The organism is Alcanivorax xiamenensis (assembly GCF_009846745.1).
Taxonomy (GTDB): Bacteria; Pseudomonadota; Gammaproteobacteria; order Pseudomonadales; family Alcanivoracaceae; genus Alloalcanivorax; species Alloalcanivorax xiamenensis.
In genome coordinates, this window is sequence record NZ_AQPF01000007.1 from 56,964 (window position 1) to 162,576 (window position 105,613).

A 105,613-nucleotide genomic window follows, 5' to 3' on the forward strand; every position below is an offset into this window, starting at 1 on the left:
AGAACAACGCAAAGACATTCGGCAGCGAATCCTGCACCGCCATGACGATCTGCTGATCGCTGGCCTCGCGAGGATCCTCCACGTACTTTTTCAACAGCAGTGCGTAGCCCAGATATTCCTGATTCTGAACAAACGCCTCGCGGGCCTCGGCGTTGGCCTCGTCAACCTTCAACGTCTCCAACGCGTCGTAAGCCAGCAGGCCATCGCGGATATGCATCTCCGAGAGTGCCGCCAGTTCCATGATGCCGGGAATCTCCTGGCTGAAACTGCGCGTGGCGATCAGCCCCATGACCCAGGGAATCTTCAGCTCATAGTGCGTTTCCTGAGCTTCGCGGTCAGGGATACCAAACAGGGAGAACGACGCCGGCGCTTCTTCCGTGTGCCACATGCCCTCGATCATCGCCAGTTTCATTTTCTGGTTTTCGGTAATGGCGTAACCGGATTCGTCCCCGAGTACCACCACCGACAGTGCCGCCGCCAGGCCGAACGAGGCGGCGACCGTGAAGGAACGTTTGGCCAGCGCCTGGTAACGGCCGCGCAGCAGATAGTAAGCGCTGATCGCCAGCACGAAGACCGCGCCAGTGACGTAGCCGGCGGCGACGGTGTGGACGAACTTGGCCTGCGCCACCGGATTGAAGATCACCGCGGCGAAGTCCGTGACCTCCATGCGCATGGTGTCGGGATTGAAGAAAGATCCCACCGGATTCTGCATCCAGCCGTTGGCCACCAGAATCCAGAGCGCCGAGAGGTTGGACCCCAGCGCCACCAGCCAAGTCACCGCCAGGTGCTGCACTTTGCCGAGCTTGTCCCAGCCAAAGAAGAACAGGCCCACCAGAGTAGCTTCCAGGAAGAACGCCATCAGACCTTCAATGGCCAGGGGCGCACCGAAGATGTCACCGACGTAATGGCTGTAATAGGCCCAGTTGGTACCGAACTGGAATTCCATGACGATACCGGTGGCCACGCCCATGGCGAAGTTGATGCCGAACAGCAACCCCCAGAACTTGGTCATGTCACGCCAGATGGTGCGCCCGGTCATGACATAGACACTCTCCATGATGGCGATCATGAAGGACAGTCCCAGAGTCAGAGGTACAAAAAGGAAATGGTACATTGCTGTCAGGGCAAATTGCGCCCGCGACAACTCAACCAGAGTAGCGTCGATCATCTGCGTTTCTCCCCTGAATACACCCTGGCGGGCCGCCAATCAGACCGGATCATTCGGTCCACTCCGTTTCAGCGGGAGCATAGACGGCACGCCATTCCCTGCGGAAGACCTTCCGTGGCCCTCATTTACCAGTGCACGAATACGATGGGGGAAACGTTTCCGCGTCAACGAAGAAACGATTCAAGATAAAAATCCGCCAGCCGACTTCCACCTCCGCGAGCAAAGACCGCGGGTGAAAGCCTGAGCAATCGGGTCTACCATTGTTCCCCATTATTGTTCGCGCTTGTGAAACCGTTATAAGCATAGCACCGGCCCTGCCCTCGTTCACGTCAGCGCTCCAGAGAAGAGTTGAAAACCGGCATGCCCATTGATTTACATCAAGATTCCGCCTCGTCGTCCACGCAAGTCCCGACCGATCCCCGGCTCTGGCTGAATAGCCAGGGACATCACGCCAGGATCATGGTGCGTTGGTTGTACCTGAGCGCGCTGGCGGATACACCACTGGCTATTGTTCAGGCGGGACTGTTGGCCTGGCTCGCCGCGGCTCTGCTCAACGGCGCGCCTTCGTTATGGTTACCGGCGGCCCTGCTGGTGCTGACGCTGGCGCTGCGGGCCCTGGCCGGCGCCGCCCGTGCCCGCTTCAGCGCCGGCGCCGGTGCTGATATCAGCCAGGCGGTACGGCGCGACGTGGCGGAGGCGCTGCTGCGTGGCGCCGGTGGCACTTTGACGGCGGGGGAGGCCAGTACCGCGCTGCTGGAACAAGCCGGGGCGGTGGGGCGCTATCATGCTGGTTTCGCGATACAACGACGGGTGGCCAGCGTGGCCACGGTGCTGTTCCTGCTGGCCGCGTTCAGCGTGGACTGGGTCGTCGGCCTGATTTTTCTGTGCACCGCGCCACTGATCCCGGTGTTCATGATGCTGGTGGGCAGTGGCGCGCAGCGGGCGGCGGATCGGCAACTGGACAGCCTGCGCTTTCTTGGCGGCTATTTTCTTGATCGTCTGCGCGGCGTGTTGACGCTGCGCGCGTTTGCCCGTGAAGCCGCGGAGCAGCAGGCGGTGGATCGCGTCAACGTCGAATACCGCAAACGCACCATGAAGGTTCTGCGGATCGCCTTCCTTACCTCCGCCGTGCTGGAACTATTCGCCGCGCTATCGGTAGCCCTGGTGGCGTTGTATGTGGGCTTGCACCTGCTCAATCTGATTGCCATTGGTCCCGGCCCGGGGCTTGATTTCGCCACCGGGCTCTGGCTCCTTCTGCTGGCACCGGAGTTTTATCAGCCGTTGCGTCAGTTGGCGGCCGGCTATCATGATCGCGCCGCCGCCCACGCCGCCGCCGAGGCGCTGGCGCCACTGCTTGAGGAACGTCAATCCGTATCCGGCTCCAACGCCGTCTCCACCACCGCCACCGCCCTGACTCTGGATCAGGTCTCGTTTGCTTACCCCGACAGCGAGGACACACTGCTGAGTAACTGCGATCTGACCGTTCAAGCAGGAACCTGTCTGGTGCTCAGAGGGGACAGCGGTACCGGCAAAAGCACCCTTTTGAAGCTGATCGCGGGTCTGCTGGCGCCGGACACCGGCGAGGTGCGCCATGACGGCCGGCCCGCCCCGCTGCTGGCACAAACAACCGGCAACCTGGCCTGGGCCGGACAACATCCGTGGTTCATCCATGGCACGGTGGCCGACAATCTGCGCCTGGGAGCCCCGGACGCCGATGACGCCGCCCTCCATCAAGTACTGGCCGAGTGCGGTCTGGAGCACTTGCCCGCCGGACTGGACACACGCCTCGATGAGAACGGCGGCGGTCTTTCCGGTGGCCAGGGACGCCGGCTGGCACTGGCCCGGGCCCTGTTGAGCCCGGCGCCGCTATTGTTGCTCGATGAACCCACCGCGGAACTGGACGATGCGCTGGAACAACGAATCATCACAGCGCTGCGAGCCCGCAAGGGACGACGCACCCTGGTGATCGCCACCCATTCCCCGGCTTTCGCCACCCTGGCCGATCAAAGTCTGTGGCTCGGCCCTTCAGCCGAGTCCATGGAAGGAGCCGCGCATGGCTGACCACATCACCTGGCTTCGTCATCAGTTCAAAGGAGAAGGCGCGCGGCTGCGCAACGCCGCGGTGCTGGCACTGATCACCGCGCTCGCCGCCATGGCGCTACTGGGGCTGTCCGGCTGGTTCATCAGTGCCGCCGCCCTGGCCGGGATGGCCGCCGGCGGCCCGGCGGTGGCGTTCAACATGCTGGTACCCAGTTCCGGCATTCGCGCCCTGGCAGTGGGCCGTACCGTATCCCGCTATTTCGAACGGCTGGTCAGCCATGACGCCACCTTCCACGTGATGCAGCGGCTGCGCACGCGATTGTTCGCGGCGATTCTGCCGCGCATCCCCGGCCCTCTGTCGTCGCTGAGCAGCGGCCATTTACTGGAACGTCTGCTGGGCGATGTGGAACGGTTGGAAAACGCCTGGCTGGGACAGGGACAACCCGCCCTGGTGGCCGCCGCCACCGCCGTGGTATTGCTGCTGGCCGGATTCTGGATCGCCGGACCGGCGGCGGCCCTGGCTCTGCTGAGCGGCTTCATCGTGATGGCGCTGCTACTGCAACGGTTGTCCAAGGTCTCCACCGACCCATTGGAACAACGGGCCAGGCAACGTGAACAGCTGCGCGGGGATCTGGTGCAAATCCTCAACGGACTGCCCGATGTGCTCGCCTATGGTCTGCGGCCGTCATTACTCGAACAGTGGCGCCGCCGGCTGGCCGATCTGGCCGGGCTCGAACACCGGCTGGCGCTGCAGCACGCCATCACTCAAACCCTGATCCAGAGTCTGATGCAATGGCTGGCGGTGGCGATGCTGCTGATCCTGATCGCGCCGGTACGGCAGGAAATGATCGACGCGCCCATGGCGCTGGCGCTGATGTTGCTGGTTCTGGCCGCCGCCGAGGTGACCCTGCCCCTGGCCCAGGCCTGGCAGGGCTGGCCGGACACCCGTGCCACCGTGACACGCCTGGACACCCTGACCGGCACGCCGATCCCGCCGCCAGCCGCCAGTGGCAGCGAGATTCCCCGGGCCGACGGTGATTTGATGGTCTCCGGACTGAGTTTCGCCTGGCCTGGGCAACCGGCTTTGTTCAGCGGTCTTGATCTGCAAGCGCGAGCCGGCGCCCCACTGGCCATCGTCGGCCCAAGCGGCAGTGGTAAATCCACCCTGCTGCATTGTCTGATGGGCCTGCAACGGATCAGCGCTGGCGAGATCCGTTTCGGCGGTGTCAGCCAGGCGCGGGCGGACAGCGACGCCTGGCGTCACTGTTTCGCCCTGTTATTGCAGCAACAGCAGCTGTTCACCGGCACCCTGAGGGATAACTTGCGCCTGGCCAGACCGGAGGCCACCGACGAACAACTCTGGCGGGTGCTGGAACAGGCCCGGCTGGCGGATCTGGTACGGCAACGTGGTGGCCTCGATCACTGGATCGGCACCAACGGCATGCACCTTTCTGGCGGACAAGGGCGGCGTGTATCGCTGGCCCGGGTGCTGCTGCGGGACAGCCCGGTGGTGCTGCTGGACGAGCCCTTCACCGGTCTGGAGCCGGCCACCGCCGACGCGTTGTTCGACATTCTCCATGCCACCCTGAACGACCGGGTCTTGATCATGGTCACCCATGACCGACGCCATGCCGAACGGATGGAAAAGCGGTTGGTTCTTGAGGTCTGACGCCGATAAGGAAAAACCGGGCCTGCCGCAACCGAACAAATTGGGACTGCTCCAGCGCTTGAGCGTTGCCCCCATGGCGAAGGTTTATCTATTGACCTTGGTGACATGAATCCGCGCTGTATTCGCTGCCAAGGCAGCTTCCCACAGCGTCTTCGTGACGCCGCTTGTGGGAAGCTGCCTTGGCAGCGAACAGGCGTGTTGCGTGTTGCGTGTAAGCAGACTGCCCCCGGCAGGCATTGGAAGCGGTCATTTATATTCGCAATGTTCGACGGTGCGCCATTCTAAAGCGTCCAGCGTCCGGTTTCCCCCTTGACCCAGGTCAGCCCGATGCGACCCCGCGGCTTTATCCTGACCGGCCAACACATCTGGCACGGGAGGAGAGATGAGCGGGTCCCCGGAACTGGTCTGTCCCGCCGGCAATCTGCCGGCATTGAAAACCGCGGTGGATGAAGGCGCCGACTCGGTTTACATGGGCTTCAAGGACATCACCAACGCGCGCCGTTTCGCCGGTCTCAACTTCACCCCGGAACGGGCCCGGGAAGGCATCGACTACGCTCACCGGCGAAACCGCAAAGTCTTCTGCGCCATCAACACCTATCCGCAACACGACGGCTGGCCGCTGTGGACCCGGGCCGTGGACCAGGCCGCCGACCTGGGCGTGGACGCCTTGATTCTGGCGGACCTGGGTCTGCTCGAATACGCCAGCCGCCGCCACCCGGACCTGCCCCGACATCTTTCCGTGCAGGGTTCCGCCACCAGTGCCGAAGCCTTGCGGTTCTATCATTGTCATTTCGATATTCGACGCGCGGTACTGCCCCGGGTGCTGTCACTGGATCAGGTCAAACAACTGGCTGCCGAGTCTCCAGTGGCTCTGGAAGTGTTCGGCTTCGGCAGCCTGTGCATCATGGTGGAGGGGCGCTGTTATCTCTCCTCTTATCTCACCGGCGAATCTCCCAATACCCACGGCGCCTGCTCACCGGCCGCCCACGTACGTTGGGAAGAACAGGACGGCGGTCTCAGTTCCCGTCTCAACGGCGTGCTCATCGATCGTTACGGCCCCGGCGAAAAGGCCGGTTACCCGACGTTGTGCAAAGGCCGCTTCCAGGTCGATGACGAGCTTTATCACGCCATCGAGGAACCCACCAGCCTGAACACGTTGGAGCTATTGCCGGAGCTGCAAGCCCTCGGCATCACCGCGGTGAAGATCGAGGGGCGGCAACGCAGCCCCGCCTATGTGCGGGAGGTCACCCGGGTATGGCGTCAGGCGCTGGATCATCTCTCCCGGACACCGTCCGCATTCCGATCCGACCCGGCCTGGCAAGACACTCTGGGCGTCCTGTCCGAAGGCTCCACCACCACTCTGGGTGCTTACGAGCGCCGCTGGAAATAGGAGACACGGGCATGCTGGATCTGGCCCTGGGACCGGTGCCGTTTTACTGGCACCAGAAAGACTATGAGACCTTCTACGCCCAGGCCGTGGGCTGGCCGCTGGAACGGGTCTATCTGGGCGAAACCGTGTGCGGGCGACGGCGGGATATGAAACTGGATCACTGGCTCGGACTGGCCCGGGAACTGCGCGCCCAGGGCAAGGCCGTGGTGCTGTCCTCGCAGACCCTGATCGAGGCCGGCGCCGACCTGCGCGCGTTGCGTCGCCTCTGCGACAACGGCGAATTGCCGGTGGAAGCCAATGATATGAGCGCCGTCCATTTGCTCAGCGAAGCGGGCATTCCCTTTATCGGCGGCGCCTCTCTCAACCTTTATAACGTGGAAGCCATCCGCCTGTTGGCCGCTTCCGGCATGCAGGGCTGGCATGCGCCGTTGGAGTTGTCCCGGCAGGCGCTTACCACCCTGATGACGGCCCTGCGGCGGCAGGGTTTGGCGCTGCCTTGCGAGGTGCATGCCTACGGTCATCTGGCACTGGCCTGGTCCGCCCGTTGTTTTACCGCCCGACGGCGGGGCCTCCCCAAGGACCGCTGCCAGTTTGTCTGCCGGGATGACCCGCAAGGCCTGCCCTTGTTCAGCCAGGACGGCCGCCGGCTGTTCACGCTCAACGGCATCCAGACCCTCTCCGCCTGGCCACAGGATCTGCGTCGGGAGCTGCCGGTGATGGCCGAAATGGGGGTAAGCACCGCGCGCCTGGTAGTCGCCGACGAGCCGATGGCGGAGATAGTGGCGGCTTTTGATCAAGTGCGCCGAGGCCAGCCGGACCACCGGGACCCGCTTGCCCTGGTGGACGAAGCGCGCTGTGACGGCTACTGGCACGGTGCCCCGGGGATGGACCGGCGGTAGCGCGCTAATCGCGGCCGTGGTCAGTCTGTTGCCTTGGATACATGAATTCGCGCTGCATTCGCTGCCAAGGCAGCTTCCCACAAAGGGAGCTACGGAGCCGCTGTGGGAAGCGGCCTTGGCAGCGAATCGGCGCTTTTGCGTGTAAGCGGGCTGGCCCAAAACTTGTGAGACAGCAGCAGCTCACGGCCGGGATTCTTTTCCTTTGAAACTTTTCCCACTCTCTCTTTCTTTGACTCAGATCAGCCTTTTCCTTCCACCCCGCCTTTACCCTGACCACCATATCTTGTGCCAGAACACGAAAAATATACCAAATATGGGAATCAGCGCCATGACCACACCCCGCCCGGACAGCACGGTGGCAGTGAGCACCACCGTCGAGGAATACCTCAGTCGCGCCGACTGGCGCGTGCACGCCAACGCCAATCAGGGCTACTCCCTGGGCGGATTGATTCTCAATATCTCCGGCAAGCTGATCGCCAACTACTGGCTTGATCAGGTCTACCCGCCGGACGTCGGCGCGGCTCACCGGGAAGGCGATCTTCACCTGCACGATCTGGACATGCTGAGCGGCTACTGCGCCGGCTGGTCCCTGCGCAGCCTGCTGATGGAAGGGTTCAACGGCGTCGCCGACCGCGCCGAGAGCGGTCCGCCCAAGCACCTCTCCAGCGCGCTTGGCCAGATGGTCAATTTCCTCGGCACGCTGCAAAACGAATGGGCCGGCGCTCAGGCCTTCAGTTCCTTCGACACCTATCTGGCCCCTTATGTGCGCCGCGACAACCTCGATTATCCGGCGGTGCATCAGGCCATCCAGGAGTTCATCTATAACCTGAACGTACCGTCCCGCTGGGGTAGCCAGACGCCCTTCACCAACCTGACCTTCGACTGGACCTGCCCGGAGGATCTGCGCGAGCAAGTGCCGGTGATCGCCGGCGAGGAGCAGCCGTTCACCTATGGCGAGCTGCAGGCGGAGATGGACCTGATCAACCGCGCCTATCTGGAAGTGATGGAAGCCGGTGACCAACGCGGTCGGGTTTTCACTTTCCCGATCCCCACTTACAACATCACCGAGGATTTCGACTGGGACGCGCCCAACACGGAGCGGCTGTTCGCGCTGACCGCCAAGTATGGTCTGCCCTACTTCCAGAACTTCCTCAATTCCGATCTGCAGCCGCACATGGTGCGCTCCATGTGCTGCCGCCTGCAGCTGGACGTGCGCGAGCTGCTCAAACGCGGTAACGGCCTGTTCGGCAGCGCCGAGCAAACCGGCTCCGTGGGCGTGGTGACGATCAACTGCGCGCGGCTGGGTCACCGCTTCGCCGGCGACGAAAAAGGACTCTATCGGGAACTGGACCGGCTGCTGGAACTGGGCCGCGACAGCCTGGAAATCAAACGCGGTTGCATTCAGCGCTGGATGGACGCCGGTCTTTACCCCTATACCCGCCGCTACCTGGGCACCCTGCGCAATCATTTTTCCACGCTGGGGGTGAATGGCCTCAATGAGATGGTGCGCAATTTCACCGGCGACCAGCAGGACATCGCCACGCAGGCGGGCCGCGATATGGCGCTGCGCCTGCTTGAACACGTGCGCGATCGGATGCGGGGATTCCAGGAGGAAACCGGCCATCTCTACAATCTGGAAGCCACGCCCGCGGAAGGCACGACTTATCGTTTCGCCAAGGAAGACGCCCGTCGTTATCCCGACATCCTCCAGGCGGGCACGCCCGAAGCGCCCTATTACACCAACTCCAGCCAACTGCCCGTGGGCCACACCGAGGACCCGTTCGAAGCGCTGATGCACCAGGACCCGCTGCAGACCCGTTATACCGGCGGCACCGTTCTGCACTTGTACATGCGCGAGCGGCTCTCCAGCGCCCGGGCCTGTCGTCAGTTAGTGCGCACCGCCTTGTCCCGGTTCCGGTTGCCCTACATCACCGTGACGCCGACTTTTTCCATTTGCCCGGTACATGGCTATCTGGCTGGCGAACACGAGTTCTGCCCGCACTGCGACGACGCCTTGCTGGCACGCCAGACGGCGCAACGCAACAGAAGCATCGCCTGATTTTCCCGCATTTCGATTCTCATTAAGCCCATAAAAGGAGACTGACCATGAACGCGACTCTTTCCCTGAATCCCCGTGACACTCTGCCCGCAGAAGAGCGGCAACGTTGCGAGGTCTGGACCCGGGTCATGGGGTACCACCGGCCGGTGAGTCAATTCAATCCCGGCAAACAATCCGAACACCGGCACCGCCGTCATTTCCGCGAAGACCAGGCGTGCCTGAATGGCTGATATCGGTCCCGGTCCGGCCCTGCCCGTGGCGGGGCTGACACCGCTAACGACCCTGGATTATCCAGGTTATCTGGCCTGCGTCGTGTTCGTGCAGGGTTGCCCGCTGCGTTGCGGCTATTGCCATAACCCACACATGATTCCGCCCCGACGCGGTCATGTACGGGAATGGCTCGAGGTCGAATCCTTTCTCGACACACGGCGCGGCCTGTTGGAAGCGGTGGTCTTCAGTGGCGGCGAGCCCCCCCGTCATCCGCACCTGCCGCTGGCGGTACGACGTGCCCGCGAGCGGGGTTTCGGCATCGGTCTGCACACCGCCGGCAGTTACCCCCGGCGTCTGGCCACGCTGATACCGGAGCTGGACTGGGTGGGCCTGGATGTAAAAGGGGATGCGAACCAGATCGATCGCATCACCGGACGCAGCCGGCAGTGGCGGCAACAGTGCGATAGTCTGGATCAGTTGCTGGCCGCCGATCTGGCATTGGAGTGCCGCACCACCGTGCACTGGCGGGATTTCGATGAGGACGCCCTGGAACGGCTGGCACGCTGGCTGGCCGCTAAAGGCGTTCGCCACTACGCCCTGCAATGGGCACGGCCACAACAGTGTCTGTCACCGTCCTACCAGCAACCGTCACCGATAGCCAATCCCCTGCCCGACCTGGCGGACCGACTGCGACCGTTATTTGAAACGCTCAGCGTGCGCTGATGTTCAAAAAGCGCTGGCATGCCAGCACGCTGATTCGCGGCCAAGGCCGCTTCCCACAGAAAAAGCGGCAAAGCCGCTGTGGGAAGCTGGCTTGCCAGCGAATCAGCGTGTTGCGTGCAAGCGGAAAGGTGATTCAGCGAAGCCCCCACGCCAACAACCGCACCCCCTCCCGCACCGGCCCCGGCCAGCCGCTCTGGTCCAGGCCATCAAGCAGGTTCTTCACCCACAACCCCAATTCGGTATCTCCTTCCACCAACAAACGGCGTTGGAAAAACAGAGTGTCCGGATCCTGCTCTCTGCCGAGAAGCTGCAGGAACTCACCCCAACCACCACGAATGCACGCCTCGCCGGGGCGCTCACTTAACCGCAGCCGGTTTGCCTGCAGCGTCACGGTAAAACGCGGCGCGCCATCGGCCAGATCAAGCGTGAGGTAGCGGCCCTGCAAGGGCTCGAATTCCCCCGCCGCCAACGGCTCCGCCAGCAGACGGTTCATCAGAGGTTCCAGAAAAGGGCGTTTCAATGGCAGCGGGACATGGCTGTCGAGATGGCGAAAGACCATCAGTGGGGAAGGTGGGCGAGGCAACATTGGCGAATACTCAGCAAAGTGTCATACCGATCCGCGGATGATCGTCTATCAACCGGAAAAAGGTGTTGATCACCATCAACACCAACCTTATCGAAACCCGACACACTGCCCGGTAGGGAGGCTTCCCTACCAGGAGAAGACATCGTGAACAAGAAACGTCCCTTGCTGTATTCCTGTTCCGGCTGCTCCGATGTGGCTCAGCTGGCCAACGAAGTGGCCGTGCGTCTGGACCACGCCGGGCACGCGGAGATGTCCTGTATCGCCGGTGTCGGCGGCGGCGTGCCTGGTCTGGTACGCAAGGCCCGCTCCGGACGGGTGATCATCGCCATCGACGGCTGCCAGATGCACTGCGCCGAGCACTGTCTCAAACGCGCGGATGTACGACCGGACCACCACGTTCGTCTTTATCAGAACGGACTGCGAAAAAGACGCGGGCGGCGTTATGGTGAGGAGGACATTGAACAGGTGATCGATCAGGTCGTCACCCTGATCAATACCCTGGACCACTAAGCGACGAATACGCCTATGAGCAGGATCGGTGACTGAAATTACAACAGCGAAAAAACTGCGAGCCGGCACAATGGCACTGAGCGTCCGGTAACGGCAGATTGGCGGCCCGGCATAACTCCGTGGGATCAAGGATCATCCAGCGACGTCCGCGCCCGCTGATCAGGCCGCTCTGGCGAAAACGGGTGAGCAGACGCGACAGCGTTTCCGGTGTTACATTCAGCTGTCTCGCCAGCACCTTGGCGCTTACCGGCAGCACCACCCAATGCCCTGGCCGCCACTCGGTCAACTCCAGCAAATACATCGCCACCCTTTGTCCGGCATTGGTCACCGTGAGCTGGTCCAACCGGTTCACCGCCTGATAAAGCCGGTGAGACATCTCTCCCAGTAAGCGCAGGGCGAAATCCGGCTGTACCCGGACCAGACCGAGCAAGCCAGGGCGAGGCAGGCGGATCAGGGTGCTGGCGCTCTCCGCTTCGGCCGACAAAGGATATATACAAGGTTCGGAAAACATGGCGGTTTCCGCCACCAGGTCCCCCTCGGCGACCACTTGGAATACTTTGTCCTCGCCATCCAGACCCGGCCGGTACAAACGCATCACGCCACTGGTCATCAGGTAGTAGGCGTTCGCCATCTCCCCCACTTCAAACAAATGACCGTTATCTGGCAGATTGATGGTCCGGCCACCCTCACACAGCGCCCGTAAGGCGTTTGGTTTCAGGGTCGAGAACAGCTCCGTCCGCGCCAATACATCAATGATCGCTGACATCGTCCTCTCTTCTTTGATTATGGTTGACGATCCACCGGCAAATGGACCGGCTCGGACCTTATTGAATCAAGAAGCGCCCCCGAGAATTATGATGTAGCTCAAATTCCGGCCCCACACCGCCCCTCTCGGCTTTCAAACGGTTTTTCATGTGAACAGGGAAAACGGGGCCATAATGGCCCCGCCAGGCATCCCCTACCGCTTCTCCCGCTTGTCGCGGCGTTTTTCCTTGAGGGATTTTTGCGCCTTCTTTTTGGGTTTCTCTTTACTCATGATCTCACCCATGGTGAACGAGACGTCCCCCCGCCGCGCCGCCAATGACGGGAGGTGGGTCACAGGGCCCCGGAACAGGGCTCGGCGATTCGCGGTATCCCGCCCGGCGCACTCATAACCGCACGGCGCTACCCTCCCGAGGCTCCGCCTCCCGCAGGGCCAGAACTCGAAATTCACAGCGGCATCCGAACAAGGTCACCGTCACCTCATCACCGCGATGGGCTCCCAGCAGAGCAGCGCCCAGTGGCGATAGAATCGAAAGACGACGTTGTTCCGGGGCCGCTTCGTCCGGCCATACCAATTGAAAGCTCCCCTGCTCACCACTGAGCAGATCTTCCATCCGCACGACGGTACCGACGCCAACCCGGGCCTCTCCCCCAGCCTGCCTCAGTGCTTCCAGCTTGCCGAGTACGGCGCTGATTTCTCCGGGACCAGGAGGGAAGCAACACGGGTTCCTCACCGCATACTTTCGAACCATGGGTACAAATCGCTTTTCCAGCCATGAACCACGAACAGGCTTCACCAGCGCGCCTCCACGTCATCATGGAAATGTCGGTTAACGACAGACAGTTGTCGAAATAAAACGAGGGATGCCGGAACAGCCAGAGGCCGTCCGGCTTAAACCGGAAAGGTCAGAGAGGTAAAACGAAAGAAGAGAGTCATTTGCGTTGAGCTAATCAGGATTCAGCACCAATGGAAGCCATGACCATAGCCCATTGGTGTAATAAGGCAAGCCCAAAAAATCGCCGGAGGCAACGGCTGCCTCACAAGTTCTGATGATTCTGACGCTTGACCGCGGAATCCATGGCCGTGGCCCTCTATTGGTCCAGGCGATATAAAAACGCGCCGATTCGCCGCCAAGGCAGCTTCCCACGACGGGGGCTACGAAGTCGCTGTGGGAAGCTGCCTTGGCAGCGAATCAGCGTGTTGCGTATAAGCGAACTTTCTTACGACTGTGAGGACGGCCGTTCCCGCTGGGCACAAAAAACCCCGGGCGCCCAAGACGGCGACCGGGGTGATTTATCGGCGGAGGCACTATCAATCCCAGAATTTGTACCAGGGCTTGCCTGTCTCTTCCGCTTTCACGCTGGCATTGGCGTTGGCTTCCGCCTCCACCGAGGCATTGTCCCGAGCGGCGTCCACCTTCTTCATGGCTTCCTCACGTTTGGTTTCGGCCTTGGCTTTGCCGGCTTCGGCCCGGGCGTTGGCCTCGGCTTTGGCGTCTTCCATGCGATTCTTAGCGGCTCCCTTCCTGGACTCCGCGTCTTCCACGGCGGCGTCTTTCTCGGCCTTGGCTTTTTCGAGGGTAGCTTCGGCCTTGTCCTTGGCGGCGTCGCGCTTGTCACGCAGAGCTTTCTCGGCGGCTTTGGCATCGGCGTCGGCCTTCACAGCCGCATTGACACCAGCGGCCTCTGCATTTACCGCGGCATTCACGCCAGCGGACAGATCCGCCACGGCTACCTGGCTGCTCAGGGCCGCCGTGGAAGCCAGTACCAAAATCCAGTGCTTTTTCATATTTCGCTCCTCGTGCAATCTGACGAACTGGAGACGCGACAGGTCCCAGATGAGGGCATCATTAAATCAGCTATCGGGAAGCTCAAGTAACAAAAGGTAAAAGTCGATTTTTTGTTTATAAAAAAGGGCATGGTTCAAAAAATAAAAAAGCTCCTATTGGCTTTAAAAGCTTTATCTCCGGTCTTATCGACCAACCTGAGTAAAATTATTCTCCTCAAAAAAAACACTTTCTAACACCATCGCTCCATGTCAACTTCATTGTCTTATTTATCATCGTCTCAGCTCAGCCAGGACCCGGGATGATGCCGAACCGCCACCCCCACCATATAGAGAAAGATCAACACCGCCGCCAGCGCGTATCCAGCCCTCCGCGCCGGCGTGGTTCCTCGCTTTATCGCCATCGTGCCCAGACCGATATAGGCCACCAGTGCCAGCAGTTTGGCCGCCAACCAAGGGGTCTGGTGAGGCCAGGCCCGCAACAGAACCATCAGCGTGACCCCGAGAATCAGCAACAGCGTGTCCACCAGATGAGGGGTGACACGCACCCAACGCCGTCGCAACATCGGCGACTCCGTCACCGACCAACCCGCACGCAGCACGAACAGCCCCAGACTCAACGCCGCCAAGGTCATGTGCAGGTGCTTGATCAACAGGTAATCCAACATCATTGCGAGACTCCGTTATACTGCCGGCTAATCCATTGTTCATCGTTTGGAACCGGGACCATGAAGCTGACCCAATACAGTGACTACTCCTTGCGCGTACTGATCTATCTTGGCCTGCGGGGAGAGACGCTGAGCACCATCAGCGCTATTTCGGAAAGCTACGGCATTTCCCGCAACCATATCGTCAAGGTGGTGCATCAGCTCGGCCAACTGGGCTATGTGGAAACCCTGCGCGGCAAGAACGGCGGGCTGCGCCTGGCTCATCGCCCCGAAGACATCAATGTGGGCGAGGTGATTCGCTACACCGAGGCCAACATGAGTCTGGTGGAGTGCTTCGGGGACCAGAATGCTTGTGTCCTTACTCCCAATTGCGTATTGCGCAGTGCCCTCAATGAAGCCTTGAACGCGTTCCTGCACGTCCTTGATGGCTACACCCTGGCCGATCTCATCGAACCACGGCGGGCGCTGCATAAGCGGCTTTTGCCGACCGTCACCGAGCGGAGCGCCTGAGCCGACCGGTCAACCGAAGGATGGCGGCTCCAGAATCCGGATCAATTGCCGGCGCTCCCCGCGAACCATGTCTTCCAGGGTATAACCGTCCAGCGTTTCCAGAAACAATCTCAGCCCCTGCTCGAACACCACCCGCAGCTGACAGTATGGCGTGATCGCGCAGCGGTCCTCGCCATGGAAGCACTCCACCAGAGCCAGGTCCGGCTCCATGTCCCGCACCACCTTGCCCACCCGGATATCCTCCGCCGGGCAAGCCAAGCGGACGCCGCCGGTTTGTCCACGCTGGGTCTCCACATAACCCAGACGCTGCAGTTGATGCACCACCTTGGTCAGGTGGTGGCGGGAGATGCCGTAAGCCCTGGCCATGTCGGCTATGGTCAGACGCCGCGGTTGCAGCGCCAGTTGAATCAGCACGCGCAGGGCGTAGTCGGTATAGCGGGTAATCCGCATCAGCCCGGCCGCCCATCCGCCCTCGGCGCCGCCAGCACCGGGGTATAAAGCCACAGGAACAACAACCAGGCCAGCAACCACAACCCCGCCGCCAGCCACAGCCCCGGCAGCCAGGGCAACACGCCCAGTCCGGCCAGCACCCGGACCAGCCCCGCCGCCAGTATCGCCAGGAACCCCCATCGCATGCCCGGCAACAGGCACATGGGGCGGCCAGTATGCCCCATGGCGACACGGGTGATCACACCCAGGATCATGGTGCCGATGGCGCCAGCGCCCAAGGCATGCACCCAGGCCGTGGGAGCCACCGGCAGGCCAGCCTTGGCCGCCGCCCAGAGCCCGTATCCTAGCCCTACCCAGAGATGTCCCAGATGCAGAATCCACAGCAATGGCTCACGCCGGACCCGCCAGCCGGCCCAACCTGCCAGCCGCGCGGCGGTGATCAGTGCCGCCAGCAGCCCCACCAGGGCCACCGCAAGCCCCCGCCACGCGGTCAATTCCAACACCACCACCGCCAATCCGCAGACCAGCCCCGCAATATCCAGCGCCGGCCGACGCCGGACCCGCCCCGGATCATCGCCGTGCAGACGCAGCCAGTTGGCGGTGAAAGCCGGGGTAATGCGGCCGCCCACCATCAGGATCAGCAACGCGCTCAGCAGCACCAGCCCATGTAGGAAACGGGGATCTCCGCTCCAGTGAAACGCCACGTCCAATCCCCACAGGGCGAGCAGCACTCCGATCAAGGGCGCTTGACGCGCCTGGCGCGCGGACCAGACGCGCCTGACGACGAGTATCGCCACCACGGGCAGGAAAGCCAGATCCAGCAACACCGCCAGCAGCTGCCAGGCGTCCCCCAATAACAATCCGAGACGGGCCGACAACCACAGCCCCCACAGAACCAGCAACGCGCGCCCCGAAACTGGCGCGGTGCCGGTCCAGTTGCACACCGCGGTAAGCAGGAAGCCGGCGATGGCCGCGTTAAGCAGCCCCACCGTCATCTCATGTTGATGCCATAGCAACGCCGACATCGCCGGCCCGCCGCCGCCGAGCAGCCACCACAGCCACAGCGGCAACAACAGTACCGCGGCAACACCCGTGGAAACGAAAAAAATACGAAACGGGAAAGCGAACAACACCACCCATGGCCGTCTTGGTGATCGCAATGTTTGATCCATGACAAGGTTCCTCGATACCACCGGCACGACAGTGGGTGATGACAATATCTTAGATGTATTACAAATACATCTTTAAAGGAAATACCAGCCCATGTCCACTCCCGCCTCTTTCCCACCGCGTCGGCGGCCTTGCTCCCGGCTGTTCTTTTCTCTTGCCTGCGTTGAGGCCGCGGTGATGGTGCCGCTCTCCACCTGGGCTTACCTCAATGGCGCTCCCCCCGGCCTGCTGGGTGCCGGTCATGGCATGGAGATGCTGTTCGGACTGGCGCCGATGTTGATCGCCGGCTATCTGCTCGGCCCGCAGCCGCCAGCACGGCGATGGGGGCTGACGCTGCTCTGGGGCCTGGGCCGCTGGCAACGACTGTTTGCCGACGCGCCGTTTATGCTGTCTGGCTGGGATCCGTTGACCGGCGTACTGCTGACCGCACTGCTTCTACCCCGCCTGCGTCACGCCAGAAAATGGCGTAACCGGGTTGGCCTGGGTCTGGTTCCCTGGTTGTGTCTGACACCGCTTCTGGTGTGGTGGCTGCCGTCACCCCGGCCTCGTTTACCTGCCGTGCTCACCCTCGCCGCGCTACTCACCTACATGGGCGGACGCATCATCGCGCCGTTGGCCGCGGCGGCCTGGCAACGACAGGGAAAGGAGTTGCACGCACGAGTGCAGCCCCGTCTGGAGGGCCTGTTACTGGTCACCTTCGGACTGGCCTGGGGCAGCGCCTGGCGCAACCCCGTACTCACCGGGTTATTGCTGAGCGCTCTCGGCACTCTGGTGCTGGCGCGCCTCTGGCGCTGGCGCTTGTGGTCAGTGCCCCGGCCGGACTTGTGGCTGCTCGGCCAGGGCTACGGCTGGTTGGCGCTGGGGCTCAGTGGCATGGGGCTTGCCTTGATCAACGGCCATGCCATCACCACGCCACTGCACGGTATCACCGTGGGCGCCCTTGGCTCACTCTCCTGCGGCGTCATGGCCCGTCAGGCCGGGCCGCGCCATCGCGGCCGGGTTCCGCCGCACCGCCCGGTCATGGTGGTGATGGTATTGCTGAACGCCGCCACGGCGGCCCGCTGGGGCGCGGAGATAGCGCCGTCATGGCTGCTGCCGGCGGCCTCTCTCTGTTGGAGTCTCGCCTATCTGACCCTGCTGCTCCTGCTCCACGGAAGAGCAAGACCACTGAGCATGGAAAATTATCCTTAACATGTATTGTGAATGCATCTTTAAAGATATATTTTATATGCACCTTTAAGGCTTGTTCGCCAACCCCATGCCCATGGATCAACAGGAGGACCCGACCATGGCCCACTACCGCAAACTCTGGTGGACGCTGATCGCCGTTCTGGCGGTCACGTTCGCGTTGCTCGGTTACTTCGGTACCGAGGTCTACCGCAAGGCGCCACCGATCCCGGATCGGGTGGTGACCGAGGACGGCACCGTACTGATGACCCGGGATGACATTCTCGACGGCCAAACCGCCTGGCAATCCGTGGGCGGCATGCAACTGGGATCGATCTGGGGACACGGCGCCTATCAAGCGCCGGACTGGACCGCCGACTGGCTGCACCGGGAGTTGATCCACTGGCTCGATCTGGCGGCCCGGGAACGCTACGGTCAGCCCTATGACGCTCTGGACAACGAACATCAGGCGATGCTGCAACGGGCGCTGCGCGACGCCTACCGCACCAACACCTTCGGAGAAAGCGACGGCACGCTGACAGTAAGCAACCGGCGTGCCGAAGCCATGGCGTTGACCGCCGACTATTACTCCCGGCTGTTCGGTGACGCGCCAGAGTTGCGTGGCACGCGGCAAAGCTACGCCATGAAGGAAGGCACTCTACCCAGTGAGAACCGCCGGCGGGCGCTCACTCAATTCTTCTTCTGGACCGCCTGGGCGGCGGCCACCGAACGCCCCGACGGCGACGCCACCTACACCAACAACTGGCCTCACGAGCCACTGATCGATAACCTGCCCACCGCCGAGAACATAGTCTGGTCGATCATCAGCATCATCCTGCTGATCGCCGGCGTCGGCTTCCTGATTCTGGGCTGGGCCTTCCTGCGCCGCCACGATGAAGGCGAGCCACCGGCCCCCGCCCGCGATCCGCTCAGTCTGGTCTCTCTGACGCCATCACAAAGAGCATTGGGCAAATACCTGTTCCTGGTGGTGGCCCTGTTCACCTTCCAGGTGTTCCTCGGCGGCGGGGTGGCGCACTACACCGTGGAAGGTCAGCATTTCTACGGCTTCGAGTTGTCTCAATACTTCCCCTACTCACTGCTTCGCACCTGGCATATCCAGAGTGCGCTGTTCTGGATCGCCACCGGCTTCCTCGCCGCCGGTCTGTTCCTGGCGCCGATCATTAATGGCGGCAAGGACCCGAAGTTCCAGAAGCTCGGCGTCGATGTTCTGTTCTGGGCGCTGGTGGTGGTGGTGGTCGGTTCCTTCGTTGGCAACTACCTGGCCATCGCCCAGATCATGCCGGAGAACCTGAACTTCTGGCTCGGTCATCAGGGCTATGAATACGTCGATCTGGGCCGGCTGTGGCAGATCGGCAAATTCACCGGCGTCGCCTTCTGGCTGGTGCTGATGCTGCGCGGTATCGGCCCGGCCCTGCGCAAACCCGGCGACAAACACCTGCTGGTGCTGCTCACCGCCTCGGTGACCGCCATCGGCCTGTTCTACGGCGCCGGCTTCTTCTATGGCGAGCGCACTCATCTTTCCATCATGGAGTACTGGCGCTGGTGGATCGTGCATCTGTGGGTGGAAGGCTTCTTCGAGGTGTTCGCCACCACTGCCCTGGCCTTCATCTTCTACAACCTGGGCCTGGTATCCCGTACCGTCGCCACCGGCGCCAGCCTGGCCTCCGCCTCCCTGTTCCTGCTCGGCGGCGTGCCCGGCACCTTCCATCACCTGTACTTCGCCGGGACCACCACACCGGTGATGGCGGTGGGGGCGACATTCAGTGCTCTGGAAGTGGTGCCGCTGGTGGTGCTCGGCTACGAGGCCTGGGAACACAGCAAACTGCGTGAACGGGCTCCGTGGATGGGGCAGATGAAATGGCCGGTGGCCTGTTTCGTGGCGGTGGCGTTCTGGAACATGCTCGGCGCCGGGGTGTTCGGCTTCATGATCAACCCGCCGATCTCCCTGTATTACATCCAGGGTCTGAACACCACACCGGTGCATGCCCATGCCGCCCTGTTCGGCGTCTACGGCTTCCTGGCCCTGGGCTTCACGCTGCTGGTGCTGCGTTACATCCGGCCGCAGCTGCAATTCAGTGACCGTCTGATGCGCAATGGCTTCTGGCTGCTCAATATCGGCCTGGTGCTGATGATCGCCACCAGCCTGCTGCCGGTGGGGCTGATCCAGTTCCACGCCAGCGTCAGCGAAGGCATGTGGTATGCCCGCAGCGAAGCGTTCATGCAACAAGACCTGCTGCAAACACTGCGCTGGGTGCGCACCTTCGGCGATGTGGTGTTCATCATCGGCGCCCTGGCGGTGGCCTGGCAGGTGGTCTCCGGGGTGCTGTTCGGCGCCCGCGCTCCCGCTCTGGAGCCGGCGGAGTCCAATGCCTGAATCCACGCCTGAGTGGAAGCCGGCCCCCCGGGGAAATCTCCCCGGGGATTGCGGCCCCACCGTGGCTGGGGTACTCTTCGTCCATTGTTTTGGAGATTCCTATGACCATCGCACGTCCTGACAACGCTTTGTACACCGCCGGTAGCCCGGTGGTGATGGCGTGCGCCGGTTATTTTTACGGGTATTGGTTTAGCCGCTCGAGCGCCTGAGCCCTCCCGCCCAGGCGCCCGGATCCGGGACGCCTGCCGAACCCCTGAACCCCCGGTTGGCTTCCCAACCGGGGGTTTTTCATTTTGGGCGCGACATTTTCATGAACTTTTATTGAGATCAGGACGGAGAAACATCATGACCCGCTATTACCGTGACTTCGCGTTGTTTTGCTACTGGCGATTTAGCGGCGCCGGCCTGACCGCCGGCCGCCGCCACGACTCGACACCACCATCGACACCCTTGCGCCGATGATCGGCGCCTGATTGCTCAAGGAAAGGATTATGAACGCCTCCGTCGCCACCCTGGCCGAAACCGGCGAAGCCCAGGACCAGGAAACCCGCCACCAACGTCTACCCAGCCCTGTCGCCCTGCGGGAAGCGCTGCCTCTGGACGCGGCATTACAAGCCCGCATCCGCCAGCAACGTCAGGCCATCCGCGCCATTCTCAACGGCGAGGACGATCGCCTGCTGGTGATCACCGGCCCCTGCTCTTTGCACGATCCCGAATCCGCCCTTGAATACGGCCAGCGGCTGGCCGGCCTCGCCGAGCAGGTGGGCGATTCGTTGCTGCTGGTCATGCGCGCTTACGTGGAGAAACCACGCACCACGGTGGGATGGAAAGGGTTGCTCTACGATCCGCACCTGGATGGCCGCCACGATCTGGCCGCCGGGCTGCGACTGTCGCGAGAGTTGCTGCGTGACCTGGCCGGGCTCGGTCTGCCGTTGGCGACGGAACTGTTGAATCCGCTGGCCGCCTCTTACCTGAGCGATCTGCTGGCCTGGGCGGCGATCGGCGCACGCACCACCGAATCACAGATCCACCGGGAGATGGTCAGCGGCCTGCCGCTGCCGGTGGGCTTCAAGAACGGCACCGACGGCAGCGTCACCGTGGCCCGCGACGCCATCGGCGCCGCCGCCCACGGCCACACCCACCTGGGGCTGGATCTCCATGGCCATCCGGCCCTGGTGCAAACACCGGGCAACGCCGACACCCACCTGGTGCTGCGCGGCGGCCATCAGGGCCCCAACTACCAGGAAGAACAGGTGCTGGCCGCCCGTGACGCCCTTGAAAGCGCCGGCCTCAATCCGCGCCTGGTGGTCGATTGCAGCCACGCCAACAGCGGCAAGGATCCGGCCCACCAGCCGCTGGTGCTGAAAGAGGTGCTGCGCCAGCGACGCCAGGGTGACAGCACGGTGGTCGGGGTAATGCTGGAGAGCCACCTCAACGGCGGCAACCAGCCCCTTTCCGAATCGCTACGCTACGGCGTTTCCGTCACCGATGCCTGCCTGGGCTGGGCGGACACCGAGGCGCGGCTGCTCCAGCTCGCCCGGGGGTGACGCCGGGCCATCGGATGTCAGGGTGAAGGACGCCACCGCCGCCATCAGCTCATCCGCCTGGCGGCGCAAATGGTCCGCGTGGTCGGCGGCGCGGGCCACCACCGAGACGTTCTGCTGGGTGACCTGATCCATCCGCGCCACCGCTTCGCCGATCTGCTCGATCCCCCGGGCCTGCTCGGTGGAGGCCACGGCCACGTCATCCATGATGGTGGTGACCCGGGTCACCGCCTCGACAATATGCTCCATGGTGCCGCCGGCTTTGCCCACCAAAGCCACGCCGTCGTCCACTTCCACCAGGGCTTGCTCCATACGGGTTTCGATATCCTTGGCCAGAGTGGCGCTGCGCCGCGCCAGATCCCGCACCTCCTTTGCCACCACCGCGAAACCACTGCCCTCTTCCCCGGCCCGGGCCGCCTCCACCGAGGCGTTGAGCGCCAGAATACTGGTCTGCAAGGCAATGCCCTGGATCGCGCTGGTGGTTTCGGCGATCTGCCCGGCGGCGGCCCGCAAGCGCTCCATGCGATCCACCGCCGCGCCCATTACCTCACTACCCTCGGACGCCACCCGGTGAGCATCGCGGACCAAGCCATGCCCCTGGCGGGCGTGGTCCTCATTGCGCCGCACCGTGGCGGTAAGCTGCTCCATGCTGGAGGCGGTCTCTTCCAATGAAGTGGCCAGTTGCTCGAAGCGGGAGGACAGATTGCCGGTGCCGTTGGCAATACCGGCGCTGCCCCGGTGCAGCGTCTCGCAGCTTTTGCGCACCCGCCCGACGATGTTGGCCAGCCCCGATTGCAACGCGCCCAGGCCAGCGTACAACTGGCCGATTTCATTGCCGCCGCGGCGCTCCAGACGGGCGGACAGATCCCCTTCGGCAATGCGCTCGAAATGCGTCAGCAAACACTGCAGCGGCCGGATCACGTTCACCGTTACCCCCCAGCGCACCAGCAGAACCAGCAACAACGCCGCCAACACCGTCACCGCCAACACCAGCACGCCCTGCCGCACCAGTCCCTCGAAGCCCTCGGTAAGGCGCCGGGCACTCTCCTCCGAGGCGGCCAGAAAAGCGTCCGCGCCGGTGGCGAAGGCGTAATTCATGTCACTGACCCGGCCTCGGCCGGAGCGGTAACTGGCGAAATCCCCTTCCTTGAGCACCGTCAATTGCAGACTCAGGCCGACGTTGAGCAAGGCATAGAGCTGCTCGGACAACGCATCGATGGCTTCTTTCTGTTGCGGTTGCGGAGGGATTTCCAGAAAGCGTTGGAACGCCAGACGGGCATCCTTCATCAAGGACCCGGCTTCCTCGATCACCGGCTCCGGCTCATCGAAGGACGGCACCCGGATCAGTTCCGCTGCCCGGTCCATGGCCACCTGAGCCTGCAGCAGATCAATGTAGGTGCGATTCAGAGCACTGGTCTGACGGACGTGAATCTGCTCCAGGGTACCGAAGGCCTGGCGGCTGAAATGAGAGGCGTACAGGCTGACGCCGCCCAGCACCAGAATCATCACGCTGAAGCCAAGCAACACCCAGTCCCAGCTGCGCTTCACCGTCATGTCGTCGAGCCATTTCATTCTTTCCCCTTACTCAAAACCCAGGAAGAAGGAAGGATAGAGATTCAATATGACGGAACGGTAACCGGTGAACCTGATCGCAGTCCTTTTCTGTATAGAGAGGACTTCTGTATGAGGGGATCGCTGACACCCCATAAACTCCAGATGCGAGTGTCTGCATCGAGGGCACGGGTCTGTACGAAGGCCTTCCGGGAACGCCGTGAATACGTCCCAAGACTCCCGGTTCAAGCAGGGCCTGGGCTCCAATACCGTCGACCGCTGGCACAGAAGGGGCTACGAAGCGACCGTGGGAAGCTTGCTTGCAAGCGAATGGGCTTCCGGACCCCAAGATTCGCTTGCAAGCAAGCTTCCCACAGCGGCGTTGTAGCTGCCTTCGAATTTATGTCTCTAGTTCGATTGGAAAGCGGCGCTTTCAGAACTCGTGGAGAGCCGGCGGGCAGCGTTCCAGGACCGTGCTTCTCCGGTGCCCTGGAACGCTGCCCGCCGGTTCTCCTTCCCTGGCGAACAGGGATGCTCTACTGACAGGCCCCCGCGTTGGTATAACTGTCATCCACCACGGTATCAATCCACTGCCGCAGCAAGGCCACCGCTTCGTCATCGGCCACGCTGCGCGCGATCGGAGGCATCATCCGTTGCGGGTCGTGTTTCGCTTCCATCCGGCAGGTGACGATGGAGGCCTCGCTGTTACCGGGCACCACGACATGTTGCCGGCCGCAGGAGCCGCCGCCGGTAGCGGTGGGTTTCTTGCAAATACCGTAGCCGGCATCGACATCGCGGAAATGATCCAGATAGTAACCAGTGTTCGACGCGGCCCCCTTGTCGTTGTGGCAGTGCTGGCAATTGACTTCCATATAGGCCCGCAGTCTCTGCTCGATATCCGCCGGGGAATGGGCCGCTTCGCCGCCATCTCCGGCCACGTTCCAATGGGGCAAACGGGGCACGTTGGTGGCCACGCCGCGGCTGTCAATCTGCAATTGCGGCGCACCGGCCAGCAGCCCTTGCGCCACCCAGTACTGCAGTTGATTCACACGCGGGAAACCGCCTTGTCCCTGCTCCCCCATGAAGGTACTTTCCGGCCGGTAGGCCAGATTCAGATTGCGCGGCTTGGGCCCGATGGGCGGGCTGCCGGTGGCCTGATCGTCATTGCCGTGGCAGGTGATGCACTGGTTGGCATTGGGGATGTTGTAGCGTTCGGTGTCGCCGCTGATCACCGCCCCGCTGTCCACGTCACGGTAATGCCAGCTTACCGCCCGGGCCCCACCGCCCATGGCCAGCCGGGCCACGCCATCGTCATCCCAAATGTACGGCAAGCCGGCCCAGTAGGCATTGCCGCTGCTGTTTTCCCGTTTGATCAGCAGGCGGGTTTCCACCAGTTGTTCGGTGCCCTGCTCCTCGTCGGTGAAGGCGAAGGTTTTCGCCAGCACTGTCCCCAGCGGGAACTCGATAGCGCCGTTGGGATTGGCACCACCCTGACCGTCCTGATACACCGCCTGCTCTCCGGGCGGAATAAACGCCACCCGGTACTTGGTGGCGTAGTCGGAAAACAGCTTGGTGTTAAGGACAAAGGGCACGCCCCCTTCATGGGGCAGGCTACGCGGATTTTCCGGATCGGCGAACAGGTTGTACTGATCCAGGCGCGGACAGTCCACCGCCAGAGCCGGACGATTGATGGCGTTCTGGGCGGTTTCCGCTTCGCACAGGAATTTCACGTATTCCTCGGACACCGCCGGATCGTGCTCGCCGCTGGGTTCGAACGGCGGAATCGTCACCCTCGGCAGCGGCGCCAGCAGCTTGCCGAAACGGGCCTGGCAGTCGTGATCTTCCAGCTTGCGATCGCTGGGCAGATTCAACAGGCCCTGGATGACCTCCAGCAGCTCAGCGGGATCAAGGAGAGACAGGTCCTGCCCGGCCAGAGCCATCACCACTTCGAGCCCGTCGGTACCGTGGAAATTCAGGTACGGCACGCTGTCTTCATCGAATTCGTTGTCATGAATGCACGAGCCCCATTGTGGCCGTTTCCGCTGTCCCTGATCGTCGAACTTATAGGCGTTGTAATGGCAGGACGGATTGGGATGCTGGTTGGTGTGGATCGGCTTGCCGTTTGCATCGGCGGGCACCGGGTCACCGTTGGCGTCCACCGGATAGGGACAGTCCGTGTCCAGGTCATCGAGCAGACCATCCCAAATGATGTGCGCGCCACGGCCAAGATTAAACAGATTCCCCAGACTGCCGAGCAGTTCGGAAGGATCATTGATGGTCGGCAGATTTTTCAGACCGATCATCATCGGCAACAGAGTCTGGATATCACCGTTCGCGGCCGCCTCCAGATCCGGCGGCGGCAGGCTATAACCGGAGTTGCGGATAACATTGTCGTGGATGTGCAGCCCTTCGGTATAGGGATCCAGTTTCTTGTCGGCGGTTTGCCCTGGACCGTCGATCAGTTCATAGCTGATATAGAGGATGGCGGCGGTGCTGTGATCCTCGAAGACGTTGTCGTAAACCTCGATATTGTCGTAACCCAGAGTGATGAAACCGACCCCGCGCGGCACCATGGACACCAGACCACTGTGGGCGAAGTTATAGGTGTTATTGTTGCGGGCCAGATTATTGACCATCACCGAGGTGTCGCCGTAGCGGGTGATGTTCTCCAGATCATAGATCAGGAAGCCACCAGTATTGCACTCGGCGATGTTATTGTCGTATTCACCGCCGCGCACGTTCTCGATCTCGAACCCCATGACGTTATAGGCGGCGCGGCTGTCGCGAATAATGGTGGTATCGGTCTGCCCCACGTAAATACCGGCATCGGAAGCACCAATGGATTCCGAGTCCTCCACCAGAATGTATTCCGATTCCACCGGATAGATGCCATAGCGGCCGCTGCTGGAACTGGGCACGTAATCCGGCGCCGGATCGCCCTCGTTGAGCGGCGGCGCGGTACAAGCCACCTGCAGGCGTCCACTGTAATTGGCGGCGGTGATGGGTTCGCCACCGCCGGACCAGATCGCCCGCACCTCGCTCAGGGTGCCCCATTTCACGCCCTTGAGTTTGAAGGCGTCACCGGGGGAATCGAGAATGGTCAGGTCCTTCACCGTGATGCCATGCACATTGAGTGCTTCCAGGCCGGTGACGTTGACGCTGTCGCGGAATGACAGCACGGTTTTATCCTTGCCGCAGCCCTGGATGGTGACGTCTTCCGTGGCCTGGATCAGCAGTCCCTGATCCAGCTCGAAGAAACCACATTCGAACTGCAGCACGTCCTTCGGCTTCAACTGGATCATGGCATCCACCATGCTCCGGGTGGCGTCCTCGCCCGGCGCAACCGTGAACACCCGGCCCTTGCCTTCCGGATCCGGCACTTCACCGCCGGGATACTCTCCACCAGGGTCACCGCCACCCGGGCTATCGCCACCAGAGCCCGAGCCGCCCGAACCACCGCAGCCCGCCAGCACTCCCAACAGCACACACAATGACAGCCAACCGATTCCTCGCCCGCGCATAAGCCGATCCCCTGACTATTGTTGTTCTGGATCCATACCCATTATGTTTATGTGGGTATCTGGTACGGTTGTACTACGCCAGCCGGCCCAGGAATGTAGTGATCTTGTCAACGAGGGTTAAACCGCGCCGGGAGGTTCGGCGGAAAAGGGAGGAACCGGCCGCCAGTTGCCCTGGCCATCCAGGGTTTGCCGGTACTCGAAACCGGACAGGACGCGCTCCGGCGGATAGCTGGAAAATTCGTCGAACAACAACCCGCACCAACCCGCACGCGGTACCCGCACGCTATAGAGATAGTGCCCGCGCGCCGGATCACCGGCTCGGCCCCGCCCGTGGGCGGAGAGCGCCAGCCAATGCACCTGCGGAATCACCGCCAGTGCTTCACCGATCAAACGCACCCCGGTGGCATGGGCATGTTCACGGTGCAGACGCCGCCGGGCGCCGTCGGAAAGCCAGGTCACCAGTACCCCCGCCCCCTGCGGGTGCGGACGCAATTTGGTATAGGGAAACAGTCCCGGATCCGGCACATCCACTTCCAGGGTCAGGCAGCGCAGATCGTCACTGAGCTGGAAGGCCACCCGCGTCACCCGCGGCCAGGGCACCATGGACAACCGATGGGCAAGCACGCCTTCCAGGGCCTGACGCTGCCCCTGCCGGGCCGCCTGATACAGCCGCCTGAGCCGCTCGAACTGGCCGGCATGGCGATGCAGACGCTGCAACCAGGCCAGCCGTACCTGACGTTGCTGTTCCTGCCACTGCCGCCGCCGGCTCGCCAGACCAGCCCGGCGGCGCGCCGAACAGACCGCCAGGAACCGGTCCCAGAGACCGGCCCGGAACGGCAACGTGGCCGGCTCCGGCTCCTCCGGCGCCATCGGCGCAAGCAACGGCTGCTCACCGGGAACCGGGGTGCGATGGTGCAAGGTCACCAGCCCTTCCAGACGATGCTGGTGCTGCTGGATTTGCTCATCCACCGACTGACGCACCCCATCCGGATCCACTCGCAGCAGCAACATCAACGCCTGCGGATCGAGAGGGCGTTGCTCGCGGTCCAGCACCTGGATATTGCCAGTGTGTTCGTTGACTAACAGCGCCGCCACCCGCGACAGGATCTCCAGCTCACCGTGGCGCAGTCCGCGCCGCACCAGGGAACGCCGGTTCAGCACCGCCTTGAGCCGATGGCCATAGCCCCGGTCGGGCACCAGCAAACCGCCTTCGCCGTGCAGGCCGAGACGATGGGCAACCCGTTCCGTGGTCTCCGGCGATTCCGGCAGTCCACTCCAGGCATAGGGGGACGGCGGCCCGAAACCAGGTTCCAGGACAAGGATGTGGCGCAAACGCTGGGCCATGGCATTACCTCTGGGCGACGACGGGCATGGCCACGGCCACACCACAACCACGAAAGGTCATGCCCACCCGAATGCACCTCTGCACTGACGGGCCTTCCACCGCCGGTGGATGGCACGAAGATTCCCCCCGATGACCGGTCATCGATGGTCTCGATGCCCCCAAAGCGAAGATCCCCATCTCGCTCACCCTCTATCCTTCCCCAACGGACAGTTACCCCGGCGACGCATCCCAAAGGCGGCGCGGACATTCCTTTCTTTATTTGATCTCAGAGCCTACTCAGGGTCTCGATTCTTCTTCCTGGCCCGAAAGCGCGGTGAACCGGATCACGATAGCTGGATTCGTGACCTGTTCCAGCGCCTTGCCGGGCAAGGAGACCATAATATGTATTCAGTGTGGTCATACCAACACTGACTACATGAACACGTCGTTTTTTGGAGCCCAAGGGAAATGCCCCCTTCCCCCCGCAAGAGCGCCGGCGACTGGCCGTTACGTTGGGATTTGCTGCTGCGTTACCGTTTGATCGAGATCATCGCACTCTGGGAGGGCCGCCTCACCACCAATCACCTGAGGCGTGCCTTCGGCATCGGCCGCCAGCAGGCCAGCAAGGACATCAACCAGTATCTGACGCAGTATGCACCGGGCAATCTGGTCTACGACCGCTCTCTCAAAGGCTACCGCCCGGGCCCCGGATTCACCCCTCGCTTTACCCTGGGAGCCGCCGACGAGTACCTGCAAATGGTCCGGACCCGCGAGGACCTGGCCTGCTCCTTCGAGCAATTGACCGTCAGGGAACTGAATATCGAGATGCTGCCGGTGCCGAACCGGGGGCTCCGCCCGGCGGTGCTGCGGCCACTGATCCAGGCCTGCCGGGAGCGGCTGCGGCTGGAAATCGAGTACGCCTCGCTGGCTCACCCCCAGCCGGAGACCCGGGTAATCCACCCCCATACCGTGGTGTTCTCCGGCTATCGCTGGCACGTTCGCGGCTGGTGTGAGAAAAACCGGGAGTATCGCGATTTCGTATTGAGCCGCATCGGCGACAGCGCCCGTCTGCTCACCCCGGCCGACCGGGACGCACGGCAGGACCACGCCTGGCAGACCGTCATCACCGTGCGGCTGGCACCGGCCCCTCGTCTCGATCGGGCACAACAGGCTCTGATCGCCACCGATTACGGCATGGAGAATGGTGAACTGGCCCTGCCCACCCGGGCGGCGCTGGTCGGCTACCTGCTACAGTGGCTGGGATTGGAGCAAACACGTCCCGGTCCACCGGAGACCCAACACATCGTACTTCTGAATCGGGACGAATGCCGGCCCTGGCTGATCGGCGACAATTGAACGGTATCGACCATGCTGCACAGAATCGACCTGGAACCACACTACCGGCTGGAACCACCGGCCTCCCCGGAAGCCCTCTCCCGGGCCGAGGCCGGACTGGGCCGGTCGCTGCATCCGGACTATGCGGCCTTTCTCCGGCTCAGCGATGGCCTTTATACCGAAGGCAACCTGGTGCTGCTGGGCGCGGACAGCATCGCGGAACGCAATCGCGACTATGAGGTGCCGGAGTACCTGCCGGGATACCTGATGATCGGAGACGACAGCGGCGGCGTGGCGCTGCTGCTGCGCAACCGGGAGCCCGCCGTGTTCGAAGTGGACATGGGTGTGATGATGGCCTCGGAGATGAGAGTCTGTGCGGACTCACTGGCGCAGTTGCTGATCCGGTTCCAGGGACGGACGCTGGATGAGCGCCAGGATTAACCACTACCGTGATTTGGGAGACCCCCTTGTCTGATCATGACTTGTCCTGGGTATTGGAGCCGGTCCGGCTCCTCTTCTCGGAGCGGTTGTTTTCCGCCGCCCACCCGGAAGCCCTGCCCAACGGCACCGAGGTCCTCACCGACCTGGACCGGGCCATGCTGCTGGAAAACTCGCAAGAGTTACCACGGGAGTACCGTATCTGGCAGGACGTACAGGCCAACGCGGTTTCCCCTTTCTATTGCACCGATGCCTACGCCACCATCAGCATGGATATTGAGAACGCCATTGCCCCATTCTGGGAACAGTGGGAGCCGATTCGAATGGCGCTGGTCAAACGCCGTCTCAGGAAAACCCAGACCGGGTTCGACAACTTCGTCAACACCCTGCTCTATGACGCCGTGGAACAACTCAAACAGGTGTCGGCGGCACGGTATTGCCTGGGCCCGGACGGCGAACCGGTGCTTGAAGCGCTGTTCCAGGTCTACCATGCGGGCTTTTACCCCTGTGGTTGGCGCCGTGGCAATCACATCGTCTGCTTCGACCCTTCCGTTCTGGAAGGCCACGGGACCGGATGCCTGCTCGACTATCCGGTCTGAACACCGAGCATGAAGAGCCTCCCACAGTCCGAACGACGAAACCGCTATGGGGGCTAGAGAATTTTTCCCTGCCGTTGGCGGTTCGCTTGCAAGCAAGCTTCCCACAGCGGCTTCGTAGCGCCCTTGTGAGAAGCTGCCTTGGCAGCGAACTGCTTTCCTGCCATTGGCGAAGCGGACACATAGAAAAGAGCGTGTGCGCGGGAGTCGAGTGCCGAGAGGGCGGGTTCTTTCCGCTGCCCGTCACCGATACAAACAAAAACGCCCCGCGGAGCGGGGCGCTACGAAACCGCTGTGGGAGCTGCCTCGGCAGCGAATTTCTCCCTGCCGTTGGCAATTCGCTTGCAAGCAAGCTTCCCACAGTGGCTTCGTAGCGCCCTTGTGGGAAATTGGCGGAGCGGACGCATGGAGAAAAGAGCGTGGGCGCGGGAGTCCAATGCCGAGAGATTCGCCTGCGAGCAGGCGAACCCCTTCGGGGCGCCGCTTCGCGACGTCCCGCGCCGCGCAGGCGCGGCTGGTCGAACCGGCGGGCTCTTTCCGCTACCCATCACCCATACAAACAAAAGCGCCCCGTATGGCGGAGAGGGCGGGATTCGAACCCGCGATACGGTAACCCGTATGGTTCCTTAGCAGGGAACTGGTTTCAGCCACTCACCCACCTCTCCGGAACACGGACAATCGCTTTGTTCTCACGGCGATCCGTGACATCGCCGCGCATCATACCAGTTTGCACAGAAAATACAGCTCAAAAATCAAGCAGACTCGCCGTCAGAGCCTTTTTCGTGCTGGATACGCTGATAAATTTCCTCACGGTGCACCGCCACCTCTTTGGGCGCGTTAACACCAATACGTACCTGGTTACCTTTTACACCCAGAACGGTGACGGTGACATCGTCGCCGACCATGAGCGTCTCGCCGACGCGGCGGGTCAGAATAAGCATGGGAGTTCCCTCCTCGAATCCATATATTGTTCAGTGAGCGCGGTTTTGCACACTGGATACGAGCCACCCGTCGTCCTTGAGCGTTCCACTATCGGGAAGCCGGTACCCGCCCCGTGTGCGAGGCGGGTAGTATGCCGCATGCCAATAAGAATGTCTCGTCAGGCGGCGGGCTGATCCAGCTCGAAGGCCTGGTGCAGTGCGCGTACCGCCAGCTCCAGGTACTTTTCGGCCACCACCACGGAGATCTTGATTTCCGAGGTGGAGATCATGGTGATATTAACCCCTTCCTGGGCCAGGGTTTCAAACATCTTGCTGGCCACGCCGGCGTGGGAGCGCATGCCCACGCCCACCAGGGAGATCTTGGCGATCTTGTCGTCGCCGATGATTTCCGGGTTGCCCAGCTCCGACGCCGATTTCCGCAGCGCGTCCTTGGCCTTGTTGAAGTCGTTGCGGTGCACGGTGAAGGTGAAGTCGGTGGCGCCGTCGGCCCCCACGTTCTGCACGATCATGTCCACTTCGATATTGGCGTCGCTTACCGGACCGAGGATCTTGGCGGCGATACCCGGGGTGTCGGGGGCACCGCGCACGGTGATCTTGGCTTCATCACGGGTAAAAGCAATGCCAGAAATTACCGGCTTTTCCATATCCACCTCGTCGTCGACGGTAATGAGGGTGCCCGGACCCTCCTGAAAACTGGACAGTACACGCAGCGGCACATTGTATTTGCCGGCGAACTCCACCGAACGGATCTGCAGCACCTTGGAGCCGAGGCTGGCCATTTCCAGCATTTCCTCGAAGGTGATCTTGTCCAGGCGGCGGGCACTGTCCACCACCCGGGGGTCCGTGGTGTAGACCCCGTCCACGTCGGTATAGATCTGACACTCATCGGCCTTCAGGGCAGCCGCCAGGGCCACCGCCGTGGTGTCGGAACCACCCCGGCCGAGGGTGGTGATGTGGCCGTCATCGTTGATCCCCTGGAACCCGGCCACCACGACCACGCGGCCGGCTTTCAGGTCGGCGCTCATCTTCTTGTCGTCGATGTCCTCGATACGCGCCTTGGAATGGCTGTGATCGGTGCGGATCGGCACCTGCCAGCCGGTATAGGAGCGGGCATCAATGCCACGGCCGTGCAGGGCCATGGACAACAGCGCGATGGTGACCTGCTCGCCGGTGGACACCAGCACATCCATTTCCCGGGGGGACGGAGTGCCGCTGATCCCATTGGCCAGCTCGATCAAACGATTGGTTTCGCCGCTCATGGCGGAAACCACCACCACCACCTGATCGCCCTGCTGGTGAAAGCGCGCCACCCGTTCGGCGACGGCCTGGATGCGTTCGACGGACCCCACGGAGGTGCCGCCGTATTTCTGAACAATTAGGGCCATATATGACGTTGTTCCGCAAAAAAGGGCGCGTAAGGGTAACATTTCAGCGCCCGGTTATCATGTGAGAGGCATGTGAGAGGCATGTGAGGCCGGCTTTCCCCGCTGAAACGCGGCGGGCTCAGGCCTGCTCCGCCACCCAGTCGTAAACGCCGGCCAGCGCTTTCGGCAGCGCCGCCACGTCGTTGCCACCGCCCTGGGCCATGTCCGGCCGGCCGCCACCGCGGCCGTCCAGTTGACCGGCCACCTGGCGCATCAGATCACCGGCCTTGAAGCGGTCGGTGAGGTCCTTGGTGACGCCAGCCACCAGCGCCACTTTGTCGCCTTCCACCGCCGCCAGCAGGATCACCGCCGAGCCGAGCTTGTCCTTCACCTTGTCCATGGTCACCCGCAGGGTCTTGGCGTCGGCGCCGTCCACCTGGGTGGCCAGCACTTTCACCCCGGCCACCTCGCGGGCGTCGGCGGTCAGATCACCGCCGGCACCAGAAGCCAGTTTCTGCTTCAGGCGTTCCACTTCCTTCTCCAGCTCGCGCACACGGCGAGCCTGGGCCCCCACCCGCTCGGCGGCCAGTTCCGGGCTGCTCTTGAGAGTGCCGGCAATCTCCGCCAGCGCCGCTTCGTGCTGACGCACCAGCGCCAGAGCCCCTTCCCCGGTGACCGCCTCGATACGGCGCACGCCGGCGGCGGCGGAGGTTTCCAGGGTGATCTTGAACAGGCCGATGTCACCGGTACGGCCGACATGGGTACCGCCACAGAGTTCCTTGGAGAAGCCGTCGCTGCCCATGGTCAGCACTCGCACCTGGCTGTCGTACTTCTCGCCGAACAGGGCCATGGCACCGGCCTCACGGGCGGCGTCGATGTCCATCAACTCCGTGGATACCGCCGTGTTCGCCAGGATCTGACGGTTGACGATGGTTTCGATCCGCTCGCGCTGCTCCGCGCTCAGCGCCTCGCCGTGGGAAAAATCGAAGCGCAGGTAATCCGGCGCCACCAGCGAGCCTTTCTGCCGCACATGCCCGCCCAGCACCTGACGCAGCGCGGCGTGCATCAAGTGGGTGGCGGAGTGGTTGCGCATGATGTTGTTGCGGCGTTCCACGTCCACATAGGCATCGACCTTGTCGCCCACCTTCAGGATGCCGGCTTCCAGCGTGCCCAGATGCACATGGGCGGACTGGCGCTTTTTGGTATCCGCCACGGCGAAGCGGTTGTCGCCCTTGACCAGCAGACCGGTGTCGCCCACCTGACCGCCGGACTCGGCGTAAAACGGCGTGCGCGCCAGTACCACCATGCCTTCGTCGCCGGCATTGAGACTGTCCACGGCGTTGCCGTCCTTGTAGAGACTGACGATCTCGTCCTGATCCGCCAGCTTCTCGTAACCGGAGAAAGCGGTCACCGACTCGATGGTGAGGCGGTCGCTGTAATCGTTGGCGAAGGCGCCGGTGCCCCGGGCCAGGGCCCGTTGCGCTTCCATTTCCTTTTCGAAGCCGGCCATATCCACGGTCAGGCCGCGCTCGCGGGCCACGTCGGCGGTCAGGTCCGGCGGGAAACCATGGGTGTCGTACAGCGCGAACACCACATCGCCGGGCAGTTCGCTGCCTTGCAGGCCGGCGATGGCATTTTCCAGCACCTTCATACCGGCGTTGAGCGTGCGGGCGAACTGCTCTTCCTCACCCAGCAGCGTTTTCTCGATGCGCGCCTGCTCGCGCACCAGCTCCGGGTAAGCCTGGCCCATCTGTGCCACCAGCGCCGCCACCAGAGTGGAGAAGAACGGCTTGTCCTGCCCCAGTTTGTGGCCATGGCGCAGCGCCCGGCGGATGATGCGGCGCAGCACATAACCGCGCCCCTCGTTGGAGGGAATCACACCATCGCAGATCAGGAAGCTGGCGGAGCGGATGTGGTCGGCGATCACCCGCAGAGACTTCTCTTCCAGATTCTGGCAACCGGTGGCTTCGGCGGCGGCTTTCAGCAGGGCCTGGAACAGATCGATTTCATAGTTGGAGTGGACGCCCTGCATCACCGCGGCGATACGCTCCAGCCCCATGCCGGTATCCACGCTGGGTTTGGGCAGCGGCTGGAGCTCACCGTCCGGCTGGCGATCGTATTGCATGAACACCAGATTCCAGATCTCGATGTAGCGATCCAGGTCATCGTTCTCGGAGCCCGGCGGACCACCGGGAACGTCCTCGCCGTGATCGTAGAAGATTTCCGAGCAGGGACCGCAGGGACCGGTGTCCCCCATCTGCCAGAAATTGTCCTCGTCCAGGCGGGAGAAGCGCTCGGCGCTGACCCCCATTTCCTTGAGCCAGATGTCGGCGGCTTCGTCGTCGGAGACATGCACCGTCACCCACAGGCGCTCTTCCGGCAGCCCCAGGGTGCCGGTGAGGAATTCCCAGGCAAAGCGGATCGCCTCGCGCTTGAAGTAGTCGCCGAAGCTGAAATTCCCCAGCATCTCGAAGAAGGTGTGGTGACGGGCGGTGTAGCCCACGTTTTCCAGGTCGTTGTGCTTGCCGCCGGCACGCACGCAGCGTTGCGAGCTGGTGGCACGGGTGTAATCCCGCTTTTCACGGCCCAGGAACACGTCCTTGAACTGGTTCATCCCGGCGTTGGTGAACAGCAGGGTGGGATCGTTCTCCGGCACCAAGGAGGAGGACGGCACGACCGTATGGCCCTGGCTGGCGAAGTAATCAAGAAAGGCCTGGCGAATCTCAGCGCTCTTCATATAAGGAACACGTCATTGCTGGATTGGGGGTGACCGGCAAGTATAGCGTCGTCATCGACCGGTTGCGATGGGTCACGAACGCCGATAGGCGTGGCCGATCAACCCTTGAGGAAAGCGGCGGAGCAGGTCACCAGCACCATGATCAACAGCAGCCCCTTGAGCCAGCCGCCGGAGACCCGGTGGGCGAAGCCCACCGCCAGACAACCCCACCACCAGCCCCGGCAGCCAGGCCACCTGGCCGCGCCAGACGAACACCAGCAGAGCGAGGATGGTGAAGCTGGCGGTCATCGCCAGTTTCAGCGCGTTGGTGCGGCGCAGATCATAGCGTAACTGGCCGGCCAGCACGGCAATGGCCAGGAAGCCGACGCCGGCCTGGGCAAACCCGCCGTAAGCGCCGGTCAGGAACAGGCCCAGCCAGGCGGCGGGGGTACTGGCCAACGCCTTGGGCGTTTCGTCCTCCTCCGGCATCAACGTGGAGGGGCGCACCACCATGATCACCGCCATTACCACCAGGGTGGTCAGCAACACCGGTTTGAGAATGGTCGTGGGCAGGAAAGAGGCGGCCACCGCGCCGATCAAAGCACCGCTCAGGGTGGGAATGAGGATGCCGGGCAGGACCTTGAACGGCACCGAGCCGTGCCGGTGGAACTGGCGCACACCTTCCACGCACTGAATCAGTACCGCCACCCGCATGGTGCCATTGGCCAGCGCCGGGCCCATGCCGCTGAGCATCAGCAGCGGCAGAATCAACAGGCCGCCACCGCCGGCCAGGGTATTGATAAAGCCGGCGATCACTCCCGAGCCAAGCAGGGCCGCCACCAGCCAGGGGTCGCCAAGATATTCCATGGGGCGGACGTCCAGGGCAGAGAACAGGAGCGGGTATTATGCCTGCTGACGGAGCGGGGCGCTTGCACGCAACAGGCTATTCGCGAGCAAGCTCGCTTCCCACAGAGAGAGAAGGGAACTACGAAGCCGCTGTGGGACGCTTGCTTGCAAGCGAATGGGGTTCGCTCGGGCATTTAGCGATATTCGCCAGCAAGCTGGCCTCCCACAGCGGCTTCGTAGCAGAAACCGTGGGAGCCACGACATAGGGACATTCGCTTGCAGGGCACCATCGAAGCTCCCGCAGCGGCGTTGTAGCGACCGCTGAATTCAGGTCTTCAAGGTGGCACTTTGGCTCAATCCTGTTCGCGCTGCTGATCCAGGGCGTGGAAGCTTTGCTCGGCATCGAAGCCACGGCCCTGCAGAAAACGCAGCTGTTTGGCTTTTTCCTTCTGGTCCGCCGGCGGGTGCCGGAAGCGCCGGCCCAGGACTTCGCTGGCAAGGGCGAACCAGTCGCACTCGGCTTCACCCAGCGCCTCGGTAACCAGTGCCTCCCCCACTCCTTTCTGTTGCAGCTCGGCGCGAATGCGCAGCGGCCCCTGTCCCCGTTCGATTCTTGAACGGACAAAAAAACCGGCGAAACGCCGGTCATCCAGGAAGCCTTGTTCTTCACACCACGCCAGCACTTCGTCCAGCCAGGACGCCGCGCCGAACTTGCGTGTCAGTTTGGCACGCAGTTCGTGGCGGGAGTGATCCCGGCGCGCCAGCAAGCTGACCGCATGCTGGCGCCCCTGGGCGGCATCGGCGGGGGTCGGGTCGCCGCCTTTACTCTTCCGTGGACTCGGGCTGGGCCGCATTTTCAGCGCTCTCTTCCGCCGGTGTACCCAGCAGGCGTGCCCGGATTTCCTTCTCGATGGCACCCGCCACTTCCGGGTGCTCCGCCAGATAATCACAGGCGTTCTGCTTGCCCTGGCCGATCTTGTTGCCCTGGTAGGCGTACCAGGCGCCGGATTTGTCCACCAGCCCCTGCTGCACGCCCAGATCCAACACCTCGCCGAGCTGGTTGATGCCCTGGCCATAGAGAATCTGGAACTCCGCTTGCCGGAACGGCGGCGATACCTTGTTCTTCACTACCTTGACCCGGGTTTCGTTACCGGTCACTTCGTCGCCCTGCTTCACCGCGCCGATACGGCGGATGTCCAGACGCACGGAGGAGTAGAACTTGAGCGCGTTACCGCCGGTGGTGGTTTCCGGGTTGCCGAACATCACACCGATCTTCATGCGGATCTGGTTGATGAACACCACCAGGGTGTTGGCGTTTTTCACGTTACCGGTGATCTTGCGCAGCGCCTGGCTCATCAGGCGGGCCTGCAGGCCCACGTGGGCGTCGCCCATTTCGCCTTCGATTTCCGCCTTCGGCACCAGCGCCGCCACGGAATCGACGATCACCACGTCCACCGCGCCGGAGCGCACCAGCATGTCGGTGATTTCCAGCGCCTGCTCACCGGTGTCCGGCTGGGACACGATCAGGTCGTCCACGTTGACGCCCAGTTTCTCGGCGTAGTCCGGGTCGAGCGCGTGCTCGGCGTCAACGAAAGCGCAGGTGGCGCCTTTTTTCTGCGCCTGGGCAATGACGCTCAGGGTCAGCGTGGTTTTACCGGAAGACTCCGGACCGTAGATTTCCACGATCCGGCCCTTGGGCAGACCACCGATGCCCAGGGCGATATCCAGGCCCAGGGACCCGGTGGAGATGGCTGGCATGCGCTCGCGCTTACGATCGCCCATGCGCATCACGGAACCTTTGCCGAACTGCCGCTCGATCTGCGACAGCGCCGCGGAAAGTGCTTTACCTTTATCGCTCATTGAATGACCCCTATCCGTTTATCCCTTGATTCCGTTTATTCCCTGATGATGCCGTGGCTCGCCGCTGACCGGCCTGTGCCCTGGCGAGAGCCCGCTGATCGTGGGCCGACGAGCATCCTTCGGCCTGACCCTTTGATCAGCACTGTCTATAAGGACAGCATTATGAACACTGTCCCGCGCCACTGCAACCCCCCCTTATCCGAGGCGGGCCAGCAGCCCTTCCAGGGCGGCGGCGATGGTAGCATGCCGGACCTGCCCACGATCACCATCGAAGAGGAAGCGCTCGGCGCGGGCCCAGTCCGGCTGCTGCGCCCAGGCGATCCACACCGTGCCCACCGGCTTATCGGCGCTGCCGCCGCCGGGCCCCGCCACACCGCTCACCGCCACCGCCAGATCCGCCCGGGAACGCCCCAACGCGCCCCGGGCCATGGCCAGGACGGTCTGTTCACTGACCGCGCCGGCACTGGCCAGAATCGCTTCCGAGACACCCAGCATGCTCTGCTTGGCCTCGTTGGAGTAGGTGACGAAGCCGCACTCGAACCAATCCGAGGATCCGGCCATTTCCGTCATTTCGCGGGCGATGCCGCCGCCAGTGCAGGATTCAGCGGTGGCGACGCGCAGGCCCCGTTCACGCAGGATATCCGCCAGCGCTTCGACCTGCTCGGGAATGGTCATGTTGACTCCTGATGTTCAGAGAAGATCAAAAAATCGCCCTCCATGATGGCGGACTTTGCCAACGCTGCCCACCAGTGATCCAGCAAACCGGCCACAGGTTCACGGACCAGCGCCCCTGCCCCGAAGCCGCAGGGAAACAAAGGGCATCCTTCCATCGGCTTTGTTACTCTGGGCCGTAAGTAGCCCCTGGCCTTCGGAGTCATCATGAAAAAGCTCAAGAATGAGAAGGAATGGGTCAAGAAAGCCATCACACTCGGCATGGCGTACGGCGAGAAGCGGGGCGTGGTCGAGTTCGAGCCCACCGATTCGGCGGCACTGAAGCTGGAGTACATCTATCGCCTGCTGGTTCATGACAAGGTCATCCAGCCACTGCCCGAGGATCAGGTGTCCCAGCAGTCGATCCAGCATAAGCTGGCGATCTGGGCGTCGAAACAACCCTAGGGCCTGTTCACACTATTTTCATTGCGCCTGTTGCGGCTAAAACGTCACCAATGCAGGCACGAGGAGAGAAGTTTGGTGACTCCAAATGAACGACGAGTAACGCACAGTGGTGACGTTTTAACCGCAACCCGAAGGGCTGGAGCCCTTTTTGCCTCCCGCGCCGTTGTCGGTTGCTCATTTGGAATGACCAAACCGCGCGCCCCCCGCCTTGCTGGAGGCAAAAAGGGCATCCAGCAGGCGCGATGAAAATAGTATGAACAGGCCCTCGCCCCGCCGCCCTCTCCACCGATACAGGGACGTCACTGATACAGACGCGTCATGGCCCGGGCGTGTTCCCGCATCAGCGCCGCCGGTTCCGTGTCGAGCAGTTGCCCGTCGCGAACCCGCATCCGGCCATTGACCATGACCTGGCTGGCCAGGAAGGGCCCGCACATCACCAGCGCCGCCAGCGGATCCCGCTGCGCGCCGGCGAAGGACAGGTGGTTCATATCCACCGCCACCCAGTCCGCGCTCATCCCCGGTGCCAGATGACCGATGTCATCCCGGCCCAGCAAGCGGGCGCCGCCACGGGTGGCCAGGGCCAGCGCCTCCCGCGCCGATAGCGCGCCAGGGTCGCCGCCGAAACCGCCGCGCCCGCCCGGCGCTTCCGAACGGTAACGGGCCGGCGCCACCCGCTGCAGCATCATCGCCATGCGCGCCTCCAGGAACAGATTGCTGGAATCGTTGGAGGCGGAACCGTCCACCCCCAGCCCCACCGGCACCCCGGCGTCCAATAGCTGGCGCACCTTGGCAATGCCCTGCCCGCAACGCATGTTGGCGTTGGGGCAGTGGGTGATCCCCGTGCCGGTGCGGGCCAGCAGCGCGATTTCCTCGTCGTCGAGGAAGATCCCGTGGGCGAACCACACATCCTTACCGAGCCATTCCACCGACTCCGCGAACGCCACCGAACGCATGCCGTACTGGCCCAGGCAGTAGTCCTCCTCATCCAGTTCCTCGGCCAGGTGGCAATGCAGACGCACGCCCTCATGGCGCCGGGCCAGCCGGGCCGCATCGCGCATCAGTTCCGGCGTCACCGAGAACGGCGAGCACGGCGCCAGCACCAGACGCAGCATCGAATGACGGCCGGCATCATGGTAGCGATCGATCAAACGTTCCGCGTCCCGCAGAATGTCCTCTTCCTTCTCCACACAATTGTCCGGCGGCAAACCACCCTGACTTTGCCCCCGGGACATGGCGCCGCGGGCGGCGTGAAAACGGATGCCCATCTCCCCCGCCGCCTGGATCTGACTGTCCAGGCGGGCCCCATTGGGCAACATATAAAGATGGTCGGCGGCGGTGGTGCAGCCTGAGAGCAACAGCTCCGCCATGGCCACCTTGCTGCTGAGATAGATCGCCTCGTCGTCCAGCCGTGCCCAGATCGGGTAAAGCGTATTGAGCCAGGGGAACAGCGCGTCGTCCTGGGCCATCACCCGGGTGAAGTTCTGGTACATGTGATGATGCGTGTTCACCATCCCTGGCATCACCACATGGCCGCTCAGGTCCAGGGTCTCGTCCATCGGAAGGTCTGGTTTCTCCGTGCGCGGCCCGGCCCACAGAATCCGGTTGTCACGGATCAGCATGGCGGCATCGCGCCACTCGTGGTGCTGATCATCGAAGGTTGCCAGGTAGTCGATACGGTCGATCAATAAGGTCGTCATTGGTCACTCCGAAAACGCGGAAAAGGAAACAACAAAAGCGCGATTTCGGAGCGGATCAGAACAACTGGTGAGAGAAAGCGGTGCGTTGCCAGAACGGCCGGAACGGCAAGGCGCGCTGCCGGCGCACGCCGACCACGAGGTTTTTCCTCATACCCTGCCCTCCTGATACCTGAGTCCTTCGCCATTCGCTAGCAAGCTAGCTTCCCACAGGGGCACAAAGCCGCTGTAGACCTGATAATTGACAGTAGACAGCGAAAAACTGAAAACCCTCATTCTTTAGCCGCTCTGGGAAGCCAGCTTGCTGGCGAATAGACCGCGACAAGAAACGATGCAAAAACAGCGCCAGTTCAACAGCGCGGCAAAACACCGCAGTGAGTCCCATCCCCCTCGATGCTAGGCTCTGCGCCGACTTTGTCACCGTGTTTGGTGGCCGACGGAGTGCCCGGGTACTGACTTCTTGGATGGGATCATGAATACACCTTCTCACTTTTCTTCTCCTGCATTGCGCCTGATTCAACGACGGAGCCTTTGGGGCCCGGCCCTGCTCGGAGGGCTGCTTCCTTTCTCCGCTCCGGCGCTGGCCGACGACGAGCAAACCCCGCCCCTGCTGGCCCCGGTGGTGGTCACCGGCGTGGCCCCCAGCGCAGGACCGGTGATCGAGGCCAACCCGAAACAGCCGCGCCAACCCGTGCCGGCCAGCGACGCCACCGACTATCTCAAGACCATCCCGGGTTTCTCCGCCATCCGCTCCGGCGGCAGCAATGGCGACCCGGTACTGCGCGGCCAGTTCGGCTCACGCCTGAACCTGCTGGTGGACGGCGGCGAAATGATCGGCGCCTGCCCCAACCGCATGGACGCCCCCAGCTCCTACATCGCGCCGGAAAACTACGACAAACTCACCGTGATCAAAGGCCCGCAAAGCGTGCAGTGGGGCCCCGGCGCCTCCGCCGGCACGGTGCTGTTCGAGCGTGACCCGCAATACTTCAGCGAAGCGGACGCTCTGGTGGACGCCCAATGGCTGCTGGGCTCCCACGGCCGCAACGACCAGCGCATCGACGCCACCCTCGGCAACCCGCTGGGCTACCTGCGGCTCTCCGGCAACAACGCCCGCGCCGACGACTACAAGGACGGCAACGGCGACCGCGTGCCCTCACGTTGGAAGAAATGGAACAGCGACGTGGTGCTCGGCTGGACGCCCAACGCCGACAGCGTCATCGAACTGAGCGCCGGCAAAGGCGACGGCGAAGCCCGCTACGCCGGCCGTGGCATGGACGGCAGCCAGTTCAAACGGGAAAGCCTGGGGATGCGCTTTGAATTCCGGAACCTGGGTGCCGTGCTCGACCAGATCGACGGCCGCGTCTATTACAACTACGCCGACCACCTGATGGACAACTACAGCCTGCGCACCCCGTCCGGCACCGGCATGATGGCCAATCCCATGGCCGCCAACGTGGACCGCCGCACCCTCGGCGGCCGCTTCAAGGTCACGTGGCGCGGCCAGAACTGGGAAGCGCTCGCCGGCGTCGACGCCCAATCCAGCGAACACCGGCAACGCAGCGCCATGGGCGTGGACGCCTACCGAGGCGAAGCCTGGGACAAAGACGCGGACTTCCACCAGTACGGCGCCTTCACCGAAGTCACCCGTGCCGTCAGCGACAACGGCCGCATCGTCGCCGGCGCCCGCCTGGACCGCCCGCGACGCCGCCGACAGCGCCACCGCCGGCGACACCCGCGGCGACACCCTGCCCAGCGGCTTCCTGCGCTATGAAGCGGACCTCAGCCAGAACACCAACTACTACGTGGGCATCGGCCACGTGCAGCGCTTCCCCGACTACTGGGAACTGTTCTCCCCCGGTAGCGGCCCGGCCGGATCGCTCAACGCCTTCGACGCCATCGAACCGGAAAAAACCACCCAGCTCGACATCGGCAGCCAATACCGCAACGGCAACCTGGAAGCCTGGACCTCCGCCTACGTCGGCCAGATCAACGACTACATCCTGTTCACCTACCAAAGCGGCATGATGGGCTACAGCACCGACGCCGATAACATCGACGCCCACATCGCCGGTGCCGAAATCGGCGCCCGCTACCGCTTCACCGACAACCTCAGCGGCGACGCCACCCTCGCCTACGCCTGGGGCCGCAACCGCGACGACAGCGAACCGCTGCCGCAAATGCCGCCGCTGGAAGCCCGCTTCACCACCACCTACGAACAAGGCAACTGGAGCGCCGGCGCCCTCTGGCGGCTGGTCGCCGCCCAGCACCGCACCACCAACAACAAAGGTAACGTGGTCGGCCGCGACCTCGGCGACAGCAACGGCTTCGGCGTCTTCTCCCTCAACACCGCCTACCGCGTCAACCACCAATTCACCGTCAGCGCCGGCGTCGACAACCTGTTCGACAAAGCCTACGCCGAACACCTCAACCTCGCCGGCAACGCCGGCTTCGGCTTCCCCGCGGACACACGCATCAACGAAGCGGGCCGGACGTTCTGGGGCAAAGTGGATTGGCGGTTCTGACCTTTCCGTTTTAGGGAGGGTGTGGGAAGCTTGCCGGGCGGCGCTCCGCTTGCAAGCGAATTCTTTAATGTTTCCATTCGCCGGCAAGCCGGCTTCCCACAAAGGACGACAAGCCGCTGTGGGAAGCTAGCTTGCTAGCGAATACGCCCCCTCAAGCCGATTTACTTATCCCCAACAACCCCAACATCTCCTTGATCGGCCACACATACCCCCGCCCCTTGATCCCCATGGGCCTATCCGCCAACCAAACGGAAGTACTGTAAGGCGCCAGATCCACCACCGAACCCCCACCGTCCAACAACCCAAACCGAATCAACTTCCCAAACTCTGTGGAAGAACCCTCCACAGAGCGATCCGATTCGCTGTCACACACCAAAGGTCCCAGCAAATGCACCGCCCGATCCAACTGCCCCTCCGTCGCCCCCGCCTTGCCCAGCACACTGATAAAGGTATCGGCGAACAGCCCATCCAACCCAGCCAAATCCGCCTTCTTCACCGCCGGGATAAACAAAGGGAAACGGGTCGCGTCGTGCACGAACAGCAGGCACTGATGCCTCTGCAAAAGAATCAGGTTCGCATGCCAATGATCCAGCGGATTAGCTTCAGTGACCTCGTGCAGGACAGACTGGTCACGCTGCGGATCCTTCAGCACGCCGTTCTGGTCCAACGGTAGCTTGGCGATGAGTTTTTTGGTGCAGTGGAGGTGGATCAATGGTGTTACCCTAATGGCTTTCTATGGTAAATTGACAACTCCCTGGCAAGTGTGCATTTCGTTGTGGAAGCGGACAATGAACTTCAACGCGCCTTTACTGGCAATATCCAGCAACTGGTAGAACCTTTAGCCTTTGTGTGATTTCAAGGCTTCACTCAGACTGCCATTTTTTTCCCGGAACGAACGTTATTCTACTCACATCTCTGCCATCCACATCGATATCCTGATGAACACGCTTTACATCAACCCGGGAGTGTCGAGTCTTCAGCGTTTTCCATTCAATAAACTGGTCCCACTGGTTTACAAACTGCAAATCCGGCTGCCGTTCTTCCAGGGCCAACTCCAGACCTAAACGGCTAATGAAGTAGCGCCCTGTACGATTGCCTTGCATCTGCTCACCAGCGGGCAGATTCACTCGGTGAATTTCCTCCAACCGGTAAACAATATGGAGTTCGTCTGGTTGTGTGGGCGCCCAGGTAATACCTGTATCCTTAAGCTCCTTGCCCAGCACTACTTCAACGGACTCCACCACTCCCCAACCGATAATGGCTTTATAGAACTGATCGTACATGGCGACGACACGCACCTTCTCTAATGGAAAGCGGCCATTTCCGGGAAGCCGGGTATAAAAAATACGCTGTCCAAAATGATAATCGAGCCGCTTCTCTCGATTAACCTTGGGCACCAGGCCTACTAGTACCAGCTCTTTGCTCGCCTGCTTCAGGCGCCGGTAGTCACGATTATCATAGTGCACCCGCGCTTCGGTTATCACTTCACCAGGCAGCTCTAACAGCTGTTCCAGATATTCCATAAACAGGGCGTTCTGCCGGTGTTTCCCCGGCTGCAGCGGAATGGCGCCAATATTGACCGCCTCGATACTGCGATAAAATGGATGCATCTTAAAATCCTGTTCATCGCCAGGAAAAGGAAACAGGATCACCCCGCCAATACTTTTATTGGCCAATCGTACGGAGTCCTCCGTTCCTTGTTGCCATAAAATCGCGTCCCGATATCGGTGAAGCTGGGCGATGCTATCCAAGGGAGGGCCGCAGGGCACGGTCGCGCTGGGGTACCCTTCCGATTCGCGGTCAAATCGGTATTTGGCATCCATCACGACCTTAAATGGCTTGTTATCCTTGTAACGACCAAAGCCGCGGCGAGAGAACTCAATAAACTGATCGGGGACTTGCTCGAATGTATGCGTGTAGGTGGCACTATCAAACCGGCGATTAAAATACAATACAACGTTATCGCCAGATACACGCTGCACGAAGCGCACCGCGGAGCGTCTTCCTTTCTTCAGATTCACTACCAATCGGTTATGGCTTATTTTGACAATATCATTACCAACCAGGTCGTACCTGGGATTCTCCCTGAGTAACTTGACGGTTTTCAGGAAGCACCAATATTCATAGAGCGTGGCAATATCCTTGAAATCCATCTTGAAGAATTCATGCCACGCCAGTTCCAACCCTCTTTTTAGTAACAAAAAACGGTGATAGAACTCCTTATAGCCCGCCGCCATGGTCAGGGTGGTAGAGGAAAACACTTGGTTTTGGAAGGCACTCACTTCTCGCAGCACTGGCCCTGACAACCGGCGCTGAAATCGGCGTTCCCAACGTTGTAACTCCTCAATTTCAGTCGCAAGACGAGCAGGCTGTATGCCTTTTTGTCGGGCCAGGGAACGCTTGGTACGTCCGATCTGTCGGAGAACGTCCTTCAATGCCCATACAACAAAGCGGTTTTCCATCGTGTTGTAGCTAACTGACTTGCGCTGCTCCTGCAAATGAGATAAGGCCAACCCCGGCACTACAGTCAGGCCATCTCCTCGACAATAACGATCCGGCCGACGTAACGCGGCTTTAATGGCCATGGGCGTCGACCGTTTTACTCGATGAATAGGCTTTACCTGCTGCTCTCTGCGCAGATCTGACTTCGGCACCCGAAGCAGAGTATCCAGGCTTTGCTCTAAACTTTCGACCAGCACACGGAATAGATTAAGCCACTCAGAAAGCAACTGACGACCGGTCGCTCTTGGACGAGTCGGAGCATAAGTTTTGGTAAAGCTGTCAAAAACCAAGGCATACAATACTTCGGTGATCTCGGCCAACATGGCAGGAAAATCATCTTTGTAATCCAACTTTTGGGGAAAAACCTCCACACCTAAAGAGAAAAGCACTTTCCTCTGCGCATCCTCAATAATAAACCGAGTCAGGCCTACGCTGTTTTCCAGGCTCATGGAACCAGTCAGCCGTACCTTTCCGGCCAAAATACGGCTTTTTATACCTTTCTGAACATTACCGTTCACCAACAACCGCAAAGGAGGTGTAAAGGCGCAATCACTACCCGGCTCAAACAACCACTCCAATCGCTGCCACTCAAAGAACATTGGACGATCGACAGGCGTCTCAAGTTCGGAGGCCTCCCGATTGAGCTGCATATCCCCCTCTTCAAACCAGACGCTATCGACTGTTTCCAGCTGTGCTTCTATGGCACGAGCCAGCGGCACTGTACTTACAGTGAGCTGGCAAAGGCCGCCATCAGCATGGTCGAAGCAGAGCACGCTCATTAATAATAACCTCTACAACCAAAAGGAGGTAAATCCGTCATCGCTATAACGCTTCAACATAAACAGCAATTTCTTCACACTGCGAGGGAAGTTGGTTTTCTCGAGGGAAACGGCCTTGGCTATCTCACTGAATTCCGCCTCTTCGGACAGCGGCGTTTTCGACAGCAAACTCAGCAGCTTGATCAGTGCCTTTAGTACCGCCATTGAGCTGCCCTGAATCCGTGGCAAAACTTTCTGCATAAGTTGGAAATCCATGGCGGCATCCGACGAAAAGCCTTGCAAGGTGTCCAACTGCTCGCCCCGATGCAGCGTCAGATAAAACGCCACTTCGTCACGAACCCGGTAGCCAAACTGCAAACCCGCTGGCTCCAGAATTTCATTGATGGAAACCAATAGCTTCAGAGGCTCTCTCAAGGCCGCCTTCTGCTCATCACTGAGATCTTTGGCATTCAAAAAGGGGGCAGCCAAAGCATCGGCGTAAATGCCAGACAAACTCTGAGCCGGACCAGTGGCTGCCGCCCACGACAAATCAATGTCGTTCATTTCAATGGCATTGGCCCTGTCCAGCACTTTTCGGCTAAAGGGGTGGGTGGTCTCATCCATATTCACCGTACCCACCACCATCACATTCTGTGGAATCAGCACCGGCTGGCCACCGTTTACATCCGCGCGGTTAATCCATGGCGCAGTCACCACCATGTCATCGTCATCACGGTAACGTGTTTCGATAAAGCTGAGAAATTCCGCGAAATAGTGCTCCACCCGAGCAAGGTTCATCTCATCCAGGATTACAAAATATACATCATCTGGATGGGCCATGGCCCGTTTCAGCACATTCAAAAAGGGCTGGCTAACGAACTGCCCTTGAATGTTTTCGTAGCCGATCAGATCGGAACTATCGGCCCAATCCGGACGCACCGCGATTAATTCACAATGATCCGCATCCCCATAACCAATGGCTTTGGCAAACTGGCGTACCAACTGAGTCTTTCCAGTACCCGAAATGCCAGCCAGCAGCACCAGTTGCTTGGTACGCAGCGACAGGTAAAAGTTAGTCACCTCGGCCAGCGAATAGTGAAAGCCCTGCTCTGCCATGGATGCTTGCACTTTTGGCAGCCACTCCCTGGCAAACTGTTGGGTGCTGCGTTGAGGCAACGAACGGGATGCGGCTGTTTCGGCAGTACTGGACTCCATCGGTACGGCTTTGATCTCGGGCAACCAGCGACGAATAACTTTCGGCAAGCGGATCTTTCTGTCTGACAGAAGGATCGCCAAAGCCTCCCATGTATATTCAAACAGATAACCTGGATTGGCGGCCCCTTCTTGATTATAGGGACCGCGCACATTAGCCAATGCTGGCTGAAAAAGGGGGTGTAAAGAACGTATCTGTTCAACGGTGACTGGCTGATCCAACATCAGTACCAGCTTCACATCCACACAGTATCCGTTCTCTTGCTGACTCGTATCCGATGGGTGCGGCTGGGGACCAATGTGGGCAGAGGAAGAGGCACTGTACAAGGCCCTCACTGCACCTTCTGAGTGGCGGACAATAATATCCCCGGAGCGGACCTCACCAACTGCTTTCCAATGGTTAGGGGTGCGGCCGCTAGCCTTTTCTTTCGGCGCCCAGAGGAATTGCTGTTCGTGCTCGGGATTAATAGATTCTTTCTGCACCACATACCAAACCTTCGGCTCGACCAGAGCGCCACCTACACCGTCCTTGTCGGGCAACCTCTTTTTCAATACCCCGTAGCACGTATTCAGAAGTTGCACAATTTCGCTATCGTCACTGGGAAAGACGTCTAAAAGCAGATTTACTCGTTCCAGGTTATTGCGGGCGGACACATTGCTCACACCTTTACCTGACAGATAAGTGTGCTCGCCACTACCTAAGGTTTTCCAGCGCCAACCGGGACGAACATTCTGAATACGCCGAACGTCAATGCAAACGAATTCCTCCCATTGCCCACTGACTTCATAAGTTTCTCCTTGGTGCTTAAAATGGCTAGTACTCCTAGCCGCATTGTATTCGGCTTTGATGCGAGAGGAATTCAGATAGCCAAACAGTACTTCACCAAGGCTACTATTAACAATGAAAACCGGGGCCCCATTTGTAAGCTTGGCGAACTTTTTCTGGTTCCAATAAAATTGATTCTGATTACCTGACAGCAATCGCCGGAAGTTCCCCTGCACTGTTGGTGAACTCTTCACCTCATATACCATAACAGCTTGAGATTCATCCCCCATATCTACCGGCAACGTCACCACTGTGAACTCGAGATTCTGAAGAGCTCTTACAAAAGGGGCATAAGGGACATTTCTCCATGACTGCTCAGGCATGGTTTCTTCCTTCATCGCGCACAGGACCTTTGCCAGCAACGCTTTAGGATCAAAACGCCGGCCTTGGTACAAGCAAGTAAACCGGGCTCCCGCAGGTATGGTTGTCCCCTCTGCGTCGATCGTACGCAATACATTTTCACGACTCAGAGTTTGTAGCAATTGTTCTATGTTCACGTGTCTTCCCCCTCAAGCGCTATACGTACATTAAAATGTCAGGCTTTAGTGTTTGCCACTACGACCCACTTCATACGATGCCCCCAAAGTACAACGGAACTTGTCTATCATGATTTCGATCACCGCCGGTACCAGCTCATTTAGGCGCTTCCGGGTTTTCAGGTTGTGGTGCTGGCAGCCCATGTTTCTGTACCTTCTTGCCATGCCGTCCCCAGTTGCCTGATCGTACCTCTCCGGCACCAAGCTTTTGATTGCACGAACGAGGACTTTATCATATGCATATAGACGAGCCAGCCGTTACGGCCATACTTTGTTCGTGTTTCGCAGTGTAATGCTTTAGGGAACTCACTTTTGGAGCAAGTGGAGTGCCGCGCCAAATGCAGGAGACTTCCCCTCGCACTCGCATGTTCGTGTGGTTGTGTGTGAGAGGTGGTGAGGCAGGGGGGGGGTAGTCCCGTCAGCGGTCATTAGGACCCGCCCCCAATGTGCAGAAGCCATTCGCCAGCAAGCTGGGCTCCCACAGCGGCTTCGGGTTGAAGCCATTGCCGGATTGCTGAGGACTATGTGTAGCGGGAGACCATGCCTAGCAGGCCGCGGCCAGCCTCCCCACTCAATTCCGAGTCTTGCGCTTATTTTTTGATCAATGCCCGCCACCGTTCCCTTCACGGCGAACTACCGAGGAATCCTCGGGTGCCAACATAGCTCTGAACATCCGGGCAGGCCAGCAGGCAGCCGCCGTCGATTGCCGGTATCATCGGCCCTTATTCCAACGCTTTATTGCAACCCTTTAGCTGACGCCATGTTTTTCACCGAAGACCGCCATCAATTCTTCAAGCCGCTGACCGGCAAGTACCGCGAGCAGGTGGCCGAGTGTCTGCGCCTGTTGCACGAGCGTCTGTACAGCGCCCAGGCCGATTATGGCGAGTCGCTCAAGCGCGAGCAGGTGCTGGATGTGTTCAGCGAGGCGCTGGAGCGGGCGCCCTTGCTGGAGGGCGGCGATGAGGACGGCGGCCGCTTCCGCAACAATCGGGAGCAGGCCGCCTGGATTCTCCATACGTTGGTGGAGCACGGCTGGCTGAAGCGGGACAAGGACGAGGCGTCGTTTCAGTCCACCTATCCGTTCAGCCGCACCGGGCGCCTGTTCACCCAGACTCTGGCGGAGGTGGACGGCCGCGGCATCCGCACCCGCCATCGCAATACCCGCAATACGCTCAACGCCCTGGCCGCGTTTCTGGATCGCGGCGAGGTCTATGATCTGCTCGACGCCCACGAACATTCCGAGCGCATCATCGCCGACTTCACCGACATCATCGCCGAGCTGGAAGAGCGCAAGCGGGAGCTGGTGAAGGAAGTGGAGGCTCAACAACTGGTGCAACAGGCCAGCGACCAGTTTTTCGAGTTCATGGAGAAGCGCTTCCAGCCGGACGTGGCGATCCGCATGTCCGCCGACAGTGTGGAAAAACATCGCGACCGCATCCAGAACACGATTGAGCGCATCCGCCGCAAACCCACGGACTGGAAGCGCAACGCGGAGCTGGAGCTGCGGCGGCTGGCGCCGGATCTGGTGATCAACCCGGAAGGCTCGGTGTTGTGGCAGTTGCTGGACAGCATCGAAACCCGCATGCGCAGCGCCGCCGAGACCATGCTGCCGGCCCTGCGCCGGACTCTGCAGGGCTTTACCCGGCGGGCGGACATTATCATCCGCCAGCTCAGCTATCTGCACAGCCAGCAACACAGTGACATTGTCGGCCTGTGCCGGGAGCTGTCCGAGCTGGATGATGCCACCACCGCCAAACGCCTGGAGGCCGCCGGGCGCGCCATGGCCCATTTACGTCTGGGGCTGGTGGATCCGGCCCAGAACCGGCTGCGCGAGCAGCGGGAGAAACGGCAGGTGCAAAGCCGCATGACCCAGTTGGACGCGCCGGACCCGGCCACGTTGCGCGACCTGGCGATTCAACAACTGCTGGAGAAGGCGTTCAGCATCCACGGCGAAGGTCTGCGCGACTATCTGCGCCAGGCTCTGGGCGCCAGCCGCCGCATCGACAACCGCGACCTGCCGGTGAACAACGCCACCGATCTGCTGGCGCTCAGTCATGTGATCGAGCTGGGCAGCGCCGACCATCGGGCCAGCGGTTTCCGGCTGCGCATCGAACCCACCGACCCCATCATCGGCGAACGCTACTTCGCCCGCCGTGATGGTTTCTTGCTGGAACTGGAACACGATGACGATACGTGACGCTTTGGCCGAGGCCCTGGAGGCCCGCGGCGTCGGCCCGGATCAGTTCTCCGAACTGATGATCCGGCTGCTGGACCGGGGCGTGCTGTGCCGTGACGAAAGCAAAAAGGAAACGGAGCTCTACGATCGCTACCTGCAGGTGGAAGATCTGGTGGAGGACTACCTGAGCGTGCTGCGCATTCGCCTGCTGCACGAACGGCGTTTTCATTCGCTGCGGCTGTTTCCACCCGGCGCCGAGGTACCCGGCCTGGCCGACAGTGAGGACGGCTTCAACCAGGGCCTGCGCGAGCGCCTGAGCCAACAGGAAGTGGCCGCCATTCTGGTGTTGCGCGCGGAGTACGACAAAGCGCTGCGCGAAGGCCAGATCGACGAACACGGCCAAGTGATGCTGCCGCTGGAAGCGTTCAACCTGGCCAGCAAGAATCTGCTTGGCCGGCCGCTGCCGGAGGCGCTCACCGAACGGCGCGCCCTGTTCCGCCGGCTGCGTCAGTTACGGCTGATCCGCACCGCCAGCGACGATGGTCTGGAAGACGCCGAGACCTGGCTGACCATCCGTCCGGACATCACCGGCCTGGTCACCGACGCGGTACTCAGCCAGCTCACCGGCGACGGGCCGGACGCCGAAGCCCCTTCATCGGAAGAGCTGCCATCATGACCGGTTATTTCACGTTCGCCTTTGTTGATCCGAGCCGCCCATGTTTTTGAAACGTTCCATCACCGTCAATTGGGGCAACCTGCCCGCCGAAGAGCTGGAATACGGTCCCATCAATCTGTTCTCCGGCGGTAACGGCTCCGGCAAGACCACCGCCGCCGACGCCCTGCAGACGCTGATGACCGCCGCCCACGACAATCTGTTCAATTACAACCCGGGCCAGGACGAAACCACCCAGCGCGGCCGGGGCGGCAAGCAGGTCCGCACATTGGCGTCCTATATTCTCGGCTGCGACGACGGCGCCTTCGCCCGCCCCTATGACAGCGACGGTTACCTGGCCGGCGTGTTTCATCCCACCAAGGGCGAGACCGCCGAGCCGTTCACGGCGGTGATTGGTGTACGCGCGCATCTGGACCGCGCCGGCGTTACCGCCCAGGCGCGGCAAAATGAACTGCTGTTGATGATCGTGCCTGGCGAGATGCTGAGCCTGTCGCACTTCGTGCACGACGAGGGCGCCGAACGTCAGGTGGTGAAAATCACCGAGCTGCCCAATGCGCTGCGCCGCACATTCGGCAAAAAGAACGTGGAAACCTACGAGAAGAAAGGCGCGTATCTGGCCCGACTGTACGGCGCCCTGCGCGGCCGCCGCGACGCCGTGTCCCAGCAGGAAGCCAAGAACGCCGCCCGCACCTTCGCCCGTTTCATGGCGTACAAACCGGTGGACTCCATTGATCAGTTCGTCGCCGGCGAAGTGCTGGAAGCCCAGGACATGGGCGACACCCTGCGCCGCATCCGCGACATGCTGCGCACCATCCATGGCATGGAGCAGGAGGCCCGGCAACTGCGCGCCAGCGTGGATTATCTGGAGCAGGCCCGTGGCGAAGCCGAGCAGTATCAGGAGACCTGGCTGGAACGCACCGCCCTCGCCTACGGCGCCGCCGCGCAACGTTACCGCCGCAACCAGCGCCAGTACCTGGAGAAAAAAGAGGAGCAGTCCCAATTCCGCCAGCAACAACAGGCGTTGCGCGAAGAAGCGGAACAGGTGGAACAGCGCCTGGAGCAAGCCCACGACGAACTGGTGGGACTGGAAGCGCGCATACAGGGCATCCCGGCGCTGCGCGACAAACAGCAGCTGCAGGCACAGTTGGAAAGCCTGACTCAACAATTGCAGCAAGGTGCCCGGCCATTGCTGGAACAGGACCAGCAGCGTACCCGCAACTTCACCGCGCTGCGCAATATGCGCGATTTACTCAACCGCCACAGTATCGAACTGGAATTGCCGCTGTTCGCCAGCAAGGGCTGGCGCGCCACCAGCAAGGAACTGCTGGCCCTGGAACAGCGCCCGATGCCGGACCTGAATCAGATGCTGGCACGGGACTGGATCAATCTGTCACCGCTGGAAAGTGGTCTGGAGCAAGCCCGCGCCGAGCAGCAGTTGCACAACTATCTGGCGGAGCGGTTGCACGGACAGGCGGAAACCAGCGGCGATCGGGAAAGCCTCTCCCTGGCGCAGCGACTGGACCGGCTGGTGACACAAAGAGCGCAGGCGCTGGAAAAGCTGGACGAACAGCAAAAGCAGATTCAGCACCGCATCAGCACCCTGGAATCAAAACGGGTGAACTATCCCCGCGATGTGGAAGAAGCGCTGCAAGCGATCCGCGAGCAATGCCCCCAGGCCGACCCGCGCGTGCTCTGCGATCACGTGGAAGTGCAGGACCCGGAATGGCAAATGGCCATCGAGGGTTATCTGGGCGGCGCCCGCTTCGGCATTCTGGTGGAGCCGGATTACGAAGCGGAAGCGATCCGTGTGGTACGCCGGCTGGCCGGCCGCCAGCGCAACAAGGCCCGGGTGATCCAGGGCGAACAGGCGCGGCGGGACGCGGAGAAAGCCGCGCTGCCGGCGGAGTCCATCTTCCATGTGCTGCGTTTTTCCCATCGCACCGCGGAGCATTATCTGAAGGCGTCCTACGGCAATGTGGTGCGGGTGGACGACGCCGAAACCCTGCGCCGCACCCGGCGTGGTATCACCAGCGATGGCCTGGGCTCCGGCAACTACGCGCTGTTCCGCTGCGATCTGGACGACAGCCAGTTGGTGTTCGGCGAGACCGCCCGCGAGCGCAACCTGTATGCGCAGCGCAACGCCCTGATGGACGTACAGGAAAGCTACCGCCACGCCAGCGATGACTATCAGGCGGTGCGGCAATTGCAACAGCAGGTGCTCGAGTTCAAGCCGCTGGACTGGGTGGCCACTGTCACTCACCTGCTGCAATGCCAGCGCCAGTTGTCCGACACCGAACAGGCCCTGGCCAATCTCGACCTCAGTGACCATGAAGAGCTGGAACGGCAACAGCAGGACGCCCGTCAGCGGCACAAGCAGTTGACCCAACGGCAGGGCGAATTGAAGGAAGAAAACGGCAAGCTCGGCGAGCAGCAACACGCCTGCGAACGTGCCATCAGTGCCCTCGCCGACCAGAGTGAGCAGCTGCAGCAGGATCAGGAAGACGCCGAGGCACACTTACACGCCTGCACCCGCTACTGGCCGGATCTGGATGTGCTGTCCCGTATCGATGCCATGGACCAGCGTCTGCAAGCCGCCCAGGACGACATCGATTTCGGCAGCGAGGAGCGGGCTCTGCTCAATACGCTGAACAGCAACGCTGTTGCCCTGGAACGGCTTGTCGGCGACTACAATCAGCAGGCCCAGCCGGCGGATCAGGTCTTTATTGAAACCGTCGAGGAACTGCACAGCGCCCCGTTCTTCGGCCATGTGCATCACCTGCATCAACAGCTGGACAACCTGCACAACCGGCTGCGCAACAACGTCCTGCTGAGCAAACTGGAACAACTGGGCGGCCTGCGCGACACCTTCAACACCACCTTTGTCAGCGACCTGTGCAACCAGATCCAGCAAGCCATCAAGGACGGCGAACGTACCCTCAAGAATCTGAACAAGGAACTGGAGCACCATTACTTCGGCGCAGACCGGGAGCGGTTCTCTTTCGACTGGGAGTGGGTACAGGAATACAAGGAGTACTGGGACTTCTTCCGCGAAGTTACCGAGATTCCCAACCTGGGCGATGGCGCCAGCCTGTTCGAGAGTACTCTCTCCGACAGGGCCACGGATGTGCGCGACCGGCTGCTCGCATTGCTGTTGGACGGCGACGAACAGCAGGCGCTGCGCGAGCTGGAGCGGATCAGCGACTACCGGCGCTATCGCCGCTACGACATCCTCAAACACCCGGAAAACAAGGCGCCGATCCGTCTCAGCCAGTACGGCACCGGCTCCGGCGGCCAGTTGGAAACGCCCGCCTACATTATCCGCGCCGCCGCCATCACCAGTGCGTTCCGCTTCAACGAAGGCGACAGCCACCTGCGCATGGTGATCGTCGACGAAGCGTTCATGCACATGGACGAAACCCGCTCACGCCAGGTGATCCGCTACCTCACTGAAACCCTGGGCCTGCAACTGATCTTCATCATGCCCACCAGCAAGGCCGGCCCCTTCCTGGACCTGGTCAGCAACCAGTTCGTGTTCAGCAAGGTGCCAAGCCCGGTGCCGGTGGGCGAACTCAATACCCGCGTGCTGGTGGACCGCCAGCAACTCAACCAGGAACGCATCGCCGAACTGTGGGATCAACACCGGCGGGTGATCCGCCAGCAAGGCGCGCTGGACTTCATGGAAGGGATTTCGTGATGGCGGGACTGACCATGGGGACAACCTGGTGAGCGCGCCGCTCTGGCTGCAAGAGGAGCCCTGGCTGGGGCGGCTACTGGGCTGGTTTCTGGACCGGCTGGAGCAGCCCCGTACCCAGACCATTACCCGCCGGGTCAAACAATCCACCGTGCCGGAATTGTTCCAGTTCAGCGAGGATACCCGCTACCGCTGGCAACTGATGGAACGGCTGGCACAGGAATACCGGGTCTTCAGCATCCATTACGACTCCCGTTTGAGTGCTTTTCAGGAGCGCTATGAGAACGCCCAGCTCCGTCTCAATCCGGCTTGTGAGGCGCTGCTGCGCGGCTGGCTCGACCGTCCCCGCGTGGATCCGCTGAGACAGACCTGGCGCAATGCACTGAGCGGCCATGAAGCGCACTTTCAGGATGGCGGCGCGGCGCTCCTTGATGCCAAGCCGGCACTGGCCGGCGACTCACCGGAAGACATGGTCGGTCATTTCATCCGTGCCGCCAGCTTGCTGGACAGCGGCCTGACATTGCGCGAGCTCTCCGCCCGCTGCTTTCGCGGCAATTCCAAGTTTCTCGATGGCCGTCAGGAACTGCTCACCCGCCTGTTTGGCGAGCGCGCCCAACTCATCCGGCCACGGCCTCTGTTGCTTACCGCCTGGGCACCGGCCGGCTGCGGGCGGTTGCTGATCGTGGAAAATCAGGACACCTTTCTGCGCCTGGTGGCGCAGGCTCCGGCAGGCTATGCGCTGCTTTATAGCGGCGGCTTCCGCGCCAGCGCCCAGCGCCTCACCAGCCCCCATACCCGTTTCGCCTTCCTCCCCGGCAGCGACCCCGCCGTCTTCCGCCAGCGCTGGCTTGACCACACCCTGGCGGCTTTCTTCTGGGGCGATCTGGATTTTGCCGGTCTCGGCATCCTTGCCACGCTACGGCAAAGTCTGCCGGACCTGGTCGCCTGGCAGCCGGGTTACCAGCCGATGCTCCTGGCGCTGACCCGTGGAGAGGGACACAGCGCCGAACAGGCCGGCAAGGATCGCCAGAACGATCCAGGGCACACCGGCTGTCCCTATGCGGATCGGCAGCTGTTGCCAGCGCTGCGCGATAGCAAGCGGTTTCTTGATCAGGAAGCCTTCCTGCCGGCGTTGCCCTCCCGGGGTTGATCCCCATTATGGGTTGCCCTGCCTGGTATTCCGCCTCGACTTTAAAATAATAATGAAAACCATTACTATTTGAACCTTGTTATCAATGACGAGGCAGATCGGCCATGCCCTCCCCCCGGCCCGTCCCCGATCCGGCATTGCGGTTACTGCGGCGGAAGATCCGGTTCGGCACTGAACCGGATAACCCGACGTTGTTCCCGCTTTGGCGAATGCAGGAAGAAGCGGTGTTCATCGGCACCGCGGATACGGAGGCCCGGCGCGGTCTGTTCGAGGGGCAATTCCGTTTGCTGCTCGACACCGTGATGGACGAACTGGTGCCCCGACATTGGCGCTGCCAGTGTCTGGATCATATTCACACTCCCTTGGGGTCCCTTCACCGGCTCGCCGATGACGACGCTTCCCGGCGGCACGTGCGCCAGCTGCTCTGGGAGCTGTCGGTATCCAGCCGTTACGTACAACACAGTCTTATTGGATAAGGATTCTTTGCATGAGCCAGACACGCATTGAGAAAGACAGCATGGGCGAATTGGAAGTGCCGGCGGAGGCGTTGTACGCGGCCCAGACCCAACGCGCGGTAAACAACTTCCCGGTCAGCGGGCAGCGCATGCCGCGGGCATTCATCCGCTCCCTGCTGCTGGCGAAACGGGCGGCGGCCAGCGCCAACGGCGAGCTGGAACAGATTCCGGTAAAAATGAGCGAGGCGATTTGCCAGGCGGTGAATTCACTGCTGGCGGAGGACTTCATGCCGCATTTCCCGGTGGATGTATTCCAGACCGGCTCCGGCACCAGCTCCAACATGAACGCCAACGAGGTACTGGCGACACTGGCCAGCCGGCTGTACGGCGAGCCGGTGGGTGCCAACGACCACATCAACTGCGGCCAGAGCAGCAACGACATCATTCCGTCCACCATCCACATCAGCGCCGCCATCGAGTTGCAAAACAACTTGTTACCGGCGCTGACCGGCCTGGTCAGTGCCATCCGTACCAAGGCGGAGAGCGTGGACCGGTACGTCAAAACCGGCCGCACCCACCTGATGGACGCCATGCCGGTGCGCATGAGCCAGAGTCTGCAGGCCTGGGCGGATCAGATCGAGCAGAACATCACGCACCTGCGACAGTTGCAGCCGAGTGTGCAAAGCCTGGCCCAGGGCGGCACCGCGGTGGGTACCGGCATCAACGCCCACCCGGATTTCGCCGGGGCGTTCAGCAAGGCGCTGAGCGCGGCCACCGACATTCCCTTCACCCCGGCGAAGAATTTCTTCACTCATATCGGCTCCCAGGATATTGCCGTGGCGCTGTCCGGACAGTTGAAGACCACCGCCGTGTCGATCATGAAAATCGCCAACGATCTGCGTTGGATGAATTCCGGCCCGCTGGCCGGACTTGGGGAAATCGAACTGCAAGCGCTGCAGCCGGGCTCCTCGATCATGCCTGGCAAGGTCAATCCGGTGATCCCGGAAGCGGCCACCATGGTGGCCGCCCAGGTGATCGGCAACGACACCGTGATCACCGTGGCCGGTCAGTCCGGTAACTTCGAATTGAACGTGATGCTGCCGGTGGTGGCGAAGAACCTGCTGGAGAGTATCGAGCTGCTGAGCAACATCAGCCGTCTGCTGGCGAACAAGGCCATCGCCACCTTCACCGTGCGGGAAGACAAACTGGACGAGGCCCTGTCACGCAATCCGATTCTGGTGACCGCGTTGAATCCGATCATCGGCTACCTGAAAGCGGCGAAAATCGCCAAGCTGGCCTACAAGGAAGGCCGCCCCATCGTCGAGGTGGCGGCCGAACACACCGACCTCAGCCGCGAAGAGCTGCAACGATTGCTGGACCCCGCCAAATTGACCCACGGCGGTTTATAAGTCCCGTTTTGGCTCCGTCGCGGCGTCGATAGCGCGGCGGAGCTTTTTTTACAGCCCGGTGGCTTCGTCGATCCCCAGGTGCACGTTCATATTCTGCACCGCGGCGCCGGCCGCCCCCTTGCCCAGGTTATCCAGCCGTGCGATCACGCATTGGCGTTCGCCATTGCCGAACAGAAACAGGTCCACCCGGTTGGTGTCATTGCTGCCCTGCACATCGAAGAAACCACCGTTGAGGCTGGCCGGGTCATCGGGCATATGCACGCGGATAAAGGGCTCGTTGGCATAGCGCTTGCGGAAGGTCTCGTACAGCTCGCCAACATCCGTGCCCGGCTTCAGGTGGGACATCTGCAGCGGCACCGTCACCGCCAGCCCTTTCAGGAACGGTCCCACCGTCGGCACGAACACCGGTGGAAACGCCAGGCCGGTGTAGCGCTGCATCTCCGGCAAGTGCTTGTGCTCCAGGCCGAGGGCGTAGGCACGCGGCGCCCGCAGACGGCCTTCGGTGTCGGCTTCATAGTCAGCGATCATGCCCTTGCCGCCACCGCTGTAACCGGTCAGAGAGGTTGCGCTGAGCGGGTAGTCAGCGGGCAGCAAGCCGGCGTCCACCAGTGGCCGTACCGCCAGAATAAAGGCGCTGGCGTGGCAACCCACATTGGCGATGCGCTTGCTGGCACGGATGCGGTCACGCTGGCCGGCTTCCAGTTCCGGCAGGCCGTAAACCCAGTCGTCGGCCACCCGGAACGCGGTGCTGGCGTCGATCAGGCAGGTGTCGGGGTTATTCACCATGGCCGCCGCTTCCCTGGACGCGGCGTCGGGCAGGCACAGAAAGGCCACATCGGCGGCGTTCAGCAGCCGGGCACGCTCATCAGCGTCCTTGCGCAAGGCACTGTCGATGCGCAGCAACTCGATGTCCGGGCGCCCTTCCAGGTACTCGAACAGGCGCAGCCCGGTGGTGCCTTCCTGACCGTCCACATAAACCTTGAATGCCATTTTCGGATCTCCCGGAGAATCAGACCGCCAAGCCTAAGTATCCGGCCGGGCGCTTGCAACGGACAGGTCCATTTTCCACGCTTTCCGCCCCCGATCTCAACCGGCGGTCTCCAGGTTCGCTAAGCGGCGAGGTCGCCGGCGGGGCCGAAGAACTCGAAATGGATATCGGCGTCCTCCACGGCGCGTTGCTTGAGCAGGCGCCAGCCGTGCTTCAGCATTGGCGCCGGGCCGCACAGGTAAAATTCCGCCGCCCGGTTGCCGATCAATTGATCCAGCAGTACGGAATCCAGCAAGCCCTCGCTGTCGTGAAGCGCCCGGGCGCGGTCCTCCGCGGTGGCCTCGCTGAGGCGAACGTGGACGCTGAGGTTGGGATAATCCCCCCGCAACGCCGCCAGTTCTTTCTCGAACGGGCGCACCGCGCCGTTAAGAGCACACTGAATGAAGATGACTTCCCGGCCAACCTGCTGCTCCAGGGCCGCGTGGAGCATGGACAGAATCGGGGTGATACCGACACCACCGGCAATCAGGACCAGCGGCTTGCCGGCCTCCACCACGGGTTTCAACACGAACTCCCCGCAAGGCGGCGCCAGTTCCACCACATCCCCCTGCTTGACCCGGTCATGCAAATAGTTGGAGCAAACGCCGTCCGGGGCCCCGGCCTCACCGGCCAGCTCCCGTTTCACGCTGATCCGGAACCGCGCCGAGCCCGGCCGATTGGACAGACTGTAATTGCGCATCACCGGCACGCCGTTTTCAGGCGTAAGGCGCAGCGTCACGTACTGCCCGGGACTGTGGGGCTGCAAGGGCTGGCCATCTTCCGGAGCCAGATACAAGGATACGATATTGTCGCTGGCGGCTTCCCGCTGCTGGACCACGAACCGTTTGAAGCCTTGCCAGCCATGGGTCTTGGTCTGGGAGTGGTAAATCTCACGTTCGCGTTGAATGAAGAGATCCGCCAGCATGCCGTAAGCCTCCGCCCAGGCATCGATGATCTGGTCCGTGGCCGCTTCACCCAACACTTCCCGGATCGACGCCAACAGGTTTTCACCCACGATCGGATAGTGCTCCGCCTTGATCCCCAGGGAGACGTGCTTCTGGGCGATCAACTCCACCGCTCCGGCCAGCACCGCCGGGTTTTCGATATTGCGTGCGTAGGCGCAAATGGCCGCCGCCAACGCCCGCTGCTGGGTTCCCGCATGCTGATGGGCCGGGTTGAAGAACCCGCGCACTTCCGGATTTTCCCGGAACATGCGCTGGTAAAAATGGCGGGTCAGCGCCTCTCCATTCTCCTCCAACACAGGAACGGTTTGTTTGATGACCTCCATCCGGGCCGCTGACAACATGATGCCTCCTAAGTTACATTTAAAATACACCTTATAAAGATGCATATTATGTGCATCTTTAACATAAATCAAGATCGTGACCGGCGCTCGCCGGGCGCTTGACTTTCCATGGCTGCGCCGACACCGTGTTCCCGGCTCACACCAAGCCGGTCTTTTTTAATTTCAGCAGTGACTCCCATGCCCGATTACGGCCCCCTGATGCGCTATCGTCAGGCTTTGAAAGATGACTTCACCAAGGACTCCGGCCAGGAACAGGCCGTGGCCGCGCTGCAAAGGTGTTTCGAGGCTCTGGAACAGGGCGAATGCCCCGCCGGGCTCTATCTTTGGGGACCGGTGGGACGTGGCAAGACCTGGCTTATGGACCAGTTTCACGGCAGTCTTTCGGTCCCGGTCCGCCGCCAGCATTTCCACCATTTCATGCAATGGGTGCATCGACGGCTGTTCCAATTGACCGGTCACGGCAATCCGCTCCAGTACCTGGCGAGGGAGTTGGCCGGGACATTGCGCGTGCTGTGCTTCGACGAGCTGTTCGTCAACGACATCGGCGATGCCATGCTGTTGGGGCCCTTGCTCGAAGCACTCATGGACGCCGGGCTGACGCTGATCATCACGTCCAACTGCGCTCCGGAACAGCTGTATCAGGACGGCTTTAACTATGACCGTTTCTCCCCGGCCGTCGGCGCCTTGCGGCGGCACTTGAAAGTGATCCGGATGGACGGCGGGCAGGACCACCGACTCCATGGCGGCGGCGCTTTCTCCCGATATTGGATCGCGGATCGTGGGCCGCTGGAAGACGCTTTCCTGGATTATCTGGAGGAGGAAGAATCGCCCACCGACGCCCCCTGGGCCTTGGAAGGCCGCCTGTTACCGGTGGTCCGGCGCGGCAAACGGGCGCTCTGGTCCACCTTCGCCCAACTGTGTGAGACGGCCCGCTCCAGTTCCGACTACATGGCGCTTTGCGACCATTTTCAGGCGCTTTTTCTCAGCGATGTGCCTGCCCTGGGTGGCACACCGAAGGCATCCGGCATCGCCCGTGGCACCGAAGACGCCGCCAGCCAGGTGGCCGCCGGTGACCGGGCGCTGCCGGCTCTGTCCAGATACGACGACGCCGTCCGCCGGCTGATTGCCCTGGTGGACGAGTGCTACGACCGTGGCTGTCCTCTCTATATGCACGCCGACGTATCGCTGGATGCCCTCTACACGGACGGACATCTGATCATGCCCTTCCAAAGAACGGTAAGCCGGCTCCATGCCATGCAGGCCTGGCCACACCCCTGGCCCGGCCCGGGAAGCAAGTGGACGGCGGAACTTACTCTCCCTTGAGTTCCTTCAACTTTTGTTCCAACTCGGCGATCTTCCGACGCGCGTCATCGCCTTCCGGGATGTCGCGGCCGCTGTCACGCCATTCAATAGCGGCTTTGAAGCCTTCCGTCTGAGCATAGCGGCGGAACCAGAGACCTTCCGGATTGTGACGGGTGATCCCATCGAACACGGTGGCCAGCATTTGCGTCTGCTCCAGGCCCATGGTCAACATCACTTGATTCACCACCAGCTTGTGCATGCTCAAGTGGCTGCTTGGCACGCCGGCGATGCGCCCCGCCACTTCCATGGTCTTGGCGTCCAGCTCCTCCTCCGGCACCACATAGTTGGCCAGGCCCCATTCGCCGGCCTGTTTGCCGGAAATCAGATCCCCGGTGAACATCATCTGCTTGGCCCGCACCGGCCCGAGCCGGTAGGTCCACATGGCGGTGGTCGGGCATCCCCAAACCCGGGTCGGCATATAACCGATGCGAGCGTTATCGGCCATGATCATCAAGTCGCAGCACAGGGCGATATCGCTTCCGCCGGCGGCGGCGGCGCCATGAATCTTGGCGATGGTGGGTTTACGGGACCGCCACAGACTCATGAAATCCTCGGTGTTCCGCTTCATATGGGCGTAGTCGACCATGGGATCCCAGGGCATGGCTTCCTGCTGACAAGGATTCTCTCTTTGCGATTCCGCGTAGTAGGTCAGATCGTAACCACCACAGAATCCCTTGCCGGCGCCTTCAACGACAATCACGTGGACCTGGTCATTGTCCTCCGCCCACCTTACCGCGCGCCGGATATCGTCACCGGTTTCGTCGATGATGGCATTGAGTCTTTCCGGACGATTGAGGAGCAGCCTGGCGATTCTTGGGTTTTTCTCATCCTGGGAAATCCGGACGGTTGTCAATTCCAGCATGATTCTCTCCAATAAGGGGGTTATCGACTTCTTGACAGTCAGTCATGACTGACTGCAAAGTATCACCCTGGATTTCGGAGTGCAAACTCAATGAAGACCTCAACGTCCGAAGCACGGCCCGTCCCTTCCTTGAAGGACCGGATTACCGACGCGGCGGTGGCATTGCTGATTGATGAAGGCGTGGCAAAAACCACCACGGTGGCAGTTCAGAAAAGAGCGAACGTGAGTCGCGGCGCCCTGCTCTATCACTTCCCGAGCAGGGCGGATCTGCTCGCCTCCACCATCGAAAGACTGGTGCGAATGAACGAGCAACAGATCAATGAATCCTTTCTGAGTTGCTCGGACCCGGCCGAGGACGTGGAGAAAGCACTGATCGCCTTGAGCGACAACATGGCCCGCCCCTCGTATCTGGCCGAAATGGAGCTGTGGGCGATTTCACGCAACGATCAGGAATTACGCGACGCTCTGTATCAGGCGGAAAAAGCAGCCCGCTTTGACCTGGACCGGGTGGTCGGGAAGCTCCTTGAATGCTGGAAGAAGCACGAAAATTATCAGCTTCTGGCGGATCTCAGCGTGGAATTCCTCAGAGGCGTGGCCTTCTCCGACATCCTGAGAAAACGGCCCGAATATCGATGGCGAATGATTTCGTTGTGGGTTGAGGTGATCAAAAAGTCACTGGAAGCGTAAGCTCCGACAGCGTCCTCCAAGGCTCTTTTTCGTCTCCTTTTTCGGGCTGGTTGGCAATCCTTCCCCATTTGAAAACAAAGAAACAGGAGACCAATCGATGAGCCAGGCTATCCCTCGTGACGATATCGAGGCCGCCAAACTGTTTGACCAGGCTCGCAGTCCGCTGGCCTTGCTGCGCCGAACCGCGGCCCGGCGTCCGGATCATCCGGCGCTGATCTATCTGCGCGATGCCAGCGACCCGCAACCGGTGACGCTCACTTACGCTCAGTTGCTCGAGGAAGTGGAAGCCCTTTGCCGGGCACTCAGAGCACGGGGCGTCGGCCAGGACGATGGCGTTCCCATACTGCTGCCGCTGGTTCCGCAGGCAGTGTCCAGTCTGATCGCCGCGCTGACCGTGGGGGTCGCCTTCCCGGTGAATTTATTGTTGTCTCCGGAAGCGATGGCCTCCCAGTTCAAACTGGCCCGGGCCAGAGAGGTCATTGTCATGGGCCCCCACCCCGCCCTGGACGTCCGCGAGCGTGTCGACGCCGCCATCCAGCTACTGGATAGCGAGGTCAATCTGACCGAAGTGGCTCTCGGAGCCTCCACGCCAGGTGCTTTTTCCTGGGCGGAATTACTGGAAGCCGGAAATACCGGTCTGGATGTGGAACCTGTTCCCGATGCGCCCGCGGCCCTGGTGCATACCGGCGGCACCACCGGCGCCCCCAAACTCGCAGAGCTGACACAACGCAATCTGGCGGCCGCCGCTATCATGGCCGGCTCGGCGCTCGGCTGGCGGGACAGCGACCGTATTCTCACCGGTCTCCCTCTCTTCCATGTTGGCGGCTCGGTGGACATGCTGCTGTCCGGCATCGCGGCCGGCGTCACGCTGATGTTTCCCACCGCCCTGGGCCTGCGCAATCCAGAGGTGATCAGCCGCTTCTGGTCATTGGTGGATGAGACCCGGGCAACACTGGTCGGCGGGGTGCCCACCATGCTCTCGGCAATGACCACCAGCCCCCGGGCCGACGCCACACTGAGTACGCTACGGGGGTTCGTGACCGGCGGCTCTCCGCTGCCCGCCGAATTGAAACGGAAGGTGGAGGAGATCAGCGGCAAACCGGTGTGTCAGCTCTATGGCCAGACCGAAACCGCCGGCATCACCACCGCGCAACAGGCCGATGGCGGCTACCACCCGATCTGTGGCGGCAAGCCTATCCCAATGATGAAGGTGGCGATGGGTGGCCCGGACCGCGACTTCAAACCCGGCGATACCGGTGAAGTGTTCGTGTCCGGTCCGAATGTTTTTCTGGGCTATCGCACCAACGACGGCATCCAGGGCGGTCCGACCGATGGCTGGATCAGTACCGGGGATCTCGGCGAAGTCACCGAGGATGGCGACCTGAGACTGGTCGGCCGCAGCAAGGAAATCATCATTCGTAGCGGACACAATATCGACCCGCTACTGATCGAAGAGGTGGCCATGGAACACCCGGCCGTGGCGCAGGCCGCGGCGGTCGCCATGCCCGATGCCTATGCGGGTGAACTCCCGGTTTTGTATGTCGCGCTGACACCGGGAGCGCAGGTCAGCCCCGAGGAACTCATCGCGCACACCGGTGAGCGCATCGCCGAACCACCTGCCCGGCCAAAGCACGCCTTCATCCTTGAGGAAATGCCGCTCACCCCGGTGGGGAAAATCGCCCGTTATAAACTCAAACAGCTGGCCACCGAGCATCAGGTTCGCGCCGCATTATCCTCGGTTGATGCCCTGGAGACAGTGACCTGCCAGGACAACGGTGCCCGACAAGTGAGTTTGCACTGGAAGCGCACACCAACCGAGGAACAGCGGGAACAAGCCGACAAGGTACTGGCCGACCTGGGCCTTGAGCTGATGTAAAGACAACCTCCAGGGAAGATGGCGATTTCACCATCTTCCCGTCACATCGGCCCGGCCCCACCCGGCTACTGTAATCCGGCGATCAGAGCCCGCACCGTGACACGTTTGACCACCTCGGGGTCACCCCAAGGGTACTCAGGGATGGTGATCAGGTTCATCGCCACACCTTGCATTCCGCACAGCAACACGCTCTGCATTTCGTCCGGGTCCCCCGCGCCAAGATTGCCCTGCGTCTGGGCATCCACGATGGCCTCACGGAAAATCCTCAGCCCATCCTGTATCCCGGAACTTTCCACGAAATAACCTTCGCCCTCGGCCTTCGGCTGATCTTCGATCAGGAAAATGGCGCGATAGTCGTCAGGGCGGGACAACCAGAAATCGATGAACGTCAAACACAGGGTTTCCAATCGCCCGGCGGCGGGCGTGTTCTGATAGCAGGCGTTCAACGCCTCGATCAATCCGGCAAAGATCTCCTCCCAAATATGCAGCAATAGCTGACGCTTGCCGGGGAACAGTTTGTACAGCGCGGCCGGGGAACAGTTGGCCATGGTGGCGATCTTGCGCATGGAGACACCGTGATAGCCTTCCTCCGCGAACAGCGAGCGGGCGGCACGAATGATCATCTGGCGGCTGTCCCGCGCCTGTTTCCGGCTACGGGGCGGGCGGCCACGGCGAGCGGTTTTCGATTGTGTCGAGGTCATGGGGTTGATTTTAGTGAACGCGTTTACTAAATTCCAGTTCCCGACACCGGAAGAGTGCGAGAACACCATGAACCATACCGATCCACGGCAGGATGTCATCATCGTTGGCGCGGGCCTCGCGGGGCTCAAGGCTGCCCTGGAACTCAAGCAGGCAGGCAAGCGAGTGACCGTACTGGAGGCCCGGGACCGGGTGGGCGGGCGCTCCATGCCCGGTGAAATCGCCGGCCAGACCATCGATCTGGGCGGCCAGTGGGTGGGACCACAACAGACCCTGTTGCTGGATCAAGCCAACACGCTGGGGGTAAAAACCACACCCCAATATACAACCGGAGCCAGCCTGCTTTCCCTGGATGGCAAGCTCAGCAGCTACCGCTCCGACATCCCCAGGCTGCCGTTCCTGTCCCTGCTGGAACTGGGGCGACTTGAACGCAGATGGGCCAAGGAGATGCGAAGTCTGCCCACCACCGCCGAACCCTGGCTGGCAGTGAAAGCCAAACAATGGGATTCAGAAACTCTGGAAAGTTGGATCCTCAAACACGTTCACACCCGTGGCGCCCGGGAATTCGCCCGCACCATTGCCCGCGCCGTGCTGTGCGCGGAACCCCGCCAGGTCTCTTATTTGTGCTTCCTGGAATACCTGCGCCAGGGGCAGGGACTGGAAACCCTGATCGGCACCCAAGGGGGCGCCCAGCAGGATAAATTCATCGGCGGTGCCTGGCGCATTCCCGAGCGCATGGCCGAACAGCTCGGCGGCGGCATCGTGCTCAATGCCCCGGTACTGGCGGTGGAACAGAACGGTCAGTACGTCACCGTCACCACCGAAGGGCGGAAATACACCGCGCCATACTTGATCATGGCGGTCCCGCCGGTGCTGGCAGGCAAGATTGGTTACAACCGGCCCCTGCCCTCCAAACGCAGCGCCTTGCTGGAGCGCATGCCCATGGGCTCGGTGATCAAGATTCATGTGGCTTACCAAAGCGCCTTCTGGCGTCAGCGTGGTCTCAATGGCGCCGTCGTCAGCAACGACCGGATTTTCAATGTGGTCTTCGACCAGTCACTGGATGACAACGGCATGGGCGTCCTGGTGGGCTTTATCGACGGCGACCATGCCATCGCCATGAGCGCCCACGACGAAACGGCCCGACGCCAACAGGTGATTACCGATCTGGTCCATTACTTCGGTCAGGACGCCGCCAACCCCATTGACTACGTGGAACAGGACTGGACCGCCGAACCCTGGAGCCGGGGCTGCTACGTGGCTCACACCGCTCCGGGCGTCATCACCTCCTTCGGCGACACTTTGCGGGAACCCTGCGGCCGGATTCATTGGGCCGGGACGGAAACCGCCATCGAATGGACGGGATATCTGGAGGGCGCCTTGCAGTCAGGCATGCGCGCCGCCAGGGAAGTGATCGCGGCGCAGAGATAATGAGACGCGCTAAAAAGCGAATACACACCTCATACCCGCCCCCTGTTCTTCTCACGCATTCGCGGTCATCCGCCTGATCCGGCCTGTCATGCATGGCCCGCCAAGCGCTGAACCACCGAGGCAAGCACGTCCCTGAACCGCGCGGCGGTTCGCGATAAATCAGAACGGACGAACATCCGCAGTTCTAGTGGCGGGAGAGGTGGGAGAGGCGGGAGAGACGAAAGAGTGCCGCCATCATCGATCCTGTATATGCCTTCCGGAATGGCATGGGCCGTTCGAGCCGTAATGCCGTGACCAAACCGCAAGGCCGCCCAAACGCCGGGAAGGCTGGGCGTTGTCAACGCCAGTCTCCATGGCACGCCCTTTTTATCCAGAGCCTGTAATGCGGCCTGCCGGAACAAACAAGGATGGTTAAAGAGCACCAGGGGAATCGGCGCCGAAGGATCCGCACGACTTACCGGCTCCGTGCCTTTGAACCAGTACATCGGCATGGCGACCAGGGAATCCCCCGCCGCCGCGGTACCGGGCCGGGCAAACGCGATGGCGAGATCCAGCCTGCCCGCGCGCACCTCTTCTTCCAGAGCATGGTTCCGACCCGCCCTCACCTCCACATGCACATCCGGATTATGGTGGGCAAAGAGCGTCATCGCCTCGGGCAGAACATCCTCGGCAAAATCCTGCGGCAATCCGACCCGGATCGTCGCCGCCCTGGTGGCCGCCCCGAGCGCTCTGGCCGCGTCATCATGCAGTTCGACGATGCGGCGGGCGTAGTGCAGCAGCGCATCGCCAGCCTCGGTCAGCACCAGCCCACGCCCCTTGCGCTCGAACAACACCAGGCCGGCCTGCTCTTCGAGGCGCTTCAACTGCATACTGACCGCGGACTGAGAGCGGCCGAGTTGCACGGCCGCCCGCGCAAAGCTGCCGGCATCGGTACCCGCCACCAAAGTACGCAAAGCATCAATATCGAATCTGGCCGCCACTCACATACCCGTTTTACTGAAGTTTCACTTTAATATTATTCGATATACAAAAGAAGATCAGCTTCCTACAGTACCGCCCAGTGCCGGCGGTCATGGTGACCGCCAACGGCCGATCCAACGCTATCGGGGTAATCAAATATGGTGGTCTCCCCTCTCATCGGCTTTATCGGCCTGGGCACCATGGGCGAACCCATGGCCTTGAATCTGGCAACGGCAGGCATCCCGCTGCGGGTCTGGAGCCGATCGACGACGAAGTACCCACGCTTGGTCGCCGCCGGCGCCACGGCGATGAAGGACATACGGGATCTGTATCATCAATGCGGCACGATCATTCTGATGCTGACCGACGGCGGCGCCATCGACGCGGTGCTGGCCCGCAACGAGCCGGAGTTCCCCAAGCGCGTCGCGGCCCGCACGATCGTCAATATGTCCACCGTTCCCCCGGAATACTCCCTCTCGCTCGCCACCGATATCCAGGCCTCGGGCGGTCGCTATGTTGAAGCGCCCGTCTCCGGTTCGCGCCAACCGGCACAAGCCGGCCGGCTGGTGGCTATGCTCGCGGGTAGAGAAGAGGACGTCGAGGCGGTCCGTCCACTCCTCGCGGCGATGTGTCATGAAAGTTTCGACTGCGGCCCGGTGCCTGGCGCCTTGCGTATGAAGCTGGCGATCAACACCTTCCTCATCACGCTGGTCACCGGGCTTGCCGAAGCCACCCATTTCGCACAACGGCACCGGTTGGACATGGCGTGTTTCGCGGCGATTCTTGATGCGGGCCCCATGGCCAGTGACGTCTCCCGCAGCAAAATGACCAAACTGCTGCAACACAACTTTGAACGGCAGGCAGGCATCACCGATGTGCTGAAGAACAATCGTTTGGTGGTGGAATCAGCACGGGCCGCCGGCATCGCCTCCCCGCTGATGGATATCTGTCTTGCTCTCTACGCCAATACCGAAGCCATGGGCCTGGGGGAAACGGATATGGTCTCGGTGATCAAAGCCATCGGCATCCGGGACACAGGCTCTGGCCCCGGTGGAATCCACCGATAACCCATATGGGGTATGTGCGCGCTCTACCGACTCCCTACACTCAAGAGACTCTGATTTGGGACTGGTGGAACGACGATGAAAAAAACGACCTTACTCCTGATTGCTTCGGTGGCATCGGCCACACTTGTTTCCGGGTGCGGTGGCTCCTCCTCTTCCGGCGGCGGCGCCGGGGATGGCGATAGCGGCCTGAGCATCAACGGTACCGCCACCGCTCCAACTGGCGCGGTGGCCATTCACCCTCAACCGGGCTTTCTGGAGATCGCCCTGAACCTGCTGATTTCCCCCGCCAACGCGGCGATCACCGGTCTTGACCCGGTGGCAGGCGCCACCGTCCAGCTTCTGCGAATCGACGACGAGGGCAATCCGGTGGGCGACGTGCTTGCGGAAACGGTTACCTCGATCAGCGGGGATTACACTTTGCCCCTGCCACAAGACGTGAACCTGGCAGGCAATCTGCTCGTGCGTATCACGGGATCCGGTGCTCAGATGCGCGCCCAGGTGGTCGACCGAATGGTGGACATCAATCCGGTATCCGAATTCGTGCTGAGAAAATTTATTGAACAAGGCGTGGATCTTGACCAACTGACCGTCTCCGAAGTGGTGACATTAAAAGGCAAGGTGGATACGTTCGACCTCACCGCTGGCAACGATCTCAGTGACATGCTTTCCAAACTGGACCTGGAAGTGGGTGAGTTCGTGGAACAGCAGGTCGCGGCCATCAACAGCCAACCAGGCGATGCCAGCGGCGTTACCGGCAATTATCGCAGCTCCGCCTTCGGCCTGGGGTTGCATGACAGCGACAATGACAACTTCGGCACCTTCGCCAATGATCTCTGGTTAAGCGAATTCAGTTTCGCCGACGGCGGCGGCAATATCGTGTCAATCACGCTAGAGACCGAAGAGAATGCCTATTCCAACTTCTCCGGCTCCAGTGTGGCAACCGCTTCACTGTTCTATGAAACCGGCATCGAGGATAGTGAAGCTCTCTCTGGCACCTTGAGTCATTCCGGCCTTCTCACCATAGAGGGCCCCTTCGAAGAAAGCGTGAACGGTGATTACGCCTTTCGCTACCCCGCAATGGTCTACAACCTGCAGAAAGTGAAGGAGAAGGGCCTGTTTTTCCTGCTTTCCCAGGAAGCCGCGGTGCGCTATGGCACTACCGACACCAATGGTGATCAGCAACCGGATGCGTTGAACCCCAATGACCGGAAAGGAGACGAGGCGTTTCGGGCCCTGGAGGTCTTCGCACGCTCCCCCTCGTCCATGGAGAGTTCCGATCTTAACGGCACCTTCGGGCGGGTTTTCATGGAGACCTACGTGCAGTCCGGTGTTATCGAGCTGCAGACTGAAGTCAGCCGCGTCACTTTCAACGGCGACGGCACCTTCGACCAAGGCGACGGCACGGGACACCGGGTCGGGCTGGAAAGCAGCGGCGGCACCTACATGGCCCTATCCGAAACCGGCTCCACGGGAGAGCCGATTGTCATCTCCGCCCAAGGGGATATTGTTTCAGCGGGCAGCGAACAAGGGCAGCCGACGGCCACCGATGGATTCATCAACGACAGCTTCGACTTCATCGCCTTCGCGGAAACCGAAAACAACGACACGCTCTGGGCGGAATTCAACAAAACTCTGATGGTGAAACTACCGGAAAGCACCCCGGATATCGCCGGTAAGCGATACCGTTTGATGTTGTTGTCCGTGTCACTGGAGGGAGCCGGTAACGGAACCAGTGATATTGAGATGATCAACAGCCGGTTCAACAGCTACATCAACCTGAACAGTGCCACCGCCGGCACCCTGGACGGCCACTTTACCGTGGTGGAAAAAAGCGGCCTCGGCGGTGATCTTTCCGTGGAGCAGGACAGCGTCAATCAACCCGTGGCCGTGAGCGTCGACGCCCAGGGCGCCACAACACTGACCCTCAACGACGAAGACGGTCATAACCTCATGGAAGGGTTCTTCAACCAGGATGCCAGCCTGGGCGTATTCACCACCCGTTGGGTACCCGATGATGGCGATCCCAATGAACTCGGCCTGGTGGTCCTGGTCGATGTCACGGAAGACGCTCCCGGCATACAGTAACAAGCCAGCAGGCTATTTCCGACCCCGCTCCGCCGGGGTCGTTTTCGTTGCGCCCCAGGCAAACGCTTTCTATGATCAAGGTCATATTTCGCCGAGCCCGGGGCCTCTGTCTTGCAGGATGATAATGACGATCTGATTGGCAAGATCTATGAAACAGCCTTGTCCCCCGACGATTGGGTGGAACTGCTGGACACCATTACCGGCTGGACCTACACCACGCCGCCAAAGGATACCCCCGATGCGCCCGTTCATGTGGAACGGTTGATCGGGCACCTTGAACGGGCGGTACGCGGCAGCTCCTATATGCATGCTCTTGAGGACCGCACACAGCTCCTCAATACCATGTATGACCGAATGCCCTGGCCAATGCTGATGCTCGACCAGGAAATGCATGTAATGGAATGCAACCTGGCGGCGCGTCAGACGCTCACCCGGGAGCCGATAACCTTGCTCCCCGATGGCCAACTACGCGTCGCCGACCGGGAACTGAAGCAGTCATTGAAGCGGGTCAATGACCGCGCGGGCGGCCGGCATACTCAACTGCTCACTTCACGACACGCCGCGGTGACCCTGCTCTGTCTGCCAGTGAAGAAGTCCGACGCCGGGGGCACCATTAGCCGGGTGCGGACTATTGTCTGGGTATTGGCGGGTCAGAATGTAGTGACTCCCTCTCCTGAATCCTTGAAAGCCATTTTCCCCATAACTCACGCGGAATCCCGCCTTCTTCACCTGCTGTGTAAGATCGGCAATCTCAATCAAAGCGCGGCATTGCTGTCGATCAGCGTTCACACCGCTCGCGCCCAGATCAAGTCCGCCATGGCAAAGCTGGACGTCAACAGCCAGGTACAATTGGTAAGCCAGGCGATGGGGCATGCTCTGGTGCAGACCGCACCGCCCGGGGCTACGTCACCAATACCGGAGCGCACCATGACCCTGACCGACGGCCGCGTGTTGAGCTGGTTCGAGTACGGTGATCCAACCGGGCGGCCGGTGCTGACATTGGATAACCTCGGTGGCGCACTCCCCGACCACCGCCTGTTCGAAACCTGGTATCGCGAACAGGGTCTGCGCATGATACTGATCGTAAGGCCCGGTTACGGCCTTTCAACCGCACGGCCGGAGATGGAGTTCCGGGATTTCAGTCCGGATATCCGCGCGCTATGCCGCCATCTCGATATCGAACGACCACCGATGGCGGCCTACTGCGGCGGCGGGCCCTATGCACTGTGCTCAGCCGCTATGGATCCGGATCTGTTTGATCGACTGGGACTGCTGTCCAGTACTGTTCCGATCGAACACTTCGAACTGGATAAGCTTGACCCTATCCACGCCATGTTCCTGCGTATCTTCCGTAAGGATCCACGTCTGTTCGTATTGGTCGGACGGCTCGCCCTGCGCGGAATGCAGCGCTCGCCGGAAAAGTATTTCTCACGTCTGGCCAAATCCCTGTGCCCCGAAGACCAGGCCGTACTCGGAAACCCGGACCTGCTGGCCCGGCTGATCGAGCGCATGAAGCTCAGTCACTTCCAGGGCGCCCGCATCATCATTGATGAGTATCTGCGTATGCAGCACCCCTGGTATGTGGATCTCAGCCAGATCAGCGTGCCTGTCACCTACTGGCACGGAGAAGACGACCGCATCATCTCCATCGGCAGTGCCCGTAGCCTGGCCGCGAGCCTGCCCAACGTCAGTTTTCGCAGCTTCCCGGACCAGGGGCGTTTTATGATCTACAAGGTCTGGAAAGCGTTTTTAACTGAACTGCTCGAACTTTCTTCTCCCGAGGAATCACCCGGAGGGACTGCCTTTCCAGCCCTTACCAGCCCTTTCTGAATCAGTAACGCGGGACAGCCGATCACTTTCCTTTTTCCATAATCTTGTCTCTCCCGCTATTTTCCATGTATTGATCGGGTCAACGCGATCAGCCCTGCTTTTTCGTCAATCCATAGTAGCTTCTGACTACTTCATCCCGGGTTGCTCCGGGCTCGAACATCTCAATCACCACATTGTCGGGAGCCCCCAACATGAAGTAACCGCCACCTCCGCCCAACTTCCGAATCGGATTGGGAATATGAAGCCCCGCCTCCTTCATCCTTTCATAGATCTCCTCGATGCCAACCACTTGCATTCCAAGATGGTGCACCGCGTTCTTTCCTTCCCCTCTGGGAGGTTGATCGTAGAGATGCAGTGCACCAATACCGATTTTCATAAAGACATTACGGGCACCGGCGACGTCACCATCCCATACCACCTCGCCATCGAACCATCTTGTATAGAAGTCGATCGTCTCGTTGATATTTGAAGCAAAGATATGGACATGCTGCAGGTGGTAGCGCTGATTACTTCCGTAGGGATACTGCCATTCGTTACTCATGATGCATCTCTCCAGACTCACCGAAAATGATTCATTCTTTTAATGTCATGCTTTCCTGGCCATCTCTTTCAACGGCAGTCCAACAAGGCAAGAGCACCGAATGACGACTATATGTTCAGTGCCGCCTTGATGGCTTCCTTTCTTTCATCCGTGAACACACCGGTATCCAGAAGATCCAGGATCGACAGCACATCGCCGCGGGAGCCCCAACTGCCTTCATCAATGACACGGAAGTTCACCCACCACAGCGGGCCAGGGGCACTCATGTCACAGGCTTCCGCCAGTGCGGCCAGAACACGGCGAATGACTTCCGTCCGGACCTCCGCCGGCCAGGCCGCCGCCATGACGGCAATATCAATTGTCACAACGTCCGCCTGCTCATCCGAAAGCAACTCGCCATTAATCGCCATACTGTCGGTATTGAGTTCATTAAAATGAACCTGGAAACCCACACGGGCGGGAGGCATGGGCTGCCCCACTTCCGGCACCAGGACAGCGTCGGTCAATGTCGTCGCTAACGCTCTTTTCTGATCTGTGTTCAGACGCCCTTGCGGGGTCGTGACTCTGATGATGGTCATCGTTCCGCCTATTTTCCGGCAAAGACGGGCTCGCGCTTTTGCATCATCGCCATGACACCCTCACGTACATCCTCACTTTTCATCAGTTGGAGTAACTGTTCCGTTAACATAGCCAAACTTGCTTCATCACCCTCATAACGGGCCGCATTGGCTGAAACCAGGGTAGCTTTAACCCCCAATGGCGCGGCTTTCGCAATCCGTTCGGCCACTTCAATAGCACGATCCAGTTCCTGACCGGGCTCAACCACTTCACTGACCAAACCCAGTCGGTACGCTTCTTCAGCCGAGAATTCTTCACCCGTCAACATATAGCGCATGGCATTCGACCACCCGGCCACTTGCGGGAAGCGCACCGTGGCGCCACCGGCCGGCGCAATACCACGCATCACTTCCATCTGCGCGAAACGGGCATTTGAAGCGGCAATCGCAACATCAGCGCTGAGGGCCAATTCAATGGCCGCGGTCCAGCACATACCCTGAACAGCCGCGATCAAAGGCTTGCTACGTCTCGGCCGGGAGACACCAAAGGGATCGATCCCCTCATCCGGATACTGAAAACCACCACCAGCCAGCTTGGGGCCCAGCTCCATCAAATCCAGACCGGCGGTGAAGTGCTCACCATGGGCGAACAATACGGCGCAGCGCAGATCAGGGTCGCGCTCGTATTCCCCCAGAGCCAGGGCGAGGTCGGCCAGCATGGCGCTATCGAAAGCATTACGTTTGCCCGCCCGATCCAGGCCCAGCAGAAGAATATTTCCACGCCGCTCCCGGCTAACGCGGCCTGTTCCACTGTTTGCTTCACTCATCTTCAGATCTCTCCAGAAATATAACGACTGTAATATTCAAAAGCCTAGTATATAACGATCGTTATATCAAGAAGAAACAGCATCACCACAAGCTCAGGCCGGACAGTCGGCAACATGGCTCATCAAGGTAATCTCTGGCGGCATTACCCGAAGGAAATAGAGGAAGGTGTGTCGAGACGGAGGCGGAATCGCCCGGCAACCATGGAATCAGGTTTCCGGATTGGCGCCAGGCAACGGTTTAATGGGACTTGCTCTGCTGTGTGCCGTGTCAGGTTTTGCTCTGAATCGCCGTTTCGATCAGCCATTCCAGCTGTCGGGATACCCTGTCCAACGGTTCGATGCTCCGCTGCGCACGACAAAGGGCCACCGTCCCCTCAACGGAAGAAACAATCAAGGTCGCAAGCTGTTTTGCCTGCTCATCTTCGACTCCTTCCATCCGCAAGGATTGACTCATGACATCGGTCCAGGTGGCGAATACCCTGGCGGCCGCGTCAAGCGCCACCATCCCCTCGTCACTGTCGGGCTCCTCAACCGCCACGGACAGAATCGGGCAGCCGGCTTTAAAGTCACTTTTCAGAACCTGTTCTCGCCACAGCTCCAGAAAAGCCGACAACCCGTGCAACGGCCCCGCCTGCAATGACTCAGCCAGTACCGCTGTCACCTTGCCCCCCACATAGCGCACCGCTTCCACAACCACCTGCTTCTTCCCGCCGGGGAAGTAGTGGTAGGTGGACCCGAGAGGGGCCTTTGAGTACTTGGCCAATTCGCGAATACTGGTCGCATTCAATCCCCTGCGACTTAACATCTCCGCCGCACCGGCAATCAATCTTCGGCGTGCCTCTGGCTTTGACTGAGACATCTTCTCTCCGATCATTCAGAAAATATAACAAACGTCATATTTTAGCATCGCCATAACCGGTATCACAATCGATATGGTGAAGCGTCTTCAATACCTGAAACCTTCACATCGAGTCGAACGGGAAGCCCGTCAAACCGCACTATTCCGCGCTCCCTCTGATAGAGGCCCGGTGTTCCGTTTGCTATGCTTCCTCTTTCGTTTCCGACACGATTGATCGTTTTTCAAGCAAACTCGCGCAGGCCTGAAAGGTATAGCCCAAAACGCCAGAAATCGAGGATCAAACGCAGATATGGCAAAGGAAGATCTATCCGGCCACACCCCGATGATGCGGCAGTATCTTGGCATCAAGGCCGAGCACCCGGACCAGTTGGTGTTCTACCGTATGGGGGATTTTTATGAACTGTTCTTCGGCGATGCGCAGAAAGCGGCCCGGTTGCTGGACATCACACTGACTCAGCGCGGGCAAAGCGCGGGCAAGCCGATTCCGATGGCGGGGATTCCGTATCACGCGGCGGAAGGGTACCTGGCGCGGTTGGTGAAGCTCGGTGAGTCGGTGGTGATCTGCGAGCAGATCGGTGATCCGGCCACCAGCAAGGGGCCGGTGGAACGCAAGGTGGTACGCATCGTCACGCCGGGAACGGTAAGTGACGAAGCCCTGATGGAAGAACGCCGGGACAATCTGCTTTGCGCTTTGTGCGAAGACGGCCCTCGCGTGGGCGCGGCAGCGCTGGACGTGGCAGCCGGCCGTTTCGTGGTGACCCAGGTGGAGGGGCAGGAGCAGTTGCAAGCGCTACTTGAGCGCTGGCAGCCGGCGGAGTTGTTGCTGAGCGAAGCACACGGTTTTCCGACGGCATTGGCGGAACGCCCCGGCAGCCGGGTGCGGCCAGTGTGGGAGTTTGATGAGGAGGCGGCGCGGCGGCAGCTGTGCAAGCAGTTCCAGGTGCAAGACCTGTCCGGCTTCGGGCAGCCGGCAGGCGCCGCGGTGGCCGCGGCCGGCGCGCTGTTGCAGTACGCTCGCGATACCCAGCGCAGCGCCCTGCCCCATGTCACCGGTCTGGCGGTGGAGTCGTTCGACGACAGCGTGGCCATGGACGCCGCCACCCGCCGCAATCTGGAGCTGACCGAAACCCTGGATGGCCGGGAGCAACATTCCCTCGCCTCGGTGCTGGACAACACTACCACCGCCATGGGGGCGCGCCTGTTGAAACGCTGGGTGCATCAGCCATTACGTGACCGCGTCGTGCTCAATGGCCGCCAGGATCGTATCGATGCTCTGCGTGACGGCTGGCGTTTCGAGGCGCTGCGCCAGGTGTTGGATCAGATCGGCGATATGGAACGAATCCTCGGCCGGGTGGCGCTGCGCTCCGCCCGCCCCCGCGATCTGACCCGCCTGCGCGCCAGCCTGGAAGCGCTGCCGGCCCTGCACGCGGCCTTGCCGGAATCCAACGCCTTCGCCGAAGCCCATGAGCGCCTGGGCGAGTTCCCGGAACAGTGCGAATTACTGGCCCGGGCGGTGATCGAGAATCCACCCATGTTGATCCGCGACGGCGGCGTCATCGCTCCGGGTTACAGCGAGGATCTGGATGAGTTGCGGGCGATCAGCGAAAACGCGGGCGCGGTGCTGGTGGACATCGAAAAACGCGAACGCGAACGCACTGGCTTCGGCACTCTGCGGGTCAAGTACAACAAGGTTCACGGCTACTATATTGAGCTGTCCCGCCGCGAGGCGGAACAAGCGCCGGTGGACTATCAACGCCGGCAGACCCTGAAAAACGCCGAGCGCTTCATTACGCCGGAGTTGAAGACCTTCGAGGACAAGGCGCTGTCCGCGTCCAGCAAGGCGCTGACGCTGGAAAAACGGCTCTACGAGGCCTTGATCGAAACGGTGGCGGCACATCTGGGGCCGTTGCAGGTGTGCGCCTCGGCGGTGGCCGAACTCGACGTACTGGCGACACTGGCGGAACGCGCCGAGGCGCTGGGCTGGGTGCGGCCGCAACTGCTGGAAACGCCCTTGCTGGAAATCGTCGACGGCCGCCATCCGGTGGTGGAGCAGGTGCTGGAAGAGGCGTTCGTGCCCAACAGTCTGCACCTGGACGATCGCCGGCGCATGGTCGTCATCACCGGCCCGAACATGGGTGGTAAATCCACTTATATGCGTCAGACCGCGTTGATCGCGCTGCTCGCTCATATCGGCAGCGCGGTGCCCGCCGCCAGCGCCCGCATCGGGCCGCTGGACCGGATCTTCACCCGCATCGGTTCCTCCGATGATCTGGCCGGCGGCCGTTCCACCTTCATGGTGGAAATGTCGGAAACCGCCAACATTCTCAACAACGCCACCCCGGAGAGTCTCGTATTGATGGATGAGATTGGCCGCGGCACCAGCACCTTCGACGGGCTCAGCCTGGCCTGGGCGGCGGCGGAGCATCTGGCCAGGCAACTGCGTGCCTTCACCCTCTTCGCCACCCATTATTTCGAGCTGACACAACTGCCGGAGACTCTGGAGACGGTCTACAACGCCCACCTCACCGCCAGCGAACACGACAATCGTATTGTCTTCCTGCACCGGGTGCAGGAAGGGCCCGCCAGCCGCAGCTACGGTTTGCAGGTGGCACAACTGGCCGGGGTACCGGCACCGGTGATCCAGCGGGCCACGGAAAAGCTGCAGGAACTGGAGACCGGCACGCCCGCGCCAGCGGCGGCTCCCGCGCGCCCGGCGGCGCCGATGCAAAGCGAGCTGTTCGCGGCACCGGACCCGCTCAAGGAGGCGTTCGGGGAAGTCGATCCCGATCAGCTGACGCCTCGTCAGGCGCTGGATCTGCTTTATCGGCTGAAGAGCTTAGCTTAACCGGGTAAGCCGGTTTGCCTGCCCGGGGCCTTGAAGCTAGACTAGCGCGGCCCCGAGACCCCCAAACCGGCGCTCTGCTAGACTTTCCATAGCGGGCGGACCGGTCGTGGAAGAGAACACACCTGGCGAGGACAGGCTAATGACGTTCGTAGTAGGTGAAAACTGCATCAAGTGTAAACACACGGACTGTGTGGAAGTATGTCCGGTGGACTGCTTTTATGAAGGTCCGAATTTTCTGGTCATTCATCCGGATGAGTGCATCGACTGTGCGCTGTGCGAGCCGGAGTGCCCGGTGAACGCGATCTTCTCTGAAGACGAATTGCCCGACGACCAACAAGAGTTCCTGGAGATCAACGCCGAACTGGCGGAGAAGTGGCCGAATATCACGGAGATGAAAGATGCTCCGGACGACGCCGCGGACTGGGACGGCGTGGCCAACAAGCGCGAGCACCTGGTTCGAGAGTGGTAAGGAGAACGGCGGAGAAGGCGGATCGAAGACTCGTCTTACCGCCAACCGCCTGAGAGGCGGGCAGGCATTGCCAGGGAAGAAGGCGGCTATAAAAATGAGAAGGGCGGCATCCTGCCGCCCTTTTTGCGTCGAGTCGTCCTTACCCGATTTGCGCTCACCTGGACATCCTTGTCCGCCATCCTTAGCAGTTCCCTGTGTTCATGTCCCTGAACACGGAAAGTACTATAGCAAGTGCCCTGACGCTCAAGGGTTAAAGATCTTTAAAAAGTAAATGGATTCCATTCACCGAAAAACAAAAATTCCTTTCAAATCAAATGGATGGGGATTTTCAGCTCAAAAGAAAGAGCAGATGGCGGACACCACATTGGTAAAAATGCTTACACCATTGTAAGATATGGCTTACAAGATCGCGGTTGACCTTCACTTCGCAAGCCTGCCATTTGCATTCTGGATACGGTGCACCCGAACAAGCTAGGAAGTTTTTACATTCTCTCACCGCATTTTACAGCAGGGGGAAGGCTCTCCCTGTAGGATATACAGTATCTCGATTGGCTAGGGCGTTAGGCCGAGCCAACGGAAAAGGTATCCCCCCAAGGCGCTAGAAATAGCGCTCACAACCCCCCCTCTTCCACCCCCCCCCTTTGGAAGAGGGGTTTTTTTTGTCCCCAATCCCATGGTCGACACTCTGAGTGCCGCCTCAGAGCGACTTCAGCCGCGCACACACCGATTCGAAGGCCTCCTTCAAGGGGTCGAGCAGGGATGCCGCCATCGCCACATCGCCGTCGCGGGCCGCGCTTTCCATCTCCAGACACAGCGCTGATACCCGTACCGCGCCGAGGTTGCCACTGCTGCCCTTGAAACTGTGTGCCTGCTGACGCACCACTTCCGTATCGGTGGCGGCGAGCCCGTCCTGAATCGCACGCAAACGCTGTTCACCATCCTTCACGAAAGACATCACCAAGCGGGGAAAATCCGCCCCCATCACTTCTTTCAGTTCCTGGATTACCGCCAGGTCCACTGCTTCCTGCCTGCTCATCAATCACTCCAGCTGAGCCCTGCGTCAACGCAATCGTGACACCAATGGTAGCGCCATAATATCGCACAGACTTCAGCGGAATGGGTGAGAAAACGACACGCTGCCGTGTTGGGCAAAGAGGCGCCGTGACCGTTGAAAACGAAGCGGCCATGGACAGGCTCAGGACAGCAGACCCAGGCGCCGGGCCCGGTCCAGATCCTCGGGGTAATCCACGTCCCAAAGCGTCGGTAATAATCGCGGCCGACAGCGGTCGGACAGCGCCTTCAGGGTATCGGCCAGAGTGTGGTCCGTGCTCATCGCCACATGGCGGAACAGCGATTGACGCCAGAGCGCGGCCTCACTGCCACCGAGCAGGACAAAACCACCATCTTCACTGGGGCCGAGGACTACCGGTGCCTGACGCAGGGCATCCGCGGCGGCCAACAGATATTCCCGGCTCATGGCCGGACAGTCACTGCCCACCAGCAACACCTGTTTCGCCCGTGCCAAACCCCAGGCCATGGCGCGCTCCATGCGCTCGCCCAGATCCACGCCCTGTTGATAGTCAATGTCCAGCCCGAGCGCCCGCGCCCGGTTCTCGGTGGCAGTCTCGGCACGATCCAACATCAATACCGCCGGACCGGGAAACGCCGCCGCCAGACACAGGGTACGTTCCAGCAGCGCCTGATGGGCCGCCAGCGCGGTGTCCGCCCCCAGGACAGCCGCCAACCGGTTTTTTACCCGGCCCGGCTCAGGCGCCTTGGCGAAGACCAACAGCAAGGTGGCCGTCTGTTCATCCCGGGTCACGTCCGTCCTCCCGCTGCGGAACGGACTCACCACCAGGATCGCGATAGTAGATCCGGTGCAGTTCGGCCGGGTCGGCACCGCGCCAATAGCGCCAGCGCAATCGCCACATCAGCAACACGGTTCGCAGCACGCCCTGTTGCTGCCAGCGGCGACTGTCCACCACCATCCTGGGACGCAAACACAGTGGTTTACCATGGCGACGCAGACAAGCGCTCAGCGCCACGTCTTCCATCAACGGTTGTAACGGAAAGCCGCCCACATCAAGAAATAAAAGACGATCCACGAAAATCCCCTGATCGCCGGTGGCGATGCCGGTCCAGCGCGAGCGCAGGTTCATGGCGCCGCCAATGATCGGGAACAACGGATGACGGCCCTTGAGGCGGACATCGAACCGCCCCCACAGCGGCCCCTCCGGCAAATAGCGCAATGCCGCCGGCTGGTTCCGTCGTATTCCACTGTCCGCGTGCACAAACCAGAGCAGATCGCCGCAGGCCCGTTCAGCGCCGAAGTTCATCTGGCGGGCCCGGCCACGGTCGCAATGCAGAACCTTGTCCGCGCCTTCCTCCGCCACCAACACGGTATCGTCGGTGCTGGCACCATCCACCACGATAATCTCATCCTGATCCCACAAATGGCGGCGCAATTTCGGTAGCAGCCGCCGCAAACGGGGAGCTTCGTTGAGCACCGGAATCACCACGCTCAAACGCCGCGTCACGCCAGCGCTCCACCGCAACTGCTGCCGGCCCCGGCGGTGCAACCGAAACAATGGTCCGCCACGTACACCGGTTCACCGTCCTTGTCACCTCGCAATATTTCCCGCAAATGCGGATGGCGATCGGCGCCTCCCTGAGCCAGCCCGAGCATCTGATTGAAGTCGCAATCGTACAGATAACCCTGATAGTCCACACTCAAGGTATTCCGGCACATTACCTCATCCAGATTGACCGGATTGTGGCTGCTGCGCAGCAACCGCATGTAATCATCAAACTGATGGTGGGCCAGCAATACCGCGCCAAAGCGGCTGATCGGCATGTTGGTGATCGTCAGCAAACGGTTGAAGTGAATATCGAAACGGGCCGCGAGTTCACGCTTGTAGTCGTCCTGCAAACCGGCCTGCGGCGGCGGTAGATGCGCCCCCACCGGGTTGTACACCAGATCCAGAATCAGCGACTCACCACCATACCCCACCTGATTGAGTCGCCGGATCGCCTCGATACTGGCCGCGTAGACGCCCTTGCCCCGCTGCTTGTTGACGTTCTCTTCCAGGTAGCAGGGCAAGGACGCCACCACCTGCACGCCTTGCTCCGCCAGGAAAGCCGGCAGATCCTCATAGTCCGGTTCCAGCAGAATGGTCAGATTGCAGCGGTCGATCACGGTGATATCCAATGCCCGTGCTTCCCGGACCAATCGGCGAAAGTGAGGGCTCATTTCCGGTGCGCCGCCAGTCAGGTCCAGGGTTTCGATGTGCCCCCGTCGAAGCACCTCGATCACCAGATCCACGGTCTCCGCGGACATCATTTCCGTGCGCGTGGGGCCCGCGTTCACATGGCAATGCACACAGCTCAGATTGCACCGATAGCCCAGATTCACCTGCAAGATGGTGGTCCGGCGCCGACGTAGCGGAGGGAAATCGGTGCCACTGCGTACCAGTAACGCACGACTGTCTCTCATGATCAGCTCCTGTCCGTTGTTCTAGGGCCTGTTCACCCTAGTGTAATGGACGCACGGATAAGGAAAACGTTACGTCAAAAGCCATGGCAAAGGCGAATCAGACAAAGACAGAGGGGAAATGGCGCCCCGGAGACGATTTGAACGTCCGACCTAGCGCTTAGGAGGCGCTTGCTCTATCCAACTGAGCTACCGGGGCAAGGAAGAGAGGCATTGTACCGGCCTCAAGCGACAGCGCCAGTGGCACGGAGCAAGACTCTCCATGGAGGCGCTTGCTCGCCCTCCAGGCTCCGGCCACGCGGCGGTATCCGCGCGGCGTGAGGATGGCCGGCGCCGTGCGCCGGAAGGCCCCACCCTCACCCAACTGAGCTACCGGGGCAAGGAAGAAGGGCATTGTACCGGCCTGAACGACTCGTGCCAGCCCATACGCCCATTAGCTGTTAAAACACTAATGGGATTCTACGAAGCCGCTGTGGGAAGCTTGCTGGCAAGCGAATGGCCAACGGCCCGGTGGCATTCGCGGCCAAGGCCGCTTCCCACAGCAGCTTCGTAGCGTGATCTATGGGCGCCAGCCTGCTGGCGAAGGGAGCGTTAGAGCTTGCAAGACACCATCGAAGCTCCCACAACGGCTTCGTGGAACCTTCCGAGGACAATGCCCGGGCAGGGAGTCCAGGGAACAGACCCTTGACATCTAATGCTTTCTTCATCAAATATTCAATAAATCAATTGAATATTATTTTCATTAAGCAGGAATCACTGCCATGACCGATATCCTTGAATTCGTCATCCGTACGCTGCTGATCGGGGTCGGGGCCACCGCGATAACAGATGGTTATGCCCTGGCTGCGCGGCGCTTTCTTGGTTTGCCGGCGCCAAACTGGAGACTGGTGGGGCGTTGGGTGGGGCATCTGCCTCGCGGTCAATGGGTCCACGACAACATCGCCACGGCCACTCCCATCAGTGGCGAAACGAGACTCGGCTGGCTTACCCACTATCTCATAGGCATTGGTTTCGCAGGGCTGCTGCTGGCACTGACGGGGTTAGCCTGGGCCAGAGAGCCATCCCTATGGCCGGCGTTACTGTTCGGAGTGTGTTCCGTGGCGGCGCCTCTGTTGATTCTGCAGCCGGGCATGGGCGCCGGCGTGGCGGCCTCGAAGACCCCCAACCCGAATCAGGCCCGTCTCCGCAGTCTGGTCAACCACACGGTATTCGGAATCGGTCTGTTTCTGGCCGCCCGGCTGGGGCTTCTGCTTTGGCCCTCTCCCTAGCCCCCACCTGCTACCCGAGCGACGTTTTACCTTTGTTGCCTTTACCTCACACGATGGGCGATTCTAGGGTGAATAAAGACTGATAGAGGAAAGGATCCGCCCATGAAAGCACTCAGCATCATCATTCTGATCCTGGATATTTTCGCCATCGTGAAGATCCTGCAATCCGGCGCCGAGGTGCCACAAAAGGCTTTGTGGATCGCGCTGGTGGTCATCGTGCCGGTGCTTGGCCTGATTCTCTGGGCCCTGCTGGGACCGGGCTCTCCGGTGAAACAGTGACCCGGCCGTGATCAGCCTCCCAATCCCAGATTCAGCAACAGCTGATTATCCCGGCTAAGCAACCAGAACATCACGCTGGCCAGAGACACCATTTGAAACTGCATGTGTTGCCGCCGTCCCCGTATCCAGGCTTCCGGCCAGTGTTCGCGGATAGCGGCCACCTTCTCCATCAGAAACAGCAACATCACGGCGACGATCATCAGCAGCGCGGCGACCAGCGCCGGCACGAACGGCGTGGCGCTGGCCAGTAACCACAACAGCAGTACCGCCGGTGTCAGCGTCGCTTCCCCCCTTTGAACCTCCGCCCCCAGATACAATCCCGGGGGCAGCAACAGGAAAATCGCCACCAGCAGGGGCACCAGCGGTAACCAGCCGTGCGCCACCGCTGGTGCCGGCAGCCAGATTGCGGTGGCCACCGCCACCACCAGCAGGCCATGCAGGAATTGCAGACGAATCAGGGTAACCAGATGGGCGGGCAGTTCCGCATCCCGGGGCAGACGCATGGGGGTTCCTCTCAGCCTCTCAGAGATAGGGTTCCAGCATATGGGCCAGAGCATTACGCACGTTGCGCCAGGCTGCCATGGCCTGGAAGTCGGTATCGTCCATGCGCCTGGCGCCGGCGATCCGGCCGTCGATCAGGGTATTGACCTGTTCCGACAGCGGGCCATCGTAGCATTCCAGATCGAACTCGAAGTTCAGCCGCAAACTGCGCGCATCCCAGTTCCCCGAGCCAAGCTGTACCCAATGGCCGTCGACCGTCATCACTTTACTGTGATCGAACGGCGGGGCCGAAAGATACAGATGCGCGCCACCGCGCACCAGCCATTTCAGCGCGTGAATGCTGGCCCACTGCACAAGACGCAGATTGTTCTTGCGCGGCACCACCAGTTCCACCTTGACGCCTTTGAGCAAGGCCAGCTGCAACGCCGCCATCAAGGTCTGGTCCGGCACGAAATAAGGCGTGACGATGCGGATTTCCCGCTCCGCCGAGCCAATGGCGGCGAGCAGGGTCAGACGGCGTTTGTCGAAGTCCGCGTCCGGACCTGCGCTGATACCACGGGCACGCACCGTCCCCGGCGCCGGTTGCCCCTGATATTCCACCGTCAGGTTCTCGCCACAGGTGAACATCCAGTCCGCCGCGAAGGTACGCAGCAGATGCGCCACCACCGGCCCTTCCAGACGGGCATGCAAGTCGTGGGTCCGGGCCGGCTCCCGCACATAACCGGCACGCACATTCATGCCGCCGGTAAAGCCCAGGGTATGATCGACGATCATCAATTTACGGTGATTTCGCAGGTTCATGTAAGGCATGCGCCACGGCGCCACCGAGTGCAGGAACCGCTCCACCCGTACTCCTCCCTTGCGTAAACGGCGGGTCACCGAGGGCAAGGAGTACAAGGCGCCGACGCCATCCAGCAAGACTCTCACCTGCACGCCACGGGCGGCGGCCCGTGTCAGTGCCTCCACCAAGGGCTTGCCGGCCGCATCGTTGCCGAAGATATAGGTGGCCATGAAGACGCTGTGCTGTGCTTCCTCCACCGCCTGTGCCATCAAATGCAGGGCCTCGCGGGCCTCATGCATGGTGATGCGATTGCCGGCGGTCAAAGGCAACCGCGTAAGGCGCCCCACCAGCCGCGACAGCACACGCAATTGCGGTGCCTGCACCGTGTCCTCGGCAACCGATTCCGTGCTCTGCAGAGTATCAATGCCGCCGCCGGTAAGCTGCCGGGCTCGGCGCTGGATACGATTGACCCCGAGCAGCAGGTACAACAAGGCGCCCAGGAACGGCACCAGCCAGACCAGGCCGGTCCAGGCCGCGGCGGCACGGGCGTCCCGTTTGTGCTGGGCCACATGGACGGTCACCCACACCGCCAACCCCACGCCCACCGGCGCGACGATCGCCAGCCAGAACGCTTCCAGCCAGGCCGAGGCCTGCTCCACCCACAGCAAAGCCGTATGTATAAAGTCGTTCACCTCATCGCCTCGCCCAGAGCCTGTTCACGATCTTTACGCCACCGCGCCGGGCAAACATAGCATATTGCCTTACTCGAGGCTTGCGGCCGTGATTTTGCTCTTTTATTTTCAATAACTTACAATCGTCATCCGTTTTTCACCCTCCGCGTCCAACAGGCGCACCGGGTCGGAATCTTCCGCCCATTTGAAGTGCCATCATCGCCCGGTCATCCGTGTCGGCGATCATCGGCGAACTCCAGGATCGGCCTCGCCGGTCACTCTGAAAGCAGAAACCTGCTGGTCCCTTGACCAGTGTACCGACCCCTTTGCGGCGTCGGCACGGCATGAGGAACACAAGCATGCAAGAAACCAACACCGTGATACCGCTGCGCGAGCATCACGACACCGACTTCGGCGAACCCCGTCGCTTCAAGGTGTATACCGCCCGCCAGTTGGACAAGATCGAGCCGCTCCAGCGGTTGGACGAGGAAGCCCGTTTCGCCATGGACGTGGTCGCCAGCGTCCTGCCCTTTCGGGTCAATGAGTATGTCATCGAGGAACTGATCGATTGGGACAAAGTGCCCGACGACCCGATCTATCAGCTCACCTTCCCGCAGAAGGGCATGCTCGCGCCGGAACACTTTGACCGGGTGGCGGCAGCCATGCGAGGCGGCGACAAGGACACCCTGGACCAGGCCATCGCCGAAGTCCGCGAGGCGCTCAATCCGCACCCCGCCGGGCAGATGGAACATAACATCCCGGAAGTGGACGGCGAACGCATCAACGGTCTGCAGCACAAGTACGATGAAACCGTGCTGTTCTTCCCCAGCCAGGGCCAGGTGTGCCACAGCTATTGCACGTTCTGCTTCCGCTGGGCTCAGTTCATCGGCGACAACGATCTGAAGATCGCCGCCAAGGAAGCCGGGCAACTGAAGAAGTACATCCAGGCGCATCCGGAGATCACCGATGTCCTGATCACCGGCGGCGACCCATTGGTGATGAAGACCAAGAACCTGCGCGCCCATATCGAACCACTTCTGGAACTGGAACAACTGCGCACTATCCGCATCGGTTCCAAGGCGCTGACGTTCTGGCCGCACCGCTTCGTTTCCGACAATGACGCCGCCGATCTGCTGGACCTGTTCCGCGAAGTGACAGCTTCCGGTAAGCATCTGGCCTTGATGGCGCACTATAACCACTGGAAGGAACTGGAGCCGCCCATCGCCCGGGAGGCGATCCGCCGGGTTCGTGCCACCGGTGCCCAGATCCGGGCCCAGGGTCCGCTGCTGGCGCACATCAATGACGATGCCGATGACTGGGCGCGCCTGTGGCAAACCCAGGTGGAACTGGGCGTGGTGCCCTATTACATGTTCGTGGAACGGGACACCGGCGCCCGTCATTACTTCGAGGTGCCGCTGGCCAAGGCCTGGCAAATTTACCGGGGCGCCATGAAACAGGTGTCCGGCCTGGCCCGCACCGCCCGCGGACCGAGCATGTCCAGCCACCCGGGCAAGGTGGAGATTCAGGGAGTAACGGAAATTCACGGCGAGAAAGTGTTCGTGCTACGTTTCATCCAGGGCCGCAATCCGGATTGGGTGCAACGGCCGTTCTTCGCCAAATACAACGACGAGGCCACCTGGCTGAACCATCTGGAACCGGCCTTCGGCGAAGAGAAATTCTTCTTCGAGGACGAACTGGCGGCGATGGAGAGCTGAGCTTCTCAAACATCTCGGTCCGGGGACCGATGAGTCCCACGAATTTGGCAGTCCCCAGCGCTTGAACGCCTATGCACTGGCAAGCCAGCTTCCCACGGAAGGGCCACGAAGCCGCTGTGGGAAGCCTGCTTGCTCGCGAATCGGCGTGCGGACATGCTGGCGTGACTTGTCTGTCACAACAACGCCGCCAGCCGCGCCAGGCCCTTCTCCACCCGATTGTCCCAACGCACCGCGCAATTCAACCGCAGGCAGGATGAGAACTTGTTGCCAGTGGAAAACAACGCCCCCGGCGCGAAGCTCACCCCCTCCCGCAAGGCCTGTTCCGCCAATTCAGTGGTATCGGTCTGCCCCGGCAGTTCCACCCACAGCACGAAACCGCCCGCCGGGCGGCTGATCCGGGTCCCCTCCGGAAATAGCTGTTCCACCCTCGACGTCATGCGCGCCACCGCCTTGGCGTGCTCACCACGCAATTGCCGCAGGAAGCGGTCGTAATGGCCGCGCTCCAGATAGCGCGCCATCGCCAACTGCGAGGCCGTCGCCACCGACACCGTATTAATGAACTGCAAATACTCGGCACGCCTCTGCTGATCGCCGGGCACCAACCACCCCACTCTCAGCCCCGCGGACAATGTCTTCGAGGATGACGCGCAGTAATACACCAGCCCGTCCCGATCCCAGCTTTTCACCGGCCGCGGACGCGGCCCGGACAAGGGCAAATCACCGTAGATATCGTCTTCCACCAGAGGCACCCGATATTGGCGCAATAATGACAGCAACGCCTGCTTGTCCTGATCGGCAAGACACGACCCCAATGGGTTGGCGAAATTGGTGACCAGCACACAGGCCTTCACCGGCCAGCGCTCCAGCGCCTGTGACAACGCCTCCAGGGAAATCCCCCGCCGTGGGTCGGCGGGGATCTCCAGCGCTTTCAGCCCCAGTGACTCCAATACCTGCAACAACCCGTAATAGGTGGGTGATTCCACCACCACGGTATCGCCGGGCTTGGTCAGCAGTTTCAACGCAATGGTCACCGCCTCCTGGCAACTGTTGGTAATCAGCACCTGATCCGGCGACACCGGACATTGCAACGCCACCAGACGACGGGCAATGGCCTGACGCAATTCCAGAGCGCCCGGAGGAAATTCATAGCCGACACAGCGGCGCCGCTGCTCCCGCAGCACCGAATGGAAGGCTCGCTCGATCGCCGCCACCGGCATGAAATCCGGGTCCGGAACCGCCGCCCCGAAATTCACTAGCGACGGATCATTGACCGCCTGGATCAGCTCCAACACCCGATCTTGACCACTCACCGCCCTCGGTCCCGCGCTGGCACGGCGCATACGCGGCGCATCGAAACGCGCCGGGGGTCGCGACACGTAGTAACCGGATCGGGGACGCGCTTCCAGCACACCGCGTTGTTCCAGTTCACGACAAGCGCTCACCGCCGTGGCCACGCTGACATTGTGCTGGTGGCTCAGTCTTCGCACTCCCGGAAGGCGCTGCCCGACATCGTAGACGCGCTTCTCAATGAGCGTCTGCAACTGGTCGGCCAGTTGGTGATAGAGGGTCATGACAGCAGTCTCCAATTCAGGCGGCGTGCTCCACCAGGGAGCCTCCGAAAAACGCTCCGCCGTCCATGGCAGCCCCCTGCGGGCCGTCGCCACCACGACGTCAAAAATCGTTCCTGACGATTTTTTTGGGCTCCCTGGCACAGATGGCCCAGCCCGAAACTGTACCGGTTCAAATTGTCATTTTTATATCTGTATCCCTGCCTGACGCAAGCTTAATCTGACCTTTCTTGGCACCTGCTTTAAAGAGGTCACATGGGATATTGGGAAACACTGCTGCCTTTGGCCGGATTCGTGACGGTGATGACCGGCACCCCCGGCCCCAACAACCTGATGCTGATGGCTTCCGGCGCCAACGCCGGATTCCGCCGTTCGCTGCCACACATCATGGGCATTCTGATAGGCTGCCAGATTCTGCTGTTCTGTGTGGCACTGGGACTCGGGCAGCTACTGAGCCGCTTTCCGCAACTGTCTCTGACGTTGCGCATTCTCGGCGTGCTCTTTTTGCTCTATCTGGCCTGGCAACTGGTACGGCACCGCCATACGCCACTGCGCGGCGATCACCGTGGCGCGCCCCTGACGTTCTGGCAGGCCGCGTTGTTCCAATGGGTCAACCCCAAGGCCTGGATGATGATGGTTACCGCCGTGGCCACCTATACCGATCCGGTGCATTTCTCCGCCAGCCTGGCTCTGGTGGCCTTGTGCTTCTTCTTTCTCGGCCTGCCACTGATTTCCCTGTGGAATCTCGGCGGCGTGGCCTTGCAGGGTTGGCTGCAGCACGGACGACGGCTGGGCCACTTCAATCTGGCCATGGCGGCCCTGTTGTTATTGTCGCTTTACCCCACGTTCATGCCGTGATGCCAGGGCCGCGCTGACGTACACTGACGTGATCGTCGAATCAGTCCTGGGAACCTGGCATGCAAAACGGCCTGATGGTGCTGCACAGCAACCGTCTGGAGACACTTACCGACCTGCTTATAGAGTGGCTGGAGCGCTATCCGCTAATGCCGCTGGAAACGGAAACGGTGCTGGTGCAATCCAACGGCATGGCGCAATGGCTCAAGCTCAAGCTGGCCGAGCCCGATGCCCTGGGAATAGCCGCCGGCACCCGCTTCCAAATGCCCGCCCGCTTTCTTTGGAATGCCTACCGCACCGTGCTCGGCGAAGAGCGGGTGCCGCGCACTTCACCGTTCGACAAGTCACGGCTGCTGTGGCGGCTCTATCGGCTGCTGCCGATGCTGCTGGACGATGATCGCTTCGGCCCCCTGCGCCATTTTCTCGCCGACGACGCCGACGGCCGAAAACGCCACCAATTGGCGGAACGGCTGGCCGATCTGTACGACGCCTATCAAGTCTACCGGGCGGACTGGTTGGCGGATTGGGAACAGGGGGAAGACCGGCTGCGGCGTTCCGATGAACAGGCGCTGTTCGACGACTTCCCGGAGAGCCAGCGCTGGCAAGCGCATCTGTGGCGGGCGGTCCTGGCGGATATGGACGAGACGCAAACCGCTCTCAGCCGCAGTGCCATCCACAGCGCCTTTGTCTCCGCCCTTAGGCAGGGGCAGAGCCCTCCGGGACTGCCGCGCCGGCTGGTGATTTTTGGCATCAGCGCCTTGCCGCAACAGGGTCTGGAAGCGCTCGCCGCTTTGAGTGCTCACTGTCAGATCCTGATGCTGGTACAGAATCCCTGCCGCCATTACTGGGCGGACATCGTCGAGGACCGGCATCTGCTGCGCCGGCAATTGGATCATCGCAAACGGCACCTGAGCGCTCTGCCGGAAAATCGCATCAATCCTTTGCTTGCCGCCTGGGGCAAGCAGGGCCGGGACTTTATCGGCTTGCTGTACGATCACGACGACCCGGACAGCTACCGCGCCGCCTTCCACAATCAAATCGATTTGTTCGAAGACAGCGAACCGGAGACGCTGCTGCAACAGTTGCAGCATGACATTCTCGAACTGGAACCGTTGCCTGAACGCGAGCTGCGCCCGGCCCTGCGCCCGGATCACTCACTGCAATTCCGCATCGCCCACAGTGCTCAACGGGAAGTGGAGATTCTTCAGGACGCGCTGCTGGAGCGGTTTGCCGACGACCCGGACTTGAAGCCGCGCGATGTCATCGTCATGGTGCCGGACATCGAGGCCTACGCCCCGCACATCGATGCCGTGTTCGGCCGTCTGGACACCAGCGACCCCCGCTACCTGCCCTACACGCTCAGCGACCGCAGTGCCGGCGCCGCCTCGCCTCTGGCCCAGGCGGTGGAGACGGTGCTGCATCTGCCGCAATGGCGCTTCACCGCCTCCGATATTCTCGATCTGCTCGATGTGCCGGCGGTACGCCGTCGCTTCGGCATTGAAGAAAGCGCTCTGCCGCAGTTGACGCAATGGATCGAGCAGGCCCGCATCCGCTGGGGACTGGACGCGGAGCAGCGGCGCAGCCTGGATGTTCCCGGTTTCGAACAGAACAGCTGGGCGTTTGGTCTGAAACGGATGCTGGCTGGTTATTTGCTCGGTGACGCCCCGGCCTGGCGTGGCATCGAGCCCCTGGACGAAGTCGCCGGCCTGGGCGCGGAACTGGCCGGGCGGCTGGCACGCCTGCTGGACACCTTGCAACAACATTGGCGGGCAGTGCGCGAACCCACCGATGTTCAGCAATGGCAAGCCCGTTTCAGTGCCCTGCTGGACGATCTGTTCGAGCCGGACAGCGCCGAGGATCAGGCCCTGGAAGCCGGACTACGGGACGCTCTCAGCGATTGGCGGGCGGCCTGTGAGGAGGCCGACTTCGCCGGCGCCCTGCCGCTGACCGTGGCGCGCCGGCCGCTGCTGGATGCGCTTAACGCCGAGAGTCTGTCACAGCGCTTCATGGCCGGGCGCATCAATTTCTGTACGCTGATGCCGATGCGGGCCATTCCCTTCCGGCACGTCTGCCTGCTGGGCATGAAGGACGGCGACTATCCCCGCCAGCAACAACCAATGGACTTCGACCTGATGCGGCAATGGGGCCGCTACCGCCCCGGCGACCGCTCGCGCCGCGACGATGACCGCTATCTGTTTCTGGAGGCCCTGCTCAGTGCCCGCGACGGCCTGTACATCAGTTGGACCGGCCGTAATGTCCGTGACAACAGCGAGCGGCCGCCTTCCGTGCTGGTGGCGCAACTGCGCGACTATCTCAATCAGCGCTGGCACAGCGTCGACGATGATGTGGCCGCCGTCCTGACCGTGCAGCATCCGCTGCAACCTTTCAGTCGCCGTTACTTTGATGCCGATGACAACCTGACCACCTACGCCGACGAATGGCGCCCGCTGCACGCCGACGAAGAAACCACGTGGGAAAACAATCCCTTGCCGCTGCCCCCGCTGGAGAACAACGAACCGATCAGTTGCGCGGCGCTCGGGCGTTTTCTCAAGCAGCCGGTGGCGCATTTTTTCGAACAAAGATTGAAAGCCCTGCTCCGGCAGGACAGCCATAGTCTCGACGATACCGAACCATTCAGTATGCACGGGCTGGAGCGCTGGCAGTTGCAGGACCAGTTGTTGAACGAAGCGCTGCGCGCCGGGCCGGATCTGGCCGGCGAGGCCATGCGCTCCACTCTGGAACGCCTGGCCGGCAGCGGCGCCTTGCCGTTGGCGCCCTTCACCGAGGGCAGCCGCGCCACCCTGCTGATGCCGTTACAACGCCCTCTGCAGCAGTACTTTCGGCTACTGGCACAAAGCGGTGCCCTGCGCCCGCAGCAGGAAATTCAGCTCGACGCCGATGGCCTGCCACTGGAGGACTGGCTGGTGGATCTGCGCGGCGAGTCCGGTCAGCCACAGCGTCTGGTACTGAAAACCAGTCGCCTGGAAGGCGCCCTGGAAAAACTCACCACTGACTGGGTGATCCACCTTGCCGCCTGCGCTGGCGGCCATGCCCTGACCACGCGGATTCAAGGGCAGGACGGCCTCTACAGCCTCGCGCCTGTTGACCCGGCCACCGCGCAGGAGCAGCTCAACGCCATTGGCCGGGCCTGGCAACAGGCGCTGTGCGAACCGCTCCCCATTGCCTGCGCCACCGCCTTCGCCTGGCTGGCCGGCGAGGAAAAAGACAGAGCCGAGGCCGAGGCCCGCAAGGTCTTCGAGCCCGGTTTCAACAGCGAAGGCGAGCAGTTCCGGGAGCCCGCCATCGCCCGCGCCTGGCCGGATTTTGACACCCTGATGGCGGTCCGGCATGACGATCAACCGGCCTTTTGCTACTGGACCGGGCAGCTCTATGCGCCGCTTTATCAGCAAGCTCAATGGACCGAACAGGGAGGGCGAATTGCATGAGCCCGCCACGCCCTCTGCCGTTGACGTTCCCTTTGCACGGCACCCGACTGATCGAAGCCAGCGCCGGCACCGGTAAGACCTTCACCCTGGCGGCCCTGTATCTGCGACTGGTGCTGGGACACGGCGACCAGGCCGCGTTCCGCGAGCCCTTGCTGCCACCGGAAATCCTGGTAGTGACCTTCACCGAAGCCGCCACCGAGGAATTGCGGGAGCGCATCCGTGATCGGTTGGCGGAAGCGGCACGGGTATTCGCCGATCCCCAGGCCCATAAGCCCGATGTCATTCTGCAGGGTTTGCTGGACGACTACGCCGACGACGAGCAGCGCCACCATTGCGCGCAACGGCTGAACGCCGCCGCCCAGTGGATGGATGAAGCCGCCATCTACACCATTCACGGTTTCTGCAATCGCATGCTCAAACAGCACGCGTTCGATTCCGGCAGTCTGTTCAGCCTGGAACTGCAGGAGGACGCCAGCGACGAACAGCAGCTCGCCGCCTGCGACTACTGGCGCAATGTCATTGCTCGCTTTCCGGTAAGCGCCGCCAACGTGCTGCAGGCCAACAAGCTGGGCCACCCGGAAGCTCTGCTGGCGCAATGCCGGCCGCTGCTGGGGCTCAGTGGCACCGACCCGGACACTCTGCCAGACAGCGTGCAACGCTGGCTCGATGATACCGGCCCGCAAGCGGAGCTGGAGCAGCACGCCCGCGAAACCCTTGGCATGGAGCTGCCGGCGCTGGTCGAATGGGTGCACAACGCCCGCGACAACAAATGGCTCAATGGCAACAGTTACCGCGCCAACAGCCTGCCGGGCATGCTGCTGCTTCTGGAACGCTACGCCGCCGGTGAAGTGCTGAACGACAAGAACTACGACACTCTGGCACGCTTCTCCACAACGGGCATGAAGCTGACAAAAAAAGGCGAGGAACATCGTCCCGGCTTCGCCTTCTGTGATCAATTGGATCAAGTATTGGCGCAACGGGAACAGGCAGCGCTGCCGCGCACCGACCTGCTTGCCCACGCCGCCGCCTGGATCGGCAAACGGGTGGACCGGATGCGCCGGCAAACCGCCACCATGGGCTTTGACGATATGCTGAGCCGCCTCCATGGCGCCCTGCATGGCGACAACGGGGCCCGGCTGGCCCAAGTGATTCGCGATCAGTTCCCGGTGGCGCTGATCGACGAATTCCAGGACACCGACCCCACCCAGTACGGCATTTTTTCAGCGTTGTATCAGCATCGGGATGACACCGGCTGGTTCATGATCGGCGATCCCAAGCAGGCGATCTACGCCTTCCGCGGCGCCGACGTGTTCACCTACCTGCAGGCCCGTCGCGCCACCGAGGGCCATCACTATACCCTGGGCCGGAACTTCCGTTCAGCGACGCCGATGGTGGCGGCGGTGAATCGCTTGTTCGAATACAGCCAGGACGCCCACGGCGATGTCTTCATGATGGACAACGCCATTCCCTTCGAGGCGGTGGAGGCCCGGGGACGCAAGGATACGCTGCTGGTGGACGGCGAAACGAAATCCGGCGTCACGCTCTGGGTCGAGGACAGTGACAAAGCCATCTCCTCCGGTGTTTATCGGGAAAATCAGGCGGCCCGTTGCGCTACCGAGATCGCCCACTTGCTCAACGGCGCCGAACAGGGCGTCACCGGTTTCCGCCAGGACCAGCGCTTCACGCCCTTGCGCCCCCGTGATGTTGCCGTGCTGGTGCGCGATCGTACCGAGGCCAGAGCCATCCGCGACGCCCTGCTCGCCCGGGGCGTGCGCAGCGTTTACCTGTCCGACCAGGACTCCGTGTTCACGCAACCGGAAGCCCAGGACCTTTTGCTGATCCTGCGCGCCTGCGCCAGTCCGGAATCCGATGTGCGCGTGCGCAGTGCCCTGGCCTCCGGCACCTTGTCGCTGGCCTACCGGGAGTTGGACCGGATCAACCAGGACGAGGTGCGCTGGGAAGCCATGGTCAACCGCTTCCACGGTTATCGCGAACAGTGGCGGCAACAGGGCGTGCTGCCGATGTTCCGGGGCCTGCTCATGGACTTCTCGGTGCCGGCGCGACTGCAGCGCAGCCTCGACGGAGAGCGTGCCTTCACCAACCTCTTGCACCTCGCCGAGCTGCTGCAACAGGCCGCCACCCAGTTGGACGGCGAGCAGGCTCTGATCCGCTATCTGGAAGACGCCGTCAACGATCAGCGAGGCAACAACAACGACAGTATCCTGCGCCTGGAAAGCGACGACGACCGGGTTAAGGTGATTACCATTCACAAATCCAAAGGCCTGGAATATCCGCTGGTCTACCTCCCTTTCATTTGCAGTTTCCGGGCGGCGGAAAAAAGCAAACCGCCGCTGCGTTATCACCGCAAGGGACAGGACGACGCCCATCTGGTGGTCTCGCTGGAGCCGGATGACGACATCGAGCGTCTCGCCGATCACGAGCGTCTGGCCGAGGACATGCGTTTGCTCTACGTGGCGCTGACCCGGGCCTGCCACTCCTGTACTCTGGGTCTGGCGCCCTACGCCAAAGGCCGGGCCCAGCAAAACCAGTTGCCGCGCAGCGCCATTGGCCGGCTGTTGTTCGGCCCCCAGGGCGTGGCCAACGACCGGCTGCTGGCCGAACTGGGGCCTTTGAGCAACGACGCCATCACGGTCATACCCGCGCCGCCAGGCAATGACGAGATCTATCAGCCGGCCAATACGACGTCCCGCCTGCGCCCGCGGACGGCCTTTCCCGAACGTCCGCGCACGCCCTGGTGGATCGCCAGCTACAGTGCCCTGCGGCAAGTGGAGGAACCGCTCGCTCCCGCCGACGCCCGCGCCGATCAATTGGCGGAAGCCGAACCGGAAGTCACCGTGGACACCGTCACCACCGGGGTGCACGCGTTTCCCCGCGGTGCCCTGCCCGGCACGCTGCTGCATGATTTACTGGAGCACGCCGCCAATCAGGGTTTTCAAGCCTGTCTGGACGCCCCGGAAGAAATGGACACAAGAGTCAGCCAGCAACTGGAAGCCCGCCACTGGCAGGAACACGACGCCATTCTGAAGCAGTGGTGGCGACGGACACTGACCACCGCCTTGCCGCTCCAACAGGATCGAATACGCTTGGCGGACCTGGACCGGCCCGTGGCGGAAATGGAATTTCTGTTCCCCGCCGAACAGGTGCCAGTGACACGGCTGGATGCGCTGATCCGCGAACATCTCTATCCCGGACGGCCACGGCCGCGTCTGGAAGCCGATACCCTGAACGGCATGCTCAAAGGTTTCATGGATCTGGTGTTCGAGCACCAGGGCCGCTATTACGTGCTGGACTATAAATCCAACTGGCTCGGCCCGGACGACGACGCCTATGGCGGCGACGCTTTGATCGAGGCGTTGCTGGAGCATCGTTACGAAGTGCAGTACGCACTGTATCTGCTGGCACTGCACCGTTTACTGCGCAGCCGTCTCGGTGACGACTATCATCCGGACACCCATCTGGGGGGCGCCGTTTACGTCTTTCTACGCGGTCTCGGCGCGCCCTCCGCCGGCACCGTGTTCAGCGCCGCGCCAACCGCTCTGGTGGAGGCTCTGGACCGGCTGTTCCAAGGAGACGCTCATGCGCAATGATGGACAAGGTGATCTGTTCGCCGCCGTCGACTGGCAAAGCGCCCTGGAACAGTTGCGCGATCAGGGTCAACTGCGTGATCTGGACGTGGCCGTGGCCCGCTTTCTCTATCAGCAGGCTCCCACCACCGATCCAGCGGTATTGACGATCGCCGCGCTCACCAGCGCGCAGCTGGCGGCGGGGCACCTGTGTCTGGACCTGGACGAGCCGGAGTTGAGCCAGCGGCTATGGCCGGCGGGCATGCCGGACAGTCTGGCGCCCTTACTGCCGCCGGACCCGCAACAATGGCATGCACTGATGCAGGCCAGTGAGCTGGTCGGCGAAGGCTCCGGTCAGCCCTTGGTGCTGGACGGCTCCCGTCTCTACCTGCATCGCAACTGGATCCAGGAGGTCCAGGTCGCTGACTTGTTGCTGGCAAGACTGCGGCAGGAAACCGCCACCACTGCGGGGACCACTCTGGCAAAGCTGTTCACTAACGGCGATGACGAGGTGGACTGGCAGCAGGTGGCCTGCGCTCTGGCCACCCGTGCCCGCTTGACCGTGATTACCGGCGGACCCGGCACCGGCAAGACCACCACCGTGGTGCGTCTGCTGGGGTTGCTGCAAAGCCTGGCATTGGAACAGGGCCGCGCGCTGCGTATTCGTCTGGCCGCCCCCACCGGCAAGGCCGCCACCCGGCTGACCCAGTCCATTGGTGATCAGGTGGCGCGGCTGCCACTGGCGGAAGCCGTGCGCGCGGCCATTCCCACCGAGGTCAGCACCCTGCACCGACTGCTCGGCACCCGTCCTGACAGCCGTCGCTTTCGCCATCACCGCCACAATCCGCTGCACGCGGATCTGGTGGTGGTGGACGAAGCCAGCATGATCGACATGGAAATGATGGCCAACCTGCTCGACGCGTTGGATCCCCATACCCGGCTGGTGCTGCTTGGCGACAAGGACCAATTGGCCAGCGTGGAGGCCGGCGCGGTTCTCGGCGACCTTTGCCGTGATGCCGATCAGGGCGGCTACGACGACGCCACGGTGGATTTCATTCAACAAAACTGCGGCATCGACCTGACCGCCTGGCGCGACGGCGGTGGCCCATTGGCACAGCAGACCGCCATGCTGAGGCGCAACTGGCGCTTCCGTGACAGTCCCGGCATCGGCGCATTGGCCCAGGCGGTGAATCAAGGTGATAACCGGAGTGTCACCAGAGCCTTTCAACACCACGCGGATCAACTGCAACGGCTGGACCTGCGCCGTGATCCTCACTATCTGCACCGTTTCCTGATCGACGGCACCGAGGCTCATCCAGGCTTGGAAGCGCTGCTGCTGGAAGCTGCCAATACGCCGGACCGTGACGATCTGGACCCTTGGGCCACCCAGTTGCTCGCCCGGCTGACCGAGCGGCAGCTTCTGAGCGGTCTGCGCGGCGGACCTTTTGGTGTCACGGAACTGAATCAGCAATTGACCCGGCAACTGCACCGGCAAGGTCTCGCGGACGAGCACGAATGGTATCCGGGGCGGCCGGTGATGCTGACCCACAACGATTATCAGCTTGGTCTGATGAACGGTGATGTTGGCCTGACCCTGGCCCACCCGGACGGGCTGAGAGTAGCGTTCCCGTTGCCTGATGGCCGCATCAAGTGGGTATTGCCGAGCCGGCTGGGCGACGTGGAAACGGTCTACGCGATGACCGTGCACAAATCCCAGGGCTCGGAATTCCGTCATACCCTGCTGATCCTGCCGGACCGACCGCATCCTCTGCTGACCCGGGAATTGGTCTACACCGCAGTGACCCGGGCGCGGGAAACCTTCACCCTGCTGGAGTGCGGCCCGGGCACTGTGCTCAATCACGCGGTTGCACGGCGTACCTGGCGGGCCTCGGGACTATGGCAGCGGCTGAACCGAGGCGGATAGCGGCTTATCGCCGGTGACGGCGGTTCCTGGTGCTGAATAGAAACACAATGAAGGCGATGGTAGCGACGCTACAAAGGAAGATCGCGAACGCGATAATCAACTGATCCAGTGTCAGACCGCTAAACATGGTTCGGTGCTCCTAGGGGGGAATATCCATACCCTAGCACGCACGGCCAGGAAGGCGAGCCACATCGCCTTCCTTCTTGATCCATATCAAGCCGGACTTACAGAACGACAAAGCCCCGACCGGTTGGCCGGGGCTTTGTCGTTTTATCGTGGACAGCAAGAACTGTCCCGGTTCGTCACCGCGAACCGTTATTCCTTGAACTGCGGTTCAGCCTGCTCGGTGTCGACGAAGATCTCCGCGCGGCGGTTCTTCGCCCGGCCTTCGCGGGTGTCGTTGGACTCCGCTGGACGGGTTTCACCGAAACCCTTGGTGGTGATCTTGGAAGAATCCACCTGGAAGTCCCGGATCAAACGATCTTTCACCGCCTGGGCACGACGCTCGGACAGGCCCTGGTTATAGTTTTCCGGACCGGTGCTGTCGGCGTGGCCTTCCACGCGGATGGAACCGCTTTCGCCTTTGTTCAGGTTATCCGCGGCCTGGCGCACTTCGTCATTGAACTGGGCGCCGATGTCCGCTTTATCAAAGCCGAAGTAGATCACGTTCATGCTTTGATCACTGACCATGCCGTACTTCTGGCAACCACGCTCATCCACCACGGCACCGGCCGGGGTATCCGGACAGGCATCACGATCATCCGGCACACCGTCGCCATCCTGGTCGCCAATCACCGGTTCCGGCTCCGGTTCCGGTGCTGCGTGAGCAGTGCTCACACCGAACAGAACGTTCACCGCGGCGTAGACCTGGCCGGTCCAGAAATCCCGATCCGCCGCGTAGGCCTGACGGGTCCCCAGATCCAGCAGGATACGATCGGCAAAGGCGCGTTGGATACCGACTTCCACACCAGTCATGAAGGCATGTTGCTTGTCGCCTTTATCGCCGGTGGCGTTATCGTTAAGGCTTTCCAATACCAGGTCGCCCATGTTGAAACCGGCATAGGGTTCAAAACCCAGGAAGCTGGTGCCGTTCATGTGGTAACGCAGGCTGGCGAAATAGCTTTGCACATCCCAGCGGGCGCCGGAATCGTAATCGCTTTCCACATCACCATCGGATTCCTCGTACCAGGCCTGGATGGACCAGTTGGGATTGAAGCGCCAGCCAAGCTGACCACCATAGAACCAGTTGTCTTCGCCGCCATCGACATCTTCACCGAAGGCTTCATTGTCGTAAAAGAAATAATGGCTGGCGTTGGCGCCGATGTAACCGTATGTATCCGGCACGTTCTCGGCGAATGCAGGGGCGGCAATCATCATCGGTGAGACGAACGCCGCTGCGAGCAATTTTTCTTTCATGGCAAGCTCCTATCGGTACAAATCGATTCGATCCACAATGGGACCAATGTAGAGCCGCCAGCGTCTTCTGAGGATAGATAAACGTAAATATTGTGGAATAGGGGAACTTTTTTTACCTCATCTAACATTCCCTAAGCGTTCGGTTTTAAATGACCTTCCGTGGAGAAGGTCATTTTTTACCAGCAAAAAACTGAAAGCTCATCCGAATGACCTAGGAATTATTTTTTTATCCACTGTCCGTCCGGCGTTTTGATGTATTCCCCTCCAGAGGTTTTCTCGATCGCCTTCTGACCGGCCAGATTCGCCACCTGCTCCAGGGTGATACCGTTCTGGCGCGCAATGCGTTCGTAGGCCTGTCGCCGTTTTTCGTTGACCTCCGAGGCCAGTTGAACCGCTTCCGGTGTTGCCTTCACCACGCCCAGATAGCCATTGGGCTGCTCACCCACCAGCCCCTGGGTTTTGGCCTGGTCCAGTTCCAGCGCAAAGGCGCTCCCCGCCATTGTCAGCGCCGCCACCATAAGCGCGATTTTGATTATCTTCATCATTCCCTGCCTCCTTAACACACTCTTCCCGGCAAGCGTTAAAACAGATCGCCGTTCTGTTCGAACAACGCATCGATATCTTTCTCCACCTTCAACCGGATCTCATGATCAATCTTCACATTCAGGTTGATGGTGATCGGTTCCTTGGGCGCTTCCAGTGCCACCCGGGGCGTACAAGCCATCAACGGCAACACCAGTACCGTCAGTAACAGGCTCCGCCCTCCCCGATTGATTTTCATTGTGCACTCTCCACCGGCGTCCGTTTCATGATCTCATCGGTGATCTGATCACCGATGCGTAAGCTGCGCAACAGGTCCCTGACATTTTCCTTGTGCGTGTAGTTAAAGACCACCGGCAGCCGATTTTGTTGCGGATTGATGCCCTCGATGGTGACCGCGGCATCCAGCCAACCACTGTCTTCCATATCCAGTTGTGCAAAAAAGCGACTGATCAGCAGCGGATTCAACGAATCCAGTGCCAGCCCCACCGCCTGATTGGATTGCGCCATGGCCTGGACCGCCGAGGTCATTGGAACTTCCAGGGACAAAGGGCCTTCGTTGGACAAGCGCCCGCCCCGCACCGCCACGCTGTTGCGCGACAAACGCAGCGGCAGATAGCCGCCCACCGTACCGGACAACGATACCGCCGGCTCATTCTGCAACGCCGCCACCTGGTTGAGGTCAATACCCGTCACTACCACCGTCTGCCACTGATCCGACGGCCACTGCAGCTGCGGCGCCAGCACTTCACCACCGAGCACTTCGGCTCGGATATCGCTGAAACGCCAAACGTCCAGATCCGATTGGCCGCTCAGATGGATATTGGTGATCGGGGCCCCCACGTCCACCGACGCCAGTGAAATCGGTTCTCGCGTTCTCAGATCAGCCTTGCCATCTTGCCAGTCCAGCGCCAGTCGCGCGTTCAGTCCACGGGCCAGGACGCTGCCCCAATCCATGTCCGCGTCGGAAACGTTGGCTTTAACCCCGAAAGAAACCACCTGGTCCCAAAGCCAATCGCCGTCCGCCACCAACTGCCCGGATTGCAAGGTGAAGCCAAGCCCCCGACTCAGTTCCGGCCGCAACGCCGAAGCCAACGACAGCTCCCCGGCATAACCGCCGCCAAAGGGGCGGGCACTGACCGCCAGCGATGCTTCCCAATCCTTCACCGCCAACTCCGCCCGGGCGCGCTGGCCGTTCAGATCCACCGTGCCGGTGAGCACCGGCAATTCCCAACGTTCCGCCGCCAGCCCCTCTCCCCGCAGAGCCAGTTGCCCATGAACACCGCCATCCTGATAACGAAGCGGCGTCCGCGCGCTCAACGACAACGGCTTCAACAGCGTCTTGCCCCGCACCGCCTGCGCCACGGAAATCGCCGCGCCTCTGGCCAGGGTGAGCACACCATCGCGCCACTGCCAGCGCCCATCAAGGTGCGCCATGCCACCCTGGTCCAGGTAATCAGCCGCGTCCACATCGGCATCCAGGCTGCCGGCCCAACCTCCGTGGTCATCCCTGCGCCCGCTCATCCTGGCCTGGAACGGCAGACGCTGATAACGTCCCTTGAGTGACGCCTGCACCGGCCAGTATGGTGGCTTCAATTCCGTCACCGGCGCCGTGGCCTCCACGCTCAGATCCGCGTTTTCGAGCCGTACCTTAAGCGGCTCTCCGCTGACGCCATCCACGCCCGCCCGGCCGCGCCAGCCACCGCTCAGACGATACCCTTGCCACTGCCCCGCCAGGGACATCGCCCCTTGCCAATGCACGCCTTCCGGCTTCCACAGCAACAGGCTGTTGCTGGAGGTCAGAGTGGCGCCCTGGTACTGCGCGGACAGTGGCAGTGCTACTTCTCCATCAGCGGCCAACGGCACCGTCACCGATTCCCGCAAATTCAATCGCGTCTGTTCCGGCAGAGTCAGCTCGAACGGTGCCACCAGCAGTTGCGTTTCCTGCCACTGAAAATCGACCGTGCCATCCAGGCCTTCGGACAGTGTCAAACGCCCCTCGCCTGTTCCCAGCCTCTGATCGTCACTGGCCAGGGTCAGCAGCGCTTGCCCTTGCGGTCCCCGAGCCTCCAGCCGCCCCTTGGCCTGTTTGATCAAGCCATCGAAAGTCCCGCTGGCGGTCAGCCCTTCCCCCGGCAATAACCGCCATCCCGCCGGTAGCGCCAGCGGCTCGGACAGCGTCAGTGACACCCGCCAGTGAGGTTGCTCCACGATGACCGTGGCATTCAGATTGGCTCGATAGTCCTCACCGGCCATACCCAGCTCGCTGCCGGTCAGCGCCAATTCGGCCCGGACCGGCTGTTCGGGAAGCCATTGTCCTGAGCCACCAAGTTCCACCACACCGATGGCGCGACTGTCCAGATCCGACACCGGGATTTGTCCATGCACCTGCCAGGCACCACTGTCCTGCCGGTAATCACCGAACACTTCGCCATTGCGGAACCCGGCCCGCCCTTGCCAGTGCCCCCTTTTCTGCGTCAGATCAAGAGATAACGGCGGATAGTCCCGCCACTGCAGCGCCCACACTTTGACGTGTAACGCCGGCAGATCGGGTAATTCGGAAAGTGGCTCGGAAGCGGCATCGGAATCACATTGGCGAATCGACACGCTGTCCGCGGTGACCGTGATGGGCCGCAGCGAGGAAAGACGTAATCCCCGCAGCGATAAGGGGCGGCATTCGCCTTGTTGTTGCCACAGCGCGGTGATGACCAACCCCTGACGCCAGCCAACGCCCTGCCAGCGCCAGCCCAGACTCCAGGCGATCACGAACGGCAACAGCAGCAACAACACCAGAACCACCAGTGTTGCCACCACCCCGATGCGACGCCGCGACCAAGCTGCCATGAATGTCCTTGTCGGAAACGAACCTAATCCACGCCAAGCATGGCGCGTCCTTGTCAGGAAATATAGAGGTCAAACCGTGGTAAAAGTGCCGTGGACGGCGGGCACGAAAAAAGGTTCATCGCGGTTTAGCGGGCCACGGCGCTTCAATCATGGGCACGGGTCTGTAACGGAAGGGGCTAGCAAGCCGCTATGTTCGCCAGCAAGCGGGTCTCCCACAGATCATGCCACGAAGCCGCTGTGGGAAGCTTGCTGGCAAGCGAATATCCCAACACCAGAGGGCCGGAATTCGCCAGCAAGCGGGTCTCCCGCAGATCTGCCACGAAGCCGCCGTGGGAAGCTTGCTGGCAAGCGAATACCCCAACACCAGAGGGCCGGAATTCGCCAGCAAACTGGCCTCCCACAGGTCCGCCACGAAGCCGCTGTGGGAAGCGGCCCCGGTCCAGGGCCTTCGCGGCCAAGCGGAGCGCCGCCCGGGCCGCTTCCCACAGCGGTGCTGTAGCCCCCTCTGAATGGAGGTCTTCGA

At 61.4% G+C, this 105,613-nt stretch carries 82 protein-coding genes and 2 tRNA genes (1 of these 84 running past the window's edge); 40 read left to right on the plus strand and 44 right to left on the minus strand.

The features are described from left to right. A protein-coding gene (locus tag A6D6_RS06880) for a cytochrome ubiquinol oxidase subunit I (RefSeq protein ID WP_201303715.1) crosses the window boundary here: on the minus strand, positions 1 to 1,168 show its 5' portion. Its footprint begins 413 nt before the window's first position; only the first 1,168 of its 1,581 coding nucleotides appear in the window; the start codon lies at positions 1,166 to 1,168; its stop codon lies off the left edge, out of view. A 459-nt stretch (positions 1,169 to 1,627) separates the two neighbouring features. Here A6D6_RS06880 and cydD point away from each other — a divergent pair, with 459 nt between their 5' ends. The 7 genes from cydD to A6D6_RS06915 all read left to right on the plus strand — a co-directional run bounded on the left by cydD (position 1,628) and on the right by A6D6_RS06915 (position 10,158). Beyond that, positions 1,628 to 3,229, plus strand: coding sequence for a thiol reductant ABC exporter subunit CydD (gene cydD / locus A6D6_RS06885; RefSeq protein ID WP_236564013.1), 1,602 nt, complete (start codon positions 1,628 to 1,630; stop codon positions 3,227 to 3,229). Further along, positions 3,222 to 4,877 carry a thiol reductant ABC exporter subunit CydC gene (cydC, locus tag A6D6_RS06890; protein ID WP_159660301.1) on the plus strand — a complete coding sequence of 552 codons (1,656 nt, stop codon included), beginning with the start codon at positions 3,222 to 3,224 and terminating at the stop codon, positions 4,875 to 4,877. Before cydD ends, cydC begins: the two co-directional genes overlap by 8 nt. A gap of 382 nt (positions 4,878 to 5,259) precedes the next feature. Beyond that, complete coding sequence (ubiU, locus tag A6D6_RS06895) at positions 5,260 to 6,267, plus strand: ubiquinone anaerobic biosynthesis protein UbiU (protein WP_159660302.1); 1,008 nt, start codon at positions 5,260 to 5,262, stop codon at positions 6,265 to 6,267. An 11-nt stretch (positions 6,268 to 6,278) separates the two neighbouring features. Beyond that, positions 6,279 to 7,166 (plus strand): U32 family peptidase, encoded by an 888-nt coding sequence (locus A6D6_RS06900; protein WP_159660303.1) that lies wholly within the window; start codon positions 6,279 to 6,281, stop codon positions 7,164 to 7,166. A gap of 328 nt (positions 7,167 to 7,494) precedes the next feature. Beyond that, positions 7,495 to 9,225: a ribonucleoside triphosphate reductase gene (locus A6D6_RS06905; protein ID WP_236564014.1), complete on the plus strand. Its 1,731-nt coding sequence runs from the start codon at positions 7,495 to 7,497 to the stop codon at positions 9,223 to 9,225. Between the two features lie 47 nt (positions 9,226 to 9,272). Continuing rightward, entirely contained in the window at positions 9,273 to 9,455 is a 183-nt protein-coding gene (gene nrdD, locus A6D6_RS06910) for an anaerobic ribonucleoside-triphosphate reductase (RefSeq protein WP_133492060.1), read from the plus strand. Then, positions 9,448 to 10,158, plus strand: a complete 711-nt coding sequence (locus A6D6_RS06915) for an anaerobic ribonucleoside-triphosphate reductase activating protein (RefSeq protein WP_159660305.1) — start codon at positions 9,448 to 9,450, stop codon at positions 10,156 to 10,158. The genes nrdD and A6D6_RS06915 overlap by 8 nt, the downstream gene beginning before the upstream one ends. Before the next feature lie 133 nt (positions 10,159 to 10,291). Here the strand turns inward: A6D6_RS06915 and ubiT are convergent, their stop codons facing one another. Beyond that, positions 10,292 to 10,744 (minus strand): ubiquinone anaerobic biosynthesis accessory factor UbiT, encoded by a 453-nt coding sequence (ubiT, locus tag A6D6_RS06920; RefSeq protein WP_159660306.1) that lies wholly within the window; start codon positions 10,742 to 10,744, stop codon positions 10,292 to 10,294. Positions 10,745 to 10,888: 144 nt separating this feature from the next. Here ubiT and A6D6_RS06925 point away from each other — a divergent pair, with 144 nt between their 5' ends. Then, positions 10,889 to 11,254 carry a putative zinc-binding protein gene (locus tag A6D6_RS06925; RefSeq protein ID WP_201303716.1) on the plus strand — a complete coding sequence of 122 codons (366 nt, stop codon included), beginning with the start codon at positions 10,889 to 10,891 and terminating at the stop codon, positions 11,252 to 11,254. Positions 11,255 to 11,267: 13 nt separating this feature from the next. On the opposite strand, the gene A6D6_RS06930 is transcribed toward A6D6_RS06925, so the two are convergent. The 4 genes from A6D6_RS06930 to A6D6_RS06945 form a co-directional block, all read right to left on the minus strand. Then, positions 11,268 to 12,020 (minus strand): Crp/Fnr family transcriptional regulator, encoded by a 753-nt coding sequence (locus A6D6_RS06930; protein WP_159660307.1) that lies wholly within the window; start codon positions 12,018 to 12,020, stop codon positions 11,268 to 11,270. Between the two features lie 382 nt (positions 12,021 to 12,402). Next, positions 12,403 to 12,768, minus strand: a complete 366-nt coding sequence (locus A6D6_RS06935) for a GreA/GreB family elongation factor (protein WP_097059095.1) — start codon at positions 12,766 to 12,768, stop codon at positions 12,403 to 12,405. Positions 12,769 to 13,328: 560 nt separating this feature from the next. Further along, a complete protein-coding gene (locus A6D6_RS06940) occupies positions 13,329 to 13,805 on the minus strand; it encodes a hypothetical protein (RefSeq protein WP_159660308.1) in 477 nt (158 codons plus the stop codon). 278 nt (positions 13,806 to 14,083) lie between these two features. Further along, positions 14,084 to 14,470 (minus strand): SirB2 family protein, encoded by a 387-nt coding sequence (locus tag A6D6_RS06945; protein ID WP_133492149.1) that lies wholly within the window; start codon positions 14,468 to 14,470, stop codon positions 14,084 to 14,086. A gap of 60 nt (positions 14,471 to 14,530) precedes the next feature. Between A6D6_RS06945 and A6D6_RS06950 the strand changes: the two genes are divergently transcribed. Then, positions 14,531 to 14,980, plus strand: a complete 450-nt coding sequence (locus A6D6_RS06950) for an RrF2 family transcriptional regulator (protein ID WP_133492048.1) — start codon at positions 14,531 to 14,533, stop codon at positions 14,978 to 14,980. A 9-nt stretch (positions 14,981 to 14,989) separates the two neighbouring features. On the opposite strand, the gene A6D6_RS06955 is transcribed toward A6D6_RS06950, so the two are convergent. Both A6D6_RS06955 and A6D6_RS06960 read right to left on the minus strand, forming a co-directional pair. After that, positions 14,990 to 15,430 (minus strand): Rrf2 family transcriptional regulator, encoded by a 441-nt coding sequence (locus A6D6_RS06955; protein WP_133492047.1) that lies wholly within the window; start codon positions 15,428 to 15,430, stop codon positions 14,990 to 14,992. Continuing rightward, positions 15,430 to 16,602: an NnrS family protein gene (locus tag A6D6_RS06960; RefSeq protein WP_159660309.1), complete on the minus strand. Its 1,173-nt coding sequence runs from the start codon at positions 16,600 to 16,602 to the stop codon at positions 15,430 to 15,432. Before A6D6_RS06960 ends, A6D6_RS06955 begins: the two co-directional genes overlap by 1 nt. Positions 16,603 to 16,693: 91 nt before the next feature. Here A6D6_RS06960 and A6D6_RS06965 point away from each other — a divergent pair, with 91 nt between their 5' ends. The 3 genes from A6D6_RS06965 to A6D6_RS06975 all read left to right on the plus strand — a co-directional run bounded on the left by A6D6_RS06965 (position 16,694) and on the right by A6D6_RS06975 (position 21,709). Beyond that, positions 16,694 to 17,791, plus strand: coding sequence for an NnrS family protein (locus tag A6D6_RS06965; protein ID WP_159660310.1), 1,098 nt, complete (start codon positions 16,694 to 16,696; stop codon positions 17,789 to 17,791). 97 nt (positions 17,792 to 17,888) lie between these two features. Continuing rightward, on the plus strand, positions 17,889 to 20,162 hold the full coding sequence (locus tag A6D6_RS06970; RefSeq protein WP_159660311.1) for a nitric-oxide reductase large subunit: 2,274 nt from the start codon (positions 17,889 to 17,891) through the stop codon (positions 20,160 to 20,162). 491 nt (positions 20,163 to 20,653) lie between these two features. Then, positions 20,654 to 21,709 (plus strand): 3-deoxy-7-phosphoheptulonate synthase, encoded by a 1,056-nt coding sequence (locus tag A6D6_RS06975; RefSeq protein WP_159660312.1) that lies wholly within the window; start codon positions 20,654 to 20,656, stop codon positions 21,707 to 21,709. On the opposite strand, the gene A6D6_RS06980 is transcribed toward A6D6_RS06975, so the two are convergent. The 3 genes from A6D6_RS06980 to A6D6_RS06990 all read right to left on the minus strand — a co-directional run bounded on the left by A6D6_RS06980 (position 21,626) and on the right by A6D6_RS06990 (position 28,122). Next, complete coding sequence (locus A6D6_RS06980; protein ID WP_159660313.1) at positions 21,626 to 23,278, minus strand: methyl-accepting chemotaxis protein; 1,653 nt, start codon at positions 23,276 to 23,278, stop codon at positions 21,626 to 21,628. The genes A6D6_RS06975 and A6D6_RS06980 overlap by 84 nt on opposite strands. A gap of 515 nt (positions 23,279 to 23,793) precedes the next feature. Continuing rightward, positions 23,794 to 26,778, minus strand: a complete 2,985-nt coding sequence (locus tag A6D6_RS06985; RefSeq protein ID WP_159660314.1) for a parallel beta-helix domain-containing protein — start codon at positions 26,776 to 26,778, stop codon at positions 23,794 to 23,796. 117 nt (positions 26,779 to 26,895) lie between these two features. Beyond that, the gene (locus A6D6_RS06990; protein WP_159660315.1) at positions 26,896 to 28,122 is read right to left on the minus strand and encodes a hypothetical protein; all 1,227 of its coding nucleotides are present in this window, start codon (positions 28,120 to 28,122) and stop codon (positions 26,896 to 26,898) included. A 448-nt stretch (positions 28,123 to 28,570) separates the two neighbouring features. On the opposite strand from A6D6_RS06990, the gene A6D6_RS06995 reads away from it, so the two are divergent. The 3 genes from A6D6_RS06995 to A6D6_RS07005 are packed head-to-tail and all read left to right on the plus strand — an operon-like array spanning position 28,571 to position 30,474. Then, a complete protein-coding gene (locus A6D6_RS06995) occupies positions 28,571 to 29,458 on the plus strand; it encodes a helix-turn-helix transcriptional regulator (RefSeq protein WP_159660316.1) in 888 nt (295 codons plus the stop codon). A 12-nt stretch (positions 29,459 to 29,470) separates the two neighbouring features. Further along, the gene (locus A6D6_RS07000) at positions 29,471 to 29,878 is read left to right on the plus strand and encodes an SMI1/KNR4 family protein (RefSeq protein WP_159660317.1); all 408 of its coding nucleotides are present in this window, start codon (positions 29,471 to 29,473) and stop codon (positions 29,876 to 29,878) included. 26 nt (positions 29,879 to 29,904) lie between these two features. Next, positions 29,905 to 30,474, plus strand: a complete 570-nt coding sequence (locus A6D6_RS07005; protein ID WP_159660318.1) for a hypothetical protein — start codon at positions 29,905 to 29,907, stop codon at positions 30,472 to 30,474. Between the two features lie 572 nt (positions 30,475 to 31,046). Here the strand turns inward: A6D6_RS07005 and A6D6_RS07010 are convergent. The 8 genes from A6D6_RS07010 to A6D6_RS07045 all read right to left on the minus strand — a co-directional run bounded on the left by A6D6_RS07010 (position 31,047) and on the right by A6D6_RS07045 (position 38,873). Then, positions 31,047 to 31,136, minus strand: a tRNA-Ser gene (locus tag A6D6_RS07010). Positions 31,137 to 31,223: 87 nt separating this feature from the next. Beyond that, positions 31,224 to 31,412 (minus strand): carbon storage regulator CsrA, encoded by a 189-nt coding sequence (csrA, locus tag A6D6_RS07015; protein ID WP_022995680.1) that lies wholly within the window; start codon positions 31,410 to 31,412, stop codon positions 31,224 to 31,226. A 158-nt stretch (positions 31,413 to 31,570) separates the two neighbouring features. Continuing rightward, complete coding sequence (locus A6D6_RS07020) at positions 31,571 to 32,797, minus strand: aspartate kinase (protein ID WP_159660319.1); 1,227 nt, start codon at positions 32,795 to 32,797, stop codon at positions 31,571 to 31,573. 118 nt (positions 32,798 to 32,915) lie between these two features. Beyond that, positions 32,916 to 35,513 carry an alanine--tRNA ligase gene (gene alaS, locus A6D6_RS07025; protein ID WP_159660320.1) on the minus strand — a complete coding sequence of 866 codons (2,598 nt, stop codon included), beginning with the start codon at positions 35,511 to 35,513 and terminating at the stop codon, positions 32,916 to 32,918. A 72-nt stretch (positions 35,514 to 35,585) separates the two neighbouring features. Beyond that, complete coding sequence (locus A6D6_RS07030) at positions 35,586 to 36,359, minus strand: sulfite exporter TauE/SafE family protein (protein ID WP_236564017.1); 774 nt, start codon at positions 36,357 to 36,359, stop codon at positions 35,586 to 35,588. 332 nt (positions 36,360 to 36,691) lie between these two features. After that, complete coding sequence (locus A6D6_RS07035; protein WP_159660321.1) at positions 36,692 to 37,192, minus strand: regulatory protein RecX; 501 nt, start codon at positions 37,190 to 37,192, stop codon at positions 36,692 to 36,694. After that, positions 37,161 to 38,198: a recombinase RecA gene (gene recA, locus A6D6_RS07040; protein ID WP_133492033.1), complete on the minus strand. Its 1,038-nt coding sequence runs from the start codon at positions 38,196 to 38,198 to the stop codon at positions 37,161 to 37,163. The genes A6D6_RS07035 and recA overlap by 32 nt, the downstream gene beginning before the upstream one ends. 195 nt (positions 38,199 to 38,393) lie before the next feature. Then, positions 38,394 to 38,873, minus strand: a complete 480-nt coding sequence (locus A6D6_RS07045; RefSeq protein ID WP_159660322.1) for a CinA family protein — start codon at positions 38,871 to 38,873, stop codon at positions 38,394 to 38,396. Positions 38,874 to 39,077: 204 nt separating this feature from the next. On the opposite strand from A6D6_RS07045, the gene A6D6_RS07050 reads away from it, so the two are divergent. Continuing rightward, positions 39,078 to 39,314 (plus strand): DUF5062 family protein, encoded by a 237-nt coding sequence (locus A6D6_RS07050; RefSeq protein WP_133492031.1) that lies wholly within the window; start codon positions 39,078 to 39,080, stop codon positions 39,312 to 39,314. Positions 39,315 to 39,613: 299 nt separating this feature from the next. Here A6D6_RS07050 and A6D6_RS07055 read toward each other — a convergent pair whose 3' ends face one another. Further along, positions 39,614 to 41,011: an 8-oxoguanine deaminase gene (locus tag A6D6_RS07055; protein WP_159660323.1), complete on the minus strand. Its 1,398-nt coding sequence runs from the start codon at positions 41,009 to 41,011 to the stop codon at positions 39,614 to 39,616. 469 nt (positions 41,012 to 41,480) lie between these two features. On the opposite strand from A6D6_RS07055, the gene A6D6_RS21850 reads away from it, so the two are divergent. Together A6D6_RS21850 and A6D6_RS22040 are read left to right on the plus strand one after the other, a co-directional pair. Then, the gene (locus A6D6_RS21850; RefSeq protein ID WP_236564018.1) at positions 41,481 to 42,779 is read left to right on the plus strand and encodes a TonB-dependent copper receptor; all 1,299 of its coding nucleotides are present in this window, start codon (positions 41,481 to 41,483) and stop codon (positions 42,777 to 42,779) included. Continuing rightward, positions 42,769 to 43,530 (plus strand): TonB-dependent receptor domain-containing protein, encoded by a 762-nt coding sequence (locus A6D6_RS22040; RefSeq protein ID WP_255461647.1) that lies wholly within the window; start codon positions 42,769 to 42,771, stop codon positions 43,528 to 43,530. The genes A6D6_RS21850 and A6D6_RS22040 overlap by 11 nt, the downstream gene beginning before the upstream one ends. Before the next feature lie 151 nt (positions 43,531 to 43,681). On the opposite strand, the gene A6D6_RS21700 is transcribed toward A6D6_RS22040, so the two are convergent. From A6D6_RS21700 to A6D6_RS07075, 3 genes are all read right to left on the minus strand, one after another. Continuing rightward, positions 43,682 to 44,242, minus strand: a complete 561-nt coding sequence (locus A6D6_RS21700) for a DUF6933 domain-containing protein (protein ID WP_201303717.1) — start codon at positions 44,240 to 44,242, stop codon at positions 43,682 to 43,684. A gap of 151 nt (positions 44,243 to 44,393) precedes the next feature. Then, a complete protein-coding gene (locus tag A6D6_RS07070; protein ID WP_159660324.1) occupies positions 44,394 to 46,811 on the minus strand; it encodes a DUF2357 domain-containing protein in 2,418 nt (805 codons plus the stop codon). 12 nt (positions 46,812 to 46,823) lie between these two features. Beyond that, positions 46,824 to 49,325: an McrB family protein gene (locus A6D6_RS07075; RefSeq protein ID WP_159660325.1), complete on the minus strand. Its 2,502-nt coding sequence runs from the start codon at positions 49,323 to 49,325 to the stop codon at positions 46,824 to 46,826. Positions 49,326 to 50,124: 799 nt separating this feature from the next. Here A6D6_RS07075 and A6D6_RS07080 point away from each other — a divergent pair. The 6 genes from A6D6_RS07080 (at position 50,125) to A6D6_RS07105 (ending at position 58,918) form a co-directional block, all read left to right on the plus strand. Further along, the gene (locus A6D6_RS07080) at positions 50,125 to 51,561 is read left to right on the plus strand and encodes a Wadjet anti-phage system protein JetA family protein (protein ID WP_159660326.1); all 1,437 of its coding nucleotides are present in this window, start codon (positions 50,125 to 50,127) and stop codon (positions 51,559 to 51,561) included. Beyond that, positions 51,548 to 52,216: a DUF4194 domain-containing protein gene (locus A6D6_RS07085; RefSeq protein ID WP_159660327.1), complete on the plus strand. Its 669-nt coding sequence runs from the start codon at positions 51,548 to 51,550 to the stop codon at positions 52,214 to 52,216. The genes A6D6_RS07080 and A6D6_RS07085 overlap by 14 nt, the downstream gene beginning before the upstream one ends. 40 nt (positions 52,217 to 52,256) lie before the next feature. After that, complete coding sequence (locus A6D6_RS07090; protein ID WP_159660328.1) at positions 52,257 to 55,907, plus strand: ATP-binding protein; 3,651 nt, start codon at positions 52,257 to 52,259, stop codon at positions 55,905 to 55,907. Positions 55,908 to 55,935: 28 nt separating this feature from the next. Then, positions 55,936 to 57,054: a Wadjet anti-phage system protein JetD domain-containing protein gene (locus tag A6D6_RS07095; protein WP_159660329.1), complete on the plus strand. Its 1,119-nt coding sequence runs from the start codon at positions 55,936 to 55,938 to the stop codon at positions 57,052 to 57,054. Positions 57,055 to 57,158: 104 nt separating this feature from the next. Then, a complete protein-coding gene (locus A6D6_RS07100; RefSeq protein WP_159660330.1) occupies positions 57,159 to 57,530 on the plus strand; it encodes a hypothetical protein in 372 nt (123 codons plus the stop codon). Positions 57,531 to 57,541: 11 nt separating this feature from the next. Continuing rightward, positions 57,542 to 58,918 carry a class II fumarate hydratase gene (locus A6D6_RS07105; protein ID WP_159660331.1) on the plus strand — a complete coding sequence of 459 codons (1,377 nt, stop codon included), beginning with the start codon at positions 57,542 to 57,544 and terminating at the stop codon, positions 58,916 to 58,918. Positions 58,919 to 58,966: 48 nt separating this feature from the next. On the opposite strand, the gene argC is transcribed toward A6D6_RS07105, so the two are convergent. Both argC and hmpA read right to left on the minus strand, forming a co-directional pair. Beyond that, positions 58,967 to 59,908 (minus strand): N-acetyl-gamma-glutamyl-phosphate reductase, encoded by a 942-nt coding sequence (gene argC, locus A6D6_RS07110; RefSeq protein WP_133492016.1) that lies wholly within the window; start codon positions 59,906 to 59,908, stop codon positions 58,967 to 58,969. 119 nt (positions 59,909 to 60,027) lie between these two features. Further along, a complete protein-coding gene (gene hmpA, locus A6D6_RS07115; RefSeq protein WP_133492015.1) occupies positions 60,028 to 61,251 on the minus strand; it encodes an NO-inducible flavohemoprotein in 1,224 nt (407 codons plus the stop codon). Between the two features lie 177 nt (positions 61,252 to 61,428). Between hmpA and zapE the strand changes: the two genes are divergently transcribed. Beyond that, a complete protein-coding gene (gene zapE, locus A6D6_RS07120; RefSeq protein ID WP_159660332.1) occupies positions 61,429 to 62,574 on the plus strand; it encodes a cell division protein ZapE in 1,146 nt (381 codons plus the stop codon). Here the strand turns inward: zapE and A6D6_RS07125 are convergent. Next, positions 62,561 to 63,475, minus strand: a complete 915-nt coding sequence (locus A6D6_RS07125; RefSeq protein ID WP_133492014.1) for a crotonase/enoyl-CoA hydratase family protein — start codon at positions 63,473 to 63,475, stop codon at positions 62,561 to 62,563. The two genes, zapE and A6D6_RS07125, sit on opposite strands and share 14 nt — an antisense overlap. A 90-nt stretch (positions 63,476 to 63,565) precedes the next feature. On the opposite strand from A6D6_RS07125, the gene A6D6_RS07130 reads away from it, so the two are divergent. Next, positions 63,566 to 64,162, plus strand: coding sequence for a TetR/AcrR family transcriptional regulator (locus A6D6_RS07130; RefSeq protein WP_133492013.1), 597 nt, complete (start codon positions 63,566 to 63,568; stop codon positions 64,160 to 64,162). Between the two features lie 97 nt (positions 64,163 to 64,259). Then, positions 64,260 to 66,038, plus strand: a complete 1,779-nt coding sequence (locus A6D6_RS07135) for an AMP-binding protein (protein WP_133492012.1) — start codon at positions 64,260 to 64,262, stop codon at positions 66,036 to 66,038. 65 nt (positions 66,039 to 66,103) lie between these two features. Here A6D6_RS07135 and A6D6_RS07140 read toward each other — a convergent pair whose 3' ends face one another. After that, a complete protein-coding gene (locus A6D6_RS07140) occupies positions 66,104 to 66,661 on the minus strand; it encodes a TetR/AcrR family transcriptional regulator (RefSeq protein ID WP_201303718.1) in 558 nt (185 codons plus the stop codon). Between the two features lie 76 nt (positions 66,662 to 66,737). Here A6D6_RS07140 and A6D6_RS07145 point away from each other — a divergent pair, with 76 nt between their 5' ends. Continuing rightward, positions 66,738 to 68,168 carry a flavin monoamine oxidase family protein gene (locus tag A6D6_RS07145; protein WP_159660334.1) on the plus strand — a complete coding sequence of 477 codons (1,431 nt, stop codon included), beginning with the start codon at positions 66,738 to 66,740 and terminating at the stop codon, positions 68,166 to 68,168. An 86-nt stretch (positions 68,169 to 68,254) separates the two neighbouring features. On the opposite strand, the gene A6D6_RS07150 is transcribed toward A6D6_RS07145, so the two are convergent. Further along, positions 68,255 to 69,148, minus strand: a complete 894-nt coding sequence (locus A6D6_RS07150; protein WP_159660335.1) for a LysR substrate-binding domain-containing protein — start codon at positions 69,146 to 69,148, stop codon at positions 68,255 to 68,257. Between the two features lie 138 nt (positions 69,149 to 69,286). On the opposite strand from A6D6_RS07150, the gene A6D6_RS07155 reads away from it, so the two are divergent. The 3 genes from A6D6_RS07155 (at position 69,287) to A6D6_RS07165 (ending at position 74,110) form a co-directional block, all read left to right on the plus strand. After that, positions 69,287 to 70,195: an NAD(P)-dependent oxidoreductase gene (locus tag A6D6_RS07155; RefSeq protein ID WP_159660336.1), complete on the plus strand. Its 909-nt coding sequence runs from the start codon at positions 69,287 to 69,289 to the stop codon at positions 70,193 to 70,195. A gap of 75 nt (positions 70,196 to 70,270) precedes the next feature. Beyond that, positions 70,271 to 72,280, plus strand: coding sequence for a hypothetical protein (locus A6D6_RS07160; protein ID WP_159660337.1), 2,010 nt, complete (start codon positions 70,271 to 70,273; stop codon positions 72,278 to 72,280). A gap of 111 nt (positions 72,281 to 72,391) precedes the next feature. Further along, entirely contained in the window at positions 72,392 to 74,110 is a 1,719-nt protein-coding gene (locus tag A6D6_RS07165; RefSeq protein WP_159660338.1) for a bifunctional helix-turn-helix transcriptional regulator/alpha/beta hydrolase, read from the plus strand. A gap of 88 nt (positions 74,111 to 74,198) precedes the next feature. Here the strand turns inward: A6D6_RS07165 and A6D6_RS07170 are convergent, their stop codons facing one another. The 4 genes from A6D6_RS07170 to A6D6_RS07185 all read right to left on the minus strand — a co-directional run bounded on the left by A6D6_RS07170 (position 74,199) and on the right by A6D6_RS07185 (position 76,894). After that, on the minus strand, positions 74,199 to 74,651 hold the full coding sequence (locus A6D6_RS07170; RefSeq protein ID WP_097057843.1) for a VOC family protein: 453 nt from the start codon (positions 74,649 to 74,651) through the stop codon (positions 74,199 to 74,201). A gap of 107 nt (positions 74,652 to 74,758) precedes the next feature. Beyond that, positions 74,759 to 75,229 carry a tautomerase family protein gene (locus A6D6_RS07175; RefSeq protein ID WP_097057842.1) on the minus strand — a complete coding sequence of 157 codons (471 nt, stop codon included), beginning with the start codon at positions 75,227 to 75,229 and terminating at the stop codon, positions 74,759 to 74,761. Between the two features lie 8 nt (positions 75,230 to 75,237). After that, entirely contained in the window at positions 75,238 to 76,035 is a 798-nt protein-coding gene (locus tag A6D6_RS07180) for a crotonase/enoyl-CoA hydratase family protein (RefSeq protein WP_097057841.1), read from the minus strand. Positions 76,036 to 76,303: 268 nt separating this feature from the next. Continuing rightward, positions 76,304 to 76,894, minus strand: a complete 591-nt coding sequence (locus tag A6D6_RS07185) for a TetR/AcrR family transcriptional regulator (RefSeq protein WP_097057840.1) — start codon at positions 76,892 to 76,894, stop codon at positions 76,304 to 76,306. 289 nt (positions 76,895 to 77,183) lie between these two features. Between A6D6_RS07185 and mutS the strand changes: the two genes are divergently transcribed. Then, on the plus strand, positions 77,184 to 79,739 hold the full coding sequence (gene mutS, locus A6D6_RS07190) for a DNA mismatch repair protein MutS (protein ID WP_159660339.1): 2,556 nt from the start codon (positions 77,184 to 77,186) through the stop codon (positions 79,737 to 79,739). A 139-nt stretch (positions 79,740 to 79,878) separates the two neighbouring features. Beyond that, a complete protein-coding gene (gene fdxA / locus A6D6_RS07195; protein ID WP_133493568.1) occupies positions 79,879 to 80,208 on the plus strand; it encodes a ferredoxin FdxA in 330 nt (109 codons plus the stop codon). 697 nt (positions 80,209 to 80,905) lie between these two features. Here the strand turns inward: fdxA and A6D6_RS07200 are convergent. From A6D6_RS07200 to A6D6_RS07220, 5 genes are all read right to left on the minus strand, one after another. Beyond that, positions 80,906 to 81,244, minus strand: coding sequence for an Hpt domain-containing protein (locus A6D6_RS07200; RefSeq protein ID WP_159660340.1), 339 nt, complete (start codon positions 81,242 to 81,244; stop codon positions 80,906 to 80,908). A 159-nt stretch (positions 81,245 to 81,403) separates the two neighbouring features. After that, positions 81,404 to 82,030: a TIGR04282 family arsenosugar biosynthesis glycosyltransferase gene (locus A6D6_RS07205; protein ID WP_159660341.1), complete on the minus strand. Its 627-nt coding sequence runs from the start codon at positions 82,028 to 82,030 to the stop codon at positions 81,404 to 81,406. Continuing rightward, positions 82,017 to 82,745: a TIGR04283 family arsenosugar biosynthesis glycosyltransferase gene (locus A6D6_RS07210; protein ID WP_159660342.1), complete on the minus strand. Its 729-nt coding sequence runs from the start codon at positions 82,743 to 82,745 to the stop codon at positions 82,017 to 82,019. Before A6D6_RS07210 ends, A6D6_RS07205 begins: the two co-directional genes overlap by 14 nt. Further along, the gene (gene arsS, locus A6D6_RS07215; RefSeq protein WP_159660343.1) at positions 82,742 to 83,701 is read right to left on the minus strand and encodes an arsenosugar biosynthesis radical SAM (seleno)protein ArsS; all 960 of its coding nucleotides are present in this window, start codon (positions 83,699 to 83,701) and stop codon (positions 82,742 to 82,744) included. Before arsS ends, A6D6_RS07210 begins: the two co-directional genes overlap by 4 nt. A 119-nt stretch (positions 83,702 to 83,820) precedes the next feature. Beyond that, positions 83,821 to 83,897: transfer RNA gene (locus A6D6_RS07220), tRNA-Arg, on the minus strand. 562 nt (positions 83,898 to 84,459) lie between these two features. On the opposite strand from A6D6_RS07220, the gene A6D6_RS07225 reads away from it, so the two are divergent. Together A6D6_RS07225 and A6D6_RS07230 are read left to right on the plus strand one after the other, a co-directional pair. Beyond that, entirely contained in the window at positions 84,460 to 84,966 is a 507-nt protein-coding gene (locus A6D6_RS07225; RefSeq protein ID WP_133493211.1) for a DUF2938 domain-containing protein, read from the plus strand. Positions 84,967 to 85,068: 102 nt separating this feature from the next. Then, positions 85,069 to 85,245, plus strand: coding sequence for a PLDc N-terminal domain-containing protein (locus A6D6_RS07230; protein WP_133493212.1), 177 nt, complete (start codon positions 85,069 to 85,071; stop codon positions 85,243 to 85,245). Positions 85,246 to 85,256: 11 nt separating this feature from the next. Here the strand turns inward: A6D6_RS07230 and A6D6_RS07235 are convergent, their stop codons facing one another. Beyond that, positions 85,257 to 85,748 carry a hypothetical protein gene (locus tag A6D6_RS07235; protein WP_133493213.1) on the minus strand — a complete coding sequence of 164 codons (492 nt, stop codon included), beginning with the start codon at positions 85,746 to 85,748 and terminating at the stop codon, positions 85,257 to 85,259. A gap of 19 nt (positions 85,749 to 85,767) precedes the next feature. Further along, positions 85,768 to 87,219 (minus strand): phospholipase D-like domain-containing protein, encoded by a 1,452-nt coding sequence (locus A6D6_RS07240; RefSeq protein WP_133493214.1) that lies wholly within the window; start codon positions 87,217 to 87,219, stop codon positions 85,768 to 85,770. Positions 87,220 to 87,557: 338 nt separating this feature from the next. Between A6D6_RS07240 and A6D6_RS07245 the strand changes: the two genes are divergently transcribed. Next, entirely contained in the window at positions 87,558 to 88,913 is a 1,356-nt protein-coding gene (locus A6D6_RS07245) for a KamA family radical SAM protein (protein ID WP_159660344.1), read from the plus strand. A 173-nt stretch (positions 88,914 to 89,086) separates the two neighbouring features. On the opposite strand, the gene A6D6_RS07250 is transcribed toward A6D6_RS07245, so the two are convergent. Next, the gene (locus A6D6_RS07250; protein ID WP_133493216.1) at positions 89,087 to 90,484 is read right to left on the minus strand and encodes an aminotransferase-like domain-containing protein; all 1,398 of its coding nucleotides are present in this window, start codon (positions 90,482 to 90,484) and stop codon (positions 89,087 to 89,089) included. A 252-nt stretch (positions 90,485 to 90,736) separates the two neighbouring features. On the opposite strand from A6D6_RS07250, the gene A6D6_RS07255 reads away from it, so the two are divergent. From A6D6_RS07255 to recD, 4 genes are read left to right on the plus strand one after another with little or no spacing between them, the layout of a single operon-like run. Further along, positions 90,737 to 91,339 (plus strand): LysE family translocator, encoded by a 603-nt coding sequence (locus A6D6_RS07255; protein WP_159660345.1) that lies wholly within the window; start codon positions 90,737 to 90,739, stop codon positions 91,337 to 91,339. A gap of 59 nt (positions 91,340 to 91,398) precedes the next feature. Continuing rightward, positions 91,399 to 94,782: an exodeoxyribonuclease V subunit gamma gene (gene recC, locus A6D6_RS07260; RefSeq protein WP_159660346.1), complete on the plus strand. Its 3,384-nt coding sequence runs from the start codon at positions 91,399 to 91,401 to the stop codon at positions 94,780 to 94,782. Further along, entirely contained in the window at positions 94,779 to 98,390 is a 3,612-nt protein-coding gene (gene recB / locus A6D6_RS07265; RefSeq protein ID WP_159660347.1) for an exodeoxyribonuclease V subunit beta, read from the plus strand. Before recC ends, recB begins: the two co-directional genes overlap by 4 nt. After that, positions 98,380 to 100,290: an exodeoxyribonuclease V subunit alpha gene (recD, locus tag A6D6_RS07270; RefSeq protein ID WP_159660348.1), complete on the plus strand. Its 1,911-nt coding sequence runs from the start codon at positions 98,380 to 98,382 to the stop codon at positions 100,288 to 100,290. Before recB ends, recD begins: the two co-directional genes overlap by 11 nt. 315 nt (positions 100,291 to 100,605) lie before the next feature. Here recD and A6D6_RS07275 read toward each other — a convergent pair whose 3' ends face one another. The 4 genes from A6D6_RS07275 to A6D6_RS07290 form a co-directional block, all read right to left on the minus strand. Beyond that, the gene (locus tag A6D6_RS07275; protein WP_159660349.1) at positions 100,606 to 101,706 is read right to left on the minus strand and encodes an OmpA family protein; all 1,101 of its coding nucleotides are present in this window, start codon (positions 101,704 to 101,706) and stop codon (positions 100,606 to 100,608) included. A 218-nt stretch (positions 101,707 to 101,924) separates the two neighbouring features. After that, positions 101,925 to 102,251 (minus strand): YdbL family probable chaperone protein, encoded by a 327-nt coding sequence (locus A6D6_RS07280; RefSeq protein WP_236564019.1) that lies wholly within the window; start codon positions 102,249 to 102,251, stop codon positions 101,925 to 101,927. Between the two features lie 35 nt (positions 102,252 to 102,286). Next, positions 102,287 to 102,487, minus strand: a complete 201-nt coding sequence (locus A6D6_RS07285) for a YnbE family lipoprotein (protein ID WP_133493222.1) — start codon at positions 102,485 to 102,487, stop codon at positions 102,287 to 102,289. Continuing rightward, entirely contained in the window at positions 102,484 to 105,090 is a 2,607-nt protein-coding gene (locus A6D6_RS07290; protein ID WP_159660350.1) for an intermembrane phospholipid transport YdbH family protein, read from the minus strand. The genes A6D6_RS07285 and A6D6_RS07290 overlap by 4 nt, the downstream gene beginning before the upstream one ends. Positions 105,091 to 105,613: the final 523 nt, after the last annotated feature.

Excerpts from the sequence above, each read along its gene's own strand:
- cydD (WP_236564013.1), top strand. The coding sequence starts at position 1,628 with ATGGTGCGTTGGTTGTACCTGAGCGCGCTGGCGGATACACCACTGGCT.
- cydC (WP_159660301.1), top strand. The coding sequence starts at position 3,222 with ATGGCTGACCACATCACCTGGCTTCGTCATCAGTTCAAAGGAGAAGGC.
- ubiU (WP_159660302.1), top strand. The coding sequence starts at position 5,260 with ATGAGCGGGTCCCCGGAACTGGTCTGTCCCGCCGGCAATCTGCCGGCA.
- A6D6_RS06900 (WP_159660303.1), top strand. The coding sequence starts at position 6,279 with ATGCTGGATCTGGCCCTGGGACCGGTGCCGTTTTACTGGCACCAGAAA.
- A6D6_RS06905 (WP_236564014.1), top strand. The coding sequence starts at position 7,495 with ATGACCACACCCCGCCCGGACAGCACGGTGGCAGTGAGCACCACCGTC.
- nrdD (WP_133492060.1), top strand. The coding sequence starts at position 9,273 with ATGAACGCGACTCTTTCCCTGAATCCCCGTGACACTCTGCCCGCAGAA.
- A6D6_RS06915 (WP_159660305.1), top strand. The coding sequence starts at position 9,448 with ATGGCTGATATCGGTCCCGGTCCGGCCCTGCCCGTGGCGGGGCTGACA.
- ubiT (WP_159660306.1), bottom strand. The coding sequence starts at position 10,744 with ATGTTGCCTCGCCCACCTTCCCCACTGATGGTCTTTCGCCATCTCGAC.
- A6D6_RS06930 (WP_159660307.1), bottom strand. The coding sequence starts at position 12,020 with ATGTCAGCGATCATTGATGTATTGGCGCGGACGGAGCTGTTCTCGACC.
- A6D6_RS06935 (WP_097059095.1), bottom strand. The coding sequence starts at position 12,768 with ATGGTTCGAAAGTATGCGGTGAGGAACCCGTGTTGCTTCCCTCCTGGT.
- A6D6_RS06940 (WP_159660308.1), bottom strand. The coding sequence starts at position 13,805 with ATGAAAAAGCACTGGATTTTGGTACTGGCTTCCACGGCGGCCCTGAGC.
- A6D6_RS06945 (WP_133492149.1), bottom strand. The coding sequence starts at position 14,470 with ATGTTGGATTACCTGTTGATCAAGCACCTGCACATGACCTTGGCGGCG.
- A6D6_RS06950 (WP_133492048.1), top strand. The coding sequence starts at position 14,531 with ATGAAGCTGACCCAATACAGTGACTACTCCTTGCGCGTACTGATCTAT.
- A6D6_RS06955 (WP_133492047.1), bottom strand. The coding sequence starts at position 15,430 with ATGCGGATTACCCGCTATACCGACTACGCCCTGCGCGTGCTGATTCAA.
- A6D6_RS06960 (WP_159660309.1), bottom strand. The coding sequence starts at position 16,602 with ATGGATCAAACATTGCGATCACCAAGACGGCCATGGGTGGTGTTGTTC.
- A6D6_RS06965 (WP_159660310.1), top strand. The coding sequence starts at position 16,694 with ATGTCCACTCCCGCCTCTTTCCCACCGCGTCGGCGGCCTTGCTCCCGG.
- A6D6_RS06970 (WP_159660311.1), top strand. The coding sequence starts at position 17,889 with ATGGCCCACTACCGCAAACTCTGGTGGACGCTGATCGCCGTTCTGGCG.
- A6D6_RS06975 (WP_159660312.1), top strand. The coding sequence starts at position 20,654 with ATGAACGCCTCCGTCGCCACCCTGGCCGAAACCGGCGAAGCCCAGGAC.
- A6D6_RS06980 (WP_159660313.1), bottom strand. The coding sequence starts at position 23,278 with ATGAAATGGCTCGACGACATGACGGTGAAGCGCAGCTGGGACTGGGTG.
- A6D6_RS06985 (WP_159660314.1), bottom strand. The coding sequence starts at position 26,778 with ATGCGCGGGCGAGGAATCGGTTGGCTGTCATTGTGTGTGCTGTTGGGA.
- A6D6_RS06990 (WP_159660315.1), bottom strand. The coding sequence starts at position 28,122 with ATGGCCCAGCGTTTGCGCCACATCCTTGTCCTGGAACCTGGTTTCGGG.
- A6D6_RS06995 (WP_159660316.1), top strand. The coding sequence starts at position 28,571 with ATGCCCCCTTCCCCCCGCAAGAGCGCCGGCGACTGGCCGTTACGTTGG.
- A6D6_RS07000 (WP_159660317.1), top strand. The coding sequence starts at position 29,471 with ATGCTGCACAGAATCGACCTGGAACCACACTACCGGCTGGAACCACCG.
- csrA (WP_022995680.1), bottom strand. The coding sequence starts at position 31,412 with ATGCTTATTCTGACCCGCCGCGTCGGCGAGACGCTCATGGTCGGCGAC.
- A6D6_RS07020 (WP_159660319.1), bottom strand. The coding sequence starts at position 32,797 with ATGGCCCTAATTGTTCAGAAATACGGCGGCACCTCCGTGGGGTCCGTC.
- alaS (WP_159660320.1), bottom strand. The coding sequence starts at position 35,513 with ATGAAGAGCGCTGAGATTCGCCAGGCCTTTCTTGATTACTTCGCCAGC.
- A6D6_RS07030 (WP_236564017.1), bottom strand. The coding sequence starts at position 36,359 with ATGGAATATCTTGGCGACCCCTGGCTGGTGGCGGCCCTGCTTGGCTCG.
- A6D6_RS07035 (WP_159660321.1), bottom strand. The coding sequence starts at position 37,192 with ATGCGGCCCAGCCCGAGTCCACGGAAGAGTAAAGGCGGCGACCCGACC.
- recA (WP_133492033.1), bottom strand. The coding sequence starts at position 38,198 with ATGAGCGATAAAGGTAAAGCACTTTCCGCGGCGCTGTCGCAGATCGAG.
- A6D6_RS07045 (WP_159660322.1), bottom strand. The coding sequence starts at position 38,873 with ATGACCATTCCCGAGCAGGTCGAAGCGCTGGCGGATATCCTGCGTGAA.
- A6D6_RS07050 (WP_133492031.1), top strand. The coding sequence starts at position 39,078 with ATGAAAAAGCTCAAGAATGAGAAGGAATGGGTCAAGAAAGCCATCACA.
- A6D6_RS07055 (WP_159660323.1), bottom strand. The coding sequence starts at position 41,011 with ATGACGACCTTATTGATCGACCGTATCGACTACCTGGCAACCTTCGAT.
- A6D6_RS21850 (WP_236564018.1), top strand. The coding sequence starts at position 41,481 with ATGAATACACCTTCTCACTTTTCTTCTCCTGCATTGCGCCTGATTCAA.
- A6D6_RS07070 (WP_159660324.1), bottom strand. The coding sequence starts at position 46,811 with ATGAGCGTGCTCTGCTTCGACCATGCTGATGGCGGCCTTTGCCAGCTC.
- A6D6_RS07080 (WP_159660326.1), top strand. The coding sequence starts at position 50,125 with ATGTTTTTCACCGAAGACCGCCATCAATTCTTCAAGCCGCTGACCGGC.
- A6D6_RS07085 (WP_159660327.1), top strand. The coding sequence starts at position 51,548 with ATGACGATACGTGACGCTTTGGCCGAGGCCCTGGAGGCCCGCGGCGTC.
- A6D6_RS07090 (WP_159660328.1), top strand. The coding sequence starts at position 52,257 with ATGTTTTTGAAACGTTCCATCACCGTCAATTGGGGCAACCTGCCCGCC.
- A6D6_RS07100 (WP_159660330.1), top strand. The coding sequence starts at position 57,159 with ATGCCCTCCCCCCGGCCCGTCCCCGATCCGGCATTGCGGTTACTGCGG.
- A6D6_RS07105 (WP_159660331.1), top strand. The coding sequence starts at position 57,542 with ATGAGCCAGACACGCATTGAGAAAGACAGCATGGGCGAATTGGAAGTG.
- argC (WP_133492016.1), bottom strand. The coding sequence starts at position 59,908 with ATGGCATTCAAGGTTTATGTGGACGGTCAGGAAGGCACCACCGGGCTG.
- hmpA (WP_133492015.1), bottom strand. The coding sequence starts at position 61,251 with ATGTTGTCAGCGGCCCGGATGGAGGTCATCAAACAAACCGTTCCTGTG.
- zapE (WP_159660332.1), top strand. The coding sequence starts at position 61,429 with ATGCCCGATTACGGCCCCCTGATGCGCTATCGTCAGGCTTTGAAAGAT.
- A6D6_RS07125 (WP_133492014.1), bottom strand. The coding sequence starts at position 63,475 with ATGCTGGAATTGACAACCGTCCGGATTTCCCAGGATGAGAAAAACCCA.
- A6D6_RS07130 (WP_133492013.1), top strand. The coding sequence starts at position 63,566 with ATGAAGACCTCAACGTCCGAAGCACGGCCCGTCCCTTCCTTGAAGGAC.
- A6D6_RS07135 (WP_133492012.1), top strand. The coding sequence starts at position 64,260 with ATGAGCCAGGCTATCCCTCGTGACGATATCGAGGCCGCCAAACTGTTT.
- A6D6_RS07140 (WP_201303718.1), bottom strand. The coding sequence starts at position 66,661 with ATGATCATTCGTGCCGCCCGCTCGCTGTTCGCGGAGGAAGGCTATCAC.
- A6D6_RS07145 (WP_159660334.1), top strand. The coding sequence starts at position 66,738 with ATGGGGTTGATTTTAGTGAACGCGTTTACTAAATTCCAGTTCCCGACA.
- A6D6_RS07155 (WP_159660336.1), top strand. The coding sequence starts at position 69,287 with ATGGTGGTCTCCCCTCTCATCGGCTTTATCGGCCTGGGCACCATGGGC.
- A6D6_RS07160 (WP_159660337.1), top strand. The coding sequence starts at position 70,271 with ATGAAAAAAACGACCTTACTCCTGATTGCTTCGGTGGCATCGGCCACA.
- A6D6_RS07170 (WP_097057843.1), bottom strand. The coding sequence starts at position 74,651 with ATGAGTAACGAATGGCAGTATCCCTACGGAAGTAATCAGCGCTACCAC.
- A6D6_RS07175 (WP_097057842.1), bottom strand. The coding sequence starts at position 75,229 with ATGACCATCATCAGAGTCACGACCCCGCAAGGGCGTCTGAACACAGAT.
- A6D6_RS07180 (WP_097057841.1), bottom strand. The coding sequence starts at position 76,035 with ATGAGTGAAGCAAACAGTGGAACAGGCCGCGTTAGCCGGGAGCGGCGT.
- A6D6_RS07185 (WP_097057840.1), bottom strand. The coding sequence starts at position 76,894 with ATGTCTCAGTCAAAGCCAGAGGCACGCCGAAGATTGATTGCCGGTGCG.
- mutS (WP_159660339.1), top strand. The coding sequence starts at position 77,184 with ATGGCAAAGGAAGATCTATCCGGCCACACCCCGATGATGCGGCAGTAT.
- fdxA (WP_133493568.1), top strand. The coding sequence starts at position 79,879 with ATGACGTTCGTAGTAGGTGAAAACTGCATCAAGTGTAAACACACGGAC.
- A6D6_RS07200 (WP_159660340.1), bottom strand. The coding sequence starts at position 81,244 with ATGAGCAGGCAGGAAGCAGTGGACCTGGCGGTAATCCAGGAACTGAAA.
- arsS (WP_159660343.1), bottom strand. The coding sequence starts at position 83,701 with ATGAGAGACAGTCGTGCGTTACTGGTACGCAGTGGCACCGATTTCCCT.
- A6D6_RS07225 (WP_133493211.1), top strand. The coding sequence starts at position 84,460 with ATGACCGATATCCTTGAATTCGTCATCCGTACGCTGCTGATCGGGGTC.
- A6D6_RS07230 (WP_133493212.1), top strand. The coding sequence starts at position 85,069 with ATGAAAGCACTCAGCATCATCATTCTGATCCTGGATATTTTCGCCATC.
- A6D6_RS07235 (WP_133493213.1), bottom strand. The coding sequence starts at position 85,748 with ATGCGTCTGCCCCGGGATGCGGAACTGCCCGCCCATCTGGTTACCCTG.
- A6D6_RS07245 (WP_159660344.1), top strand. The coding sequence starts at position 87,558 with ATGCAAGAAACCAACACCGTGATACCGCTGCGCGAGCATCACGACACC.
- A6D6_RS07250 (WP_133493216.1), bottom strand. The coding sequence starts at position 90,484 with ATGACCCTCTATCACCAACTGGCCGACCAGTTGCAGACGCTCATTGAG.
- A6D6_RS07255 (WP_159660345.1), top strand. The coding sequence starts at position 90,737 with ATGGGATATTGGGAAACACTGCTGCCTTTGGCCGGATTCGTGACGGTG.
- recC (WP_159660346.1), top strand. The coding sequence starts at position 91,399 with ATGCAAAACGGCCTGATGGTGCTGCACAGCAACCGTCTGGAGACACTT.
- recB (WP_159660347.1), top strand. The coding sequence starts at position 94,779 with ATGAGCCCGCCACGCCCTCTGCCGTTGACGTTCCCTTTGCACGGCACC.
- recD (WP_159660348.1), top strand. The coding sequence starts at position 98,380 with ATGCGCAATGATGGACAAGGTGATCTGTTCGCCGCCGTCGACTGGCAA.
- A6D6_RS07275 (WP_159660349.1), bottom strand. The coding sequence starts at position 101,706 with ATGAAAGAAAAATTGCTCGCAGCGGCGTTCGTCTCACCGATGATGATT.
- A6D6_RS07280 (WP_236564019.1), bottom strand. The coding sequence starts at position 102,251 with ATGATGAAGATAATCAAAATCGCGCTTATGGTGGCGGCGCTGACAATG.
- A6D6_RS07285 (WP_133493222.1), bottom strand. The coding sequence starts at position 102,487 with ATGAAAATCAATCGGGGAGGGCGGAGCCTGTTACTGACGGTACTGGTG.
- A6D6_RS07290 (WP_159660350.1), bottom strand. The coding sequence starts at position 105,090 with ATGGCAGCTTGGTCGCGGCGTCGCATCGGGGTGGTGGCAACACTGGTG.